This is a genomic window from Aquimarina sp. AD10, assembly GCF_003443715.1.
GTDB lineage: Bacteria > Bacteroidota > Bacteroidia > Flavobacteriales > Flavobacteriaceae > Aquimarina > Aquimarina aggregata.
In genome coordinates, this window is the sequence record NZ_CP031965.1 from 4843030 (window position 1) to 4958372 (window position 115343).

General features: G+C 32.9%; 98 protein-coding genes and 2 tRNA genes (2 of these 100 only partly in view). 52 read left to right on the top strand and 48 right to left on the bottom strand.

Annotated elements, in window-relative coordinates; all coding sequences use genetic code 11:
* Together D1816_RS20050 and glpK are read left to right on the top strand one after the other, a co-directional pair.
* Positions 1 to 764: the 3' portion of a GyrI-like domain-containing protein gene (locus D1816_RS20050; RefSeq protein WP_118505224.1), read on the top strand. Its footprint begins 142 nt before the window's first position; only the last 764 of its 906 coding nucleotides appear in the window; the start codon falls outside the window, past its left edge; its stop codon occupies positions 762 to 764.
* 186 nt (positions 765 to 950) lie between these two features.
* Positions 951 to 4130 carry a glycerol kinase GlpK gene (glpK, locus tag D1816_RS20055; RefSeq protein WP_118505227.1) on the top strand — a complete coding sequence of 1060 codons (3180 nt, stop codon included), beginning with the start codon at positions 951 to 953 and terminating at the stop codon, positions 4128 to 4130.
* A gap of 18 nt (positions 4131 to 4148) precedes the next feature.
* On the opposite strand, the gene D1816_RS20060 is transcribed toward glpK, so the two are convergent.
* From D1816_RS20060 to D1816_RS20070, 3 genes are all read right to left on the bottom strand, one after another.
* A complete protein-coding gene (locus D1816_RS20060) occupies positions 4149 to 5039 on the bottom strand; it encodes a phosphatase PAP2 family protein (RefSeq protein WP_066308473.1) in 891 nt (296 codons plus the stop codon).
* A gap of 195 nt (positions 5040 to 5234) precedes the next feature.
* The gene (locus tag D1816_RS20065; RefSeq protein ID WP_118505229.1) at positions 5235 to 5816 is read right to left on the bottom strand and encodes a hypothetical protein; all 582 of its coding nucleotides are present in this window, start codon (positions 5814 to 5816) and stop codon (positions 5235 to 5237) included.
* Positions 5817 to 6259: 443 nt separating this feature from the next.
* Complete coding sequence (locus tag D1816_RS20070) at positions 6260 to 6844, bottom strand: hypothetical protein (RefSeq protein WP_118505232.1); 585 nt, start codon at positions 6842 to 6844, stop codon at positions 6260 to 6262.
* Between the two features lie 205 nt (positions 6845 to 7049).
* On the opposite strand from D1816_RS20070, the gene D1816_RS20075 reads away from it, so the two are divergent.
* Positions 7050 to 8762: a helix-turn-helix domain-containing protein gene (locus tag D1816_RS20075; RefSeq protein ID WP_118505234.1), complete on the top strand. Its 1713-nt coding sequence runs from the start codon at positions 7050 to 7052 to the stop codon at positions 8760 to 8762.
* 131 nt (positions 8763 to 8893) lie between these two features.
* The gene (locus D1816_RS25850; protein WP_158597751.1) at positions 8894 to 9070 is read left to right on the top strand and encodes a hypothetical protein; all 177 of its coding nucleotides are present in this window, start codon (positions 8894 to 8896) and stop codon (positions 9068 to 9070) included.
* Positions 9071 to 9353: 283 nt separating this feature from the next.
* On the opposite strand, the gene D1816_RS20080 is transcribed toward D1816_RS25850, so the two are convergent.
* Positions 9354 to 10154 carry an MOSC domain-containing protein gene (locus D1816_RS20080; RefSeq protein ID WP_118505237.1) on the bottom strand — a complete coding sequence of 267 codons (801 nt, stop codon included), beginning with the start codon at positions 10152 to 10154 and terminating at the stop codon, positions 9354 to 9356.
* 3 nt (positions 10155 to 10157) lie between these two features.
* On the bottom strand, positions 10158 to 11438 hold the full coding sequence (locus D1816_RS20085) for an acetyl-CoA C-acetyltransferase (protein ID WP_118505239.1): 1281 nt from the start codon (positions 11436 to 11438) through the stop codon (positions 10158 to 10160).
* A 277-nt stretch (positions 11439 to 11715) separates the two neighbouring features.
* On the opposite strand from D1816_RS20085, the gene D1816_RS20090 reads away from it, so the two are divergent.
* The 8 genes from D1816_RS20090 (at position 11716) to D1816_RS20125 (ending at position 21771) form a co-directional block, all read left to right on the top strand.
* Complete coding sequence (locus D1816_RS20090; protein ID WP_118505241.1) at positions 11716 to 12255, top strand: carboxymuconolactone decarboxylase family protein; 540 nt, start codon at positions 11716 to 11718, stop codon at positions 12253 to 12255.
* A gap of 57 nt (positions 12256 to 12312) precedes the next feature.
* The gene (locus D1816_RS20095; RefSeq protein ID WP_066308448.1) at positions 12313 to 12732 is read left to right on the top strand and encodes a nuclear transport factor 2 family protein; all 420 of its coding nucleotides are present in this window, start codon (positions 12313 to 12315) and stop codon (positions 12730 to 12732) included.
* Positions 12733 to 12741: 9 nt separating this feature from the next.
* Positions 12742 to 13623, top strand: a complete 882-nt coding sequence (locus D1816_RS20100) for an AraC family transcriptional regulator (RefSeq protein WP_118505243.1) — start codon at positions 12742 to 12744, stop codon at positions 13621 to 13623.
* 164 nt (positions 13624 to 13787) lie between these two features.
* Positions 13788 to 16574 (top strand): response regulator, encoded by a 2787-nt coding sequence (locus tag D1816_RS20105; protein WP_118505245.1) that lies wholly within the window; start codon positions 13788 to 13790, stop codon positions 16572 to 16574.
* A gap of 226 nt (positions 16575 to 16800) precedes the next feature.
* On the top strand, positions 16801 to 17961 hold the full coding sequence (locus D1816_RS20110) for a hypothetical protein (RefSeq protein ID WP_118505247.1): 1161 nt from the start codon (positions 16801 to 16803) through the stop codon (positions 17959 to 17961).
* 55 nt (positions 17962 to 18016) lie between these two features.
* Positions 18017 to 18454 (top strand): hypothetical protein, encoded by a 438-nt coding sequence (locus D1816_RS20115; protein WP_120702429.1) that lies wholly within the window; start codon positions 18017 to 18019, stop codon positions 18452 to 18454.
* 44 nt (positions 18455 to 18498) lie between these two features.
* The gene (locus D1816_RS20120) at positions 18499 to 19038 is read left to right on the top strand and encodes an outer membrane beta-barrel protein (RefSeq protein WP_118505251.1); all 540 of its coding nucleotides are present in this window, start codon (positions 18499 to 18501) and stop codon (positions 19036 to 19038) included.
* Between the two features lie 186 nt (positions 19039 to 19224).
* Positions 19225 to 21771, top strand: a complete 2547-nt coding sequence (locus D1816_RS20125) for a glycoside hydrolase family 2 TIM barrel-domain containing protein (protein ID WP_118506299.1) — start codon at positions 19225 to 19227, stop codon at positions 21769 to 21771.
* A gap of 168 nt (positions 21772 to 21939) precedes the next feature.
* Here the strand turns inward: D1816_RS20125 and D1816_RS20130 are convergent, their stop codons facing one another.
* Positions 21940 to 22818, bottom strand: a complete 879-nt coding sequence (locus D1816_RS20130; RefSeq protein WP_118505254.1) for a haloalkane dehalogenase — start codon at positions 22816 to 22818, stop codon at positions 21940 to 21942.
* 182 nt (positions 22819 to 23000) lie between these two features.
* Here D1816_RS20130 and D1816_RS20135 point away from each other — a divergent pair, with 182 nt between their 5' ends.
* Positions 23001 to 23903 carry a LysR family transcriptional regulator gene (locus tag D1816_RS20135; RefSeq protein ID WP_066308440.1) on the top strand — a complete coding sequence of 301 codons (903 nt, stop codon included), beginning with the start codon at positions 23001 to 23003 and terminating at the stop codon, positions 23901 to 23903.
* A gap of 42 nt (positions 23904 to 23945) precedes the next feature.
* On the opposite strand, the gene D1816_RS20140 is transcribed toward D1816_RS20135, so the two are convergent.
* From D1816_RS20140 to D1816_RS20200, 13 genes are all read right to left on the bottom strand, one after another.
* Positions 23946 to 25505, bottom strand: a complete 1560-nt coding sequence (locus D1816_RS20140) for an alpha-L-fucosidase (RefSeq protein ID WP_118506300.1) — start codon at positions 25503 to 25505, stop codon at positions 23946 to 23948.
* 274 nt (positions 25506 to 25779) lie between these two features.
* Positions 25780 to 26598: a class I SAM-dependent methyltransferase gene (locus tag D1816_RS20145; RefSeq protein ID WP_118505256.1), complete on the bottom strand. Its 819-nt coding sequence runs from the start codon at positions 26596 to 26598 to the stop codon at positions 25780 to 25782.
* A 31-nt stretch (positions 26599 to 26629) separates the two neighbouring features.
* A complete protein-coding gene (locus D1816_RS20150; RefSeq protein ID WP_118505258.1) occupies positions 26630 to 27172 on the bottom strand; it encodes an NAD(P)H-dependent oxidoreductase in 543 nt (180 codons plus the stop codon).
* A gap of 19 nt (positions 27173 to 27191) precedes the next feature.
* The gene (locus tag D1816_RS20155; protein ID WP_118505260.1) at positions 27192 to 28148 is read right to left on the bottom strand and encodes a septum formation inhibitor Maf; all 957 of its coding nucleotides are present in this window, start codon (positions 28146 to 28148) and stop codon (positions 27192 to 27194) included.
* 1 nt (position 28149) lies between these two features.
* A complete protein-coding gene (locus D1816_RS20160) occupies positions 28150 to 28536 on the bottom strand; it encodes a hypothetical protein (RefSeq protein ID WP_118505262.1) in 387 nt (128 codons plus the stop codon).
* Between the two features lie 4 nt (positions 28537 to 28540).
* Positions 28541 to 28978 carry a YHS domain-containing (seleno)protein gene (locus D1816_RS20165; RefSeq protein ID WP_118505264.1) on the bottom strand — a complete coding sequence of 146 codons (438 nt, stop codon included), beginning with the start codon at positions 28976 to 28978 and terminating at the stop codon, positions 28541 to 28543.
* A gap of 71 nt (positions 28979 to 29049) precedes the next feature.
* Complete coding sequence (locus D1816_RS20170; protein ID WP_118505266.1) at positions 29050 to 29499, bottom strand: YHS domain-containing (seleno)protein; 450 nt, start codon at positions 29497 to 29499, stop codon at positions 29050 to 29052.
* A gap of 125 nt (positions 29500 to 29624) precedes the next feature.
* Positions 29625 to 30317, bottom strand: coding sequence for an SDR family oxidoreductase (locus D1816_RS20175; protein ID WP_118505268.1), 693 nt, complete (start codon positions 30315 to 30317; stop codon positions 29625 to 29627).
* Positions 30301 to 31287 (bottom strand): YpdA family putative bacillithiol disulfide reductase, encoded by a 987-nt coding sequence (locus tag D1816_RS20180; RefSeq protein ID WP_118505271.1) that lies wholly within the window; start codon positions 31285 to 31287, stop codon positions 30301 to 30303. The genes D1816_RS20175 and D1816_RS20180 overlap by 17 nt, the downstream gene beginning before the upstream one ends.
* Before the next feature lie 82 nt (positions 31288 to 31369).
* Positions 31370 to 32167 carry an AraC family transcriptional regulator gene (locus D1816_RS20185; RefSeq protein ID WP_066308412.1) on the bottom strand — a complete coding sequence of 266 codons (798 nt, stop codon included), beginning with the start codon at positions 32165 to 32167 and terminating at the stop codon, positions 31370 to 31372.
* Positions 32168 to 32439: 272 nt separating this feature from the next.
* Positions 32440 to 35940: a T9SS type A sorting domain-containing protein gene (locus tag D1816_RS20190; protein WP_118505273.1), complete on the bottom strand. Its 3501-nt coding sequence runs from the start codon at positions 35938 to 35940 to the stop codon at positions 32440 to 32442.
* Between the two features lie 20 nt (positions 35941 to 35960).
* Positions 35961 to 36263, bottom strand: coding sequence for a hypothetical protein (locus D1816_RS20195; RefSeq protein ID WP_118505275.1), 303 nt, complete (start codon positions 36261 to 36263; stop codon positions 35961 to 35963).
* A 253-nt stretch (positions 36264 to 36516) separates the two neighbouring features.
* A complete protein-coding gene (locus tag D1816_RS20200; RefSeq protein ID WP_118505277.1) occupies positions 36517 to 36957 on the bottom strand; it encodes a hypothetical protein in 441 nt (146 codons plus the stop codon).
* Positions 36958 to 37300: 343 nt separating this feature from the next.
* On the opposite strand from D1816_RS20200, the gene D1816_RS20205 reads away from it, so the two are divergent.
* Positions 37301 to 39022 carry a tetratricopeptide repeat protein gene (locus D1816_RS20205; RefSeq protein WP_066308404.1) on the top strand — a complete coding sequence of 574 codons (1722 nt, stop codon included), beginning with the start codon at positions 37301 to 37303 and terminating at the stop codon, positions 39020 to 39022.
* 70 nt (positions 39023 to 39092) lie between these two features.
* Here D1816_RS20205 and D1816_RS20210 read toward each other — a convergent pair whose 3' ends face one another.
* Genes D1816_RS20210 through D1816_RS20220 form a run of 3 tightly spaced genes read right to left on the bottom strand, consistent with a single transcriptional unit; the run spans position 39093 to position 40852 of the window.
* Positions 39093 to 39512 carry a nuclear transport factor 2 family protein gene (locus D1816_RS20210; RefSeq protein ID WP_118505279.1) on the bottom strand — a complete coding sequence of 140 codons (420 nt, stop codon included), beginning with the start codon at positions 39510 to 39512 and terminating at the stop codon, positions 39093 to 39095.
* A 9-nt stretch (positions 39513 to 39521) separates the two neighbouring features.
* Positions 39522 to 40394, bottom strand: coding sequence for a sulfurtransferase (locus D1816_RS20215; protein WP_118505281.1), 873 nt, complete (start codon positions 40392 to 40394; stop codon positions 39522 to 39524).
* A gap of 41 nt (positions 40395 to 40435) precedes the next feature.
* Positions 40436 to 40852, bottom strand: a complete 417-nt coding sequence (locus tag D1816_RS20220) for a RidA family protein (RefSeq protein WP_066308391.1) — start codon at positions 40850 to 40852, stop codon at positions 40436 to 40438.
* Positions 40853 to 41089: 237 nt separating this feature from the next.
* On the opposite strand from D1816_RS20220, the gene D1816_RS20225 reads away from it, so the two are divergent.
* The 6 genes from D1816_RS20225 to D1816_RS20250 all read left to right on the top strand — a co-directional run bounded on the left by D1816_RS20225 (position 41090) and on the right by D1816_RS20250 (position 46311).
* Positions 41090 to 41644, top strand: coding sequence for a Crp/Fnr family transcriptional regulator (locus D1816_RS20225; RefSeq protein WP_118505283.1), 555 nt, complete (start codon positions 41090 to 41092; stop codon positions 41642 to 41644).
* 79 nt (positions 41645 to 41723) lie between these two features.
* Positions 41724 to 42485 carry an SDR family oxidoreductase gene (locus D1816_RS20230; RefSeq protein WP_118505285.1) on the top strand — a complete coding sequence of 254 codons (762 nt, stop codon included), beginning with the start codon at positions 41724 to 41726 and terminating at the stop codon, positions 42483 to 42485.
* A gap of 9 nt (positions 42486 to 42494) precedes the next feature.
* The gene (locus D1816_RS20235) at positions 42495 to 43718 is read left to right on the top strand and encodes an acyl-CoA dehydrogenase family protein (RefSeq protein WP_118505287.1); all 1224 of its coding nucleotides are present in this window, start codon (positions 42495 to 42497) and stop codon (positions 43716 to 43718) included.
* Positions 43718 to 44785, top strand: coding sequence for a phosphotransferase family protein (locus D1816_RS20240; protein WP_118505289.1), 1068 nt, complete (start codon positions 43718 to 43720; stop codon positions 44783 to 44785). The genes D1816_RS20235 and D1816_RS20240 overlap by 1 nt, the downstream gene beginning before the upstream one ends.
* Before the next feature lie 9 nt (positions 44786 to 44794).
* Positions 44795 to 45478: a histidine phosphatase family protein gene (locus tag D1816_RS20245; RefSeq protein WP_118505291.1), complete on the top strand. Its 684-nt coding sequence runs from the start codon at positions 44795 to 44797 to the stop codon at positions 45476 to 45478.
* 5 nt (positions 45479 to 45483) lie between these two features.
* The gene (locus D1816_RS20250) at positions 45484 to 46311 is read left to right on the top strand and encodes an SDR family oxidoreductase (protein WP_118505293.1); all 828 of its coding nucleotides are present in this window, start codon (positions 45484 to 45486) and stop codon (positions 46309 to 46311) included.
* Positions 46312 to 46510: 199 nt separating this feature from the next.
* Here D1816_RS20250 and D1816_RS20255 read toward each other — a convergent pair whose 3' ends face one another.
* The 6 genes from D1816_RS20255 to D1816_RS20280 form a co-directional block, all read right to left on the bottom strand.
* Positions 46511 to 46972, bottom strand: a complete 462-nt coding sequence (locus D1816_RS20255; RefSeq protein ID WP_118506301.1) for a YHS domain-containing (seleno)protein — start codon at positions 46970 to 46972, stop codon at positions 46511 to 46513.
* Between the two features lie 21 nt (positions 46973 to 46993).
* Positions 46994 to 47383: a nuclear transport factor 2 family protein gene (locus D1816_RS20260; RefSeq protein WP_118505295.1), complete on the bottom strand. Its 390-nt coding sequence runs from the start codon at positions 47381 to 47383 to the stop codon at positions 46994 to 46996.
* 46 nt (positions 47384 to 47429) lie between these two features.
* Positions 47430 to 47831 (bottom strand): nuclear transport factor 2 family protein, encoded by a 402-nt coding sequence (locus D1816_RS20265; RefSeq protein WP_118505297.1) that lies wholly within the window; start codon positions 47829 to 47831, stop codon positions 47430 to 47432.
* A gap of 363 nt (positions 47832 to 48194) precedes the next feature.
* On the bottom strand, positions 48195 to 49058 hold the full coding sequence (locus D1816_RS20270) for an AraC family transcriptional regulator (protein WP_233565274.1): 864 nt from the start codon (positions 49056 to 49058) through the stop codon (positions 48195 to 48197).
* Positions 49059 to 49133: 75 nt separating this feature from the next.
* Positions 49134 to 49886 carry an SDR family oxidoreductase gene (locus tag D1816_RS20275; protein ID WP_118505299.1) on the bottom strand — a complete coding sequence of 251 codons (753 nt, stop codon included), beginning with the start codon at positions 49884 to 49886 and terminating at the stop codon, positions 49134 to 49136.
* Positions 49887 to 50295: 409 nt separating this feature from the next.
* Positions 50296 to 50368: transfer RNA gene (locus D1816_RS20280), tRNA-Phe, on the bottom strand.
* 98 nt (positions 50369 to 50466) lie between these two features.
* Between D1816_RS20280 and D1816_RS20285 the strand changes: the two genes are divergently transcribed.
* The 7 genes from D1816_RS20285 (at position 50467) to D1816_RS20315 (ending at position 58261) form a co-directional block, all read left to right on the top strand.
* Positions 50467 to 51198, top strand: a complete 732-nt coding sequence (locus D1816_RS20285; protein ID WP_118505301.1) for a type III pantothenate kinase — start codon at positions 50467 to 50469, stop codon at positions 51196 to 51198.
* Positions 51195 to 52439: a hypothetical protein gene (locus tag D1816_RS20290; RefSeq protein WP_066308348.1), complete on the top strand. Its 1245-nt coding sequence runs from the start codon at positions 51195 to 51197 to the stop codon at positions 52437 to 52439. The genes D1816_RS20285 and D1816_RS20290 overlap by 4 nt, the downstream gene beginning before the upstream one ends.
* 15 nt (positions 52440 to 52454) lie before the next feature.
* Positions 52455 to 53825 carry a M48 family metallopeptidase gene (locus D1816_RS20295; RefSeq protein WP_118505303.1) on the top strand — a complete coding sequence of 457 codons (1371 nt, stop codon included), beginning with the start codon at positions 52455 to 52457 and terminating at the stop codon, positions 53823 to 53825.
* 56 nt (positions 53826 to 53881) lie between these two features.
* On the top strand, positions 53882 to 54382 hold the full coding sequence (gene lptC, locus D1816_RS20300; protein ID WP_232517319.1) for an LPS export ABC transporter periplasmic protein LptC: 501 nt from the start codon (positions 53882 to 53884) through the stop codon (positions 54380 to 54382).
* A 96-nt stretch (positions 54383 to 54478) separates the two neighbouring features.
* Positions 54479 to 54670 carry a hypothetical protein gene (locus tag D1816_RS20305; RefSeq protein ID WP_066308339.1) on the top strand — a complete coding sequence of 64 codons (192 nt, stop codon included), beginning with the start codon at positions 54479 to 54481 and terminating at the stop codon, positions 54668 to 54670.
* Between the two features lie 3 nt (positions 54671 to 54673).
* Positions 54674 to 55963 (top strand): hemolysin family protein, encoded by a 1290-nt coding sequence (locus tag D1816_RS20310; protein ID WP_118505305.1) that lies wholly within the window; start codon positions 54674 to 54676, stop codon positions 55961 to 55963.
* A 177-nt stretch (positions 55964 to 56140) separates the two neighbouring features.
* The gene (locus D1816_RS20315) at positions 56141 to 58261 is read left to right on the top strand and encodes a peptidylprolyl isomerase (RefSeq protein ID WP_118505307.1); all 2121 of its coding nucleotides are present in this window, start codon (positions 56141 to 56143) and stop codon (positions 58259 to 58261) included.
* Positions 58262 to 58350: 89 nt separating this feature from the next.
* Here D1816_RS20315 and galE read toward each other — a convergent pair whose 3' ends face one another.
* From galE to D1816_RS20360, 9 genes are all read right to left on the bottom strand, one after another.
* Positions 58351 to 59367: a UDP-glucose 4-epimerase GalE gene (gene galE / locus D1816_RS20320; protein WP_066308331.1), complete on the bottom strand. Its 1017-nt coding sequence runs from the start codon at positions 59365 to 59367 to the stop codon at positions 58351 to 58353.
* 35 nt (positions 59368 to 59402) lie between these two features.
* The gene (locus tag D1816_RS20325; RefSeq protein ID WP_066308330.1) at positions 59403 to 60188 is read right to left on the bottom strand and encodes an HAD-IIA family hydrolase; all 786 of its coding nucleotides are present in this window, start codon (positions 60186 to 60188) and stop codon (positions 59403 to 59405) included.
* A gap of 83 nt (positions 60189 to 60271) precedes the next feature.
* On the bottom strand, positions 60272 to 61918 hold the full coding sequence (locus D1816_RS20330; protein ID WP_118505309.1) for a solute:sodium symporter family transporter: 1647 nt from the start codon (positions 61916 to 61918) through the stop codon (positions 60272 to 60274).
* 132 nt (positions 61919 to 62050) lie between these two features.
* Positions 62051 to 63811, bottom strand: coding sequence for a glycoside hydrolase family 36 protein (locus D1816_RS20335; RefSeq protein ID WP_066308325.1), 1761 nt, complete (start codon positions 63809 to 63811; stop codon positions 62051 to 62053).
* Positions 63812 to 63877: 66 nt separating this feature from the next.
* Positions 63878 to 67225: a VCBS repeat-containing protein gene (locus D1816_RS20340; RefSeq protein WP_118505311.1), complete on the bottom strand. Its 3348-nt coding sequence runs from the start codon at positions 67223 to 67225 to the stop codon at positions 63878 to 63880.
* A gap of 97 nt (positions 67226 to 67322) precedes the next feature.
* Complete coding sequence (locus D1816_RS20345; RefSeq protein ID WP_066308319.1) at positions 67323 to 68921, bottom strand: RagB/SusD family nutrient uptake outer membrane protein; 1599 nt, start codon at positions 68919 to 68921, stop codon at positions 67323 to 67325.
* Between the two features lie 38 nt (positions 68922 to 68959).
* Entirely contained in the window at positions 68960 to 72025 is a 3066-nt protein-coding gene (locus D1816_RS20350; RefSeq protein ID WP_118505313.1) for a TonB-dependent receptor, read from the bottom strand.
* Between the two features lie 346 nt (positions 72026 to 72371).
* On the bottom strand, positions 72372 to 73388 hold the full coding sequence (locus D1816_RS20355; RefSeq protein WP_118505315.1) for a GntR family transcriptional regulator: 1017 nt from the start codon (positions 73386 to 73388) through the stop codon (positions 72372 to 72374).
* A gap of 35 nt (positions 73389 to 73423) precedes the next feature.
* On the bottom strand, positions 73424 to 74071 hold the full coding sequence (locus D1816_RS20360) for an NUDIX domain-containing protein (protein ID WP_233565271.1): 648 nt from the start codon (positions 74069 to 74071) through the stop codon (positions 73424 to 73426).
* A gap of 198 nt (positions 74072 to 74269) precedes the next feature.
* On the opposite strand from D1816_RS20360, the gene galK reads away from it, so the two are divergent.
* Both galK and D1816_RS20370 read left to right on the top strand, forming a co-directional pair.
* On the top strand, positions 74270 to 75442 hold the full coding sequence (gene galK / locus D1816_RS20365) for a galactokinase (protein ID WP_233565270.1): 1173 nt from the start codon (positions 74270 to 74272) through the stop codon (positions 75440 to 75442).
* A 4-nt stretch (positions 75443 to 75446) separates the two neighbouring features.
* Positions 75447 to 76487 carry a UDP-glucose--hexose-1-phosphate uridylyltransferase gene (locus D1816_RS20370; protein WP_118505317.1) on the top strand — a complete coding sequence of 347 codons (1041 nt, stop codon included), beginning with the start codon at positions 75447 to 75449 and terminating at the stop codon, positions 76485 to 76487.
* Positions 76488 to 76498: 11 nt separating this feature from the next.
* Here D1816_RS20370 and D1816_RS20375 read toward each other — a convergent pair whose 3' ends face one another.
* A complete protein-coding gene (locus D1816_RS20375; protein ID WP_066308548.1) occupies positions 76499 to 76954 on the bottom strand; it encodes a GAF domain-containing protein in 456 nt (151 codons plus the stop codon).
* A gap of 203 nt (positions 76955 to 77157) precedes the next feature.
* Here D1816_RS20375 and D1816_RS20380 point away from each other — a divergent pair, with 203 nt between their 5' ends.
* A complete protein-coding gene (locus D1816_RS20380) occupies positions 77158 to 77691 on the top strand; it encodes a DUF3347 domain-containing protein (RefSeq protein WP_118505319.1) in 534 nt (177 codons plus the stop codon).
* Positions 77692 to 77856: 165 nt separating this feature from the next.
* The gene (locus tag D1816_RS20385; protein ID WP_233565269.1) at positions 77857 to 78615 is read left to right on the top strand and encodes a M15 family metallopeptidase; all 759 of its coding nucleotides are present in this window, start codon (positions 77857 to 77859) and stop codon (positions 78613 to 78615) included.
* A gap of 136 nt (positions 78616 to 78751) precedes the next feature.
* Here the strand turns inward: D1816_RS20385 and aceB are convergent, their stop codons facing one another.
* A complete protein-coding gene (gene aceB / locus D1816_RS20390) occupies positions 78752 to 80350 on the bottom strand; it encodes a malate synthase A (RefSeq protein ID WP_118505321.1) in 1599 nt (532 codons plus the stop codon).
* Between the two features lie 126 nt (positions 80351 to 80476).
* Here aceB and D1816_RS20395 point away from each other — a divergent pair, with 126 nt between their 5' ends.
* A complete protein-coding gene (locus D1816_RS20395) occupies positions 80477 to 81952 on the top strand; it encodes a helix-turn-helix domain-containing protein (protein WP_118506305.1) in 1476 nt (491 codons plus the stop codon).
* 403 nt (positions 81953 to 82355) lie between these two features.
* On the opposite strand, the gene groL is transcribed toward D1816_RS20395, so the two are convergent.
* The 7 genes from groL to miaB all read right to left on the bottom strand — a co-directional run bounded on the left by groL (position 82356) and on the right by miaB (position 89135).
* A complete protein-coding gene (gene groL, locus D1816_RS20400) occupies positions 82356 to 83996 on the bottom strand; it encodes a chaperonin GroEL (RefSeq protein ID WP_066308298.1) in 1641 nt (546 codons plus the stop codon).
* A 103-nt stretch (positions 83997 to 84099) separates the two neighbouring features.
* The gene (gene groES / locus D1816_RS20405; protein ID WP_066308295.1) at positions 84100 to 84375 is read right to left on the bottom strand and encodes a co-chaperone GroES; all 276 of its coding nucleotides are present in this window, start codon (positions 84373 to 84375) and stop codon (positions 84100 to 84102) included.
* A gap of 150 nt (positions 84376 to 84525) precedes the next feature.
* The gene (gene secG, locus D1816_RS20410) at positions 84526 to 84861 is read right to left on the bottom strand and encodes a preprotein translocase subunit SecG (protein ID WP_066308293.1); all 336 of its coding nucleotides are present in this window, start codon (positions 84859 to 84861) and stop codon (positions 84526 to 84528) included.
* Between the two features lie 9 nt (positions 84862 to 84870).
* Complete coding sequence (locus tag D1816_RS20415; protein ID WP_118505324.1) at positions 84871 to 85800, bottom strand: hypothetical protein; 930 nt, start codon at positions 85798 to 85800, stop codon at positions 84871 to 84873.
* 40 nt (positions 85801 to 85840) lie between these two features.
* Complete coding sequence (locus D1816_RS20420; protein ID WP_066308288.1) at positions 85841 to 86347, bottom strand: LptE family protein; 507 nt, start codon at positions 86345 to 86347, stop codon at positions 85841 to 85843.
* A gap of 44 nt (positions 86348 to 86391) precedes the next feature.
* Complete coding sequence (locus D1816_RS20425) at positions 86392 to 87648, bottom strand: sigma-54-dependent Fis family transcriptional regulator (RefSeq protein ID WP_066308284.1); 1257 nt, start codon at positions 87646 to 87648, stop codon at positions 86392 to 86394.
* Positions 87649 to 87689: 41 nt separating this feature from the next.
* The gene (gene miaB / locus D1816_RS20430) at positions 87690 to 89135 is read right to left on the bottom strand and encodes a tRNA (N6-isopentenyl adenosine(37)-C2)-methylthiotransferase MiaB (RefSeq protein WP_118505326.1); all 1446 of its coding nucleotides are present in this window, start codon (positions 89133 to 89135) and stop codon (positions 87690 to 87692) included.
* A gap of 129 nt (positions 89136 to 89264) precedes the next feature.
* Here miaB and D1816_RS20435 point away from each other — a divergent pair, with 129 nt between their 5' ends.
* The 8 genes from D1816_RS20435 (at position 89265) to D1816_RS20470 (ending at position 99634) form a co-directional block, all read left to right on the top strand.
* Positions 89265 to 90044 carry a hypothetical protein gene (locus D1816_RS20435; protein ID WP_066308278.1) on the top strand — a complete coding sequence of 260 codons (780 nt, stop codon included), beginning with the start codon at positions 89265 to 89267 and terminating at the stop codon, positions 90042 to 90044.
* Positions 90045 to 90151: 107 nt separating this feature from the next.
* Positions 90152 to 92659, top strand: coding sequence for a type I DNA topoisomerase (topA, locus tag D1816_RS20440; RefSeq protein ID WP_066308275.1), 2508 nt, complete (start codon positions 90152 to 90154; stop codon positions 92657 to 92659).
* Between the two features lie 3 nt (positions 92660 to 92662).
* The gene (locus tag D1816_RS20445) at positions 92663 to 93826 is read left to right on the top strand and encodes a formimidoylglutamase (protein WP_118505328.1); all 1164 of its coding nucleotides are present in this window, start codon (positions 92663 to 92665) and stop codon (positions 93824 to 93826) included.
* Positions 93827 to 93937: 111 nt separating this feature from the next.
* The gene (gene gldK / locus D1816_RS20450) at positions 93938 to 95311 is read left to right on the top strand and encodes a gliding motility lipoprotein GldK (RefSeq protein WP_066308270.1); all 1374 of its coding nucleotides are present in this window, start codon (positions 93938 to 93940) and stop codon (positions 95309 to 95311) included.
* A 78-nt stretch (positions 95312 to 95389) separates the two neighbouring features.
* Entirely contained in the window at positions 95390 to 96016 is a 627-nt protein-coding gene (gene gldL, locus D1816_RS20455; RefSeq protein ID WP_066308267.1) for a gliding motility protein GldL, read from the top strand.
* Between the two features lie 50 nt (positions 96017 to 96066).
* Positions 96067 to 97614, top strand: coding sequence for a gliding motility protein GldM (gene gldM / locus D1816_RS20460; RefSeq protein WP_066308264.1), 1548 nt, complete (start codon positions 96067 to 96069; stop codon positions 97612 to 97614).
* A 19-nt stretch (positions 97615 to 97633) separates the two neighbouring features.
* Positions 97634 to 98524, top strand: a complete 891-nt coding sequence (gene gldN / locus D1816_RS20465) for a gliding motility protein GldN (RefSeq protein WP_066308261.1) — start codon at positions 97634 to 97636, stop codon at positions 98522 to 98524.
* 69 nt (positions 98525 to 98593) lie between these two features.
* Complete coding sequence (locus tag D1816_RS20470) at positions 98594 to 99634, top strand: FAD-binding oxidoreductase (RefSeq protein ID WP_118505330.1); 1041 nt, start codon at positions 98594 to 98596, stop codon at positions 99632 to 99634.
* Between the two features lie 31 nt (positions 99635 to 99665).
* Here the strand turns inward: D1816_RS20470 and D1816_RS20475 are convergent, their stop codons facing one another.
* Positions 99666 to 100052: a DUF983 domain-containing protein gene (locus tag D1816_RS20475; RefSeq protein ID WP_066308253.1), complete on the bottom strand. Its 387-nt coding sequence runs from the start codon at positions 100050 to 100052 to the stop codon at positions 99666 to 99668.
* 58 nt (positions 100053 to 100110) lie between these two features.
* On the opposite strand from D1816_RS20475, the gene abc-f reads away from it, so the two are divergent.
* Entirely contained in the window at positions 100111 to 102033 is a 1923-nt protein-coding gene (gene abc-f, locus D1816_RS20480; RefSeq protein WP_066308540.1) for a ribosomal protection-like ABC-F family protein, read from the top strand.
* A 222-nt stretch (positions 102034 to 102255) separates the two neighbouring features.
* Entirely contained in the window at positions 102256 to 102711 is a 456-nt protein-coding gene (locus D1816_RS20485) for a MarR family winged helix-turn-helix transcriptional regulator (protein WP_066308250.1), read from the top strand.
* A gap of 140 nt (positions 102712 to 102851) precedes the next feature.
* On the opposite strand, the gene D1816_RS25855 is transcribed toward D1816_RS20485, so the two are convergent.
* Entirely contained in the window at positions 102852 to 103007 is a 156-nt protein-coding gene (locus tag D1816_RS25855; RefSeq protein ID WP_157765994.1) for a hypothetical protein, read from the bottom strand.
* A 499-nt stretch (positions 103008 to 103506) separates the two neighbouring features.
* On the opposite strand from D1816_RS25855, the gene D1816_RS20490 reads away from it, so the two are divergent.
* The 10 genes from D1816_RS20490 to D1816_RS20535 all read left to right on the top strand — a co-directional run.
* Positions 103507 to 104673 (top strand): efflux RND transporter periplasmic adaptor subunit, encoded by a 1167-nt coding sequence (locus D1816_RS20490; RefSeq protein ID WP_066308248.1) that lies wholly within the window; start codon positions 103507 to 103509, stop codon positions 104671 to 104673.
* Between the two features lie 3 nt (positions 104674 to 104676).
* Entirely contained in the window at positions 104677 to 107904 is a 3228-nt protein-coding gene (locus D1816_RS20495) for an efflux RND transporter permease subunit (RefSeq protein WP_118505332.1), read from the top strand.
* Positions 107888 to 109249, top strand: a complete 1362-nt coding sequence (locus D1816_RS20500) for a TolC family protein (RefSeq protein WP_118505334.1) — start codon at positions 107888 to 107890, stop codon at positions 109247 to 109249. The genes D1816_RS20495 and D1816_RS20500 overlap by 17 nt, the downstream gene beginning before the upstream one ends.
* A 71-nt stretch (positions 109250 to 109320) precedes the next feature.
* Positions 109321 to 109503: a CPXCG motif-containing cysteine-rich protein gene (locus D1816_RS20505; RefSeq protein WP_082832265.1), complete on the top strand. Its 183-nt coding sequence runs from the start codon at positions 109321 to 109323 to the stop codon at positions 109501 to 109503.
* A 168-nt stretch (positions 109504 to 109671) separates the two neighbouring features.
* A tRNA-Met gene (locus tag D1816_RS20510) sits at positions 109672 to 109744 on the top strand.
* Positions 109745 to 110340: 596 nt separating this feature from the next.
* A complete protein-coding gene (locus D1816_RS20515; RefSeq protein WP_118505336.1) occupies positions 110341 to 110631 on the top strand; it encodes a hypothetical protein in 291 nt (96 codons plus the stop codon).
* Between the two features lie 78 nt (positions 110632 to 110709).
* A complete protein-coding gene (locus D1816_RS20520; RefSeq protein WP_118505338.1) occupies positions 110710 to 112203 on the top strand; it encodes a hypothetical protein in 1494 nt (497 codons plus the stop codon).
* A gap of 113 nt (positions 112204 to 112316) precedes the next feature.
* Entirely contained in the window at positions 112317 to 112673 is a 357-nt protein-coding gene (locus D1816_RS20525; protein ID WP_118505340.1) for a hypothetical protein, read from the top strand.
* A 115-nt stretch (positions 112674 to 112788) separates the two neighbouring features.
* Positions 112789 to 114147, top strand: coding sequence for a glycoside hydrolase family 25 protein (locus D1816_RS20530; protein WP_118505342.1), 1359 nt, complete (start codon positions 112789 to 112791; stop codon positions 114145 to 114147).
* 403 nt (positions 114148 to 114550) lie between these two features.
* A protein-coding gene (locus D1816_RS20535; RefSeq protein ID WP_118505344.1) for a hypothetical protein crosses the window boundary here: on the top strand, positions 114551 to 115343 show its 5' portion. 713 nt of this gene lie beyond the right edge of the window; only the first 793 of its 1506 coding nucleotides appear in the window; it begins with the start codon at positions 114551 to 114553; its stop codon lies beyond the right edge, outside the window.

The window sequence follows — 115343 nt, forward strand, 5'->3', positions numbered from 1 at the left end:
AATTATGGGGTAAGAATGAAAAAAAAGAAAATGTAACATTACGAGAAGCAATCGAATTTAACCACGTTAACCAAGAAATTAATAAGCAAAACGAGAGCTTTATTTTAGATTGGAATTTTAAGAAAGTAAATGATACCATCACTAAAGTGGTAGTTGGTGTAATTTCAAAAGAACATAGCATTAATAATCGGTTAAAGGTAATTACTGGATCTTCAACATTAATGAATGGGGTTAGGGATGAGATGATTCAATTTCGAAAGATTTTTCTCGATTTTTCAAAAAAATATAAAGTTGAGATTAATGGAGAAGAGGAAATTCCGGGAATGGAATATGTATATATTCAAATGAAATCAAAACGATCAGATAAGGCGCAAGTTATGATCAATAATAATGATTTTCTTTACCCAAAAATAATCGAAAATAACTTAAAAAGAGGAGGATATCCATTAGTTAAAGTAAATAAATGGGATGATAAAAGTGATCGTATTACGTTTGAATTTGGATTTCCGATACTACATCAAGATACGATACCAGAGTTGAATGGTCTAAAGTATAAACATACTTCTTCTCAAAAAGTTTTAAAAGCAACATATTACGGTAACTATAGAAATAGTGATCAGGCATGGTTTAAACTCTTAGAATATGCCAAAAATCATAATATAAAAGTTGAACGATCTCCACTAGAGATTTTTTATAACAATCCAATGCAAGGAGGTAATGAACTTGATTGGAAAACAGAAATATTCTTGCCAATTAAAGATTGAAAGGTTTAAATATCAATGTTTTATTGAATTTTTCATAAAAGTAGCATAGAATAGCATATAAAATATAGTTTTTAATTGGAGATTACTATAATACTTCTGATATTTGTAAGACTTCAGTCTTTGTTATAAAGAATTTATTTAAAATTCAATTTCAAAATTGATCTGGAATCACAAATACTCAAAAATATGGCTAAAAAGTATATCATAGCATTCGATCAAGGTACAACCAGCACCAGAGCAATCATTTTCAATAATTTAGGGGAAATTTGTGGAATAGCTCAAAAAGAGCTTACACAACATTATCCTAAATCGGGATGGGTTGAACATGATCCGCTTGAGATTTTAGCACATCAACAACAAGTTTTTAGTGAAGTACTTGAAAAATCAGATATATCAATAGAGGAAATAGCAAGTATTGGAATAACAAATCAACGAGAAACTACTGTGGTATGGGATAAAAACACAGGAGAACCAATTTATAATGCCATAGTTTGGTTAGATAAAAGAACTACAAAAATTTGTGAAAGCCTCAAATCTCAAGGATTAAATGATTATGTGTCTGAAAATACAGGATTAGTCATTGATTCCTATTTTTCAGGAACTAAACTAAAATGGATACTGGATAATGTAGAAGGAGCGAGAGAAAAAGCAATTAATGGAGATTTGTTATTTGGCACTATTGATACTTGGCTGATTTGGAAATTCACAAACGGTACTAAACACGTTACAGATCACTCCAATGCTTCCAGAACAATGCTCTATAATATTATCAACCTAGAATGGGATGATAAGTTACTAGCTGCAATGAATATTCCTACCTCTATGTTACCAACAGTACAATATTCTTCTTCTGATTTTGGAGCTATCCATTACAAAGGTTATGATATTCCTATTTATGGTGTTGCAGGAGATCAACAGGCATCATTATTTGGTCAAGGAGGATACAAGTCCGGAATAGCTAAGAACACATATGGCACCGGATGTTTTATGTTACTTAATACAGGAAAAAAACCGTATAATTCTAAAAATGGATTATTAACAACCTTGTGTTGTAGTTTGCCAGAAGATAACATTAAGTATGCTTTAGAAGGAAGTATTTTTGTAGGTGGAGCCTCTATACAGTGGCTTAGAGATAAACTTCAGGTTATAGAGAATAGCTCAGAGACAGAAGATATATGTAATACGACTACTACAGCAGATGATTTATATGTTGTACCCGCTTTTGCAGGTTTAGGTGCTCCACATTGGGATATGGAGGCAAAAGGAGCTATTTACGGACTAACATTAGATTCTGGTAAAAATGAAATTATAAAGGCCACAGTAGAAGCTTTAGCATATCAAACACGAGATGTTCTTGAGGCTATGGTTGAAGATAGTGGTAAACAAATGAAAGAGCTTAAAGTAGACGGAGGAGCTTCTGCTAATAATTATTTAATGCAATTTCAGTCTGATATTCTTAATGTGGCGGTTGATCGCCCCAAAATGTTAGAGGTGACTGCTCTGGGTGCAGCATTTTTAGCAGGTATTAAAGCAGGTATATGGACCAAAAAAGATATTACAAAAATTAGGGCTGTAGATACTGTTTTTGTTCCTAAAATTAAAGAGTATGAACGAAGTAGAAAGTATATAGGCTGGCAACAAGCAGTTGCACGTACAAAAACTGCAAATAAAAATATGCTTGCAGTAAAAGAAGAAGGACCTATTCGTTTTTCGGTTCTGGATCGCCAAATGCAGCTGCGCAAGACTAAAAATGAAAAATATGACCTTGTTATTATAGGAGGAGGAGTAACGGGGGCAGGTATTGCTTTAGATGCAGCTTCTCGAGGGTTGAAAGTATGTTTGGTAGAAAAAAATGACTTTGCTTCAGGAACAAGTAATAAATCTACAAAGCTAATTCATGGTGGATTGCGGTATTTGAAACAAATGGAGATTGGCTTGGTAAAAGAATCGGGTAGTGAACGGGCTGCAGTACATAAACTAGCACCTCATCTTGTAGTACCAGAGAAAATGCTATTGCCTCTTGTTGAAGGAGGAACGTATGGAAAGTTTATGGCTTCTGTAGGGTTAAAAGTCTATGATTTTTTAGCGAATGTAGAAGGAGATGATAAACGTAAGATGCTTACTGCCGATGAAACGCTGGAAAAAGAACCCTTGCTTAGCGCAGAAGGCCTTACAGGAGGCGGATATTATGCAGAATATAGAACAGATGATGCTAGACTTACGGTAGAATTATTAAAAAAAGCTGCTTCCTTTGGTGCAAATAGTATCAACTATTGTGAAATGATAGCTTTTAATTATGATGAGAAAGGAAAAATTAAGAGTTTACAATGTATAGATCATAATAGTAAGAAAAGTTTTGTAATTAAATCAAGAAATTATGTTTCGGCAGCAGGTCCATGGGTAGATCTTTTAAGAGAAAAAGATCATTCTATGAATAATAAATACCTACACCTGACTAAAGGTGTACATTTGGTTTTTTCAAGAGAACGTTTTCCGCTTACACAATCTATTTATTTTGATGTTCCCGACGGTAGAATGATTTTTGCAATTCCTAGAGGTCGAGCAACATATGTGGGTACAACAGATACTAATTATAATGCTAATCTTAATCGAGTCGTGGCGACAGAAGAAGATGCAACATACCTTTTAAAAGCAGTTAATCATATGTTCCCTAGTTTAAATCTTACTCAAGACGATATAGAGTCTAATTGGGCTGGACTTAGGCCTTTAATTCATGAAGAAGGGAAAGATCCATCAGAGCTTTCTAGAAAAGATGAGATTTTTGTGTCAGAAACAGGGCTGATTTCAATTGCTGGAGGTAAACTAACAGGATACAGAAAAATGGCGCAACGTGTCATTGACACAGTTCTTAAAACCATGAGTAGTAAAAAGAGAGAAGCTTTCTCTAAATCTTCTACCCATCAAATTCAACTCACAAGTCATCCACTTAAGAATCTTAGCGAAGTAGACACATATATGAACGAAGTTACACAACGCCTTAAAGCGTTAAATATCCAAGATTCGGATTATGGATGGTATTTGGTTTCGACATATGGGAAACAAACAGATATTATTCTAGATAAGGTAAATTATTTCTTAAATGAATCTGTTGAAGATAGACTCATAAGAGCAGAAGTTTGGTATAGTGTACATCATGAAATGGCGAATGGATTAGCCGATTTCTTTGTGAGAAGAACTGGTAGACTTTATTTTGATATCAATAGTGTGCATGATTATAGATCTATAGTTGAGGAAGATCTTGTAAAATACCTTAACTGGGACGAAATACGCCTTAAAGCAGAAAATAAATATCTGGATTTATTATTGCAAGATGCCGCTACGTATTACGAAAAAGAGTTCTCTTAGGTGCACAAATAGTGATGTTTAAAATCTACCGACTAGGCCAACTCTACCGGCACCAAGTCGTAGATTCCATCTAATTTTATGTTTCTTATCACCAGAAACATAGCGCTCGTCTTTCTTTAAGTAGTTGTCTATACTATCAACGACAACAATGCTTATTGCAACACCTAATACAACATCTGTTAACCAATGTGCTTCTTCCCATAAACGAGATACTGGAGAAAGTAATCCAACGGCATAGAGTCCTCCTTTAATGTAGGGGCTTTTAAACTGTTTGGATAAAGCATAGGCTGTAGTAAACGAAAGAATTGCATGTCCAGAAGGAAAAGAGTGGTACCCTGCTTCACTAGACCAAAAACGAAAACTTACATTACCTTCTCCTTCAAGAGGGCGTGCTCGACCCACTATGGTTTTACTTGCTGTCTGCAGTAGGCCTCCTGCTGTGGCAGAAGCTATTAAAAGTACTCCTGTTTTTCTAATTTTTTCATTTTTTGTGATTAACCCAAGAGCATAAACACTAGTAGTTAATCCATAATTAACTAAGGGTTTTCCAAATCGAAAGGCTACTTCCTTTACACCACTTGGTATTTCATCTCCTTGTTCTGTAAAATATTCATTTGCAGGTTCATCTGCGGCTAATAAAATACCTGTACCTGCTAGTATACCTCCAAAGGTGAACCAATCTTTACTTTTCCAGGTTAGCGGTCTTAAATATGTGTTTTTTACACCTCCAAATGCCGATGCTCCATCATACTTGATCATTTGCCACCTGGTCATTTTGGTTTTTTTAGTATTGGTGGTATCTGTTGTATTTATATTAGATTCTTGAAGAACAGCGCTATTTTGAGCATATGTAAAAGAAGTTATAAATAACAATAGTAGGCTCGTAATTAGGGGTTTAATGCTTGTCATAGATAAAATTTGGTAAACAAAAATAATAACTTATTCATAATAAACACTATATCTATATAAGTTATCACAAAAAGTCCGAATCTTAAGGTTCGGACTTTTAATTTAATGAGTTCTAAAATAATCAATTCATTATTATTTCTCCAGATAGTCTAAATTGATTGTCTTAAAAAAATTGTCTAACCTAATTTTTAGCATTTAATATACCCAACCAGTGACTCCTTCATATCTGTATCCGGCATTAATTCCTTCAGCATAATTTTTGGTGTATATATGATCAGAATTTGCAACACCATAAAAACGGTGTAATTTTTTTCTGCCATTACCTGGTTTTTTATGTATCAATACATAGTTTCTACCACTTACATCTCTCCAGCCTTTTCCTTTTAAATCAAGAAATTCACCAACTCCGGATCCTATTACAAAATCTTTACGTTGGGGATGTAGCATAAAAAACAATACATTAAATTCATTGCTGTTAACGCTGTTTACATTTGTAGTAACAGGAGTCGAAAAAGAAATGCCTTCGCTGCTACCGATCCCGATACCATTTCCACTTCTGGTTTTATAAGTATGCATAGTTTGAGATCCGCCACTATAGTATCGATAGACATTTTCTCGCCTTAAACTTGATTTTCCAGTTGTTTCATTAGAATTTAGATCAGCATCTTTAACTATTTGCTCTGCTGGTATTGTACTTTCTTCTACTTCACATGATATAAATACTATACTTATTAAAAATGAAGTAAAAATCGAGAATAAAAATTTGTTGGTTTTCATTGTTTTAGAGTTTTAAGAGTTATTGAATAAATTTATCTGGAGTGTATTTTATTAATGATTTCTCACGTATTGTTGGGTATCATGTTTTACTATTGTTTTGTGTTAGTTAGTTTTTAGTATTTGATTTATAGGAGTTTACTCTTATGAATATAGTGGATTTATATAGAAACACATAAATAATGATTCCTCATATTGTTTAAAATGATGAATAAATAAAGGGTGTGATTATTTACCTATTAATGGGTAATAGGTCTTGTTGAAAAAGAGATATAAAAATAGTAGATTGTTTAAAAGCTATATGAGATCAGGCTTTCAAAAAACAAAACCCAAATTATACAATTTGGGTTTTGATATGAACATTCTTGACATATTAATTAATTATCTATTCCCCAGTAAATTAATTTAATAATGTAAAGATTGTTCTTCTGATTATTATTTGATTCTTAAAAGACCCAGCCAACGGTTCCTTCATATTTTAAACCTGCATTAACTCCTTCGGTGTAATTTTTAGTAAACAAGTGATCAGAGTTTTTGGTATCATAAAAACGATAGAGTTTTTTTGCTCCATTCCCTGATCCTTTTTGTATCAAAATATATTTGTAGGTTACATTTTTCCAACCTTGACGACGTAAATTCCAGAATTCAGATGAACTTGTTGTTAATATAAAGTCTTTTTGTTGGGGGTGTAAAAGAAACCATAAGAAGTTGTATTTGTTTCGATCTACTCCAGATGAAGACGCTGAGGTGGGAATTGTAAATGCAATTCCTTCTCTACGCCCAATAGCAGATCCTGTTCCACTTTGCGTTCTGTATGTATGTAAAGAAGAACTCCCGCCTTGATAATATCTATAGACTTTTTCATTTGTAAATCCACCAGCTTTACCAGTTATTTTTGTATCTGGAGTGATTTCAGTTTGATTACTGTTTTGATCTGGATTAACCTCTTGTTCATCTTTTTCACAAGAAGTAAAAGAAAATGTGATAGTGAATAGTAATATTGCAAATGATGAAAGAAAAGTATTTTTCATAAGATTAAGAAATAAAGATTTGTGAACTGATTTGTTTGAAACCTCAAAGCTAGTTTCAATAGACGGTAAACTACAAGTTGATATTCCTGATATTTATAAATCAGGACTTTAAATTTATAAATGTCAAGTAGTATTAGGATTCTAAAATCCCTATTTTTACAGTCTTTGTCAGAAATATGATGATCTCTATTCTAATGGTATTGGTATGAATAAAAGATATTTACTTTTAAGTAGTTTATTAATGTTATTTGTTTTTTTAGAACAAATAAACGGGCAATCCAAAGCCAGCAATGCAACACAAGAAGTTTCAAATTTTGATAGATTAAGAGCAAAAATATCAACACTACCTGATAGTGTGAAAATACAAACATTGTTAGTTTCGTTAAACGATGCTAAATCACAGGCTGATACTCTAGCCATGGCAGACGCGTATTATTTTTTGTCAAGGGTAACGGGAGAAAATCAGACGTTATATAAAAATAGTTTTGTGTATGCAGATAGTTTGATTGTTTTAACAGAAGGGAAAGGGTATTTTAGATATCCAGCAAGGGGCTATTTGAGTAAAGGAATAACTGAATATGAGCAAGGGAATCATAAAGAAGCTTTAAGTCTTTATCTAATTGCTTCGGAATCAGCAAAGAAAAATGGAAATGAGCTTTTGTATAGAACCTTAAAGTTTAATATTGGTTTATTAAAAAACACAGCGGGTGAACGAGAAGAAGCGCAGGTTATTTTTGTGGACTACTTAAAATTCCTGGATGAAAACCCTAAACACAAAAATGTTATAACATATAACAGAGTCCTTTTTGCAGTAGCGGATTCTTATATCCATAGCGAACATTTGGAGAAAGCTAGTTTTTATATTGATAAAGGCATTATAGAAACATTGAAAGTAAAAGATACAACTACGTATTCTTATCTGGTTGTAACTTCTGGAGTACATCAATATTTGTCAAAAAAGTATGTTAACGCCATCGATAGTCTAAAGAAAGGGAAAGCGTTAATTAAAAAATTTGATGAAGTAGAAACACGAGTAGCTACTTGTGATTATTATATAGCTCGTTCTTATGATGCACTTGGAGAAACTGAAACCGGTATTGAATATTTTAAAAATGTAGATAGGATTCTTAGAAAGACAGAACATGTCATTCCTGAATTAGCCGATACTTACGATTATTTAATTAAGCATTCTAAATCAAAACAGGATGTAAAACAACAAATAGAGTATATTAATACGTTATTAAGGTTGGATAGTATACGATATGCGGATCAACTATATTTAACAAAAAATATTAATGAAAAATATGATACTGTTGAGCTTATAGCAGAAAAAGAAAAACTAATAGGTCAACTACAAGAAGAAACTTTTTTAAAAAGAGATACAATACTATTATTAATTATAGTTCTTATCATTGTTTTTGGTGTTGCGATATATGGCTTTAGAAGAAGTTACTTAAATAAAAAACGGTTTGAAAAATTACTTACAGCACAAAAAAATAGAGAATCTGCGGAAACAAAACCAACTATCATTACTGAACTTCCAAAAAAGGAAGAATTAGATATTCCTAAAGATGTTATAGCAACCGTATTAAAAAAGCTTCAGAGTTTTGAGCAGTCCGATAAGTTTTCGAAGAAACATTATACCTTAAATTCATTAGCTAAAGAATTACAGACCAATAGTGCTTACTTATCTAAAATAATCAACGTCCATAAGAATGTGAATTTTGCAAATTACCTCAATAATTTAAGAGTTGATTATGCCGTTGCACAGTTAACAGAAAATAAATCTTTACGATCCTATACTATAAAGGCTATAGCTGAAGAAGTGGGGTTTAAAAATGCACAATCATTTTCTTCCGCTTTCTATAAAAAAACAGGAATTTACCCTTCTTACTTTATAAAAAAAATAAGTAACTGATAGATAATGATTTATGACTGGATAGACACTTAAAATACCACCCAAAATTAATCAATTTTAGGTGATACTTCCTGTTAAAGATGGTTAAAACGTGTACTTTGTTGTTTTTAAAATTAAAACTTCACTTTCACATGAAAAAGAATAGCAAGAAAAAAACACTAAGTTTAGAGAAGATCAAAATAGCAAAATTAGAGAATATGAAAGCCGTAGAAGGAGGAGGTATGAGTATTCCGGTTCCTTCGTATCACATTATTTGTGAACATCTTACTGATTCTACTATAACAAAGTCTGTTGATGGGGTTATCTAGTAAAGATAGTAAAGAGCTACTCTAATAATTAAAACATTAATAGAACAATAGAGAAAATTATCCATGAACTAGCGTTATTTGTCCATTTCATTTACGAGGATTCAAAAGTATCTTTGTTTCAATAATGATGATTACAAAACGATGGTTCTAAAAAATAGATATTAGAACTATAATCATCAATATAATCTTAGAAAAGTATCGGTAACAAAGGCTTTGTAAGATTGTTTTAATTGGGGTTTGGTTACATGATTGCCAAACCTCAATTAAAAAAATACAAACTTTGTTATTGCAATCGTACAGGTTCGATAATTTCTATTTCATCACCGACCGTAATTATTTTTCCTTTTTCTGATTCGGGCACAAATGTATTTACGGTTAAATGATACAAACTTCCATAATTTGACAGTAAACTATCTGTTGGTAGGCTTTTAGACCTACTTTCTAGCATCGTTTTTACAAAGGTTTTATCTGTTTCTCCTGTAAAGGGATCTCGAGGAGGAACATTACAACGTGCTCGAGGACTTACACCAATCATCTCAACATTGCCTACCAGAAAACGAAAACCGATACCTTGTTCACCAAATAGTTTTTCTTCCCAATAAGGATCTACACCTCCGATCTCAATATTGGCCCGAAAACGTAATCGCAAATCTTCTAGTGTATGATCACTAAAATCTTGATGTAAAGATTGTAAAGATGCTTCACTAACAATAGTGATACTACTCGCCTTAGGAATATCCATAAGTTCACCCTTTGTACGATGATATAAGGTGAGTTTCATATCAAAAAAATCTTCTAAATACTTTTCTAACGCTTTATTATTTTCTCTTAACTCAAAATCATTTATTTCTCCCCCATCTCTATGAGATAAGAAAATACGTTGATTAGGTAAGTCGTAAGTTGCTTTTAATTGATTAACACGTCCGGTTCGTTTAGCGTTTACATAGCGTCGGTCATCTGCAACCATAGCAAATTCTCTATCATAACGAAGTGAGTGAATGCCTATTTCTGCTTTATTAACTTCTATGGGGTCTAATGATTTTACAGGATAGACACGAATTTTTGAGATATAAGGTTTTTTCATTTTTTAGCCTTCGACAATAGCTGCTGTTCCCATTCCGCCTGCTGTACAGACAGAAACAAGACAACGACCACCTCCATTTTCTTTTATAATTTTTGCAGCATTGGCTAGTACTCGGGTTCCTGTTGCAGAAAAAGGATGTCCCATGGCAGTACTGCCGCCTTTTGTATTTATTTTAGTACGATCTATAGCACCCAAAGCTTTATCTCTATTAAGAACATTACGCGCAAAATCATCACTTTCCCATGCTTTTAAAGTTGCTAACACTTGTCCAGAAAAGGCTTCATGTATTTCATAAAAATCAAAGTCTTGTAATGTGAGATTATTACGTTTTAATAGGTTAGAGACCGCTACTGTTGGGGCAAGTAATAAATCTTCTCCATTTACATAATCAAACGCCGCATTTTGAATATCTATCAAATTTGCTTCAATTTCTAAATTATGTTCTTTTGCATATTCTTCAGAGGTAAGAAGAATTGTAGAAGCTCCATCGGTAAAAGCAGAGCTATTTCCTGCAGTTAGCGTACCAGAATCTGATTTGTCAAATGCCGGTTTTAGAGTGCTTAGTTTTTCAATAGAGGTATTGCCTCTAATAATACTATCCTTTTTGATCCCGTTAAATTCATAAACTAAATCGTCATAAAAGCCATCTTCATAAGCTTTTTGAGCTTTATGATGACTCAGGTAAGCAAGTTCATCTTGCTCAATTCTATTAATACCCCATTTTTTTACAGTTAATTCTGTATGATCACCCATACTCATTTTGGTGCGAGGTTCGTATACACTTGGATACAGCAATTTAAAAAAGTCGAACCATTTTGTTTTAAAAATTTGTTGTAATCGCTTTCCAGTTGTTTTTGCATTTCGAATATCCATAAGGTCCCACGCCAAGGATTGACGAATAGTCAATGGAGTGTCACTATTGGTATCACTTCCTCCTGCAATTCCGATATCAATCTGCCCTGTTGCAATTTTCATGGCAATAGTATTCGCTGCGTCAAGACTTGTACCGCATGCCCTACTTATAAAATGAACTGGAGAATGAGGGTCTAATCCGCTACTAAGGACATTTTCTCTTGCCCAATTCCACTCTGTTGAATAATGAATCAAAGTTCCTAAAGCAATTTCGTCAATTTTTTTTCCTTCAAGATTATACTTTTTAACGAGAGCCTTTAGAGCACCGGTCATTAAACTATTGTTCGAAACACGAGTGTAGTGGGTAAAAGATTTTGTAAAAGGAATCCTAGCTCCACCAATAATAGCAACTTTACGATTAAGATTATTCATACTTAGATTTTCAAATTAGTTTTTACCTATTGACAACATTTTCAGTTCATATGATTTGTCCTGATATTATATGAGATACTTACATTTCAACGTAGTACAAATTTGAGATTCATTTTCAAGAATCTCCTTGGAGAATGTACGCTATTAAATGGACTTTTTTCCCTAATATAAAGTTAAGGACAGTTTTTGGGGAAAATTATCCATCAACTTGCGATGATTGTCCATTTTACGAATATTAATATGATAGTATACTTGTATAGTTTTTAAAGAGAATTATATGACCAAGACATTCAATATCCCTAAGAAAGAAGAGGTTGGGCCGGTTAACCAAGCTATTTTTGAAGTTTTTGAAGAAACGTTAGGGTTTGTTCCAAATCTACATGCAGTTTTGGCGCACTCAGAGAATGGTTTGTTTAGGTTTTTAACGTATCAAAATTCTGAAACGTCGTTAAATGGAAAGGAAAGAGAAGCTATAAATCTAGTAGTAAGCCAGTTTAATGATTCTATCTATTGTTTAAGTAGTCATATGGTTTTGGGAAAAATTAAAGGATTTACTGAAGAAGAAATTGTTGATATCCGTAAAGGAAGAAGTGGTGATATTAAAATAAATACATTAGTAGAATTAACTATAGAAATACTAAAAAATAAAGGGAACGTACATGAAAGCAAGACCAAGGCGTTCTTTAAACAAGGATACACCAAAGAGAATCTTATTGATTTAATGCTGCAAATAAGTGAGAAAGTTGTTTTGAACTACTTGCATAATTTTACTAAAGTTGCTGTGGACTACCCTTTGGCTCCTACTTTAGAGGAATAAAATGAATACATGTTAGTATTAAAACTTTATATTTAATAATCGAATTAATAAATAGAGATGAGTAAAGAACAAAAACTACCATTGCCTCCTTTTACCAAGGAAACTGCCAAACAAAAAGTACAATTAGCAGAAGATGCTTGGAATAGTAAAGACCCAGAAAAAGTCTCTAAAGCATATACTGTTGATAGTGAATGGCGGAATCGCGTAGATTTTATAAACGGAAGAGAAGAAATTGTTGCTTTTCTAACTGAAAAGTGGGAAAAAGAAAAAAACTATCAACTTAAAAAAGAACTTTGGGGGTATACAGAAAATAGAATCGCAGTTAGGTTCGAATATGAATATCAAAATAAAGAGGGTAACTGGTTCAGAGCATATGGCAATGAAAACTGGGAGTTTGATGAAAATGGACTCATGAAGAAAAGATTTGCTAGTATTAACGACTTATCGATACGTGATAATGAAAGAAAATTTAAATAACAATGGGTGATGTTTAAAGAAAATGTTTTTACATTAATTAATCAACAAAACGGAAATTTAGCTTTTAAACTTTTCTATTTTCAGGATAATAGTCATTTTGATCATATTCAAAGACTAAATTATTTTTCATTAATATGGATTCAAAAAGGAACAGGGAAAGTAAAAGTTGATTTTTCTGAATATGATTTTGTCGAAAATGATTTATTAGCGTTTGCACCCTATCAACCGTTTATGTTAAGTCATGCTGAAGAGGTTAAGGGAGTCGTCTTGAATTTTCATCCTGATTTTTTCTGTATTCATAAACATCATAAAGAGGTTTCTTGTAATGGAGTTTTGTTTAATACAGTTTACAGCTCTCCGATTGTGGCAATAGATAGTGTTTCTGCTACTACTTTAGAAATGGTTGTAAGCCAATTAAAAACCGAATTACATAATCCGGATTTGGCACAATATGAACTATTAATATCTTATTTAAAAATATTTTTGATTACAACTTCTAGACTCAAAAGTCAGCAAATACCAGAATTTAAGGAAGAACAATCTGATAGTCAAAATCCATTTATTTTACAAAATTTAAAAGACAATATAGAAGCTCATTTTAAATCGAAACATTCTGCAAGTGATTATGCTGATTTATTAAATATCTCTCCTAAATCTTTGGCAAAAATCACTAAGAAATACTTTAATAAAACATTAACTGATCTAATCTCTGAGAGAATAATTATTGAGGCAAAAAGAGAATTGTATTTAACGAGTAAAACAGTTAAAGAAATAGCTTATGAATTAGGATATCAAGATGAGCATTATTTTAGTAGATTTTTTAAAAACAACACAGATGTATCTCCGCAACTATATAGAGATACTGTTGGATTTGCTCATGCAGAGGAATAATTGGGATAGATAAAGAATAAGAGGTTTTTTTAAGAAGAACTTTTTTATATGTTTAGGTATGAGCTAGAAATGGTATATTGAGCGATCGAATTGTTAAAACGAATTATATTAGATATTATCTTTTATAAGTATTGACAACGCGAAATTCGCAAAATAGACCGTTGATGAAAATTAGAAAAAACAATCATATTCTTCGATGGTATAGATGCTTTTGTATTGTTTTTTCAATATTTTTTTTTGATTCGATTCAAGGGCAAAGTATATCTAGATTAGATTCTATAAACAAACCTTATAGAATTGATGCCTACTATTATTCAGGTAAAACCCTTATTAATACCAAAAATTTTTCTGAAAAAAGAGTAAAAGAATTTACTTTAAAAACAATAAAAAATCCAAAATCTGGGATTCCCTATTGGAGTACTTTTAATATACAAGTACAAAAAAATCTTAGTATCAATTATATAACGTTTTATTTTCCGACGGTCGATAAAATGATGATTTATGTTCCAATGATCAATGGTACGTATCAAGAATTCAGTATAGGTTTGTCTAATCCTAGAAAAGAAGTTTTAAATTTAGAGGAAACCTCATCATTATTTATTAGCACAGAGAACATAGATTTTAATGCTCCATTTTATTGTTCTTCTACACTTATTTCAATATTGGCTTTAAACGGATTCAAAGAACAAGCATACGTTATTGGACATAGAGATAAAACACTCGAAGTACATCCAGATTACAGACATCAGATTTTAGAGAAAGCATATAAGAACTCCTGGTATATGATTATGTTAGGTATGATTTTTATTTCTTTTGTTTTTGTAGTAGTACATTATGTTTTTCATAGAAAAATATACTTTATTCCATATAGTTGTTATTTGTTCTTTTTGATTAGTAATTATATGATTCGAACCCCTTATATCTATAATATTTATGCTAGTGTACACTATAATCTTTACCTCTACCTAAACTTAAATGTCCAGATCTTATCTTCATTAAGTTATATGTATTTTCTGAAGTATTTTGTTGATATGAAGAAGAATTATCCTCGATTATATCCTCTTTATAACAAGGTTATACTTTGTTCTGTAATTGCGGCATTTTTGTATAATATTATGATATCAATTGACCCATATCATCCTGTAATGGGTAAGTTCTTTCGTTATGTTGTGAGCGTTATCTCTGGTGTGAATTTTGTTATTATTTTCTATATGTTCTTTAAAAGAAAACTAACACATACTGCTATTGTATTTGTAGGAAGTATATTATTGCTTTTGGGGTATGTATATGCAATTGGAGTATCAAATACCTTTATAATGTTACCGTTAATCGTAATCGAGACTGTACTTTTTATGGGGGTTGTTTCATACTTAGATTTTAAAAATTTTAAAAAAGCTCTCGAAAGTGATAAACTTAGAGAGATAAATGAACTTAAAAGCAATATTTCTCATGAGTTAAGGACACCACTTACTCTTATTAAGATTCCCATTGATGAAAGGTTAGAAAATCAGAAGATTTCAAAAACAGACCGAAAAGATTTTGAGATGATTCAACGCAATAGTAATAGATTGTTAAGTTTGATAGATCAACTTCTGGAAGTATCAAGATCAGAATCCGTACATCGAGATTTACAAATCGAGCGAGGAAATGCCTTAGGACTTATTAAAGGGTTAACAGAATCGTTTGCTTATCATGCAGACCAGAAACAAATAAGCTATTCTATTCATATCAAGAAAGCAAAATATGTTTGGTTTGATCATGATATTTTGGGTAAGATAGCTGCAAATTTATTGTCAAATGCAATTAAATATACACCTCAAAATGGTTCTATAATATGCGAAGCGAAGATACAAGATGATATACTTTATCTATCTGTTAAAAATACAGGAGAAGAAATCTCGATAGAACAAATAAACAAGATATTTCAACGGTACTACCAGATTGATGCCAACAAGCCTGGCTTGGGAATCGGATTAGCATATGTTAAAGAATTGTTGGATATACACAAAGGTAGAATAACTGTAGAAAGTGAAGAAGATGACTGGACAAGTTTTAATGTTAGCCTTTCAGTGGGCAAAGAAAGTTTTGTAGAGTCTAAGTCTAGGGATCAAAGAAATTCTAAAAATAAGGCATTACATTTAAACTATGAATATGATGATTTATTAGAAAAAGAAAAACATCATGATCATTTAGGTACGAAACCAATTTTATTAATTGTAGAGGATAATAACGATATAAGAGTTGTACTTGTTGATATTTTTAGAAGTAACTACAACATTAAAATTGCTAGAAATGGTCAAGAGGGAATAGACTTAGCTATACAATATATACCAGATCTTATTATCTCTGATGTAATGATGCCCATAAAGGATGGTATTGAGCTTACTTTCGAATTAAAGAATGATGTGCGTACAAGTCATATTCCGATCATTTTACTAACTGCTAAAGCTGGTGAAGAACATGAACTAACCGGTATTGAGACTGGAGCAGATGATTATATTATTAAACCTTTTAATACCAAAGTATTATTGAGTAAGGTTAATAATAGTATTAAACACACTCAAAAATTAAGAAGAAACTATGCAGAACAATCTGATGTTATTCCTAAAAAGACTCATAATGAGGTGGATAAAAAATTCTGGCAACGCGTGGATGTGATATTACAGAAAAGATTAAAGGATCATGCGTTTAGTATTGAAGAGTTTAGCGTTGAAATAGGAATGAGTCGTAATCATTTGTATAGAAAATTAATGGCGCTAACGGGTTTGTCTCCCTCAAAATTCATTGCCTCAAAACGATTAAAAGAAGCTGCAAAATTACTTAAGCAGCCGGGTTTAAATATTTCTGAAATCGCCTATGAAGTTGGTTTTAATAATGTGTCTTACTTCACTAAATCTTTTAAAGAAATGTATGATTATACACCTTCTGAATATGCCAAAAAACATAGTTAGAGCACATTTTTTGTTTTTCCTTCAGTTTATTTTATTATAGTACTACTTCCAAAACTCCTTGTTTCAAAGGAATGTTACATAAATGTTAGCCTTTGTTACATTGTTGATAATCATAAGGACAGATTTAAATTAAGTTTGATTCATAAATCATTAGTTATTTATTCTTTAAATACCATCCTTTTCAATAACTCTTGATTTTTCACAAACCTCTTAAATAATAGAACTTATGAAAACTAAAAGTTTAAGAATTTTTAAAATTGCATATAGATTAGTCCTTATAACTACTCTATTTCTATTTTACAATTGTAGTCAAGAAGATGATGAACTAGTACCAGAAGATCTTATTACAGAAGAAATAACTACTAATGATCTTGATATTAGTTCAAAGAGTATTCCTCGCAAGGGAAAAGCATGGACTTTGTATGATCCCCGGAATAGTATTTATTCAAGTCTTTATCAATATCACCCAGAAGGCTCCGCTATTCGGATCACTAGAATTAGTAGAGGCTATTATGCGATAACATACCCTGGATTAAAATATCTAGATAATGGAGTACATCACGTAGTAGGTTATAAAGGCAATCATACAGTACAATTAAGTCATTGGAGAAGTAATGGTAATGATCTTATAGCCTACGTATTATGTTATACACCTTCTGGTATGGCTGTAGATGGCGGTTTTATAGCGTTTGTATATAATAGGTTAGATAGTAACATTGCTAATGCAGCATATTTAGAAACTATAGGTCATTTTGGAACCACCATTGATACACGACGTAGCTATAATTCTAAAGGAAGAATAAATACTATTACTAGGTTAGCTCAAGGAGTATACCTAGTCAAGTTTCCGGGAATTATAAGGGTAGGACGTAAAACAGGACATATACAAGTTACGGCCAAAGGTAATATTCATTATGGATCAAGACGTTTTCAGATTAATTGGATCAATCAAGGTTCATTAGGAACTGATTTGATTCTTAGAGCGTATGATGCTACTGGAATTCTTAGAAATACGGATTTTACAATAAGTATAATGGATAAACATATGTTATACGAATTTAATAAAGCTGCATATGTGAATTTTAGAGAAAACAATAGTCAATCTACTAATAATCAATCTAACTTTCCAACTCAAGAGCATATTACAGTTGTAAATTCTACCTCTAGATCTTTTGATGTACAGATACCTAGTAATGGGCAAAGTGCGCCTATCATTCCTATTGCATTAGCATCTTCTTTTGGAAATGATGGTTCGTATGTTTCTATAGAAAATGTAAGAACATACCCCCGTGGAGCCACAGTAAATGTTAAATGCTATAACCCAGATGGAAGCCTAAAGACAACAAAGCCAAAGTTTAATGTACTGTATTATTCAGAAATAAGGTAGGACTATCAAATGCATAGAGTTTTAAAATAAGTTTAAAAATTAGATTATAGAAATTATGAAAAACGTAATAATGTCAATAGCATTCTTATGCACACTTTTATTAGTTTCATGTGATAACGATGATGATAATCAACAGAATCAAGACCCAATACTTGGAAAATGGATGCTTGTGGGAGCAACATTTAACGGTGTAGACGATATCGTGAATGATTGTAGAGCGAGAACTTCTATAGAATTTTTCACAAACAATACTTTTGTTTCTATACAATATGAACTGGATGTAACAGAAACAGAATGTATCATAGAAGAAGAAGTGAATGCAACTTGGCAAAACACCGGAAACGGAACATACGCCAATACCACAAATGATTCACCTGTTCCCATTATGGTAAGCTTTAGTAATGATAACAATACGCTTACTATAACAGGAGAAAGCGTAGTAGGAGGAATGCCTATAATTGGTACTTTAACATATAATAAAGTTATGAACTAGGCCTTGTTAGTTATCGCTATAGTGTAAAACAAAACATAGATCATATGAAAACTATTAAAATAAATATGTTATTTCTTCTAATGGGCTTAAGCTGTATTACTGCGCAAACTAAAGGAACTAGTCAAGTAAGTGTTGGATGTGGTTATGCATCATATGATGCAAATGTGCAAAGTTTCGATTTTGATAATAATGATGACGATGATGAGAATAATGCAGGAGCCATTAATGTAGGCTATAAGTATGCAGTTTCTGACCGATGGATGCTTGGTGGAATTATTGTTTATGAAAAAATTACTAATGACATTAATCTACAGGGGGAAACTGTAAGAGGAACAGCCACCGTTACTACAGTTGGTGCGGAGTTTGACTATAGATACATTTCAACACAGTATTTTCAAATGTATTCTGGGTTTGGGGTAGGATATACTTTTGGAAATGAGAAGCCAACAGAGGATAATATTAATCATTTTAACTGTCAATTAACTGGTGCAGGAATTAGAGTAGGTAGTACTCTTGCGGGTTTTGCAGAATTAGGTTTTGGTTATAAAGGTGTTATTAATTTTGGAATATCCTTACGATTTTAAATTATAAAACTAATCTGTATAAATGAAAGACTAATGTAAATTAATAGTATTAACTACGAATAGATAAAATGTTATAACATTTTATCTATTCGTTGTATATGAAAAGATAGGATCATTATAGTTTTGTCGAATAAAAACATCTTTAAAAGAAAGATGTTGACATTAATAAACTTACCTATTAGTATAATGAAATCGACATCCTTTTTTTGCAGTATCGCGATTAGTGTTTTTCTTTTGGCATGTACATCAGATCAATCCAAAACTTCTAGAATTACTGAAGACTTTAATTTTAATTGGCAATTTCATTATGGAGATACTAAGAAAGAACAAATTAGAAGTTTATCTAATGAAAATTGGGAAAATGTAAGATTACCTCATGATTGGAGTATAGCACAAGAGTTTACACAAGAAAAAACAGCAGGAGCAACAGGATTTTTACCTGGTGGGATAGGTTGGTATCGTAAAAAGTTCAACATGCCTGTTACTAGTGCAAATAAGCTTACATGGATCCAATTTGATGGAGTATATTCAAACTCAGAAGTATGGATTAATGGTCATTACCTGGGTAAACATCCTTATGGATATACACCGTTTGCTTACGAACTCACAAAATATTTAAGATACGATCAACCTAATCTTATTTCTGTTAAAGTAGATCGTTCTGCTTATATTGATTGCCGATGGTATCCAGGCTCTGGGATTTATAGAAACGTAAAACTTGTGACCAAAAGCAAAACACACATTCCGCAATGGGGTGTATTTGTAAGTACCCCAAAAGTTACTAAAGAAAAGGCAGTAGTAGCGATTAATTCAACAATAACAAATCAAACTTCAGAAACACAAAGAATTGTTATTAAATCTACAGTTTATCACGATGGTATTAAAATCAAGAATGTTCAAGACACTATTAAAATAGAACCTAATTCATCAAGAGATAAAATACAAGAAACAAATATTGAAACTCCTTACTTATGGGATATCGAAAACCCAAATATGTATCAACTTGTTTCAGAAATTATGATTGATAATATTGTAGTGGATAGTTTTGAAACTCCTTTTGGAATTCGATCTTTTTCTTTTGATAAGGATAAAGGTTTTTTCTTAAATGGGAAACAAACATTAATCAAAGGAGTTTGTATACATCACGACGGAGGACTTGTAGGAAGTGCTGTACCTAGAGGAGTTTGGAAGCGTAGATTGCAAAATTTAAAAGAAGCTGGTTGTAATGCTATTCGTACAGCTCATAATCCACCATCAGCAGAATTTTTGGATTTGTGTGATCAAATGGGATTTTTGGTTCAGGATGAGGCTTTTGATGAATGGGATAACCCTAAGGACAAAAGCCATAATTATAATCAGATAGAGGCTAGTCCCCTAACAACAGGATATACAGAGCATTTTAGCAAATGGTCTTCTCAAGATATTAAAAGTATGGTATTAAGAGATAGAAATCACCCTTCTGTTATTATGTGGGGTATTGGTAATGAAATTGAATGGACTTATCCCAGATACGGAGAAGCAACAGGATACTGGGGTAAGAATAAAGTTGGTGATGTTAATTACTATTGGGATGAACCACCATTATCTATTGATCAAGTAAAAGATAATTTTAATAAAGGAAAAAAAGGAAAACATATTCTGGCAACTACAGCAAAAAGACTTTCAAAATCTGTTAAAGCAATAGATACTACTCGTCCTATTACTGCTAACCTTACAATACCAACAGTAAGTAATTTTTCTGGTTATGCCGATGCGCTAGATATTGTAGGACTAAGCTATCGCCAATCCGTGTATGACTATGTACATCGCAATTATCCTGAAAAAGTATTTTTAGGAACAGAAAACTGGGCAAAATATCATGAATGGAAACACGTACTGGATAAGGAGTATATTGCTGGAATATTTTTATGGACCGGTATTGATTATATGGGTGAGTCTAGAGATTGGCCTATCAGAGGTTCTAATAGTGGTTTGTTGGATTTTGCAGGGTTTAAAAAACCAGCCTTTCATATGTTTAAATCATTATGGTCTGATGATCCTCATATATTTATCACAACACAGTTAGTAGATAAATCACCTTATGTTTGGCAAGAATCTAAGAAAACATTAATCGAAAAAACTCCAAACTGGGCAGCTAGACAAAAGTGGGGATGGCATGACGTTAATGAGCATTGGAATTACAAAAAAGGAGAAGATATTGTGGTCGAAGTGTATACAAATCAGCCAGAAGTAACCTTATTTTTAAATGATACGTCTTTAGGAACTAAAAAACTAAAAGATCAAAATGATCATATTTTAAAATGGCTAGTTCCGTATCATCAAGGAAAATTAACAGCAAAGTCTAAAGTGACTAAAATAGAAAGCTCTATTACCACGGCTCAAGAATTAGCACGGGTTGCTATAAAGGTAGATAAAGAGAACTTAAAGGCAAATGGTTATGATGTAGCTCATATCCAAATCCAATTAGAAGACAAAAATGGAAATCCTATCCAAAATAACGATAAAGAAGTGGTATTTCATATCGATGGGGATGCTAAACTTTTAGGTATTGATAATGGAGGAAGAGAAGTTTTAGAAAAACACCAAAGCAATCGTGTAAAGACTTCAAAAGGAAAAGCGTTGTTAATTATTCAATCTAATTTAAATGAAGCTATGATTAATATCAAAGCAACTTGCGATACAATTGATAGTAAAGTTTTACAGGTACAAATTCAAGATCTTCAAAAAGAATAATAGTAATATCGTTTTTTGTACTAAACATTACTTCTAATTTTAAAGAGAAAAGTTTACTAAGTTGATTAAAAATACGGCCCTTAAGTTAGAATAGAGTTTACATAATTCATATTCTAAATTAAGAGCTGTATAGGTTGGGCTTATAAGGTGTTAGATTAGTCTTTAAGACTAATCTAATTCAGTAATCCACTCTTTTAATGTCGATCCAATTAATTCTGGATTGTCTTCTTGAATAAAATGAACTCCTTTTCCGATATTCACTGCTTTTAGTTTAGGGATATTGTTAAGTATCCAGTCTCGTACAGATTTTGGCATAAAAGCTCCAGGTTCCGCATAAAAGAACAACTTCGGTATTTTAGAGTTTTGTAAAGCTTCTCTATAGTTTTTTACAATCGAAGCGGTTAATTCAGGTTTTCCGTGTAAAGGTACTTGAGAAACAAATTTCCAGATGGGTTTTCTGCTTTCTATGGTTTGAAAAGGAGCTTTATAAGCATCCAGTTCTTCTTGAGTTAAATCTCTTGAAACCCATGTTGGTAGAACATTATTTAAGAATATATTGTCCTCTGCAATCATTTTATACCCTTCGGGACCACGAAGTTTATTGAAAAAATCAATATTTTCTTTTGGAAAAAATGTACCAATATCCTGAATAATACCTTCCATAAAAACAATAGCTTTTATGTTGTCTTTATGATTTGCAAAATAATGAAACCCTAGTCCAGAACCCCAATCATGCAATACCAAAATAATGTTTTTAAGCTTCATTTGCTCAATTAGATTCTCTATATAGGCATACTGCTCCATAAAAGTATAATCAATGGCAGGCTTGTCTGATTTTCCCATTCCGATTAAATCGGGAACAATAACGTGATGTCCTATCTCTTGAACATATGGGGTAATATTTCTCCATAAAAAACTGTTTGATGGATTTCCATGTAAAAAAAGGATTGGATTTCCTTTTTCTTCTTTTCCATATTCAAGCACATGCATTTTACTACCATATACTTCATAGTAATTTGAATTTAATTCTTGGTTTTTCTGAGTCATAGTTTAAACTTTAGTGGTTATTGAAAAAAGTATAGATGATAGTGTAGTAGTTTCATTTTTTTTTGAAAACAGAAGAACTTGTTTCATATTTCCTAATCAACATTTCTAAAATTCAAAAATAAATCAATTGTGTTTATAAGAAAAATGAATTAATTTTATAGTATTAATAAAATTTATGAATAATGAATGTTTCTTTGCGGAATTTGAAATTGGTTAATGTTATTGTAAAAGAAGGATCTGTAACAAAAGCAGCCGATAAATTATTTCTTTCTCAACCTGCATTAAGTCATCAATTAAAAAAACTAGAAGAAGAACTCGGACTCAAAGTATTTAATAGATTGAATAAAAAATTAATACTCACAGAAGTAGGTCAAGTCCTTTTTGCGAATTCAGAAAAAATGCTAGCATCGATGAATCAACTTAATTCAGAATTGGATGCCATTAAAATGGGAAAGAAAAAAAATATTAGATTAACTACCGAGTGCTATACATGTTATCATTGGTTACCAAATGTTGTTCGTGAATTTAGACAAGAACATCCAAAGATTAACGTTAAAATTGATATAGAGGCTACAAAAGAGCCTTTAGAATATTTAATAGAAGGTAAAATTGATTTGGCTATTGTAAGCACTAAATCTAGTCATCCATCAATTCATTTTGAACCTTTGGTAACAGATGAAATGGTTGTGATTTTATCTAAAGACAATGAACTAAGTACGCAAAAAACAATCAACTTAACTGATTTGATCAATCAAGATTTAATTTTATATGATATTCCTGAAGAAAAAAACTATGTGCTTACAAGTATCCTACATAATAATGTTGGATTTGTACGCACTATTCAAAAAGCACAATTAACCGAGGCAATTATCGAACTGGTTAGTGCAAATTTGGGGATCTCGGTTATGGCAAAATGGTCCGTTGTTCCTTTTTTAAATCATAAAAATCTAGAAATAATTCCTTTTGATTTAAATGTAGGAAAAAGAGACTGGTACATCGCTAGTTTAAACAAAATTTCTAATATTGAGAATTCATTTGTTGATGCGGTAAAAAAGCACTTTAATGAATCGCTTCTTAAAGTGTGATAATAGGTGATTTAGAAATCCGTCAGTTATAAAATTATATATTTAGTCTTTATGGGCATCAACAGTACCCCCAATATTATTTTCGGTATATCCTTCAAGAGTTATTTTAAATGAATGTGCATACGATGTAGGAAATGATTTTGGCTTTTTAATTAGTAAACCTTGCTCATTTCTTTCCCATTTTATTTCTTCTGTACTTCCTAGTAGTTGGATTTTTTCAATTTTAGAGTTTAGCAATCCAATTTGTGTAGTAAGGGATTTAATTAAAATATCGCTCTCAGGAGTGTCTAATACTATTGCAAAAATCTCTTTATCAGATCTTTTTGTAAATCTAATATCTGTACTTGTATAAGAGATTTTTATTTTTTCAACTTTGTGCCCCCCTTCAGAAAGACGAGTTGGGCCTTCTCCAAAGATTGTCCAAGGACGTGTTTTATAAATAGCCTCACCATTTATTTCGAGCCAAGCACCCATATCTTTTAATAAATCGCTCATTTTTTCGGGTATAGAACCATCAGGGTTTGGAGGTACATTTAAGAGCATCACACCATTTTTTGAGACGATATCAACTAAAATATCTATAAGTTCATTTGGAGTTTTAAACTTTGCGTTTGGACGATAAAACCATTGTCCTGGAGAAGTATCGGTTAGCCAAGTTGCTTTTTTAGGTTGATTAGGACGCCCTCGTTCATAATCTTTAATAGCATTTTCTTCTGTAAAAGTACTTTCTTTATAACATACCGCAACTTCTTTATTCCATTCTAATCCTTTATTGTAGTAATATGCTAAAAATTTAAGTCTGGATTCTTCAGTCATATTTTCGAGCCACCAATCAAACCAAATTAGATCAGGTTGGTATACATCAATAAATTCTTTCAATTTAGCCCACCATTCTTTGTAAAAACGATCCGAAGGAATATCTGAATCTAATTCATGTGGATCTGTATAGAGGTCATAATCTTCAGATTTTATTCCACCGTAAGCATGGGCTGGAGCAAAATATTTCCATGTAAAAGCATGATGAAAAGACCCCATAAACTTCATCCCTTTAGCTTCAATTTCTTTTTTAAGATTGGCAGAAGGATCAATTCCTCCATAATTCATAGAATTCCATCGAGTGGCTTTGCTATCCCACATTGCAAAATTATCATGATGCATCGCCACTGGACCGGCAAATTTTGCTCCGGAAAGTGCAAATACATCAGCCCATTTTTTAGCATCAAAAGCGGTAGGTTTAAATTGTTCAATAATATGCTTATAACCATACTTTTTTGGATCACCATACTTTTTCTTGTGATGTATATAATTTGATGTAGGTTTTGTTTTTTCTCCTTTAGTAAGTTTACCATTCTGATACATCAACATACCATGCCATCCTCCGTAATATTGATTAGGATCTGCTCCAACAAATGCCGAAGATACAGGACCCCAATGAGCATATATTCCAAATTTAGCATCTTGAAACCAATTAGGAGTTGCCGTAACGGTATTTACTGATTCCCAACTTTCTTGATATTTTTTTGTTTCCTGAGAATGCACATATCCCATTGTGCTAATTATCACTAAAAAGAAAAAGAGAACTCGTATGTGATTAGTTTTCATAATTTGCATGTTTTCAATTTTTAATCCGAAAAACTTGATTAAAGATTAGTCAAACTATAATCACTAGAGGTTTTATTTTTATGATGATTGTAACACAAAAAAGCTAGGATTTAGTCTTGATTCTTACACTTTTCGAAGAATATAAATGTAAAAAATAAAGACAAGTACACTTAAAGTTTTATTACCATAAATGGTCAAAAAACTAGATAATATGATCAAACTAATTATGTTAAATAATATAATAGTTTAGATGTTCGGTCACTTTTGTAAAGGGTTATTTTTGAGTTTTTAAGATATATGCGGCCATTTCACCAAAATTATTCTTATCGAATCGATTTAATTTTTTCGTAAAGATTTCTTTAAATTTTTCTTGTTTTTCTAGAGGTAACGCTTTTAACTTAGGTCCGATAGGAGTTCCGTATACAAATGCAAGAGCTTGATTCACTCCTTCAGGTAGGTGAAGATTCATGGATTGTTTTTCAATTTTGATGGTGTTAAAGCCAGCTTTTGTAAAAACTGTTTTTAACTCGTCTTTTTGCATATAATCAAAAGGTATGCGCATTAATTGAGATAATTCTTTTTCTTCTATTTCCTCTAATGTTTCGCAGAGCGTTCCAAAGATTTCACATTCAGAAACAGGAAGCCAAGTAGAGATAACTAATTCTCCTCCTTTATTTAGTATTCTATATATTTCTCTGGCGGCTTTGTGCTTATCAGGAAAAAATTGAAACCCTTGTTGGCATATTACAGTGTCTAGAGTATTGTCTTCAATTGGGATTTTTTCTGCGGATGCATGAATGAATTCGATTACATCTTCACAGCCTAACTCTTCAAACTTCTTTTTATTAATGGCAAGCATTTCTTCATTTAGATCTAAAGCAAATACTTTTCCTTTACAAGTGACATGATTTAAAAGTTGTTTTGTAACAGCTCCTGTACCGCAAGCTAGATCTAAAACATATTTACCAGACCAAGGTTTGTTTTCTGTAATAAGTCTTGTGGTCCAAGGTTCAAAAAGTAAAGGAACTAAAACTTGGTCATAGGCTGTCGCTATTGAATTGTTTGCAAAATCAAATTTTATATCATTACTCATTATCTGTCTTTATTAGTTAGTTGTTTTAGATTTATGACACTAAAGTTAGTAAACGATTAGCATGTTCCTTTGCTTTATTTCTCACCTGTATTTGATCTTCTTCTTTCCAAGCAATCATTGAATGTGAGTACACAGGGGCTATATAGTTCATAAGACATAATTTTGCCGTTTGTTTAATGGGATACAAAAATTCTTCCATCGTATACTTATTCGCTCCATCACTTTTATACGCTTCGAGTGGTGTTCCGGTAGTAGTGCTGACAATAAAACTTTTTCCTTTTAACTTGTTTCCTCCTTCTCCATATGCAAAACCATATGTTAATACTATATCTATCCATTGTTTTAAAATTGGCGGTACACTATACCAGTAGAACGGAAACTGAAAAATAATGTGGTCAGCCTTTACCAGTGCATCTTGTTCTTTTTTTATGTCAATATTAAAGTTAGGATACAGCTCGGATAAATTGTGCACATCATAATTTTTTATGTTATCTATTAAAGAATCAACTATTATTTTGTTAGCTGTAGAATTTTTATAATTGGGATGTGCTATGATAATAAGTGTATTTTTCATGTTGTTTGGTTTAAGTGTTTTATAATTCGAGCTTCTTTCTCCAGTGTTTGTCCTTATTGTGATTTTGATTCCAATAATCGGTTTTAATAGTTTTTAAGAGTTCGGCTTTAGAGGTTAGTAGTTTTTTTTCATCTCCATAACCACTATAGTGGGTGTCTTCCCATCCTAAAATAGCATAAGGAAATATTGAAGTGTAGTGTATCGTAAGTTCACGTTCTAATTCAGGATAGTTCATGGTGTAATGGGAGGTGCCTTTATCATCGTTTTGTAGGGTGATGATTGCTTTGTATGCTTTTGGTTCTCGATTTCTTAATCGTAAGAACGACATTGACGGTATTATGTCATGCTTGCCAATAGGAAGTAATTCTGGATTCAAACGCATCAATGTCCATAAATCATCTTCTAATATTGTTTTTTTAATCACTTTATTTTTAAAAGTAAATCCTTCATAATATGAACTAAAATCAAATATAAAATCAGTTTCGTTTTTCATTTCAAGGTGAGTCATACCACACCATTCTTGTAATGAAGAAGTAATTTTTAGCGAAGTGTTTTCTTTTTCTAAAGGAAAAAATGTACTAGTCATCATCGAATACGGATAAATACCAGTATTAAATTTTAGTGTTTTGTTGAGTTTTAGAACAGATACATTATTGGGATTATTGTGATCAGCTTTTGTATTTGCTTTTTTAGAAAATGGCTCTGTTACGTATACCAAAACTGCTGTGCCTTGGTGTGTTTCACCGTATCTGGCTTGAGTTAATTTATAACTCGAAAGTTCTGCTTTTCCGTCAAACCAAAACTCTTTTGTTTTTTCAGAAACGGTTCTTTGCCCTTCAAAAATAAGGTTAGAGATACTAGTATTCAAGGGGAATTTTTCATCTTTTTTGGATTTAGTAAAAGATGAGATTATAATAGTTAAGATTAGTATTCCGGACAGAGAAAATAGTGATATATAAATGTTGCTTTTTTTCATGTTATTTAATTTTTCCTTTGAAAGTATACTGTATTGGATCTTGTCCTTCTTTAGTCCATAGGTATTTTCCGGAGATTTGATTTTTGTTCTTTTCGCCTGTCCATACCATTTTCCCATGTTCTTTGCTAATCATTGTGCAGGAAAACTCTTGAAGTCCTTTTTTATTAATTGTGGTAGTGTATTTAGCTTTTTTAAATCCATACTGTACACAAATAGAGCCTTCAACTTCGTTATTTGTGAATACTAAATCTTCAGAATTATCTAGTTTGTCACCTATATAATTATCAATTCTAAATGTTTTTCCCGCATAGGGATTGTCTTTGCTTTGAGCATTACTATTAAATGTGATTATTATAATGCTAAAGGCTAAAAAAATGTATTGTTTCATTGTATTATTTTTTAGTTTCTTTTTCTTCCATTTTCAACCATTCAATTTCAGCTTTCCTTTTTAGATTTTCTTGATCGGCTATCCAATTATCTATTTGATCAGGACAGAATAGGTAGAGTTCACCATTATCGATTAAAAAGTCTTCTGGATCAATGTTGTATTTGCCATCATAAATTGCAATTCCGATGGCACAGAAACCACCATATTTTGGTAAGTACTTTTTTGGGTTTTTCTTAAAAAGGGCCTTATTTTCAATGCTACTAAAATGATAGAATACGTCTCTTATTTTTACACTTAATCTATTCGTACCTTCTATTGCTTGACCTTTATGATAGGCGACTACATCATAGCCTTCTATAGCCACTTTTTTAATATTAATCGATTGGGCTTGCAGGTTATATAAAATCAAGAAAACCGCTATTATAAATGCGCAAACTTTCATAAGCTAGTTTTTTAAATTTTAAAGCCATCGTTATAGGTTAAAACACTACGATGGCTTTATTAGAAATTGGATTAACTGTTTTTAAGTGTCTTCCAGTTATCATTTGCTTTTTTGATCAGAGCTTTTTCATCTTTTACCCAAGGATCTTTACCATTAAAATTGGCACCTTTATATGGTCCGTTATAAAAAAGATAAAGTTTACCTTCTGTTATCTTAAAAGTTTCAGGATCAACTGGAAACTTGGCGTTTGATGTGGCTACTGCTGTGGCACAAAAACCGCCACACTCTGGCATGTATTTGGTTGGGTTTTCTTTGAATAGTTTTTGATTTTCTACACTGCTAAAATAGTAGTGTATCCCGTCGACTTCTACAGATAATTTATCAGAACCTTGAATGGCTTGGTTTTTTGTAAAATATCCTACAAGATCATATCCTTCTAGGGCTACAGATTTTGTATTAATACTTTGAGCAAAGCTCGTAGTTGATATTAGCACGGTTAGTGCAAGAATTAAATTTCTCATAATTTTTAAATTTTAATTGTATTAACTTCTTTTTAATTGTGTTTTGATTACAAAACAAAGGTATATTGATAAGAGAGGGTACGAAATGGATAAAAAGGAACTTGACTTGTATTATTTTCCTTTAATTATTGTTTTGAGATATGAAATGGTCTAATCTCTAAATTTACTGGATGAAACGTAGCCGAAGACTGTAAACAATATAAAATACTATCTGCAACATCTGTTGGATTCATCATTGTATTGCTGGCTGTGAAACCATCAAAATCATCGAAGAAATTAGTACTTATAGATCCAGGAAGAATACAGGTCACTTTTATACCGTGGGGACGTAATTCTTTGTATAAAGATTCGGACATTCCTTTTACGGCAAATTTTGTCCCGTTGTAGACCGACATGTTCTCTATACCTACTATTCCTGCAATAGAAGAAATGTTAATAATATGACCTTGTTGCGACTTTTTCATAAAAGGGATGGCACACTTGGTGAGATAGAAAACCCCAAAGACATTAGTTTCAAACATTTGTCTCATTAATTGAGAATCTGTTTCTTCGAGTTTATGATAATCCCCAAAACCAGCATTATTAATAATGATATCAATGGTGTTGTGTTTTTTAATAACGTTGTTAAAAGTTTCTGTAACGGCACTTTCGTTTCCAATATCTAAACAATATCCTTCAAAATTAGGATGATCTATTGGAGTTTTATTTCGACTAAAACCTACTACAAATGTACCTTTGGCCAATAATTGTTCAACAACAATTAGTCCTAGTCCTTTACTAGACCCTGTTACTATAGCCACTTTATTTTTTAGTTTCATATTTTTTTATGTGATTGATGATTTTACTTCCGTGATCTCTTGAGTTTTCTATGAACCATTGGCGAGTATTCATACCGCCTATAACAACTCCCGCTAGATAAACATTTGGGTTAGTGGTTTCCATGGTAGTTTTATTGTATTTTGGGTATCCCGTAGTAGAATCTATTTCTATTCCTAGTTTTTCTGATAAATTGAAATTAGGTCTATATCCGGTCATGGCATACACAAAGTCATTTTCAAGTTTTATGGTTTGATTTCTTGATTTAAATATGATATGGCGATCAGATATTGCTGTAACATCGGATTCATAGTATATATTAATGTTGTTTTCTGCAATTCTGGCCTCTATATCTGGTTTGATCCAATATTTTACATTTGGACTAATTTCTTTTCCTCTTACCAAAAGAGTTGTTTCAGCACCTTTTCTATATGCCTCTAATGCTACATCAATTGCAGAGTTTGAGGCCCCAACAACAGCAACTTTTTGTTTAAATAGATGGTGTGCTGATGTAAAGTAATGATTTACTTTTTTAAGTTTTTCGCCAGGAATATCCAGTAGAACAGGAGAGTCATAAAACCCAGTTGCATTTATGATAAAGTCGCAAGTATATGCTTCTTTGGATGTAGCAATTTTAAATGGTGTTTTATTAGATAAATTAGATGTTCTTTTAACAGACTCGAATGTTTCGTAAAGGCCAATATTTAATTTATAATGTTGGGCAACACGTCTATAATATTCTAAACCTTCTTGTTTTGTAGGGCGTACAGAAAGTGATGTAAAAGGGAGGTTTCCTATTTCTAATTTTTCAGAACTAGAAAAAAATGTCATATCTGTAGGGAAATTGTGGATAGAATTAACAAGAGTTCCTTTGTCAATAATTTTATATGAAATACCAGCATTTTGAGCTTCGATTCCGCAACTTAAACCAATAGGTCCCGCACCAATAATAAGTATGCTATAATGAGTCATTTGTAATCTTTTATACAAACGTACTCGGCTTTAAGATTTTACTGGTAGGACAAATATCCCCTTGTATGGTGTTTTTGGGTCTTTACAGCAATTCTGCGTATTCTTTTGGGCTATGCGAAGTCTCTTTTCTGAAAAATCTACTAAAATATGCAGGATCTTCGAAGCCTAATTTGAAACCAATTTCCTTAATAGAAAGCTCTTTTGTATAAAGTTCTCTTTTTGCTTCAACGATTAGCTTTTCTTTGATTAACTCACTAACTGTTCTTCCTAACTCTTTTTTGACAGCTTTGTTTAGCCCTTTTGGCGAAATATTTAGTTCATCAGCATAAAATTGCACATTATGCTGACGTTCATATTCTTGATCTAAAAGATTTTGAAACCCTGTTACAACAGGGGATAGAATAGATAAATTAACTTCTCCAAACTGTTTCAGTTTAATTTTGGAAGAGGATAGTAACAAGGTTTTTAATTGTGAAATAATGATTTCCTCTTGAAAATCATTGGCCTCTTCTAGTTCATTATTCATAGCTGTGATGAGATAGTCTACTTTTCTTGATTCAGAAGCTTGTAAAGGAATATACGGAGGTTTGGTAGTGTTAAAAATTACAGCATCACAGAAGGTCTCACTTCTGTTTAATTTAATACAAAAAAAGTCATTAGAAAAGCACACAGCTTTTCCACTTAATTCACTCGATTTTTTTTCAATACTTAATAACTGATTTTCAGAGATGAAAATTAATGCGGGCCCCAAAATATTATATGTTGAAAAATCAATTTTAATAGTAGCATCGCCAGCGCTAATAAATATCATTCTAAATATTTTATCTCTTGAATCTATATAATTGATGTCGGTTTCTATTCTAAAGTGATCACTTTTCATATGGGGGGTAATTATAATATCTGCTAAATTTCAATTAAGATGCTGCTAACTTAATTTTAGTATATAAAGATATATTGAATGACCGATATTGTGATACTCATTTAAGTTTTTTTTAATAAAAGCCTAAAGCAAAATAATAGTAAAGCAAAAACCCTGTAATTAAATTACAAGGTTTTTTTATTAAAATTTTAGTCAATATAGCCACTGGTATCCTTTCTGATGTTACTATTTAGCAAAACAATCAGTATTAAAATTTGTATCGCCTAGAAACGTTATCTACGAACCATTTTAGTAGTAGTTTTTATAGTATTTCCAGTAATACTAACGATATAAATGCCTCGAGCAAAACCTGAAGTTTCTATAGAATAACTGGTTTCTTTTTTGTCAAAATTCTTTCTGAAAATCTCATTACCTGTTAGATCCATGATTTTGACTAAAATATCTTCATCGAGTTTTCTACTAAATTGAATATTAAATATCTCGTCTGTTGGATTAGGAGAAATTACAACATTGGTTTGTAAATCTCTATTTTTAGATTTGATAGCGTTGATATCATCTACTTCTCCAAATAAAGAGAATAATAATTGTGAACTTTGATTTTCAATTGGATATTCTGCGGTAGGAAGCAACACATCCAAATTTTCAAATGGTTCCCAAGTTTTTTTAAACAACGATCCTTCTAGACTTCTATAGTGTGGATTTGGCTTATTAGCAATTACAGATTCATTTATATTATCAAACTCTGGACCACCAAAAGTCCTAATTTGTTGTGCCCAAACAATATTATTTGCGGCATATATTTCTTCTAATCTTGTAAAAGATATCCAATATTTACCTTCAGTAAGTTCGACTTTATTGGGTAATACAAGATCGAATTCTCCTATTTGTGATGGTGAACCTAGATCGCCTAGGATACTTAATGAAACGTCTAACAATGGGTTTTTTCTTAGTTTGTTGACCATATTGGCAATTTGCTTTCCTGGTTTTCCATTTTCATCTTGATAAATTCTTATTCTTGCCGTATTTCCACCTGGTGGAAATATATCACTTGTAAAAGGATCTGCTCCTGCTAATATTTTCATTCTTTCAATAGTCCATTTTTTACCACTTGGGACCTTTATCTGGTCTGCTAATTCGACTGATGAAGGAGGGTTTCCAAAAATATCCGTTTCTGATACTTCAGAAGAAGGGAATTGAACTCTATATGGAAGTTTATTTTCGTCAAACCTATTAAGAAAAGGTTTCTGAACTACCTGTACCTTAAATTCTGTTGCTAATCGTTCTATACCTGATGTTGCCGTTAACCTGATTGTTGCTTTTCCTTCTTTGTCCACATTTGGAACATCTCTGTTGGTTCCAAAGAAGAAGATTTCTAATTGATTATTAAAAAACTCATATCCGATAAAACTTCGATCTTTGTCAGAACTTTCTACAATAATATCTATAGTGCTATTACTATCAAACTGATCTCTAAAAACATCGTTAACATCTACGGTCATAAATTGTGGGGTTTCTTCTATTGAGAGTATAATGTCATCAGGTTTTTTATTAACAACCAATGTTTTTTCTCCTCTCGGAGGTGTAACATTGAATTTTTTACTGAAAACTCCGTTTCCATGAACAGCTAATGCTGCAAATCCATCTTTACGCGTTCGTACTTGCATTACTACACCGTCACCTATTTGGTTGTTCTCTAGTTGCCAGACGATATTTTCGTTCAGAATTTTCTTGGTGTAGTAAAGTCCTGAACTAGTACCAGCTAATATCCCATCTTTATTACCTAAAAAAGAAGTCCATCTTACCGAAGGTCCATTACCAGTACCGTCTTTATTTTCTTCTAAATTACCACTAATGTTTATCCAAGTTTCACCAGCATTTTCTGATAAAAATATACTAGGAATATTATAATTAGAGAAAGTAACCAATACGCGATCAGAATTATTAGGATCTACTTGTATACTGCTTATAAAACCTCTTTCCGGTAAACCTTTACCGGTAAATATGTCAACTGGTTTACTAGAAGGAAGGTTTGCAAAATCTAATCTAAAGATCTGACCTTGTCCTGTACCATAATATACTTTGTTAGCTTCAGGGAAAGTAGAGATGTCTAGTGCTGTAATAGTATTAAGTTCTCTTCCGCTATTAGGGTCAAGAATAGATTCTACTTTTGTAGTTTCTGACCAATTTACATCTGTAGGTGCAGTGAGGTCGTCAATAGTCGCCACAGAAGGGATTTCATCAAGATTACTGTTTCTAAGTAATGTTGTTTCTGCAGGAAGATACATTTCATTATCATTATTAGGATTTAATACAAAAGGAGTGATAAAAGCAAAAGATCTATTACCTGCAGGACGTACCCAAGATAATGATATTGTATTTCCATTTGCATCATTATTAAGACGAAACACATTGCCTCTTTGCGATGAAACATAACGAGTAAGACCGTTATCGGCAAAAGCGTTATAACTACCATCACCACCAAATTCTTCTTCCCAAAAAGCAGTTGTATTTTTTTGATCTGTAAACCAGGTGCCATTGTCTTGAAAACCTGCTAATAAATCTTCATTTTCAGCATTGGGATCAAAAGAAACTGCATAAGGTTGGGTGGTAACATATCCATTGTTTAAAGAAATCCAATCTACAGGCATTTCGAAAGAGCTACTTGTGGTAATATCTTCTGTCATAAAAACCCCACCATCATTTGCGTTTAATACTTTATTGGGGTTTGAAGGAAAAAATACTAACGCATGCATATCTGGGTGTTGATCAGGATATAATGATACATCGTTTCTTGGGGAGTATCCCCCGATCCAATTGTTAGGAGTATCATCTATTTTAGTTCTAAAGCCATCCGTTGTTCTAAATAGATTAGTACCCCCAATAATAATAAACTCTGGATTTGTTGGATGTACTGCTATCACCATGTTATATGCTCCTTGTGTCACAAGCCCTCCTATTAATCCTGATCTTACAGGAAGTTGTTCACTAAGATCAATAAAAGTTTGATCGATCGCATTATATTTAAACAACCGGTTGCGACTTGCAAAAGTACTATATACGTATACCTCGTTTTCGTTTGACGGATTTATAGCGAATATTGTTCTGTCTACTCTATTAAGATCAGTGATGTTATCAGATATTCGAGTCCAATTCGTACCTTCATCAGAGGTATAGACTCCTCCAACGACCGTATTAAAATCTCTATCTGCTACAGAGGCATATAATTTTCCTTGCTTTGTCACTGCAATCTCTGTTCTTTTGTCTATACCTCCTGTTAAAACTTCTTGAAAACTATTTCCATCATCTTGTGATCGATGTATACCATTAAAAGTAGCTACATATAAATCTCCATTAGTTGGGTTGATGACCATGCTATTTACAATATCAAAAGGAGAAGCTGTTAGAACAGTATTATCTACTGTTGATGGTAATAACTCCCAGGTACGTCCACTATCTTGAGATTTATAGATGCCTACCCCAGTATAAAGTGTTACTGCATTAAAGTTTGCAGAATTTCCTAAACGTTCTCCTCCGCCATAATACCAAATATGTTGATGCCCTGGTCTAGGATCTTGAACAATGGCAGTAATACTGGGATTTTGAAATTTTCTAGTTACTTTGTTCCAATTTTGGCCCCCATCTTCAGAACGCCATAATCCACCAGATACTCCACCGGCAAGTATAACATTCTCATTAGACATATCAATAGCTAATGCTCTTGTACGTCCTCCAACATTAAATGGTCCTCTGTTGATCCAGTTAGTGTTAGACATTTTTGAAATTGTAGATGATTTTAACGATTTTTTATTTTGAATAAATGACTCCTCTTTTTTTCTATACCCTCTGGGATTTGTCTTGTCATGGGGTCACATGTTCGATCTAACTCATAAAAAAATCTATCAGAAGCTTTGTCTCTTATTTGAGAGGGTTTAACAATTGTATTGCTTTGCTGATTTTGCTTGATTTTAATTTTTGAAGTTTTATATAATTGATGTCCTTTTGGGATGTTGGTTTTGCTTGATTTAACTTGACCATATATAACTGGTTGAATTAGAAAGCATATAAATAATAACCCTAATATGTGATTTCTTTTCATGGTAAATTTATTTACTCATTGTCTACTTTATTAATTTAATATGTATGAAAGGACAGGTAGTTTAATAGCAATTCTATAAAGAAAATAAATAATGGATTGTTGCTGTTTTAGGATACTCAACATACTCAACATACTCAACCTGTCGATCCTTCATTAACTGGCAAAACTTTTAAGTTTTTGTTTTAAATTCAACTTTAAGAAATTCGGATAATATGGTATCATCCGAATTTCTATTTTTAAAAGCTTTATGGACTTATCCTTTAAAGTCAATAGTTACGCATTCGTTTATTGTTTGACAATCTGTTGAAGTGGCACTATAACAAACTTCAACTGGTCCTGCTTGTGAAACGTGATCATTCACTCTAACAAATCGAGGTCTTCTAGGATTAACCACTGAGCCATTTATTTCCCACTCTACTTGAGTGTCTGCACCGAACTGATTTGGAAATTCATTTACTCCAACAAAATGCCCGATACGAACAGTAGCTTCTATTAATCCATCAAAACTACAGTCTGAGACACTATCGCCAGGATCACCTTCTTCTGCTGCCTGTTTTGGTAAACGATTTTCGAATTCGACAACTTCATTCTCAACAGATAATTGATCTTGATTAGAAGATTCTTCTTTGTCACAAGACATCATTGAGATAGCTACTACAAAGGCAAAAAGAGCATTAATTTTTAAGGTTTTCATAAAAAAAGATTAAGGATTAAAAAATTTGTGTTTCATGAGTTAAATCCAATTCACTAGTACATGGATATTAACCCAACTATTGTTACAACAACTGTATGTTTTTTTTACATTTCGAAATGCCATAAATTGTTATTGCAAAATTAAATTGTTACACTACTTAATTAACAAAAAACAGGTCATCAAAAGGTCATCATGTACTGGTATCATTTGGTTAGCATTAATCTAATTTTTCAATTTCCGATAAAAAAAATCTCTAAAATTTTCTTTTGTCATCGACTAAAGAGTAGGGTAGTTGGAGGAATAAGCGTTGTATAGATAACCAACACACAAAAAATTAAAACCAATGCGTTTATTACTTTTTTTAGGCTTTCATCTTTTTTGTTTTGTCTCTTTAGCTCAAGTAGAAACAGACACATTACAACTCAGTAAACAAATTGATAGTTTGATGCAATTAGATAGAAGTAATTATAGTTCTAGAGATTATCACTTGTATCAAAATGTATTAAAAAAGTCAAGAAAACTAAAGTATCATAAAGGTATTTTAAGGTCTCATTTAGAAACCATCCAATATTATACTACTCACCCTAATATTGACAGCCTGTTTTATCACAGTAGGAAATTTGAAAAACACCAAAAAAAATATCCTAGTAAAGACCTACAATTAGAATATTTACGCGCTATGGGATATATTTTGTTATATGACTTTGCTCTTCCTGAATATGCACTGCCATATCATATAGATGCCCTAAGAATATATGATGAGAATGATGTGAAAACTAAATTTAGATTAAATCGAGGAATTGCAGATTGTTATTTTTATAAAGGACAGTATCAATTGGCTATTAACCAAATTCAGAAAATCATAAAAGACACTATTCATGTAGACGTAAGGTCGAAAAATGTTATGAAGGTTTCACTTGCTGTTGCTTATCAATTTTTAAAAAAGCCTAAGCAAAGCCGAATAGTATTAGAAGAGGTTATTAAGGAATCTGCACAAAATCAAGATAGCCTTCATTATGCGTATGCAAAGGTATTTCAAGCACATAATTTCTATTATGAAAAGGAGTATCAAAAATCTATAGATTCATTAATGGCTAATTTTAATTTATTAAAAAAGTATTTACCTCGAGGAGTAGTAAATCATTATGAATTTTTAGCGCTTTCATATAAAGAATTAGGACAGTTTAAAAATGCCGTAAGCGCAATGCGAAAAACAATTAAAAAATCACCAGCAAATGAGCGACCTAAATTATATGATCATCTTTCCAGTTATTATATAAAATTGGGCAAAAAAGATTCTGCTTTGTATTATAATACTCAAAAAAGTCACATTGTTGATAGTATAAGAGATCTGGAGAAAAAAATCTATACCGAATTTTATGAAACTAAATTAGACCTTATTAAAACCGCTGAAGAAAATGAAAAGATAAAGCTAAAGCAGGTTATTTTGGCTAAGGCAAATAATAGGCAAAAACAATACATTATAAGCTTATTTCTTGGTATTGCTTGTTTACTAATTGGGATTATTGCTTTTATTCATTATCATAAAAACAATCAATCTCAAAAAGAGATTGTAAGTTTAAAAAAGAACGAAAAGAAAATTTTACAACATCATATTAAATTGAGAGAAGATGAACTTTCGGCTACACTTATCGGAATTACAAACAAAATGCAAGGATTAAAGGAAATTAGAGATCAGTTTAGCACGGTTATTAACGAAGGTACTGCTGAAGATTTGAAGAAATCATTAAAAACATTTGATAGGTTTTTAAAGAATAATACCTCTAATATTAATTTAACAGAGCGGATAGAATCTCAATATCCGGGTTTAGTAATAGAGCTTAAAGAACTTTATCCTGAGCTTTCTAAAACCAATATAAGACATTGTTTGTTAGTAAAATTAGGGCTATCTATAAAAGAATCTGCCGATTTGTTAAATGTTAATGCCAATACAGTTAAAACGGCACGCTATAGAGCTAAAATTAAATTAGGATTATCTGAAGACATATCATTAAAAGATTTTTTAGGAGAACTGCATAACACCTCTTTTATAAAAGCTAGTTAGAATATGAAATTCCATTAGAATAAACTTATGGAACTTCATATTTATTATTGTGCTTTAGAAGTCATAAAAATTAGTTCTCTTTTTCTCTTTTAGAAAATATTTTACTTACGATCTTCCATTCACCTTCTATTTTTAAAAGACTCATATAATCTATATACGTAAATGTTGGATACTCTAGTTCTAGCCTCGCACTTGCAGCATTGCCAGAAATACTAATATCATGTATTCTGTTGGTTCTATCGATTACAGTACCCTTAATCATTTTTTCTTCAAAGAACTCTAATGCGTTCACTTCGGTATATTGATCACCTATAAACTTCATGGTTGCAGTATTATGAAATGCTTTTTTCAAGGTGGTAAAGTCATTGTTTTTGCCACCTTCCATATAGTTGGTTAATGTGTTTTCGACTAACTCTCGATCAGATATTTGTGCAAAAGTAGCTGTAGTGGATGTCATAAATATTATAAATAGAATTAATGTGTTTTTCATTTTTAAACCTCAAAAGGATTGTACTACAGGTCTTTCAGGGTCCTGTTTCCATACAGAGAAAGATCCGTCAAACAGACTTGCTTGAATACCTAAGTTTGCTAATGCTATCATTACAACTGTTCCAGAATATCCAGCACCACAAGAAGAAATAATATTGCTAGTACGCCAATTGGGTATAGTTTCATCAAATAATTTGATAATTGCTTCCTTTTCTAGAAAAAGTCCTGTGTTTTTGTCTAAAAGCGAGTTATATGCAGCACTAATTGCTCCAGGAATATGTCCGGTTCTTGGGTCTTCTGGTTTTCCGTTGTATCCGGCAATACCACGACCGTCTAAAACACAGGCACTATCTTTTTTAATCAAAAAATCAGGAAGCGATACTCGCAAATGTTCTTGACATATAGGCTCAAAAGTACCTGCTAATGTTTTATCAAATTCTTGAGAAATAGGTAAACCTTCTAATTGCCAATATTTATAACCGCCATTAAGAACACGAACATTTTTAAAACCCCAATATCGCATAGCCCACCAGATTCTACCAGCAAACATATGATGATAGTCATCATAGAGTATTACCGTGTCTTCTTTGTTAATACCTAGAGTCTTAAAAGATTGTTTTGCTGCTTCATATGTTGATACCTGAGCTAAATTAGGCGCAATATCTTGCTCTATAAATTCTTTCCGCCAATCAAGAAAGGTTGCAGTCGGGATGTGCCCCCATAAGTAATCGTTATATAACGATCTAGGATCTGTACCCCAGGTACCTCGCACATCAAAAATTTTGATATGGGATTGCCCTAAAATAGCATTAAGTTCTTTTGCTGTTATAAGAGGCGCTACGTTTATAGCGCCTCTTGTGATATTTAATTTTTCTTTTTTCATAGTACTTATATCTTTATCAATAACAGAAATAATGGCTATTATTATGGAATGTAGACCTCCACTTCTATTTCTATCATAAGTTCTGGCATTGCCAGTTCTTTTACTCCTAACCAAGTTGATTTTGGATAACGGTTTTCGGTATATAACGATTTTCGATATTCTAAATTTTCCATAAATAAAGTCATGTTTGTAGTATAGATGTTTTCTACAATAATATCGTCAAAAGTACACCCATAATGTATTAACATTTTCTCAATATCTGCATAACAATTTTTCATTTGTTGTGCATAATCACCAATAGCAGTTGGTTTTCCTTCTTCGTCCATACTAACAGCCCCCGAAGCTTTAATGAGGTTACCGATTTTTACCGCAAATGAATATCCAAAACCATTTTCAGTTTCGGATGCTCTACGCTGGTAATATTCTGGTTGTAATATGGTAGCTTTTTCTTGTGCCATGTGTTTATATATTTTTAGATTTTTTAAATGTACGTGTCCTAGAAAATTAGGAGATTCAAAAGTATATTGATTATAGGTTTTAGAAAATGGACAAAAGGGTACTCGTCTGGTACAATTAGGAATTTGTAGAAAACATCTTGTGACTTATTGATATAGGTTACTAAAAACATGAAATAATAAAGACATTTTGGATAGTAGAAAAGGTTAACTTTGTGATATCAGGTGATCAAAAGAAATATGATAAAGATTGACAAAAGTCTAATAAACAACGAGGTACTTCATGCATTATCGATAAAATCTAAAAAAGTTACTTTTCAGCGTAATGAAATAGTAGTAGAAGCAGGTAAAACATGCAATTATATCTTCTTTGTACGAAAAGGATTATTACGTAGTTTTTATTATGATCGAAAGGGAAAAGATGTCACAAATTGGTTCGCAAGTGAAGAAATGATTATAACTGCTGCACAAAGTTTTTTTAAACGTGAGCCTAGTTTTTTAGGAATTGAAGCTATCGAAGATACTGTTGTGAGAGCAATTTCTTATGAGCAATTAGAAGAAATGTTTCAAGAATACCATAGTTTAGAGCGGTTTGGGAGGTTAATAATGACCGAAATTATGATGGCGGTTGGTAAAAAAGCTATTTACTTACAGGTTAAAAGTGCAGAAGAAAGATATCATGAATTAATAAAAACGTATCCAGATATTTTTTACCGTGCAAAGCTTGGTCATATCGCAGGTTACCTAGGGATCACACAACAAAGTCTTAGTAGGATAAGAGCTAATACTACATAATATTGTCTGTTTTTTAACATAGGTGAAATGTTAAAACATATTTTCTCTCTAATTTTGAGATCATTAGAGTTGAATAACAATGACAAGAAAAAACATATTAATTACCGGTGCAAGTTCTGGATTAGGCAAAGGAATGGCTATAGAATTTGCAAAACAAGGATGCAATTTAGCTTTATGTGCGAGAAGAGTTGAAAAACTTGAATTGCTTAAAAAAGAATTACAAGAACTGAATCCTAACATTCATGTTTTCTTGAGAGCTTTAGACGTTACCAAGCAAGAAGATGTATTTAAAGTTTTTAAGGCCTTTGAAGTAGATTTTAAAAACAGTAGAGAAACCTTAGATCGTGTTATCATTAATGCCGGTATGGGTAAAGGAGCTTCTCTTGGTAAGGGATATGCGAAACAAAATATGCAAACGGCAATGACTAATTTTTGTGGTGCCATTAGCCAGATGGAAGCTGCAATGGAGATCTTTCGAGAGCAAAATCATGGGCATCTTGTACTGATCTCTTCGATGTCTGCATTTAGAGGATACCCAAGAGCAATGACTGTTTATGCGGCTACCAAGGCGGGTATAAAAAGTTTAGCCGAAGGATTAAGAGTTGATGTGCTTCATAAACCTATCAAGGTGTCGACTATATTTCCAGGATATATAGAGTCTGAAATGACAGACTCAGTAGGGAAACCTCCTCCTTTTATGATTTCACTTGACAAAGGATCAAAGCTTTTGGTTAAATCAATAAACAAAGAAAAAGCAAAGACTTTTGTTCCCTATTGGCCATGGTATTTTATTAAACTTATTATGCCTTTTATGCCTTTAAAAATGTTACGAAAATTTTAATTATCAATTATGGATTTTAACTTATCCGCTAAGTCGAAAGAATATACAGAACGTTTAAAAACGTTTATGAAAAAGCATGTATTCCCTTTTGAAAAAGAATTAATACTATATAACAAAAAGAATAATGCAGATGGTGACTGGACCCAATGGACAGAGCATCCAAAGTTGAGTGAACTAAAAACATTGGCTAAAGAAGAAGGTCTATGGAATTTGTTTTTGCCGGACAATAAAATTGGGCAAGGATTAAGTGTTTTAGAGTATGCTCCATTAGCAGAAGAAATGGGACGTGTGTATAACGCAGCAGAAATCTTTAATTGTAATGCGCCAGATACCGGAAATATGGAGGTGCTGTACCATTTTGGAAGTGAAGAGCAAAAAAGTAAGTGGTTACAACCTATGCTTAGTGGTGAAATAAAATCTGTTTTCTGTATGACAGAGCCAGAAGTAGCTTCCTCTGATGCAACAAATATTCAAACTTCTATTGAAGAAGATGGAGATGAAATAGTAATAAACGGAAAAAAATGGTGGTCAACAGGATTGGGACACCCAGATGCTAAGTTGGCTATAGTTTTGGGTAAAACCGATAAGTTTGAGGAGAAACACAAACAGCACAGTATGGTTTTGGTGCCGTTAGATACTCCAGGAGTAGAAATTATACGTATGCAAAATACTTTTGGTGCGTATGATCCACCTGCTGGTCATGGAGAAATACATTTTAAAGAAGTACGTGTTTCTAAGAAAAATCTAATTATGGGATTTGGAGCTGGTTTTGCTATCGCTCAAGGAAGACTAGGGCCGGGTAGAATTCATCATTCTATGCGCTGTATCGGAGCAGCAGAAAGGGCATTAGAATTGGCAATTATTAGAAGTGGAACTAGACATGCTTTCGGAAAACCTTTAGCAAAGCTAGGAGGAAATTCAGAACGATTTGCCAAAGCTCGTATAGCCATAGATCAAGCTAGACTACTTACGCATTATGCCGCTTGGAAAATAGATCATGAAGGAGTAAAAAATAGTATGACCGAAATTTCTGCAATCAAAGTAGTAGCACCAAATGTATTACAAGAAGTAACAGATATGGCTATGCAAATTCATGGTGGTGCAGGATTATCAGATGATTTTCCGTTAAGTAGTTTTTTTGCACAAGCAAGAGCCTTACGATTAGCAGATGGACCAGATGAAGTGCACATGCGTATGATTTCCAGACTTGAATTTAAAAAATATCTTACATAATGTCTAAGGTTAAAGATTTAGAGAAAGAACAACGTTCAGGAGAAGAACTTGATTTACAGAAACTGCTCCCATGGATGAAAAAATATGTTCCAACCATTAATGATCAACCCACTGTTACACAGTTTTCGGGTGGTGCATCTAATTGGACATATCGATTGAAATTTGAACAAGATGATATTATCTTAAGAAGAGCGCCATTAGGTAAAAAAGCCGCAGGAGCCCATGATATGCCTAGAGAATTTCACCTTCAAAAGAAACTCAAACCACATTATCAATATGTGCCCGAAATGCTTGCCGTTTGCGAAGATGAATCTGTTTTAGGGTCTACTTTCTATCTTATGGAACGCTTAGAAGGTATTATTCTTAGAAAAAACTTACCAAAGGAAGTTAATTGGGATGAAGCTACTGTTCAAAAAATTTGCTATTCTTTTTGGGATAAAATGATTGAACTGCATCAAGTTGATTATAAAAAAGAAGGCTTAGAGGATCTAGGAAAGGGAGAAGGGTACATCGAGCGACAAATTTTAGGGTGGAATAAACGGTATGCTAATGCTAAGACCTGGAATGTTCCTTCTGGGAAAAAGGTGATGAAATGGCTAGAAGAAAATATGCCTAAGGAAGAAAAACTTTGTGTGATTCACAACGATTTTCGATTAGACAATGTTGTCTTAGACCCTTCTGATCCATCAAATGTTTTAGGAGTATTAGATTGGGAATTAGCTGCTATAGGGGATCCGTTGATGGATTTAGGAAACAGCTTGGCATATTGGATAGAGGATAATGATACATCTTTTGCAAAATCAATGAGAAGACAACCTAGTAATATTCCTGGAATGCTTACCAGAGAAGAGATCATAACCTACTATTGTCAAAAAACAGGGCGAGAAGTAGATGATTTTCGTTTTTACAGAGTATACGGTTTATTTAGACTTGCGGGAATAGTTCAGCAAATTTATTATCGCTACTCAAAAGGGTATACCAAAAATAAAGCCTTTAAGAACTTTTGGATCGCATCTTGGTACTTAATAAAAACATGCGAGAATGTTATTAAGCAAAAAAATGTATAGCAATTTAATATGTCTGTAATTTATCTAATACGACACGGCCAGGCAAGTTTCTTAAAACGGGATTATGACCAACTTTCAGAAATAGGTGTCAAACAATCGATCATTCTGGGAGAAGTTTTAAAACAAAGAAAAAATGTTCCGGCTTATGTCTTAGGGGGTAGTATGAAACGCCATCATGAAACTGCATTGCATGCTACAGAAGCAGTTGATCTTGATATAAAGTATACAGAAGATGGTCGTTGGAATGAATATGATCATATGGAGTTAATCACAAAACATCAACCAGATTTTGAAAACTTTGATGAATTAGCTCGCTATATTAAGAATCAAACTCATCCTACAAGAACGCTTCAACAATTATTAAACAACTCAATCAAAGATTGGATGAACGATAGGCATGATTATATCTTGAAATGGTCTGATTTTAAAGAACGTGTATGGTCTAGCGTAAATGAATTAGCAACACGTTTAGAAAAAGAAGAAACAGCTTGGGTGTTTACTTCTGGGGGTCCTATAGCTGTTGTTATGTTAGAACTTTTAGGATTAAGAGATCAACAATTTATGGGGCTTCAAGGAAAAATAGTAAATACAGGTATTACGAAGATATTGGTTGGTAAAAGTGGACTCTCATTAAGTACTTATAATGAGTATAGTCATTTAGAATTTGAATCAAGTTTAATTACTTATCGTTAAAAAAAATGAAATTAGAAAAACTAAATACATCCTACCCTAATAAGAGTGCTTTTATAACAGGCGCCGGTGGCGGACTTGGTTTAGCATATGCCAAACTACTAGCAAAAAACGGATGGACACTTCATCTTTCTGATATTAATAGAGAAACCTTAGAACAATCAAGTCGGTCATTAGAAAATGCAGCTACTGTTCATTTGTATACCCTAAATGTTAGTGATAACAACGAGTACAGTAATGTATTTAACAAAGTACAAGAACACTCTACAAAAGTTGATCTATTGATAAATAATGCCGGTATAGGTGATGGAGCCTTGTTTGAAAATTATGAATTAGAAAACTGGGAAAGAATGATTCGTATCAATCTATTGGGGACGTTTTATGGATGTCATCATTTTGTACCAATGATGCAAAAACAACAAAATGGTTTAATTATTAATATAGGAAGTGCAGCTGGTTTTCTTAATGGTCCAGGAATGTCGGCATATAATGTTTCAAAAGCTGGAGTGTATTCGCTTTCTGAAACACTTTATCATGAGTTAAAGTCAAGTAACATTCATGTAAGTGTTGTAACACCAACGTTTTTCAAAAGTAATGTAATGCAAAGTGCAAAAGGATCACAGGATTTTAAAGCCTTTGCAGAAAAACAAATGAAATACTCTAAAACAAATGCAGATGAACTTGCTGAGGTTTCACTGCATGAGGCTTCAAAAGGAAAATTTCAAATCATACACCCTTATGACGCAAAGCGAAATCATTTTTTTAAAAAATGGTTTCCAAAGCTAGTAGAGAAACAATTTGAGAAAATGATGGCAAAGTTAACTCGATCTTTGTAGTTTTTTATATCCCGATAGGTAACTTATCTGCTGAAATGTGTCAACCTGGTTCATCTTGAGTGTTTTAGGTTGTAAAAACGCGAGCATTATTTGCACTAAAGACGTAATATGGGGTAAAGTAATCAATCTCTTTTTGTTATAACTACTATAAAAAGGACGTCTACAAATGATTGCAGTACGCCCTTTTTGGTTTTGTTGTTTACTTCTTTTTAACACTTGGCCATTTTTTGTGGGCTGCAATCTTTAATGTGGTTGTATCAACATTCCAGAGTTGCATCGCATTGAAATCACCTCCTTCAGACGGGCCATTGTAAAACAGATATAATTTACCATCAACGATATCAAATGTTTCCGGATTAATTGGGAATTTAGTGTCTTTAGCACCGACTCCCCAAGCACAGTGCCCTCCAAATTGTGGCAGATATTTTTCTGGGTCACTCTTGAAGGTATCTCGATTTTCTGTAGTTGAAAACTGATAAGTAGCATTATTGTATTTTTCAGTAATCTTTGTGCTACCTTGTATTGCCGTATTTGAAAAATAGGCTACAACATCATAACCTCCAATAGCTAAGCCATTATCATCAACAGGTTGAATTTGTGCATTAATGTTTAATGCTATACAACCTAGTGTAAGGACTAGTAAAAACTTTATATTTTTCATATTATTATTTTTAATTAACATTTAATTGCGAGAGTGTGAATCAAAGGTTTTTCCACTAACTTTCCACTCTCCATCTTTTTTATATAAGACAAGAAAATCTGTGAAACGGAATCCGAGCCAATTAATTGATTCTATTTTGGCTGCTGCTGCGGGCCCAGAAATATCAATCCAGGCAATATGATTTTGAACGTCTTTAGATTCTCCAAGAGAGTCCATAACCTCACCAAACTTATCGGCATCAAGATTCATAAATTGTCCATCCATTGATCCTACAATGTGTGTATGATCATAAAATACTGAACGAATTAACTTTCCATTTCCAGTACGAGCACTATCAATATAGGGTTGAAGCGCCTTGGCTACAGCCTTGTATTCATTAAATTCCTGAGTTTCGTTTTGTGTAATTTCCATTTTTTATATTTTTTAATGATTAAACTTTCACTTGACTATTTAGCTATTAATTGCGTGAATGTGAATCGTAGACTTTTGCGCTAATTTTCCATTCACCATCTTTTTTATACATAGCAAAGAAGTCTGTAAAACGGAATCCAACCCAATTGGTAATTTCAAGTTTAACGGCCGCAGCAGGACCTGAGATGTCAATCCACGCTATATGATATTGCATATTATTTGCGGCTCCAAAGGAATCCATTCCTTTACCAAAATCTTCTTTATTTACATTCATAAACCCTCCATCCATAGATCCTACGACATGTGCATGATCATAAAATGCAGTAATCATCAATTGACCATTTCCTGCTCGTCCTCCTTCGAAATACGGTTGGAGAGCATTAACTATTTCCTGGTATTCATTAAATTTTTGAATTTCTTCTTTTGTGTTCATTTCTTTTGTATCCATTTTTATTTTTTTTTTAGTTGCTTATTAGAACAGAAATCATAGTGCAACTATGGTTAACTATGATATCATATATTTTTATATTAGAACGTTCGTATATTAGTATTTAAAAAAAATACTTCATAACCGTATCTACCATTAATTCTTTGAAAACTTCATAAAGTTTAATAGCTCGTAAAGCTATTGCATTCATAAGTACATCTTGTCTGTTCTTCAGAAAGAGCAAAGATTTTTATCCGAATTAAGTCTTTTTTATAAAACTGTTTCTCATTCATTTGTTAAAACTAGAGCCGTTGTGAATTAATTTATCATCTTCCTCTTTATGATGACATAAAAAATAGTTCTTAATAGTTTTTCCAGAGAATATTAATCATTTTTAAACTGAGACGGTGTAACTCCCGTATGTTTTTTAAACAATCGAGCAAAATATGTAGGGTATTCAAACCCTAAATTATAACCGATTTCTGAAATACTCCTGTTACTTGATAATAACTGTTTTTTTGCTTCAGCTATAATTTTACTATGTATAATTTCTGTGGCTGTTTTTCCTAAATTATGTTTAATTAAATCACCAAAATAGTTAGTTGAAAGATTTAATTTATCCGCAAAATAATTTACAGATGGTAATTGTTGTGGATTACCTGCATAATAGCTGTTTAATTGTTTTTTAAACTCGACTACTATCTTATTATACAATGGTTCTCGTGTATCAAATTGTCTTTTATAACATTTGCTGATATATGTGCATATCAAATTGCAATAAGCCATAATCAAATCCAATGCATAATTGTCTTTTCTGTACTCGGTTAGAACTTGCTTATAGAGTGTCTCTATTTGTGATTGTTCATCTTCTGACAAGAAAAGTGCCTCATTAATTTCGTACTGAAAAAAACTAAAATCTATATTATGTTCTTGTAACAAAATTGGGGATATCAAAATATGGTATCCTTTCCAAGGTTTTTTTACTTCCCATTTATGTGTTTGATCAGGTTTTATAAAATAACAAAAACCTGATTTGGTATCAAATTCAGTATTTCCATACCATTCTAAGTCGGTCATACCTCGTTTAAAAGCAATCATATAAAAATCAGATTTCAATCCTTTACAAGAGAGACGAAGCTCAGGGAAATCATCATAATGAACAACATCAATGAGTTCCTTTTTTGGTGAGCCATAACCAATAAATTGGTTGTATTCTTTTATAGTATTGAAATATTGCATAGTATCCATAAATGAGGCTGTAGTTATAACTAAGGAAATTTACGATTCTTTACTAGTTTATAAAATTATAAGTTTATAATGACATTAAAAATCCTGAACTGTAGGTCTAAGTACAATCTCATTTATATCCACATCGGCAGGTTGTTCAATAGCAAACGCAATCGCTCTTGCAACAGAATTTGAAGAGATTGCTTGCTGGTAAAATTCTTGAACTATTTCGACACTTTCTTTATGTGAGCTTCCGCTCTTTAATTCTGAATCAACGGCACCTGGCTCAATCGTTGTTGTTCTTATATTACCACCTAATTCATGGCGTAGACCTTCAGAAATAGCGCTAACCGCATATTTTGTGCCACTATATACGGTACCACCTGGACTAAATACCTTTATTCCTGCAACAGAAGATAAATTAATAAAATGCCCTGACTCTTGTTTTTGAAAAATAGGTAAAGCTGCAGCAATACCGTATAAAACACCTTTTATATTAATATCAATCATTCTATCCCATTCATCAACTTTTACTTCAGTTAAAGGTGCAATGGACATTAATCCTGCATTATTGATAATAACATCCATTTTTCCAAACTCGTTTAGCGCTTTTTCTACAAGAGCTTGCACCTCATTTTTGTTTGTAACATCAGTTTTTAGATAAATAGCTTTTCCTAAACCTTTAGTGTTGATATCCTTTGTGATACTTTGTAAGCGTTCTTCACGACGTGCACCTAAAACCACATTTGCACCTTTTGAAGCCAAATGACGTGCTGTAGTTTCTCCTAATCCACTACTAGCTCCTGTAATGACTACTGTCTTTCCAGATATGTTATTTGTTAGATCCATATTTTGTTTAATTTAAAATTTATAGGGCAAAGATATATTGGAAGTTGTGTACGATACTGATACAAAAAAAGGGAAAGATGAAACAAATCACTGATTGATATAGATTTGTTCTGTTTTATGAACTTTTTTTATTCTATAAACTATGTTTTGAAGGTTTTAGAGTTTTAAAAAAAACTTGATAAGTTAGAAGAAAGATTTGTTTTTGAGGAAGTAGCAAAGGCTTAAGATGATAAATTTAAAACTAGCATAAGACGAGAAAACAACGATATGGAGGAAGAATACTAAAAATTACATTTAATTTATCCCAACAAAAAGATTAGTGTGGTTTTAATGTAATAAACAGATTGGTCAAGTTTTGTGAGACAAAAAAAAGGGTAAAGCTGAATTTTTCAACTTTACCCTTATAAGGTGGTGCCTCCAGGAATCGAACCAGGGACACAAGGATTTTCAGTCCTTTGCTCTACCAACTGAGCTAAGGCACCTTGCTGTAAGCGGATGCAAATATAGAACCCTTTTTTTAATACTCAAAAGAAAATTTTAAAAAAATCGTTTTGTATTTTTACAACTTATAAAAATAGATATGAATCTTATCATAGATGTAGGTAACACATTTACCAAAATAGGAGTGTTTGATACATCAGAAATTATTTATAAAGAGATAGTTAAGCTAGAAGGGCTTATTGAGCAAATTGAAAAAATAAAAAAAGATTACCCTTTACTAAAAAATGCAATTATTTCATCAGTTTCTGATTTACCTAAGAGCTCAATTACTCATATTAAAGCTCTTTTTAACACAATAGTGTTAAATCATATGGTTGAAATGCCTTTTACAAATTTGTATAAAACTCCAAAAACATTAGGGATTGATCGGTTGGCATTGGTTGCCGGGGCAGTGGATCAATTTCCAAAAAAAAATGTTTTAGTTATCGATGCAGGAACATGTATCACCTATGATTTTAAAAATATTAACGAAGAATATTTAGGAGGAGCCATAGCTCCAGGAATCCGATTACGGTATAGTAGCCTGAATAACTTTACTGCGAAATTGCCATTATTAACATTAAAAGATCCAGAAAATACAATAGGAAATAGTACAGAAGAAGCCATTCATTCTGGAGTTATAAACGGGATTTTACACGAAATTAATGGAGTAATTGAAGAATATTGCAACATTTATTCTGATTTAACAGTTATTTTAACCGGAGGAGATGCACATTTTTTGTCTAAAAGATTAAAAAATGGCATATTTGCCACTTCCAATTTTTTGTTGGAGGGTTTAAACTACATTTTAGTTTTTAATAATAGTAGATGATAAAGAAGATTTTAGTAGTCATGTTAATGGTTGTAACCTTAACATCTTATGCGCAGGAAGGTACTTCATCACCATATTCTTTTTATGGAATAGGAATCCAGAAGTTTAAAGGAACGGTTGAGAATAGATCTATGGGGGGGTTGAGCGTTTTTACAGATAGTATTCATGCGAACCTTCAAAACCCAGCATCTTTTGGAGAACTTAAGTTAACAACTTATGCCCTTGGTACATCATATAGTAATTTTAAAATAAGTAATAGTACAGAATCATCATCTGGAGATAATGCTTCGTTAGATTATTTGGCGATAGGTATTCCTGCAGGAAAATTTGGTTTTGGTTTTGGGGTTATCCCTTTAACATCTGTTGGATTTCAGCTTAATTCTGTAGAAAGTGATAATTCAGAGCAACGCTTTACTGGAACAGGAGGGCTGAACAAAGTGTTTGTGGCTGCGGGATTCAAAGTTAACAAGAATCTAAGTGTTGGTATGGATTTTAATTATAACTTTGGAAATATTGAGAATAAGGCAATATTAACGCGACCGACTGTACAGTTTGATACTAGAGAAATTACGAATTCGGATCTATCCGCATTTAGTGTCTCTTTAGGAGTGGTTTATAAAAGAATGATAACTGATAAGTTAGAGTTGTTTGCATCTGTTGTTTCTACACCGTCTTATAATCTTACTGCTGATAGTACTAGAGAGTTATCTTCAGTATTAGTAACCACGGATGGACGAGAAACAGTGATAGATAGACAAGAAACAGATTTAGGTAATAATGATATAGATATCCCTGCCGAGTTTAAATTTGGTAGTGGTATAGGTGAGAAAAGAAAATGGTTTGTTGGAGCCGAATACACGTATTTAGATGTAGGTGATTATTCTAATGCGGTGTTTATTCAGGATAATGTAGCATATGAGAATGCCGCTAAATTTAGAGTTGGAGGTTTTTACATCCCTAAATATAACTCGCTAACAAGTTACTTTAAAAGAGTAGTTTATAGAGCAGGTATTCGATATGAAGAAACGGGATTAAATATCAATAACACTTCGATTGATGAGTTTGGCATATCTTTTGGAGTAGGGTTACCTGTAGGACGATTATTCTCTAATGCCAATATAGGCATAGAGTATGGTCAGAGAGGGACAACTGATTTAGGATTAGTAAAAGAAGACTTTTTTAATATATCTATAGGTTTGTCACTAAATGACAAATGGTTTAGAAGAATAAAATTTAATTAACACAATTTTACAGCTATGAATACCAAGTTTTTATTTACAATAGCAGCAGGATTAGCTTTAAGTACTAGTAGTATTAGTGCTCAAGCTACAGACTGTGCAACCACGGCTTCAATTGCCTATGAGCATGCTAAAGTGAAAAATTATCAAGCGGCTGAAGAGCCTCTTTGGAAAGTAAGAAAAGAATGCCCAACGTATAGCCTTGCTACATATCAATTTGGAGAGAAATTATTAAAGGACAAACTGAAAAAAGCAGCAGCGGCTGATAAAAAAACCATAGCTAATGAGCTTATAACATTACTTAAAGAACGTTTTCAATATTTTCCTTCAAAAACGAAGATAGGGAACATGCATGGTACTATTGGTCAAATAATGTTTGATAATAAAATAGGTACAATAGATACGCAATATGCAGAGTTGCATAAAGCTTGGACAGAAGATAAAGATAATGTGAGTAATCCTAAAAATGTATATACTTATTTTTATTTGCTAGTTGAGTTACATGAAAAAGGTAAAAGAGAGCTTCAAGATGTTTTTGATCTTTATGATGGCGTGATTGAAAAAATTGAAGACGAAGAAAGTAAAAAAGCAAAAATTATTGCCGAATTAACAGAAAAAGAAGAATCTGGTACTGCTTTAAGCTCTAAAGAAAAGAAAAAACTAAGCAGATCAGGAAAAATTCTATCGAATTATAGTAAGGTAAAAGCTGGAGTAAACCAAAAACTTGGTGAACTTGCAGATTGTAAAAACTTAATACCTTTATATACAGGTCAGTTTGAAGCTAAAAAGACCGATATAAACTGGTTAAAAGGAGCAGCAAGTAGAATGTCCTCAAAAGAGTGTACAGATGATCCTTTGTTCTTTAAACTTGTAGAAGCTTTACATAAAGCAGATCCTTCTGCTAAGACAGCTTATTACTTAGGGATTTTAGCTTTAAAAGACAAGAAGACTTCTGTTGGATTAAAGTATTTTAATCAATCTGCAGAGTTAGAAACTAAGAGCAGTGATAAAGCTAAAGTGTATTTTAGAATCGCTGAAGTTTTGAAAAAGCAAGGAAGCAAAGGAAAAGCTAGAGGATATTACAGAAAAGCTTTAAAATATAGACCTTCTATGGGTACTGCATATCTTAGAATAGCGTCAATGATCGCAAGTAGTGCTAATAACTGCGGTACAGATGTTTTTAGTAAAAGAGCAGTATATTGGTTGGCAGAAAATTATGCAAGAAGAGCAGGTAAGGTTGATCCTAGTTTAAAATCAACAGCAAGTAAGACTGCTGCAAACTATAAAGCTAAGGCTCCATCAAAAACGGATATCTTTAATAACCCTGGTGTTAGTTCTGTATCTATCGGATGTTGGATTGGAGAAATAGTAAGAGTTCCTAAGCTATAATGCAAAACAAAAAATATCATATATTATTCAACATTGTCATAGCTTTTGCTGTGACAATGTTTTTTTCATGCAATTCAAATACTCGCAGTAGCTCAAGATATCTAATGTCTGAAGAAGCTCCAATTGCCGAAGGATTTGATTTAAACCTTAAGTATACCGATTCCGGAAGATTAACGGCAATATTAAAGGCGCCTAGAGTGTTTGATTTTACGAATAAATCTTTTGGGTATTATGAATTTCCAGAAGGGATCATTTTGGATATCATAGATAAAGAAGGAAAAGTTAGTGTGATTACTTCAGATTATGCAATTTCATATCAACAAACAGGTTTGATAGATATGAGAGGAAATGTTGATATTCAAACTGCAGATAGTACACATTTGCAGGCAAAACAACTCTATTGGGATAAAAGCATAAACTGGGTTTTTACAGATCAACCGTATAAAAGCTACCTTTCAGACGGTAATATTAACGAAGCCGATGGTTTTGATGCTAATCAGGATTTTACTATATTGAATTCAAGAATTAACGATGGTGTAATTCTTATAGAAGATTAATTCTCCTAATCTACTGTATGAGAATATGTATTCTTGTTGTAGCTTAGCACCAAATTTAATTTTTTACATATCACCTAAAAATATAACAATAAGAACATGAAAGTATTTAAGTTCTTCGAATATGCTTATCTGGCAATAATGTGTTTCTTTTTATATCAAGCATATGCAGATTGGGGATCAGGAGAAGGTAGAAGTTATATGTATATCGTTTTTGCATGTATAGCGGTTTTTATGTTTTTCTTTAAAAGGAATTTTAGGAAGAAGTTTGATGCCAATAACAAAGACTGATTCATGGAATTCCAAATCATTGTTGTTGTACTTTCACTTATCCTTTCGGCTTTCTTTTCGGGTATGGAAATAGCCTATGTTTCCTCTAATAAAATTCATATTGAAATTGAAAAAAAACAAGGAGGATTTATTTCGAATATTCTTACTCGATTAACGAAAAAGCCTTCAAAGTTTATTGCTACAATGTTAGTGGGTAATAATATAGCTTTGGTTGTGTATGGTATTTATATGGGGGATATATTGATTGATGTATTCGAATCGTATTTGCCGTCAGAATTTTGGATGTTTGATTATGCTGTTACAGAGCTTAGGTTATTGACTCATACAATAATTAGTACAGGGATCATTTTAATTACGGCAGAGTTTCTGCCCAAAGTTTTTTTTCAAATCTATTCAAATACATTACTTAAGGCGTTTTCATTTCCGTCATATGTCTTTTACTTGATATTTTCTCCTATTTCTTGGTTTGTCATTCGAGTATCAGATTTTGTGTTGAAAAAATTTTTTAAAACCGATGGCGATGAGGTACAACTGGCATTTAGTAAAACAGAATTAGGAGACTATATAAGTGAGCAGATGGAAACTGTAGAAGAACATGACGAAGTGGATAGTGAAATACAGATTTTTCAAAATGCCTTAGATTTTTCAGATGTAAAATCTAGAGAAGTCATGATTCCTCGTACAGAAATAGTGGCTGTCGAAAAATCTCAATCTATAGAAGAAGTAAGTAAACTTTTTATAGATACAGGGTTGTCAAAAATATTGGTTTTCAATGGCACTATAGACGATATAATTGGTTATGTGCATTCATTTGAATTGTTTAAAAAACCTAAATCTTTACGTTCTATTTTAATGCCAGTAGTCTTTGTTCCAGAAACGATGTTTGTTAAAGATGTTCTTAATCTTTTGACCAAGAAACATAAAAGTATGGCTGTGGTTATTGATGAGTATGGTGGCACCAGTGGTATTATTACCGTTGAAGATATTGTTGAAGAACTTTTTGGAGAAATTGAAGATGAACATGATTCAATAGAATTAATTGAAGAGCAGTTATCAGAAAAAAAATATCGCTTTTCAGCAAGAATAGAAGTAGATCATATTAATGAAACCTACAAATTAAATTTACCTGAAGGTGAAAATTATGAGACTCTTGGGGGAATGATTGTAAATCATACAGAAGAAATCCCAGAACAGGACGATATTGTGGTTATAGATAATTTTAAGATTAAAATTAAAGAAACTTCAAACACTAAAATTGAAATCATTGAACTTGAAATATTGTCTATTGATTAATCTTTTAAAAGATAAAAACAATTCTCGACAATAGGTTTACTGTCTTATAGATGTGTTAAAACCGTATTTGTTTTTGGTTAAAAAAACAAACCTTTATTTCTTTAATCTTTAATTGGTATTATTACAATAAAATGGTATTTTCGCCCACTATATTTCAATGAATTATTATAAAATACCATGGCAGTTTTAAATAAAATCAGACAACGCTCCATTTTTCTAATTGTAATCATAGCCCTAGCACTTTTTTCTTTTGTACTAGCAGACTTGATTCGTAATGGAGGTGCAATTTCTCAAAAAGCAGAGAATACAATCGCTACAATAAATGGAGAGGATATTGATAGAACAGAATTTGCGAAAAAAGTAGAAGCAGCTTCTAGAAATTTTGGAGGAAACGGATCTAGTATTCAAGCTGTAAATTATGTTTGGAATCAAGAAGTACGTCAAGTTGTTTTTCAAGAACAGTTTGAAGAGTTAGGGATTAAAGTTGGTGAAGATCAGGTTAATCAATTGTTAGAAGAATCACTTGCGAATAACCCAACATTTCAAAATGAAGCAGGTGTTTTTGATAAAGCTAAAATGCAAGAATATGTGGCAAATGTGAAAGCTACTTCGCCTCAAGCATATCAGCAGTGGTTAGATTATGAAACTTCTATAAGTAAAGGTGCTGTAGAAGAGACATATTTAAATATGATTAAAGCAGGAGTTGGTTCTACTTTAAAAGAAGGAGAGCTAGCGTATAAGATGGAAAATGACAATGTGGATATAAAATTTGTTCAATTACCATTTTCAAGTATTCAGGATTCAGAAGTTACTGTTTCTGATGCTGAAATCAAATCTTATATAGATGCACATGCATCACAATATAAGGCAGAAGCTTCAAGAAATATTAGTTATGTTTTGTTTAAAGAAGTTGCAAGTGCAGAAGATGAAAGTGAGATTATGACCAAAGTAGCTGCTTTATTAGATGATAAAGTACAATTTTCTGAAGCTACAAAAACAAACGATACCGTACTAGGTTTTAAAAATGTTGAAAATGCAGAACAATTTATTAATCAATATTCTGCTATTAAATTTGATGGTCGTTTTAAATTTAAAAAAGATTTACCTACTTCTGTAGCAGATACAATTTATAACCTACCTATTGGTGGAGTGTATGGACCTTATAAAGATGGGGAGTATGTTAAGTTATCTAAAGTAATTGCTCAGAAGCAGATACCAGATTCTGTTAAGGCAAGTCATATTTTAGTGTCTTGGGAAGGACTTCGTACAGCTGGGGATACAAAACGTACTAAAGAAGAAGCAAAAACATTAGCCGATAGTATTGCTAATGTAATAAAAAGCAATAAAGATAAATTTTCAGAACTTGCAGTGGCATTTTCTTCTGATAGTTCAAACAAAGATAAAGGAGGAGATTTAGGATATTTCGTTCCTGGAGCAATGGTTCCTGCTTTTAATGATTATTGCTTTGATAATGAAGTTGGAGATCAAGGAATTGTTGAAACACAATTTGGATATCATGTTATACGTATAGAGGATCAAAAGAATGAGCAAAAAGCTATTCAGGTTGCTACTGTAGCTCAGAAAATAGAACCTAGCGAAAAAACAATCAATACTATTTTTACAGAAACAACTAAATTCCAAATTGCTGCTAGAGATAAAGATTTTGCTGAAGTTTCTAAAGAAAATGGATTAGCAGTAAGACCAGTAAATAAAATTAAGGAATTAGATGAAAATATACCTGGTGTAGGAAGTCAAAGATCTGTAGTACAGTGGGCGTTTAAAGAAGAGGTTAAAGTAGGTGAGATAAAGCGTTTTGATGTGCCAGAAGGATATATTGTTGCTCAATTAACAGGGAAATCTGAAAAAGGTAATATGAGTGTTGAAGAAGGTAGTGCAGTGGTTAAACCGATATTGATTAAAGAAAAGAAAGTAGAAATGCTTAAAAATAAAATTTCTGGATCAACTATTGAAAATATTGCTAGTAGTGCTAGTCAAACTGTGAAAACAGCTTCAGCATTAAACATGAAAACACCTACAATTAGTGGTGCAGGAACAGAGCCAAAAGTAGTTGGTACTGCTTTTGCTTTAGAAATAGGAGCTGTTTCTGGTCCTATAGTAGGTAATAATGGAGTATATGTTATCGAGGTAACGAAAAGTACACCTGCTAGTGGTTTAGATACATATATGAGTTATGCAGTACAAGCAACAAAGGCGCAATCAGGTTTAGTTAATTCTAAGGTATTTGAAGCACTTAAAGAAGCTGCAGAGATCGAAGATAAAAGAGCTAAATTCTACTAGTTAATAAAACTAAATAAAGGATAAAAAAAATCCGGAAGAAATTTTCTTCCGGATTTTTTTGTTTTGAATATTGTGTAAATAGCTGTTCGTTAGCTTCTAACTTTCTGCTCCCATTTCCATGCAGAACTAAGCGAATCATCTAGATTACTTTCTGCTTTCCAACCTAGTTCTTCATTAGCCTTAGTAGTGTCAGCATATGCTGCTGTTATATCACCTTCTCTTCTAGCAACAATTTTATAGTTAAGTTTTTGTTTGGAAACTTTTTCAAAAGACTGGATAACTTCTAAGACGGTACTTCCTGTACCTGTACCTACATTAAAAACTTCGTAATTAGAATTGTTTTTATCTTCTAAAAGTCGTTGTAAGGCAATGACATGAGCTTTGGCAAGATCTACAACGTGGATGTAATCTCTAATACACGTTCCATCTTGTGTTGGATAATCATCTCCAAAAACAGAAAGTTGCTCTCGAAGCCCAATTGCAGTTTGAGTTATGTATGGAATAAGGTTTTGAGGAACTCCTATAGGTAATTCTCCTATTGCCGCTGTAGGATGAGCACCGGTTGGATTAAAATAACGAAGTGCTATTGCTTTAAGATTGGTATTTACTTTACAGGTGTCTCGAATAATTTCCTCTCCGATTTGTTTGGTATTCCCATAAGGAGATTCAGCTGCTTTTACAGGTGCATTTTCAGTAATAGGTAATTCATCTGCCTGCCCATATACAGTGCATGAAGAACTAAAGATAAAATTAGAAGAAGCTTTGATGCTTAGTTCTTGTAGTATATATACTAGTGTTGCAAGATTGTTTTCGTAGTATAACAATGGGTTTTCTACACTTTCACCAACAGCTTTTGACGCAGCAAAATGGATTACACCTTGCACATCATCATGACGCTTAAAAAAATCTTGAACCTTGCTTTTTTCTCTTAGATCAAACTGCTCAAAAATTGGTTCTTTTCCTGTAATCGAAGTAATTCCCTTAAGTACTTCTGGAGATGAGTTAGAACAGTTATCAATTATTACAACTTCGAACCCCTTGTTTTGTAATTCTACAACGGTATGAGATCCAATGAACCCTAACCCGCCTGTGACTAATACTTTCATCTATTATAATTTTTGTTTTATGAGCACTATGTTTTCTAATCAGTAAATTTTTTTATGACTGCATCTAGGTCTATTTCATCAAGTGATTCTATAATCATATCCGGAGTAAAAGCATAATTTGCAAGATCTTTCTTTTTGGAAACTCCTGACAATGTTAATATCGTGTTGTACCCCATTTGTATCGAACCAAGAATATCAGTATCCATAGTATCGCCAATAACGATAGTTTCTGCTGTAGTTAAGCCTAATTTTTTTCTAGCTGCACGCATCATAACCGGGCTAGGTTTGCCAACACTAAATGCTTTTTTTCCTGTGGCCTCTTCTATCATTGATACGATTGATTTAATCCCTAAATTGGACCAACCTTTTTTCTTTGGTGAAGGATCTAAATTAGTTGCGATAAGTTTGGCACCTGATAAAATCATGTCTACAGCGTTATTCGCCATCTCTAGAGTGAAATTTCTACCTTCGCCTACAACTACATAATCAGGATCTGAGGTTACTAAAGAATATCCGTTTTCATGTAAACTTGTTATCAAACCTCCTTCGCCTAAAATATAAGCAGTGCCGTTTGGTTTCATAAAACTTAAAAACCATGCTGTAGCCATGGCACTAGTATACACGTTGTCTTCTTTTATTGAAATCCCCATACCTAGTAACTTATTTACAGCGTCGATTGGTGATCGTTGGCTATTGTTAGTCATAAATAAAAAGGGGATCTCTCTGTCTTGAAGTGTTTTTATAAAAACATCTGCTCCTTTAATTAGTTCGTTTCCGTTATAAATGACACCATCCATGTCAATTAAAAAGCCTTTCCTCATTCTTCTTTTTTGTGGTTATAAATGACTTATGTTGTAAAAACAAAGTTATGGATTCACCACATAACAGAAAAGCTAATAGTGTATTAAAAAATTAAGTATGTACTTATAACCAGAACTGTAATTGCAGCCCCCGCTATAAATGCATACTTCCATGGGGTAACGTCTACATCATCTGTTATTTTTTGTACATAATCAGAATCTCTAGGATACAATTTCCCGATAATAAGCATAATACTAATGTTTAAGACAAATAAAATGGCCATTACATGAAGAAAATGAGGATATGCTTCTGCTTCTATAAGGCTTAGAGCATTTTCATCTGTAATACCTGAAGTTGTAGCTTTTTCTAAGGCATTGGCAACTAATATTGGTTTAATTGCAAATTGACTAATTAAATATAGCACAGAACCTGAAATCACTCCAATTTTTGCCGCAATTGGAGGAACGCGTTTGGTGAAAAAACCTATGACAATAACTGTTAAAATAGGAATGCTGTAGAATCCATTAAATTCTTGAATTCTTGCAAATAATCCATTGGGAGCGTCAAGTATAAAAGGAGCGAGTACCATACCAAATATACCAACAATTACTCCAAAAATTTTACCAGATTTAACAGCTTCCTGCTCATTGGCACTTTTCTTAAAATATTGTTTATAAAGATCAAAGCCAAAAAGCGTAGCACTACTGTTTAAGACACTATTAAAAGAGCTTAAAACGGCTCCAAAAAGCACAGCAGCAAAAAAACCAACAAAAGCAGGGGGTAGTACTTTACGAACAAGTGATGGGTACGCCTCATCGGGGTTTGCTAAATTTCCATCAAACAAATGCCAAGCAATTATACCGGGAAGAACAACTATAACGGGTATTAAAAACTTAATTAATGCTGCTAATATCATCCCTTTTTGACCTTCTTTTAAGCTTTTTGCTCCAAAAACACGTTGTAGAATAGCTTGGTTGGTACCCCAATAGAACATTTGTACAAGCATCATTCCTGTAAAAATTGTACCAAAGGGTATTGATGCGGTTGGACCTCCTTGTACTTTAAATTTGTCTGGATTATGCTCCCATAGTGTGTTAACTCCATCGATCATAGAACCATCTCCCACCATAATAAGTCCAAAAACTGGAATTAATAATCCACCAGTCAATAAACCAACAGCATTAACGAGATCGGATACTGCTACGGCTTTTAGACCACCAAAAATGGCATATACCATACCTATAAGTCCTATAACCCATACGCACATCCATATAGCTGCTCGTTGCGAAATCCCTAGCATTCCAGGAATATCAAACATAGTACTAAATGCCAAAGAACCAGAATATAATACAGATGGTAATAATACTAAAGCATAGCCACTTAAAAATAATGCTGTAAGTATTGCTTTGGTCTGATGATCAAATCGTTTTTCTACATATTCGGGAATTGTAGTAATCCCACCTTTCATATAGCTGGGTAATAACCATATAGCGGTTATGATCATTGCAATAGCGGCTAGAGTTTCCCATGCCATTACCAGGATACCTTCAGAAAAAGCCTGCCCGTTAAGCCCTACGATTTGCTCTGCTGATAAGTTTGTCAATAATAATGATCCTGCAATTGTTATTGCCCCTAAGCTTCTTCCGCCTAGATAATAACCATCAGCCGATTTCTCGTCTGTACCTCTAGTTTTCCACCAAGCGTATATCGCCACGGCTAACGTAAATGCAATAAATGAAATGATTCCCATGAATAATGTTGTATTTAATAAAAGTTAAACTAAAATAGAGGTTTCGATATGATGTTTAGTATAGGCGTTTATATATAATTGGTATTATTTATATAGACTTTTATGAAATACTAATATAAAGCATTTCTGTGTTTATATGTTTTTTTCTAACTTAATTAGACCACAAGGAGGGACTTTTATTTGTACTACTCCTATAAGAATCATTACTTTGCAATCATTAATTTTTTTGCCAGTACAATCATATACAGAACAATTATAGGCTCCATGATTGTCGGTGCTGCTTAAAACTACTTTTTCGGTATTTTGCCCATTTATGATATCTATCCGATTTGTTTTCTCCTTAAAGTCAATGATATAATTATCATAAACTCCAATAATAGTTAGTTTTTCAGAACCTGCTTTTAAAATAGGGTAATTTGCTAATGGTTTTTGAGGTTCAAAATCGCCATTTAATAATATTTCTACATTTTCCCTCCAATACTGGGTGTAGAACTTTATCATAGCTAGTTCTTCATCTGAAGCTTCTTGTAGTAGAATAGAAAGTTGAGGCACTCCAAATAAAGTATTTACTAGTTGAAGGGCTTTAATTTCGAGTGGTTCGTTATGATGATAAGTGAACATATCACTGTGTACTGCAGTTCGACCAGATAGCATTTTGAGGTCTGCAATTCGTACACGATTCATAACAGAATCACCCGGACAGTCAAATGCTCTAAACATATTGCCGTATTTACGCATAGCAGGTCCTGTATACTTTTGTCTAAATTCGATCACTACCTCTGGGTTAATAGCATGCAATTCGGCCATTACATCAGTCATTAAACGATCTACAGCTAGATTTACAGAAGAAAAATCTCGTCCGTTTTCTTTGGTTAAAGTCGTACTAGGGTATACTTTAAACTCATCAATAAAATCAAGTTTAAATCCATCAATATTCCAATCTTTTAGTGCATTGGTGTACAATTGTATTAAATGCGCTCGAACTTCTGGATATCTGGGGTCAAATACAGGTGCCCATCGATGTTCTTCGGTAAGAAATTTACCTTGGAATTTTTGATATGCTTTAGAGTGTTTTCCGCAAAATGGAACTGAATACCACAACGCAAGTTTCATCCCTGTTTTATGAACAGATGCTACAAATTCTTGCATTTTAGGGATTCTTTCTGGTTGCCAATCTCCGGTAAAATCATACCCTCTATTTTCATCTTTGGTTTGCCAACCATCATCTAAAATGATTAATTCGTACCCTAGTTTTGAAGCAATTTCACATTCTTTAATAAGTTCATCGGTGTCTAATTTTTGATGAAACTGATACCATGTAGAATACACGGGTACTTTTGCTAAATCTGGAGTTTTAATAGGTTTAAGATGTTCAATATTACCCCACCAAGCACCAACATTATTTAGAGATTTAGAAAAATGCTGATCTTCCTCATCAACACGCAATTGTATTTGATATTCTCTTATATCATGGTGTCTTTCTTTAAATAAAGTAATATGACAATACATATAATTGTCCTCTTCTCTATATAACGCATTTAGTTCAGTTGTATTAATGGGATCAGAACAAGCAAACGTATGAATATTGTTGTCATCGTGTCCAAAAAGAGAAATTATAGGAGAGTCTACAGAAATTCTGGATTCCATATGATCTAATTCCCAGTCATCCATTATTCTTTTTGAAAAATCCGTAGTTGGTTTCCAAACTCCTTTTACATTAATTGCAGGTATTTTCCATTTTAGAGTGATAGGGTGTGGTGTGAAATTGGAGTCTGCATAACAGGTAATTGTATATATTGAAACCCCGTTGCTTTCATAGTTTGTGGTTATGGCTACATTGAACGCTTCAGTTTTTCCTATTACCTCAATATTGTGAGTAATTACATCCTTCATTTAGCATAGTTTTATTTCATTGACTTAGTGAGTCGAATTCACTGATGTCAATATTATTCTTTATGGTTAATTTTTTAAAGTGTACATTGAGTTTTTAAATACTCTAATACTATCATTGTTTTGTGTGGCAATTACTAGTTGTTCGCCATTCTTATTTTTGGAGGTTATGATATGATTTGATTGCTTTGGAACTAAAAAACCACTCTCTGAATTTTTAAGAGGAATAAATCCATTTTTAGATCCCTTTAAGTAAATTCCAGTCATGGCATCATGTCTTCCGTAGTTTGCTTCTGCCGAATAATTGTTTCCTACGATCAATACGTCTTTAAAGCCATCGTTGTTAAAATCTTCGACTAAAAAATCATTAATAGGTGATAATTGACATACATCGGGTAAATTATGCACTACAAAAGTGTTGTTTCCAATGTTTTCTGCATAAATGGATTCAAAAATAGTAGCATTCAAGGTTTGTTTTTCTAGATCTGTTACATTTAATAGTTCTGTAAAAGAAACCTTTGCAAATTCACTGTAAGTGCCATATTTCTTTTTCAGAATTACCAGTTGTTTCATAATATCATCTCTGGTATGAATAGGTTTTAAAGCAATACCAGTATCAGTTTTAAAATACTGAGCCATTATTGGATCGATACTACCATTATTATCAAAATCTTCGGCATATACATATACGGGTTTGTTGAAAACAGGTTTGATAAAACCATTAACTCCTTGGTTTCCGGCGATGATATCCTGATCTCCATCATTATCAAAATCAGCACTAGTAATAGTGTTCCACCATCCAGACATTTTAATGGCCTTTCCTTCGGTGTCTTGCCATTTTATTTTTATTTCTTTTGCTTGTTCGTTTTGGACGTTATATATAGTAATAGGCATCCATTGCCCCGCTACAATAAGTTCTTTTGAGCTAGTGTTATTAATGTTTTCCCAGATAGCATCAGTGACAATCCCTTTATGAGTAAAAGATATCTTATTATTAATAGATAACTTGCCATTAGTATTTGTTAAGATATAACTAGGGGTGTTAAGTGGATATTTACCAGGGGATACACCACCTCCTATAAATATATCTAAGTCTCCATCTTGATCGATATCGTTTGGTGTAATACAGGAAGTGTTAGTGGTGACATTTTCTAGTGCTGTTTTTGAAAGTGTATATTTTCCTGAGCCATCATTTAAGTAGATACGATCTTGTAATAAATCTATATTCGTTGCTGCATCTGTTCCACCACTGCCGATATATAAATCATGATCTCCATCATTATCTATATCTATAAAAAGAGTAGCAGTATCTTCATATTTAGATTCTAGTTCTTGGGTAAGAATATATGTTCCTTTATTATTCTCTTTAAAAAATTGACCAGTTTTATTCTTGCTTCCACCTATAAAAATTTCATCACCAGGAATGTTATTGATGTTGGCAGCAACAATACATGGGCCGTTCGAATTAAATTGATGGGGTAATAAGGATTGATATAAATAATCATTTAGAGGGTTTTCTTGATGTTTAAATGCTATACGATTATGTTCTCTAGTAAATAGTCTTTTTACTTCAGGAATTCTATTTTGTAAAGCAAGATTTGTTGGTTTTACAGTAATGACTTGATTACTTAAAACGTCTTTGACCACTGTTACATTTCCAGTAGGCCAAATCACTTGTAAAGAATCAATTTTGTTTGTGTTAACACCAAAATGAAGTACAGGTTCTACAGAAGAAAGGTATCCTCGTACTACAGATTGATAGCGAACTTGTTTTTGTCCATTCTCCCATAGTGTTACTTTGGCTCCAATTGCTTTTTTGTTCTGAAGAGTACCTTCTAGCTTAATCCTTAAGTATTTTTTTTCTTTTTCAGTGCTGTGATTTTCTAAAAGAAAAGCGGGGCTATTAATATTATTTGTTATTAAGTCTAGATCTCCATCCACATCTAAATCTGCATAAACAGCTCCGTTAGAAAAGGAGTTTTTATCCTTTATCCAATCAGAAGAAACATCATCAAACGCCATTGTGCCACTGTTTTGGTACATAACATTAGGAAGATGTATGCCGGGTAATTCGTCCACAAATTTTTTAAGTTTTTCTTTTCTGGCTTGTGGAGTTCCAAAGGTGTTATTTTGACCAGAGTAATTGATAAAATCTAAATCGGTTATATCTTTTACATATCCATTGGTAATATAAATATCTTTTTTGCCATCATTATCAAAATCAGCAATTAGCGGAGTCCAACTCCAATCTGTACTTGCTACACCAGATGCATATCCTATTTCTGATGTGGGTATTATCTTATTATTCGAAATACCGTTGTGTAGTTGAAGCGTATTGTGAATATATTGCGGAGTATAGCCGTTGCGTTGTGAAAGTAAATATTTGTCATAATTATTTAAACCAAGCATCTTTTTTTGTCTCTCGTAATCTTTTGGAAGCATATCTACAACCATAATGTCTGGAAGAGCGTCATTATCAATATCACTTACATCCACACCCATGGCATTATATGTTTGTTTAGATACGATTTGGTTATTCATTTCTTCAAAACCAAGATGTATGCCATCGCTATTTTTTCCTTTGTTTATGTAGATTAGATCATTAGTTATAAAATCATTACTTACATAAATATCGGGTAGGTTATCATTATTTAAATCATTTATTGCAATTCCTAAGCCGAACCCTTTATGTGTAATTCCTAAGCTATCTGATACATTAATGAATTGTGGTCTTTTAGTTTTTTTATGTATTCGATTTTCCATCAAATAATCCCCTAAGTGTTCAGGGAAATATTTTTTGGGTAGTGGAATATTTCTGTCTCTTTTTGTGTTTCCGTTATGAACTATGTATGCATCTAAATCGCCATCTTGATCATAATCAAAGAATACAGTTTGTTGGCTATAATTACCATCGTCTAAACCATAAATAGAAGCTTGTTCTGTAAAAGTTGGGATACCGTAGGAATTAAGGCCGTTATTTATAAATAATAGATTGTTGCAGTCGTTTTGGCAATCCGCACCGCCTACATTTAGATAAATGTCATCAAAGCCATCTGTATTAATGTCAATAATACTAACACCTGTGATCCAGGTATTTGTTGTGAAATTAGAGATTTCAGAAATATCTTTAAATTTCATATCACCAAGATTTAGGTATAGTTTACTAGAGACTTGGTTTCCAGTAAAAACGATATCAGGTAGCTCATCATTATTAAAATCACCAATTCCAACGCCTCCTCCGTTATAGCAATATTGAAAATCAATTACATTGATCTTATCATTTTCTGTAATTGTGTTTTCAAAGTGTATGTTTGAAGTATTTTGGGGGACATAGGTAAATAAGTATTGCTTCTTTTGTACGTTTTTACAACTTAGGAGTACAATGATAAATATGATATGATAAAAGAGTCTTTTCAAGAAGAAATAATAAGTTAGGTGGCTTTTTAATACCGGGCGAATCGATAAAGATTGGCCCGGTAACTAAAAACAAATACAATTATAATCAAACAATATTTTAGTAACCTGGGTTAGGTCTTAGGTTAGGATTAGCTTGTAATTCTGGTACAGGAATCCATATAAGTTCATCTTGTCCTACTGTAAAAACAGCGGTTGGACCAGCTAATGATTTTGGATGACGTCCTGCAGCAATAGTAGAACCAGCACCTAGTACATCTTCTGCGATCCCCCAGCGTACTAAGTCAAAAAATCGATGTCCTTCTCCTGTTAGTTCCATGATACGCTCATCTATAATGGCTTGCTCTACTGCGGCTTTATCTAATGTTAATGCCAGCGGGGCAATGCCAGATCGTTCCCTTACTTGATTAATAAATGGAATCGCCTCGGCAGTTGCCATATTTTCATTAAGGGCTTCGGCAAGCATTAATAATACATCGGCATACCTAATGATTCTCCAGTTATTTCCTATGGTTTGTCCTAAAACAGGTATTTCTGCACGCATACCTTGCTCAAAACCAGCATATTTTTTGGTAAATAAGGCAGGAACGCCTACGTTACCCATTGGATCGGTTATGGTGTTAGCAACTGCGATATCTGCAGCAAAATCTTCTGTAAAAGGTACTCCTCCGTATCCAGTGGCTCCTGGGTAATCAAACGCTATAGTTGCATTTCGTCTTACAGTATCACCATTATCTTCAAATACTTGTAAAATATGAGGATTTATAAAATGCCCATTATCAGGACTCAATTCTGGTGGAGAATAATCAATTAAATAATGACCTTGCGTTCCTGTTCCAGGAATATCTGTTCCCCAAATAAAATTATCTTGCCCTAAATACTGAAGTTCAAAAACAGATTCTTCATTATTTTCATTTTCTTCAGTAAAATTCTGTTCATATCTACTCGCAGGTAGTAAAGCATAACTAAAATCTGTTGTTACGGCTCTTAAGTCAGCTACGGCGTTAGGGTAATCTTTCATGTATAGATGTGTTTTTCCGCGTAGTGCAAGTGCTGAACCTGCAGTAGGTCTTCCTTTTTCTGCATCAGGCCATGAATTAGGTAATCTATTAAAAGCTTCGGTAAGATCATTAACGATAGCTTCGTTTATAGCGGCCTGATTAGAAGGCTGGGGGAAGAAATCTTCTCTGGTTTTAGGTACTTTCATCACTAATGGTACATTTCCCCATAGATTAGCAAGATACCAATTCGCAAATGCTCTCATGAAATAGGCTTGCCCTAAAATTTCATTTCTATCTGTCTCGCTAGGAACATTGGTTTCGTTGATTTTTTCAATAATGGTATTCGCCCTAAATATGGTTTGATATAATTGAGGAAACATGTCCGACGACCATCTCGCAATACCCGGTTGACCTTCTAGAGTCGACATTGTTGTGTTTTGCTGAAAAGGAACAATATTAAAGGCATCAGAACGAAGTAGCGCTCCTGTGTGTATTACTCTTCCCCAAAAAAGTACTGCTGTTATGGGGTGGTACATTCCGTTTACGGCCAACCTAAAATCTGCATTGTTTTGAAAAAATTCAGGTTCTGCTACAGTATTTGGGTTCGAAAGGTCTAATTTATCTTCATTACAACCATTTACAACCAGCAGGAGACCTGTTAGTATTAAAATGGTGAAAAATTTATTTTTTGATTTCATAACTATATAGCTTAATTATTTTTTTATACATCTGTGTATCAAAAGGAAAATTGAAGTCCCATGATAAATGTTCTAGGTCTTGGTTGCGCTCTAACGTCTAAACCTCTACCCAAAATTGGGTTTGTTACATCTCTAAAGCCAAAGAAACCTGTATCAGCATCTGCTTGTGCCCCTGAAGTAGAACCTACTTCTGGATCGTATCCTGAATATCCTGTAATCACAAATACATTTTGCATATTGAAGAAAACTCTTCCGCTTTTAACCCATTCTGAGCCGATTACATCTGTTAAATCATACCCGATTTCTAAAGTTTTTAATCTGAAAAAAGAGCCGTCTTCTACAAAAAAGTCAGAAGGTAATTGGTTACCTGCGGGATCTAAGTTAGATACTCTTGGTATGTTGGTATCTGTGTTTGTGGGAGTAAATGCATCCCGTACTAACCCAAATTTATTGTCATCAGCAAAGAATACTCCAAAAAATTTGGTAACATTATAAATCTCACTTCCTTGAACTCCGTTAAAAAATAAACCAAAATCAAATTTTTTGTAATTACCAGTAAAGTTAATACCATAAGTAAAATCTGGAGTAGGATCACCAAGATTAGTTCTATCACTTTCGTCAATTCTACCATCCCCATTAGTGTCTACCCTTCTAAAATCACCAGGTTGAAGTAATGCTCTTCTGTCTGGGTCATTGGCTAAAAACGGATCATTGTCTATTTCGGCTTGGCTATTATAAATTCCGTCAGTTTCAAATCCAAAGAAAAAACCTAAAGGTTGCCCTTCTTCGTATCGATTTACTCTTGTTTGTTCTTCATTAATGATCGGCCCAAGAATCGGGTTTGGAGCTTCGGTTAATTCGTTAGTAATAGCTGCTATATTTAGACCGATATCAAATGTAAAATCACTACCGGTATCATGTTTATAACTCGCTTCTAGTTCGAATCCTTTATTGTTAATCGCAGCCGCATTTTGGATAACAGGAGCTCCTGACCCTGTAGTAGACGGTATGTCTACAGCTAGTAATACGTCTTCATTGTTTCTGCTAAAATAATCTAAACTTAACTTTATAGAATTATTAAACATGGTTAGATCGGCACCTATGTTTGTTGTTGCCGAGGTTTCAAAACTTATACTTTCATCTACCAAAGAAGTGATAGAGAAACCTTGGGCAGGATTATTAGCAAAAGCAACATTAGAAGTTGGGTTTAAGACAGATTGGTATACATAATCTCCTATGTTTTGTGATCCTAGTTCTCCATAACCACCTCTTAGTTTTAAGGTGTTTATAAATCCATCTTCTGGCCAAAAATCTTCTTCACTAACCACCCATCCTAAAGAAAAAGAAGGAAATACTCCGGTATTAAGATCATCATCTGAGGAAAATCTAGAAGTTGCATCTCTTCTTACGATACCAGTAAATAAATATCGATCTTTAAGTTTATAGTTTACCCTTGCATAATAAGAAAATAAACGTGATAAGAATTTACCTCCACCAGTGTTTTCTACCTGATCTGTAAAATTACCTATGTTTCTAATGTTATTACTTGGTAGTCCTTGAGCATAAACAGCAAGAGAATTGAAATCTACCTCCTGACGTGCTCCACCTAATAAAACATCAACTGAGTGATCACCAAATACTTTTTTATAATTAAGATTTGGCTCAACATTGGTTGATAAAATCTCTGCTCTCACTTCAGTAAGATCATTTGCTTCGTTTAAATTATTGGTAGCATCTGTGTTACTTTGAAAGAAAGTTGGTAGAAATGTATTACGATAGATGTTTTTATAATCTACACCAAAGTTTACTTTAGCGGTTAAACCATCAATAATTTCATAGGCAATATTAATATTACCCAATAAGTTACGTTCTGTATTTTCGTCATCTAATAGATTGGCAAGTGCAAATTTATTTGTACCACCTACACCATAAATATCGCCATCTACTGCTTCAAAACCTCCTTCGTTATTTGGATTAAATGCGTTAAGTATAGGTAATGTTGGACCTTGGTTACCAAAAGATTGGTTTCTGGTAAAGGTGTTTTCGGCAAATGCAAAAGATTCTTGAATTTTAAACTTTCCTATTTGAAATTGACTGTTTAGACGAGCATTTATTCTCTGGAAATCTTCACTAATCAACAAACCTTCTTCATTATAATAATTAGCAGAAAAGTAATACGAAGAATCGTCATTACCCGCAGAAATATTAAACCCATAATCTTGTATGGCTCCAGAATTAATAGTTAAATCTTGAAAATCGGTATTTATTCCTGGATCTACTATGTTTCCAGCTAGTCCGTCATTTACTCTTCTTTGATTTAGAAATTGAATGTATTCTGATCCGTTTAATAAATCTAATTCCTTAGCTTGGGTATTTATCCCGCCTCTAATATCAACATTAACTGTAGGAGACGAATTTTTTTTACCTCTATTTGTTGTAATTATAATTACTCCATTTGCAGCTCTTGTACCATAAATAGCAGCAGAGGTAGCATCTTTTAATACTTGTAAATCGATAATGTCTTTAGGGTTTAAGAAGACAATATCATCTACTACTGTGCCATCAACTACGTATAACGGAAAAGAATTTGTTAAAGAGCTAACCCCTCTTACAAAAACATTTGTTGCACTACCAGGAGCTCCACCTGCACTTTCAACTTGCACACCAGCTAATTTACCTTGCAGAGCGGCGGTTGGGTTTGCTACCACTACTTGAGCGATATCTTTTGATTTTATCTGCGAAATTGCCCCAGTGACTTCTCGTTTTGACTGCGTACCATAACCTACAACTATAATTTCGTCTAAGGCCGCTGCATCTTCTTCTAATGTAACATCGATTATTGTCTGTCCCGCAACAGGAACTTCTTTGGTTATAAACCCAATATAACTAAAGACTAGAACAGCATCATTGTTCACATCTGATAATGTGTAGTTACCATCAAAATCTGTGGTTGTTCCATTTTGGGTCCCTTTTATTACAATGTTTACCCCAGGTAAAGGGCCTTGTGATTCAGTTACTGTACCAGTTACTGTTTGCTGTGAATAAACAGTAGTGATGAGCCCGAATAAAAACATTATAAAACCAGTGAATGTTTTTTGATCCATACGATTTGTGTTTGTTGATAAAAATTTAACTTCTTTAAGTATTTAGAAAGTGTATAAGTGTACTAGTATAATTCATGCTATGATACACTATGCTACTGTGCAAATATAGAATAATATTTTAGAAAAAATTAATTTTTATTTTACAAAATAAAGAATATCATATCTATTATGTTAAAATATTATGATTTTTTAACATCTGTTTTTTTAGGAATAGTAAGAAAATACTTTCTCTAGGAAAATTGAGTTATTGATTAACTGGTATTGATTTTCGGTGAAATGGCTGTAAACCCCTTTCTTTTTGATTTTTAAGGGTTTATGCCTTTGATTGATTGTGTAAGCAAAAAAACTATAAAGAATTTCTTTGACGTAGATAGGTTGGTGTAATTTCTTGAATTAAATTACGTTCCTTGACAAAAGTTGCAGCTTTTTTTGCCATAATTTCAAAATCAGTCGAAATTGTTGTAATTCCTCCAAAAGCAATTTCTTTAATAATATTATCATTATAAGTAATAATACCAATATCAGTACCCATTCGGTACTCTGATTTTCGAGCATCTTTTAGTACTTTCCAAAGGTGGTTATCACCAATTGAGAAATATGCGGTCTTCTTTTTTAGTGTATTTGATTCATAATTTTCTACCACAGATCCATTTATATTATAGTCTTTTATAAATCTATTAAAAGCAGATAGGATTTGAGGTGGGTAATCTGATTTTTCTTTGAAGAAAAGTACAAAGCGATCATATTTTTTGATTCTTGGTGTTAGTTCAACTAACTTTTGATATGTGATATCTTCAAACTCTTGACTGATATATGAGTAATCTTTTGGCATTTTTAAATAGCGATCAATTAATAACAATCGATCAGCAGGTATTTTTTTCAAAAGAGGAGTTATTTCAGGAGCTTGTATAGGGGCAATTACATACATTCCATATTTACGCGAAATATTATCCATTATAGTTTTAAAAAGGGTAAGATTGGTGTGATGAAAGAATATATCGATATGATATTTTTTTCCTAACTCTTTTCTGAATGTGTTGTAAAAATCTTCCTGAAAGCTATGGTAGGCGAATAGTATTAAGGCAACTTTTAGTGTGACGTTCGTTTCTTCACTTATAATATAATATCCTTTTAGGTTTTTAGATTCTACCAGTCCTCGTTCTTTTAACTCGGTATATGCTTTTACAAATGTTTTTCGAGCATATCCAACTTCTGTTACCATTTGGTTGATAGATGGTAATTTGTCGCCAACTTTGAGAACTCCAGCATCTATAGCATCAATGATTCCTAATACGATTTGTTCATGCTTAGATATGGTGTGAATGTCCTGTAGGTTGTATATCTTTTCTAAAAGCGATTGCATTTTATTGTTTTTTTTATCAAAAATTTAGGTGGATATTATATTTCAAAATCAAATCCTGATTTTTGTAATTTTTTGTATTTGGTATGGTCAAATTTATAAAGGAAAGCACCTTTTTTAGAACCTGTTCGATCTTTTTCTTCTAATTTTATGATAATATCGAATGAAAGAATTTTTTTTCTAAAATTTCGAGGATCTAATTTCCTTCTATAAATCGCTTCATAAAGTTTTTGTAATTTGGGTAAAGTAAATTTCTTTGGTAATAGTTCAAACCCTATTGGTTTATATCGGGCAATCTGTTCGATACGTTTAAGAGCATCAATAGTCATCTCATTATGATCCAGTATTAATTCGGGAACGTTATCTATTTCATACCATTTAGCACCCTTTTCTTCTACTAACTTGTTAATAGTGTCATTCACATAAATTAGTGCGTATTGGGCAACAGAAATACAACGATATCCAGGATCTCTATCAACAGAACTATATGTTTTTAGCTCTTTCATGTAAACGTTTTCTAGGCCAGTAAATTCTTTTAGAATTCGTATAGAAGCATCCGAAACACTTTCACCAATTTTTACAAAACTACCAATTAATGACAATGAGCCTATGAAAGGATCTATTTTTCTATTAAAAACTAGTAACTTTAATTTCTCATTATCAAAACCGAAAATTATACAATCCACGGCAACGTAAAATTTATCTTTATTACTATATAAGTCCATTGTGTGGTAAGTGTGTTTTCATGTATTTATTGGTTTTAATGACAAAATAAGGAAAAATATAGTTCTAATATAATAAACGTATTTTTTACATTTATTATATTTGTCTTTTTTTATAGAAAAAAACAGTGTAATTTCATTTTTGATGTTAAGAAATTTAAAATGGTAAAAGATAAATCTATTGAGGAAATGAGTGGAGAACATAAATCGTTTGTTTCAAATTTTAAGGAAGAGTTAAAAGTAGTGTCTCCAGGGCGAATTAATTTCATAGGGGAACATACAGATTATAATAATGGCTTTGTGTTGCCTACGGCCATAGATAAAAAAATTGTATTTTCTTTTGAAGCTAATGGTTCAGAATCTCAATGTAATGTATATAGCGTTTCGTATGATAAACATTTAGTTTTTGATTTAGAGAATATATCTCCTAGTACTGTAGAATGGGAGAATTATATCCTAGGCGTAATAAATGAATTACTTCAGATTACAAATGGGGTAAAAGGTTTTAACTGCATTGTAAAAAGTGAATTGCCCATTGGCGCGGGAGTAAGCTCTTCTGCTGCCTTAGAATGTGGTTTAGCTTTTGGGCTTAATGAGCTTTTTAATCTTGATTTACCAAAAATTGCTCTGGTAGAACTGTCACAAAGAGCTGAGCATACTTACGTTGGTACAAAATGTGGGATTATGGATCAATTTGCTTCGGTAATGAGTGAAGATCAAAAGGTTATTCTCTTAGATTGTAAAAATCAAGAACATCGATTGATAGATGCTAATTTTGAACCGTATAAAATTTTATTATTGAATACAAATGTGTCACACAATCTGGCTTCTAGTGAGTACAATACACGTCGAGAAGAATGTGAAGAAGTAATTTCTGTAATCGCCAAAGAAAATGAACATGTAAAATCCTTAAGAGATGTTACAAAGAGTTTATTAGATGAGTATAAAGATAAGTTGTCTTCTAAACTTTATGGAAGAGCATTGTATGTTATACAAGAGAATGATAGAGTTCTTCGGGCTTCAGAATGTTTAGAAAAAGGTGATTTAGAAATGTTTGGAAATCTCATGTATAAGTCACATAGAGGACTTCAGCATGAGTATGAAGTAAGTTGTAAAGAATTGGATTTTTTAGTTGATTTTTCAGAAGGCAATGACCAAATCATTGGATCTAGAATGATGGGTGGTGGTTTTGGTGGTTGTACGATCAATTTAATTCACAAAGACCACATAGATGCATATTTACCTGTTGTCAAAAAAGCATATAAAGAGCAATTTAATATTGATTTAACTTCGTTTATCACAGTTCCAAGTCAAGGAACATCAATACAAAAATAAAATAATGCAAGATTTTAATGATAATCCTCATAAGAGATATAATATATTAACTGGAGAGTGGGTATTAGTATCACCCCACAGAACAAAAAGACCTTGGCAGGGAAAGAATGAAGAACCTGCAAAATTTTCTCAAGAATCTTATGATTCAGAATGTTACTTGTGCCCTACTAATACCAGAGCCAACGGAGAAGTAAATCCCGATTATAAGAAACCATATTCTTTTACCAACGATTTTGCGGCTTTACTAAAAGAAGTGCCAGAAGTAGATTTTACAGATGGTTTGTTAAAAGCCAAATCCGAGAGTGGTATTTGTAAAGTAATTTGTTTTTCTCCTAATCACGCACTTACGCTGCCTGTAATGAAGGTAGAAGAAATTACTGATGTTGTGCAATTGTGGCAGAAAGAGTTTCTTTTGTTAGGAGAATTAGAAGGTATAAATTATGTGCAAATCTTTGAAAATAAAGGAGCAGTAATGGGATGTAGTAATCCGCATCCGCATGGACAAATTTGGGCACAAAGATCTATTCCGGGTGAAATTTCGAAGAAAACAGAAAGACAAAAAGAGTTTTGGCAAACTCATAAAAAATCTCTTCTAGGAGCTTATTTAGATCAAGAATTGGCAATGAAGGAGAGAATTCTTATCGAAAATGATGATTTTGTTGCACTTGTACCATATTGGGCAGTTTGGCCTTATGAAACAATGATTATACCTCGTAGAAAGGTTAAGGATATAAGTGAATTAACAACAACAGAGGCGTATAATTTTGCAGAAATCATTAAAAAATTAACCACTAAGTACGATAATGTTTTTAAGACTTCATTTCCTTATTCTGCTGGGATTCATCAAGCTCCTACCGATGGTGGTTCATATGAAGAATGGCATATGCACATGTCTTTCTACCCACCATTATTAAGATCTTCAACAGTAAAGAAATTTATGGTGGGGTATGAAATGTTTGCAGATCCTCAAAGGGATATCACAGCAGAACAAGCAGCACAAAAGATTAGATCTCAAAGTGATGAGCATTATACTACTGTATTGTAATAGTTTTAATGTTAAAGTATTTTAGAGACTTCTTGATTTACAAACTCTAGAAAGCGTTCATCCTCTTTTTTAAATGGATCAATAGTGTCAGAATCAATATCGATCTGCCCTATGTTTTCGCCATTTTTAAATAATGGAACAACGATTTCAGATTTTACGTTAATGCTGCAGGCAATATAGTTGTCTTGTGCCTTTACATCAGGGACAACAAAGTTTTCGTTTGAAACAGCTACCTGACCACAAATTCCTTTGCCAAAAGGAATGATTACATGATCTGTTTCTAATCCAGCATAGGTGCGTAATTTTAATTCGTCTTTGTCTCCATTCTTAAAATAAAAACCTACCCAGTCATAGTGGTCAACGTTATCTTTTAAGAAATGACATATTTGATTTAGTCTTTCGGTTATTGATACATCTTCATTGGTAAGTATGCCCGTTACATCGGGTTTTAAATCTTCTAATTGCATTCCCTCAATTTTTCCGGCAAAAATATTTAAAATATTTAAAATCAAGGATTGTTTTTTATGATATTCTTTTGTTAAAAAATCCTAGTAAAAACCTAAAATAAGTTTAGCTCGTATGTATTTATGAAGTAAATTTACACATTTTTAAATACTAGGTTAAATAAAATATCTGAGATATAATACATAATATCAAAAGTTTAGAGCTTATGAGTAAATTGTTTAAAGTGTTGTCTTTTGTGATTGTAATATTATTTTTGTCCTGTAATAAGGATAAAAAAGAACCTGTTGTGGTAAACGGTAAAGTGGACCTTAATGCAACAGTTTCGAAGTCAAAAGTAGATTTCTCTGATATGAAAGTTCAAGAAATCTATGATTTATATCTAGTTATGAAGGGGGCTTTGGTGAATTCTGATAGTAAGCAGGTGCAATTAGAATCAAAAAAACTACAAAATATTCTGGATGATTCGAAAGAGAATAAACAATTAAAAGCGACTGCAAAACTTATTTCTCTTACAAAGGATATTAAGAAACAAAGAGATTTTTTTGTGACCATTTCATCAGAGGTTGAACTTAGAATTAGTAAAACAAAGATAAATTCAGGAGAGGTGTATAAACAATATTGTCCGATGGCTTTTGATGGAGCAGGAGGGTATTGGTTATCTGATTCTGAAGAGATACGAAATCCATATTTTGGAAAATCAATGCTTGTTTGTGGAGATGTAAAAAACACGTTTAAATAAATGGGTTGTAGAGTGTTATTATCAAGTAAAGTATATTTGTTTGGTAATTAATAAGAAATATTGATTATATTTAAAAGTACCAAGTCTGCTATTGTCAATTTTTTGAGGGAGAAATTGTGTTAAATGACTTGATATTGTTGTAATTGGGATAAAACAATAACGTTTATGGTAATTAGAAAACTAATGGCATTAATTTTCTTAATGATTTTAGTGTCGTGTACTACTACCGAGGTAGCTCCGGAAAGTCAAACAATGGCTCTTCTGGAGAAAGCTAAAGCACTGCGGTTGAGAGGAGAAAAAGTAGAACAGAGTTTGTATAGAAAAAAAGACTCTATAGAAGGTCTATCTGCGGGAGAAAGTGTTAGACGTGTGCAAGAGCGAAGTAACTTTGTGAATATTGCGAAAATATCTGATGACTTTGTATTTGATATGAAATACGCTACTAGGGATAATTTTCTTAAAAAGCAGGTGTATGATTGTGCTAAATGTTTGGTAAGAGATGAGGTGGCTAAGGCATTGATCGCAGCAAATAACGACTTACAAAAACAAGGGTATAGGATTAAGTTTTTTGATTGCTACCGACCACACAGTGTGCAGAAAAAAATGTGGAAAATATTTCCTAATCCGGGATATGTAGCAAACCCTAAAGGTGGCTCTATTCATAATAAAGGAGCAGCTGTGGATATTACTTTGGTTAGATCTGGTGGTGGAGCGATAGATATGGGTACAAAGTTTGATCATTTTGGAAAAAAAGCACATCATGCATATACCAAACTTTCTAAAGAAGTTCTTGCTAATCGTAAATTATTAAGAACTACTATGGAAAAACACGGTTTCAAAACAATAAAAACTGAATGGTGGCACTATAATTTTAAAAGCAATCAAGGCTATAAAATCTCGGATTTTAGATGGGATTGCGATTAAAAATACGATTAACAAAAATCGACACCTACATATAGCAGGTGCCGTTTTGAGCACAATTGTAAAATCGGAAAAAATTAGAATTGTTCAATTTCCATACTACCCTCCATAGTATTAGTAGATGATTTGTGTGATATTTTTATAAATATTGATATGTTTTAGTAGTTAAAAACTCTTCAAATTCATCAGAGGTAACTAGTTTATAAAATGTTTGTATTGCATTTTGATAATTCTCTGTTTCATATAATGTGTCTCCTACTTGTGTTTGAATAACTTTTAATTCATCTTCAAAAAAGATGTGAAATAGCGTGTTGTTAAATGTTCTTCCGTCTTCTAAGGATACTTCGTTTTTTAGCCATTGCCATAATTGTGTTCTGCTAATTTCTGCAGTGGCAGCATCTTCCATTAAGTTGTATAGGGCAACAGCACCGTTTCCGCTAAGCCAATTGGCAATATAATGGATTCCTACATTAATATTTTCTTGAATTCCTCTTTCTGTAATTGTGCCTTTAGGGATTTCCAGAAGATCATCTTCTTTGATTACAACATCATTACGCTTAACATGTATTTGATTAGATGTTGGCATGTGTTTGTCAAAAACCTGCATTGCTAATTTTACAAGCCCAGGATGTGCGACCCACGTACCATCGTGTCCGTTTTTTACCTCACGTTCTTTGTCAGCTAGAACTTTAGCAAAAGCTGCAGTATTCTTTTCTTCATTATTTTTAATTGGGATTTGAGCAGCCATTCCGCCAATAGCCAGGATATTTCTTTTATGGCATCTTTGTATAACTAATTTACTATAAGCGTCCATGAAAGGGCTGGTCATTGTTACTTGTGCTCGATCGGGAACTACAAAACCTTTATGATTTCTTAATTTTTTAATATAACTAAAGATGTAATCCCATCTTCCGCAGTTTAACCCAACGATATGATCTTTTAGAGCATAGATAATCTCATCTAATTGAAAACTAGCAGTAATGGTTTCAACAAGAACGGTCACTTTTACACTACCAGACTCTATGCCAAGATATTCTTCTGAAAAATCAATGACATCGTTCCACCAGATGGCTTCTGTAAAATGTTCTAGTTTAGGTAAGTAATAATATGCACCAGTACCATTTTCTTTTAATTGTTCGTTATTGTGAAATAGATAAAGTGCAAAATCAAATAAAGAGGCGCTTGTTTCTTGTTGTTTGATTAAAAGATGTTTTTCATTAAGGTGTAAACCTCTTGGGCGTACGATTAATGTTGCGGTTTTCTCTTTTAACTGATAGGTTTTGTCTCTTTTTGGATTGTAAAAGGAAATAGTTTTGTTGACGGCATCCTTAAGGTTTCTTTGTCCTTGAAGGCAGTTTTCCCAAAGCGGGGCATTACTATCTTCAAAATCGGCCATAAACGTTTTGGCTCCTGAATTTAAAGCATTAATGACCATCTTTCGGTCTACAGGACCTGTTATTTCGACTCTACGATCTTGTAGGTCTTCTGGAATTGGAGCAGCACACCATTCGCTATTGCGAATTTCTTTTGTGTTCTCCGGAAAAGATGGATACGTACCTAAATCAAACAACTGTTGTTGACACTCACGGTTTTTTAATAGCGTTAATCGTCTCTCATTAAAACGATCTTGTAAGGCTTCTAAAAAGGTCAGTGCACCATCAGTTAAGATTTCAGGATGGTAGTTTTTAACTTCTTTCGAGAAGCTAATTTTCTGACTAAGGTTTGTCTGTATTTCCATAACTATATCGTTTGAGTGAACAATATTAAAAAAAAGTTTTTAATAAAACAAGCGAACGTTCGCTAAAAGTGAATTTTTTCTTTTTTCCAGAATTACGCGAAAAGTGTTATTTTTGATATTATGGCAATAGCAGAAGAATATATTAGATTGATTTTTGGTCTGAAAATCAAGCAGATACGAACCGAAAAGGATTTATCCCTATTTGGCTTATCAAAGTTGTGTGGCTTATCAAAGTCGTACTTAAATGAAATTGAAAAGGGAAAAAAATACCCAAAAACAGATAAAATTATCAAACTTGCTGAGACACTAGATGTTCCATATGATAGTTTGGTTTCACTTAAATTGGATAAAAACTTAGCACCGATAGGTGAAATTTTGCAATCAGGAATATTAGATGAGATTCCCTTAGAGTTATTCGGGATACAACAAAGTGATCTTATTGATATAATAGCAAATGCTCCTTCTAAGGTGAATGCATTTATTAGTACGGTTATTGAGATTGCTCAGCACTACAATATGAGTAGAGAGGGCTTTTATTTGGCTTCTCTGCGCTCTTATCAAGAGGCTCATAATAACTTTTTTAAGGACTTTGAGGATAAGGCAATAAAATTTGCCAATTCGTATCAACTAAATCTTGATGGAAAAATAACTTCTGTTGAATTAGAGGAAATTTTAAAAGAAGAGTATGGGTATACCATTAATAATGAAGGTATCCCTGAAGAAGATGAATTAGATAATTTACGATCTGTATTTGTGCCTTCTACTAAAACACTTTTATTGTCTAATAGAGTAGATGAAGCTCAAAAGACGTTTATTTATGCCAAAGAATTGGGATATCAGTATTTAGAAATTAAAGAGAGGCCATATACGTTTTCATGGATACGCTATGATAATTTTGAAGAGGTGTTGCATAATTTCTATGCCTCGTACTTTGCAGGAGCACTCATTATTCCTAGAAATCATCTTAAGAAACATCTTAAGGAGCTTTTTGTGTTAAATAAATTTTCAGAGAAAGCACTTCATAAGGTTATGAAATTATATAATGCTTCTCCTGAATCTTTTTATCAACGACTTACGAATATTCTTCCTAAAGATTTCGGAATGCAAAATGTATTCTTTCTTAGGTTTACGCATAAGTTAGGTGTAGAAAAGTTTAATTTAGTTAAAGAACTGCATATTACACATCAACAGCAACCTCATGCAAATGAAGTAAATGAGCATTATTGTAGACGTTGGATGGCTATTAAGACATTACAAAGGACTGCTAATAATGATTTAGAATATGCTTTTGATATTCAGATTTCTGATTATACAGATACTGATCAACAATACTTGGTGTTTACATCGGCAACAAAAGATCCTTTTAGAAAAGATTATTATAGAAGTATTGGGATAGGGTTTTTAATTTCATCTGCATTAGAGAAAAAAATAGGTTTTGTAAAAGACGCTAAAATACCAAAAGAACAGGTGGGTGTTACTTGTGAGTCATGTTCTATAATGGATTGTGAAGTAAGAGTAGCACCGCCAAAACGATTGTTGGCCAAGAAAAAACATAAGAAAACTGCCGCTTTAGTTCAGGAAATTGTAAAGAAGTATTCGTAAAAGTAGTTTTAAAAAAGAAACATTGTGTATGTAATGTTTTTTACATCACATACACAATACTTTACTATTATACGCTCGTGTGGCAAAGGCACGATCCAGGCGATGTTTCATGGCTGCCACAATTGCAACCTGATCCACCATTAACTTGGCGTTGCGCTTTTTTTTTAATTATTTTCACACCCTCTAAATTTAAAATACTTTTCTTCATAAGTTCTAAGATATTAAAGATTATTTGTTTTAAAGTTAGTGTAGAGGTTGACTGGTATGCAAGAAAAGATTCTTGGGATTTATAAATTTCAACCATAAAGTCATAACAAAATAAAACCCATCTTGAAGTTACCAAGATGGGTTTTTATTGTTATTTGTAAATAAGGATTAAAACCTTATTTCGATTCATTGCTGATTACATCATGCCAGGCATTCCTCCGCCCATTGGTGGCATACCACCTCCTGCAGCAGGAGCTTCTTCTTTGATGTCTGTTAATGAACATTCTGTTGTAAGGATCATTCCTGATACAGATGCTGCATTTTCTAAAGCAATACGTGTTACTTTTTTAGGATCAATAATCCCTGCTTTAAGCATGTCAACATATGCTTCTGATTTAGCGTCATAACCAAAATCAGCTTTTCCTTCAAGTACTTTGGCAATAACTACAGAACCTTCTCCACCTGCGTTTTCAACTATAGTTCTTAATGGAGCTTCAATTGCACGGTTTACAATTTGTACACCTGTTGCTTCGTCTGCATTTTCAGTTTTCACGTCACCTAGTACAGATTTAGCTCTTACTAAAGCAACACCACCACCGGCAACAATTCCTTCTTCTACTGCGGCACGAGTAGCGTGTAATGCATCATCTACGCGATCTTTCTTTTCTTTCATTTCTACTTCAGAAGCAGCACCTACATATAGCACGGCTACACCTCCTGCTAATTTAGCAAGACGCTCTTGTAGTTTTTCTTTGTCGTAATCAGAAGTAGTAGTTTCTATTTGAGCTTTGATCTGATTTACTCTGTTTTTGATTAAATCTTCTGCACCAGAACCGTTTACTACAGTAGTATTATCTTTGTCAATAGCTACTTTTTCTGCAGTACCTAAGTGCTCAATAGTAGTGTTTTCTAATGTAAACCCACGCTCTTCAGAAATAACTGTACCTCCAGTTAGAATAGCGATATCTTCTAACATAGCTTTACGTCTGTCGCCAAAACCAGGAGCTTTAACAGCGGCTATTTTTAATGCGCCACGTAGTTTGTTAACTACAAGTGTAGCTAATGCTTCTCCGTCTACATCTTCTGCAATAATCAAAAGAGGTTTCCCAGTTTGAGCAACAGGCTCAAGCACTGGTAACAAATCTTTCATAGCAGAAATTTTCTTATCATACAATAAGATGTATGGAGTCTCAAGATCAGCAGTCATTTTTTCGCTATTTGTAACGAAATAAGGTGAAAGGTATCCTCTGTCAAATTGCATACCTTCTACGATGTCTACAGTAGTATCAGTACCTTTTGCTTCTTCGACAGTGATTACACCTTCTTTACCTACTTTGCCAAAAGCTTGAGCGATAAGGTCACCGATAGTTTCATCATTATTAGCCGAAATAGCAGCTACTTGTTTAATTTTATCTGAAGAATCACCAACTTCTTTAGTTTGTTTTGCAAGATCAGCAGTAATAGCTTCTACAGCTTTGTCAATCCCACGTTTAAGATCCATTGGGTTGGCACCAGCTGCTACGTTTTTAAGTCCTTCTTTTACAATTGCTTGGGCCAATACGGTTGCAGTAGTCGTACCATCACCAGCAAGGTCATTGGTTTTTGAAGCTACTTCTTTTACCATTTGAGCTCCCATGTTTTCAAGAGCATCTTCAAGCTCAACTTCTTTTGCTACAGAAACTCCATCTTTAGTTACAGTAGGAGCGCCAAAAGATTTACTGATAATTACATTACGTCCTTTTGGTCCTAGAGTTACTTTTACTGCATTGGCTAATGCATCCACACCACGTTTTATACCGTCACGTGCTTCTATGTCAAATTTTATATCTTTTGCCATAATTTATTTTTTTAAACTTTAAAAAATTAAATTCCAAAACTTGATTTCTTGAGTTGTCGAAGAAAAAAGATGGAATTTGTAATTTGATTTTTGTGATTACCGATTAAACTATTGCAAGAATATCGTCCTCGCGCATGATTAAATAGTCTTTTCCATCTAATTTTAATTCTGTACCAGAATATTTACCATAAAGAACAGTATCACCAACCTGAACGGTCATTTCGTGGTCTTTTTTACCAGCACCTACAGCTGCTACTTTACCTTTTTGTTGTTTTTCCTGAGCAGAATCAGGAATGAATAATCCAGAAGCCGTTTGTGTTTCAGCAGGAAGTGGTTCTACAACCACACGATCTGAAAGAGGTTTAATATTTACTCCCATTGTGACTAGTTTATTTTTTAAATTTTAAATGAAATGTTTGAAGCGTTTATTTCAGAAATTATGCCAGTAACAGTATACTGACAAATTGAAATAAAAAAATGTCGACTGTATGACAAGTCGACATTTATATTGTTGTTTTTTTGAAAAATACTATTCGTTACTGTCATCATCCGCAGCAGGAGCATCCGGAGTAACAGGAGTTTCTATTTGAACATTGTCAGTATTTACCTTTGATTCTTGGATACTATTTCCACCCATCAAATCTATATTAGATAATAAGATAAGCACTAGTAAAAGTGTGGCTAAAGTCCAGGTACTTTTATCTAAAAAGTCTGTTGTTTTTTTAACACCTCCTAGTTGTTGTGTTCCTCCTCCTCCAAAAGAAGAAGATAAACCTCCACCTTTAGGGTTCTGTACCATGATTACTACTATTAGTAGAAAAGATACGATAACGATTAATATTAAAAAGATTGAAAACGTTGTCATTATATATTGTTATTTATTTTCTTGTAATTTTTTTATTGCGCGAATTTGGTCTGCAAAGAAACCACTTTTTTCGGGATTTTTCAAAATTAATATATTATAAGCTTGAATTGCTTTTTTGTAATTTTTTTGAGCAAGATAAACCCTAGCTAAAGTTTCGGTCATTAATTCATCTGTAGGAACGACGTTTTGCTTAGCTAAATTGCGTGTAGGTGCATTTTTTATTGCAGGTTTGATCTTAGGGTTGCTAGCAATAAACTCATCGATTAAATCAAATTTATCTTTTTGATCTAACAGTTTCTTGTCTTCTTTTTTTTCTGTTTCAGAATTTTTAGGTTCAGGGTCTATAGGATTTAAAGAGCTTAACTTTAGCCATTCGGCAAAAGAATGTGTCTCTTTTTTATCAAAATCAAGAGGTTTGTTTATCTCTAATATTTGCTCGGTGGTTTTGTTTTCTTGTTTGCTCTTTTTTTCTTCATTTGCTTCTGATGCTATTTCTTCTGTTTTAGAAATTTGGTTTAAAAGACTTTCTTCATTTCTGGCAGCAAATAAAGCTGGGTCTAAAACATCTTCAGCTTCTTTTATTTTCATTCTAACGGCATCATCCATAGCCATTCTTTGTAATACCTTGACTTCTGTTGGATCTACAACATCTATGTCTGATTTGGTTTTCTTTGGGGTAGCATTTTGATCGTTATTTTTTTTGAAAAGATCAGAGGTTATAAAGTCAAATAGAACTGTTCTGTCTATTGTATATGCTGCTGTAGTCTTTAGTTCTTGATTGTATCTAAAACTTTCGTTGTCTTTTAATGTTTTTAGTAATAGCGGTTTTATAGATTGAAAATAGGGGAACTCACGAGAGATTTTTTCAAGAGAATAAGCCTGTTCTTTGCTAAGTTGAGCAGGGTTTTTTAATAAATATGTGAGTTCTTTAGTGTTCAAACTATATTGATTTATTTGTTTTTTGTGTGCTTCATCGTATTTACCATCTGGCTAACGTGGCATTAAAAATGTCTTGAGTGATACGTTCAAAAATAACTTGTAGCGCCTCATCTCGTATTGCATTTTCAGATGCAGCAGCAGGGTAATCAAAGAAAAACGAAAAACGTTGTTCTAAATCTTGTTTAGAATCTTTGGCGTCATAAAATCGCATATTTACTGCTATTGTTAATCGGTTTTGAGCGGCAGTAATTTGAGAGGTTGCTGTATTAGGAGAAACATAATCTTGCACTATTTCTCCTTCGTAAATAATGTCTCCACTAGAAGTAACAAGATCAAGATTGGTTTGATTAAGGATTAAATCTTGTAATTGATTAGTGAATGTTTGATCTGCTCCCGGAAAAATTCTTGGAGATTGATTTTGAAAGAAATTCACCTGAAAAGTTTTGGTTTCAGGACCTATTGAAATCCCACTAAAGGAATATGCACCACATCCTTGAAGTAGTATTAATCCAACTATTGCTACTATGGTGTATTTTATTTTTTTCATTAAATTACTGGTGCTTTTGTGTGACATATTTAATTTATAGTTTATTATAAATCATATTGCTTGATTTTTCTATACAAGGTGCGTTCGCTTATACCTAGCTCTTCGGCAGCGGCTTTGCGTTTTCCTCTATGTCTATCTAATGATTTTTTAATTAACTCTAGTTCTTTGTCATGAAGCGATAAGGTTTCTTCTTCTTGAATTTCTTCTGCAAAATGATACTTATCTTCTTCGGTTTCTTGAATAGTTGGAGGTGGTATTTGTAGTACTTCTGCTGTAGGGGCAGTCGTATCTTCAAATCTAATATCTTGTTCCTCTTCTCTATATATTTTTTGTATCAAGCTCTCATTATCTTTTTGTACTTGTTGATTATTGCCGCTTTCCATTAACTCCATTGTTAATTTTTTGAGATCATTAAGATCGCTTTTCATATCAAAAAGAACTTTGTACAATATTTCTCTTTCGTTACTAAAGTCACTCTCTTTTTTATCAGAAGAAATTACTGCTGGTAAATTGCTACCTATGTTTGGTAGATAACTACGTAGCGTGATGGCTGAAATTAATCTGTTTTGTTCAAGGACTGATATTTGTTCTGCGATGTTGCGTAATTGTCTGATATTACCACTCCAATGATACTTCTCTAGTAATCCAACAGCATCATCTGCTAAGCGAATGGTAGGCATTTTGTATTTGGTTGCAAAATCAGAGGCAAATTTCCTAAATAATAAATGAATGTCTTCTTTTCGATCTCTAAGAGGCGGTAGTAAAATTTCAACAGTACTAAGACGGTAGTATAAATCTTCTCTAAATTTCTCTTTTTTTATAGCTTCGAACATGTTTACATTTGTTGCAGCTACAATTCGAACATCTGTTTTTTGAACTTTTGAAGATCCGACTTTTATAAATTCGCCATTTTCCAGAACCCTTAATAAACGCACTTGAGTGGTTAGTGGAAGTTCTCCTACTTCATCTAAAAATATGGTTCCCCCATCGGCAACTTCAAAATAACCATTTCGTGTTTGTGTTGCTCCTGTAAAAGCTCCTTTTTCATGTCCAAAAAGCTCACTATCTATGGTTCCTTCGGGTATAGCACCACAGTTTACCGCTATGTATTTTCCGTGCTTACGATGAGATAGAGAGTGTATAATTTTTGGAATACTTTCTTTACCGACACCACTTTCTCCAGTAACTAAAACTGAAATATCTGTAGGAGCTACCTGGATGGCTTTTTCTACCGCACGATTTAGTTTAGGGTCATTTCCTATGATCCCAAATCGTTGTTTTATGGCTTGAATTGATTCCATCTTATGTTTTTTATTCGATTTCTTTTAGTCTTAAGTAAGGTTTAATTATTTTGAGATATACCTACTGCTTCACCTAATAAAGTTGCACTAGTACAATCATCTATTCGTACCATTACAAAATCACCAATTTTGTGTTCTCCTTTTGGGAAAATGGCTACAATGTTTGTAGTTGTTCTTCCGCTCCAATGTTGATCAGATTTTTTGGATTCTTTCTCAATTAAAACTTCATAAGTTTTTCCGATATAGCTTTCATGTCTATAAGCACAATGCTTTCTCTGTACTGCAATAACCTCTGCCAGTCTTCGTTTTTTTACATCTTCAGGGACATCATCTTCTAATTTGCGTTCTGCCAAAGTACCAGGTCTTTCTGAATAGGCGTACATATATCCATGTTCATATTTAACATGTTCTAGTAATGATAATGTATCCTGATGGTCTTCTTCTGTTTCTGTTGGAAAACCAATAATCATATCTTGAGTTATAGCACAATCAGGGATTATTTTTTTGATGTTATAGATTAATTTAATGTACTCCTCTCGAGTATGTAAACGATTCATCTCTTTTAAAATACGATCACTACCGCTTTGTATCGGAAGATGAATGTGTTTACAAATATTTTTGTGTTTTGCCATTACCTCTATAACGTCTAGGGTCATGTCCTGTGGATTAGACGTCGAAAAACGAATCCTGAGTTTTGGATGACGTTGTGCAGTCATATCTAGTAGCTTTGCAAAATCTACAGCAGTTGCTTTTTGAAAATCAGAAGCTTTTACAAAATCTTTCTTTAGTCCTCCACCATACCATAAATAGCTATCAACATTTTGTCCAAGTAAAGTGATTTCTTTAAAATTTTGAGCTACTAGTTCGTCGATTTCTTTTAAAATGCTTTGTGGTTCTCTACTACGCTCTCTTCCTCTGGTAAAAGGTACAACACAGAATGTGCACATGTTGTCACACCCTCTAGTAATGGATACAAAGGCAGATACACCGTTACTTTGTAAACGAACAGGAGCGATGTCTCCATAAGTTTCTTCTTTAGAAAGAACTACATTTACGGCATTACGACCTGCGTCAACTTCTTCAATTAAATTAGGTAGGTCTTTATATGCATCTGGACCAACAACCAGATCAACTATTTTTTCTTCTTCTAGAAACTTGCTTTTTAAACGTTCAGCCATGCATCCTAGTACGCCGACTTTCATCTTTGGATTTGTTCTTTTAACAGCATTGTACTTCTCTAACCGTTTTCGAACGGTTAGTTCTGCTTTCTCACGAATAGAGCACGTGTTTACTAGCACCAAATCCGCATCTTCTAGGTTTTGAGTAGTGTTGAATCCTTCTTTGGCTAAAATTGAAGCAACAATTTCGCTATCACTAAAATTCATTTGGCAACCATAGCTTTCGATAAAAAGCTTTCGTTGATTTTCCTTTTTTTGTTCAAGGTCAAGTGATTGTCCTTGTATGCTTTCGTCAATGATCTTCTCCATAAAAATAATTCCTTATCAATTAAGGTCAAATAGTGTGCAAAGATAATTTTTAATACGATTTATGACAAAGTGTCATGGGTTTTTTTGAAAAAAATATACATTTGTGTTCTAACTAAAAAATCATTAGCAATGGAGCATCCTATTTTTAATAAAATTGAAAACTCTAAAAAACCAGATTTTGGAGAGGTACTATCTAAAAGTTTTGAATTGTACAAAAAAACTTTTTCTATGGGAGTAACACATAGTTTGATCAGTCTGGTAATAATGATACCTTTTTTATTGATTGTATATGTTCCTGTTTTACCTGGTTATATAGAAATGATTCAAAATGCAGGAGACCCGTATTATCAACCATCATTTTTTGAAGATATTTCACCTGTAATGATTGTGATTTGGGTTTTAGTCATATTTATAATGTCTTTTCTGCTCCAGGTTTTAAACTTTTCTGTTTATGGGCATTTTTTAAAAGCGTTAAAAAAAATAGATTTAAATACGAATGATGATATAGGAGGGTACTTTACAATTGCAAAACAACATTTCGGAAAAATTATACTAATTTCTCTAGCGACTATGGGAATAGCATTGTTAGCTACCTTGGCATGTTACTTTCCAATATTTTATGTGATGGTACCGTTTCAGTTAGTTATCCCTATTTTTATTTTTAATCAAGAGATGAGTGTTGGAGATATTATTAAGGCAGCTTTTAAATTGGGAAATAAATATTGGCTTGTTCTTTTTGGGTTGATATTTATTTCGGGAATGTTGTCGGCACTTGGGGTTATAGCATGTTATGTTGGAATTATTTTCACAATGTTTTTCTCTTATGTTGTATCATATTATGTGTATAAAGATACAGTTGGTTTTGAACATGGTGAGCCTGAGGGGGAACAGACGTTATTTGTAAAATAAAAATTAAAGAACCTGCTGATCGGCAGGTTTTTTTTAAACTAATTTTTTGATAATGAATCTTGATATCAAAAAATTGATATACTTTTGTGGTCAGAAATTAAAGGACTATGGCTAAGAATTTAGTGATTGTAGAGTCACCAGCTAAGGCTAAAACAATAGAGAAATTTCTTGGAAAAGAGTTTAAGGTAGCGTCCAGTTTTGGGCATATTGCAGACTTACCTTCTAAGGAGTTGGGTGTTGATGTTGATGGAGGTTTTAAACCTAAGTATATTGTCTCAAAAGACAAAAAAGAAGTAGTAAAAAAACTAAAAGATCTTTCTAAGAAAGCCGAGATGGTATGGCTAGCTAGTGATGAGGATCGAGAGGGAGAGGCCATTGCATGGCATTTGGCAGAAACCCTTAAGCTAGATGAAAAGAGAACAAGAAGAATTGTTTTTCACGAGATAACCAAAAAAGCAATACTAAAGGCTATTGAAAACCCAAGATCGATAGATTATAATTTGGTTAATGCGCAACAGGCTAGACGTGTTTTAGATAGACTAGTAGGGTATGAGTTGTCTCCCGTGTTATGGCGTAAAGTAAAAGGAGGATTGTCTGCAGGAAGAGTGCAGTCTGTTTCTGTACGTTTAATTGTTGAGAGAGAACGTGATATTTTAAATTTTAAACCAGAAGGTTCTTATAGAATCGATGCAGAATTTTCTAATGAAGCTGGTAAGTCTTTTAAAGCAAAATTGCCTAAGAATTTCAAGACTAAAGAAGAGGCTAAATCTTTTTTAGATAAAAATATAGGGGCTTCTTTTAACGTAGCAGATCTTACTACTAAGCCTGCAAAAAAATCACCTGCACCACCTTTTACAACATCAACATTGCAGCAGGAAGCTTCAAGAAAATTATACTTTTCAGTAAGTAAGACCATGACTATGGCTCAACGATTGTATGAGGCAGGTTTGATTACATATATGAGAACTGATAGTGTTAATCTTTCTGATGAAGCTCAAAAAGGAGCAAAAGCAGAGATAGATTCTGCTTATGGAAATGAATATAGTAATCCAAGACAATATAAAGGTAAGTCTAAGGGGGCGCAAGAAGCTCACGAAGCAATAAGACCAACCGATTTTTCTAGGCATAGTGTTCAGGTGGATTATGATCAACAACGACTGTATGAGTTGATTTGGAAAAGAGCAATTGCTTCGCAAATGAGTGATGCTAAGCTTGAGAGAACAAATGTAAGAATAGCATCAAATAATCATACTGAGCAATTTACTGCAAATGGAGAAGTGATCAAATTTGAAGGATTTCTAAAGGTGTATTTAGAAGGTAATGATGATGAGGATGAAGAACAACAAGGTATTCTTCCGGCAATGAAAGTTCAAGAAGTTCTTTATAATAAATATATTTCGGCTACAGAGCGATTTACTCGTCCTCCAAGTAGATATACAGAAGCAGCACTGGTTAAAAAATTAGAGGAGCTTGGTATAGGAAGACCATCTACGTATGCACCAACGATTTCTACCATCCAGAATAGAAATTATGTAGAAAAAGGAGCTAAAGAAGGTGAGCAAAGAGATTATATTCAAATGGTACTCTCTGGAGATGCAGTGAACGAAAAAAACCTATCAGAAAAAGTAGGTAGCGATAAAGGTAAACTTATTCCGACTGATGTTGGGATGGTGGTTAATGATTTTCTTGTAAATCACTTTGCTGGTATTTTGGATTATAATTTTACAGCAAAAGTAGAACAGGATTTTGATGGTATAGCAGATGGTCAGGAAGACTGGACAAATGTCATGAAAGAATTTTATGACGAGTTTCATCCGCGAGTAGAAGATGTTGCGCAAAATGCAGAACGAGAAGTAGGAGAGCGTATTTTAGGAGAAGACCCTGCGTCAGGCAAACCGGTAAGTGTACGTTTAGGTAAATTTGGTCCTATGGTACAGATAGGTACGGCAGAAGATGAAGATAAACCAAAATTTGCAAGCTTGCCACCAGGTCTTACATTAGGAGGTATTACATTTGAAGAGGCGATGGATTTGTTTCAGTTGCCCAAAGAATTAGGTGAGTATAAAGGAGAAACTATAGTTGTGAATAATGGTCGTTTTGGTCCTTATGTTAAATTCGGAGCAAAGTTTGTTTCTCTTGACAAAGGAGAAGATCCACTAAATACTTCATTGGATAGAGCTATTGAATTGATCGATGCTAAAGAAAAAGCTGATGCTCCTATATATACGTATGAAGATCTTCCGGTTCAAAAAGGAACAGGTAGGTTTGGTCCTTTTATCAAATGGAATAATATGTTTATTAATGTAAACAAGAAGTATGATTTTGATAACCTTTCAGATAACGATATAATTACTTTAATTGAAGATAAGAAACAAAAAGAAATTGATAAAGTTATTCATAACTGGGAAGAAGAAGGTATTCGTGTAGAAAAAGCAAGATGGGGTAGAAGTAATGTTATAAAGGGTAAAACAAAAATAGAATTACCTAAAACAGTTGACGCTACAAAATTAACACTTGAAGAAGTAAAGGGTATTATCGAGAAAAATGCTCCTAAGAAAAAAACAACTAAAAAGAAAACTACTGCTAAAAAGAAAACCACTACCAAAAAGAAATAATAAATGTCTTTCGAATTTCTTGCCCCAGTAAGTGATTTAGTAGCAGCGCATACTAAATTGCTTTCAGATCAAACATTAGGGAAACAAATTAAAATTCATACAACTTCAGATGGAGTTCCTGATTTAGATAAAGTTGATATTGCTATTCTTGGTGTGCAAGAAAATAGGAATGATATTAACTTTTTAGGTGAGCAATTAAATTTTGATGCTATCCGTAAATCGTTGTATGAACTTTTTCCTGGAAATTGGAATACCAGTATGGTTGATCTGGGAGATGTTATTTCGGGGAATCAGGTTAGTGATACCTATTATTTGGTTCAAGATGTGTTGTCTACATTATTGCAGAAAAATATTATACCTATTATTATAGGGGGGAGTCAAGATTTGGTTTACGCCCAGTACAGATCTTTCGATATTTTAGAAAGAATGGTGAATTTAGCAAATGTAGATAGTAGATTCGATCTAGGGAACTCTGCAGAGGATATAACGAATACTTCTTTTGTGGGGAAGATTATTGTTGAACAACCATATAATTTATTTAATTATAGTAATATAGGATATCAAACTTATTTTAATGCACAAGAAGAAATTGATCTTATAGAAAAACTATATTTTGATTCTTATCGTTTAGGTGAAGTTATTGCAGATGTAACCGTTGTAGAACCTATCATGCGAGATGCAGATATTGTTTCTATAGATTTAGGAGTGATGAATGCAAATAGTTTGAATGGTATAACGACATCACCTAACGGATTTGATGGTAGAGAGATATGTGCGATCTCTAGATATGCCGGGATTAGTGATAAAGTGAAGAGTTTTGGGATTTATGAATTTAAAAATTTCAAAAATGAAGAAACTGCTGCAGTGCTCATTTCCCAAATCATCTGGTATTTTATTGAAGGGGTTAATTATCGTTCTAATGAATTGGATATCAAAAATCTAAAAAACACACTACATTACAATGTGCCAATAGATGATGAGATTTTGTCTTTTTATAAGAGCCCAAAAACAGGAAGATGGTGGATAGAAATACCTTTTATTTCATCTGGCAATAATAAATTGAAAAGACATACGTTATTACCTTGCACGTACAACGATTATGAGCGAGCTTGTAATCAAGAAATACCTGAAAGATGGTATAAGGCAAAACGAAAAAATGAAGTTTAACATTATTATTAGGTAGATTTAAGGTTTTTTTTAGAAAAAAATTGTTTTTCTGAAAATAAATAAATAGGTTTACGTCCTTAAATCTAAGAAGATCTTAACCTAAAACACGTTATGAAGAAATTTGTATCACTCTTTGCTATTTTAGCAATGCTCTACAGTTGTGGTGGCGGAAGTCGAGGAGAACTGACCGGAGCACAAGGAAAAAAATGGCACCCGCAGAAACCATATGGAATGGCGCTCATCCCCGGAGGATCGTTCATTATGGGTAAATCTGACGATGATAAAGCCGCATTAGCAAACGCCCCTACGAAAATGGTTACTGTACGTTCTTTTTATATGGACGAGACAGAAATCACTAATAGTGAGTATCGACAGTTTGTTAATTGGGTTCGAGATTCAACAATCCGAGTACGATTAGCGATAATGGCTGATGAATTAGGAAAAACTCCCGGTGACGATGGTATCGGAGAGTTTGCTTTTCTTGATGCAGATACCGAAAACATGACCGTATACGAAAAGTATATGTATGACAATTATAGTGGTACAGGAGAAACTGGTTATGAAGGTAGAAGACTTAATAAGGATATTGATATCGAGTGGGATATTGATGATTATCCAGATGAGTTTTATGCTGAAGTTATGGATACGATGTATATTCCATTAGAAGAATCTTATAATGGAAGACGTACATTAGATGTAAGTAAGTTCGAATTTAGGTTTACTTGGATGGATATTCAAGCTGCAGCACGTGCAAGAAAAGGTGGAAGAAAAGATTTTATTAAAGAAGAAGTAATACCAGTTTATCCAGATACAACTGTTTGGATTAAGGATTTTAGTTATTCTTATAACGAACCTATGCATAATGACTATTTCTGGCATAGTGCATATGATGATTATCCAGTAGTAGGAGTTTCTTGGGAACAAGCTAAAGCTTTCTGCCGATGGAGAACTATCGAGAAAAATACATTTCAAAGAAAAAGAAATAAAGAGTTTGTAAACTATTTTAGATTACCAACAGAAGCAGAATGGGAGTATGCAGCTAGAGGTGGTTTAGAATCAGCGACATACCCATGGGGAGGACCTTATGCCTTAAATGACAGAGGGTGTTTCTTAGCAAACTTTAAACCTCTTCGAGGAAACTACGCAGCAGATAATTTCTTATATACTGTAGAAGCCAAAACATTTGAAGCCAATGATTATAACTTATATAATATGGCAGGTAATGTTTCTGAGTGGGTACAGTCGTCTTATGACCCTTCAGCATATGAATACGTTTCATCTATGAACCCTAACGTTAATGATGATGAAAACAAGCGTAAAGTTGTGCGAGGTGGATCATGGAAAGATGTTGCTTATTTCCTACAGGTAAGTACCAGAGATTATGAATATGCGGATTCTGCAAGAAGTTATATTGGATTCAGAACAGTACAAGATTACATGGGTACTGATGTAACTGGAGAAGATAATACTCAGAATCAAAAGTAAGTCCCAAAATTTTCTATCAACTACTTAATTACTAACCTTTTTTAACAATTAGATTAAAAAAAACAAAACAAATTTATTATGGCAAATTCAAAAGCAAGTAAAAAATTAATGAATATGGTATACGGTCTGGGAGCGGCCGTTGTAATATTAGGTGCACTTTTTAAAATTATGCACTGGCCTTTTGGTAACGAAATGCTTATCATTGGTCTTGTTACAGAAGCACTTGTATTTACTGTTTCGGCATTCGAATCAGTTGATGATGAATTAGATTGGTCTTTAGTATACCCAGAATTAGCTGGAGGATCAAAAAGAGATAAAAAAGAAAAAGAGACTCCAGAAGGATTATTATCTAAAAAATTAGATGAAATGCTAAAAGAGGCTAGAGTTGACTCTAATCTTATTGGTAGTCTTGGTGATAGTATCCGTAATTTTGAAGGAGCTGCAAAAGGTATTAAGCCAACTGCAGATTCTATCGCTGGACAACAAAAATATAGTGAAGAAATGGCAAAAGCTGCTGCTTCAATGGAATCATTAAATGGTTTGTACAGAGTACAGTTAGATGCTGCTTCAAAACAAGCTGAAGCAAACGCACAAACTGCAGAGTTTGCTAGTCAATTGCAAGAACAGATGAAAAGTCTATCTGGTAACCTTGCTTCTCTTAATGGAGTATATGGTGGTATGTTAACTGCAATGAACAGAAGTTAACATTTTTGAATAAAATATTTTTATAATAACTACCAAAATCTAAGAAGAATATGGCAGGAGGAAAATTATCCCCAAGGCAGAAGATGATTAACCTGATGTACTTGGTTTTCATCGCGATGATGGCATTAAATATGTCAAAAGAAGTATTATCAGCATTCGGTTTGATGAACGAAAGACTTACTGAGTCTAATACGTTAGCAACACAACGTAATACTGCGTTTATGACTGGTCTTGCAGACAAAGTAACTGAACAGGCTGAAAAATATGGGCCATTAAAGGCTAAAGCAGATGAAATCAGCAAGTTCTCAAATGAATTTAATGATTACGTAGAGCAGTTAAAAAAGGAAATTCAAGAAACGGCAGATGATCCAACGGATTATGAAACAATGGATAAGCCTGATGCACTTGATAGTAAATTTTTTGAAGGTGGTAAGTTAACTGCCTCAGCTAAAGATTTCGTAAGTAAAATCGATGCATATAGAACTGGAGTTGCTTCTACTATAAGAACAGTAAAAGAAGTAGATGAATCTGTTGCAAATGATGTTGAAAAAACGTTTTCAACTGAAGAAGTTAGAAATAGAGATAATAGACCAGTAGAATGGTTAAAGTATAATTTTGAAGGATTTCCATTAGTTGCTTCTATTACAAAGCTTACTCAGATGCAAGCTGATGTTAAAACTACAGAGAGTAAAGTTCTTTCTGCATTATTAGCAGGTCAACAAGCTTCTGAACTTTCGTTTAGTAATTATGAGGCAATTGTTGTAGCTGATAAAACTGCTTTCTTTAGTGGAGAGAAGTTTAAAGGAAGAATCGTTCTTGGACGTTTTGATGCTACTTTGAAACCAACCAAAGTAATGGTTAATGGAAAAGAGCAAACAGAAGTTCAGAACGGGCAAATTATGTTAGATTTCCCAGCAGGTAATGTTGGAGAAAGAGATGTGGCAGGTGAGCTTGAATTTAAAGAAGGAGATTCTATAGTTAAGATTCCTATTAAGAGTTCGTATACTGTAATACCAAGACCAAATTCTGCAGTGATTTCAGCAGATAAAATGAATGTGGTATATAGAGGTGTAAATAACCCTATGACTATTTCTATTCCTGGTGTACCTAATGTAAATGCTAATGCACCTGGTTTAAGAAAAACTGGTGGTGCTGGTAAATATATGATGAATGTTACTACTGTTAAAGCACGTGAAGTAAGTATCAAAGTAAGTGGTAAACTTGCAAACGGTACAAGTGTGAGTGATAGTAAGAAGTTTAGAATTAAAGATATTCCTAGACCTGTGGGAACTGTAAGAGGTGAAGACGGTTCTGTAAAAATGGCAAGAAATGCATTACAAATTTCTTCTATCGGAGCAATTTTACCTGATTTTGAATTTGATATCAAAATTAAAGTTACTGGATTTAAGTTTAAGGTAGAAGGACAGCCTACAGCTAGTGTACGTGGTGGAAGATTAGATGCTAAAGCAAAATCAGCATTACGTAAAGCTAAAAGAGGATCTGCAGTGCAAATCTTTGATATAAAAGCACAGTTATCTAACAATGCAAGTTATAAACTGAAGAAAATATCTCCAGTTATTGTTGAGTTAACAAATTAAAAAAACAAACTAATTAGTTATGAATTTGAGAAATTTTGTATTAACCGTCTTAGGTGTATTTGTTTCCCTTATTTCATATGGTCAAACAAACGTTTTAAACGCGGATACGCCAGATGATATAGGAAAGAAAACGGCTGAACAGATTTTAAATGATAATGATCATCCTTTAGAATATGGTTACGTTGATAAGCGTGATGTATTATGGGCAAAAACTACTTGGGAGACTATTGATCTTGATGAACGTATTAATTTCCCATTGTATTACCCTATAGATACTTTTAATATTGGTGTTAACCGTAGATCATTATACGACGTTTTAATATCCAATATCAGAAGCGGAAAAATCAAAAATATTTATTCAGATTCATATTTTACCGAAACTCGTACATTCGATGATCTTAAAAGTACAATGTCTAAAATTGATACTACCGATTTAGGATATGAGCAGTACAATGCAGGTGAGACCGTAGATCCTCAGTATATTAATCAGAGAGATTTAAATTCGGCTGATATTGCAGAATATAGAATTAGAGGGTATTGGTATTTTGATAAAAGACAAGGAGAGTTAAGATACAGAATGCTTGGTTTAGCACCAGTTGCTCCTGATGTTAACTTTATCGATGATGATGAGCCGGATTTAGTAGAATTGTTCTGGGTTTGGTATCCAGATGCTAGAGAAATCTTACATAACACATCGGCTTTTAACAGAAGAAATACATCAATGCCTTTTACTTTGGATCATATTCTTAATGCAAGACGATTTAACTCTGTAATTTATAAAGAGGATAATGAACAGGGGGATAGGTCGATAGATGATTATATCGTTGACAATGCCTTGATGCAGCTTTTAGAGAGTGAAAGAATTAAAGAGAGTATTCGAAATTTCGAAATGGATATGTGGAGTTACTAAATTCCTTCTTATCTAAAATATAGATAAAACGCCTAACATAATAGTTAGGCGTTTTGTTATTTTTGAAGTATGTTAGATTATATAATTGTTGGGTTTGGTTTATCAGGATTGGCTTTTGTAGAGCAATTAGAAAAAAATAATAAGTCATATGTTGTTTTTGAGGATAGTTCTCAAAAATCTTCTCGTGTGGCTGGTGGATTATATAATCCTGTTATTTTAAAAAGATTTACTCCTGCATGGCAAGCAATCGAGCAAGTTGAAACAGCTGGAGCATTTTATAAAAATATTGAGAAAAAACTTAACCAACCGCTGGTTTTTGAGCTTCCTATATTACGAAGATTTAATTCTGTAGAAGAACAAAATGTTTGGTTTGAGGCTTGTGACAAACCTATTTTAGACCGATTTCTTTCAGCAGAATTGTACGAAAACACAAATAACGCGTTGGATATTCCTTACCAGTACGGAAAAGTAAAGCATACAGGAAGAATAGCAATTAAAAAACTATTGGAATCATACTTAGGTGCGATTGATCAAAAGAAAAGTTTGTTTAAAGAATCTTTTGATTATGCCGCCTTAAGTATTACTCCGGATTATGTTGAATATAAAGGAGTAAAAGCAAGGCATGTGATATTTACAGAAGGGTTTGGAGTGCAAAAAAACCCATTTTTTAAAGATTTACCAATAGTAGGCAATAAAGGAGAGTATATAATTATCGAGTCTAAGGCTTTAAAAGTTACAGAAGCTATCAAATCTTCGGTTTTTATAATTCCTTTAGGAAATGACATCTATAAAGTTGGAGCGACCTATAATAACCACGACAAATCTGTTGAAGTAACAGAAAGGGCTAAAGAAGAATTAATAGAAAAATTGGAACGCTTTTTAAAAGTACCATATCAAATTATAGATCAAGTTGCCGGAATACGACCAACAGTTAAAGATAGAAAGCCAATACTCGGGACACATCCTAAATTTGCAAATTTACATATCCTAAATGGCATGGGAAGCAGAGGGATTTTAATTGCTCCTTCGATGGCGCAAAATCTATTCGCATACATAGAAAAAGATGTTCCCTTAAATAAAGAGATAGATGTAAAACGCTTTATGGCGTAATTAAAAAGCTTTAGATATGGGTTTAACTAGGTTAAGAGACCGCTTTTTCTTTATTATAATGCATAAAGAAATTAATCCAGATATTTCGCGACAATCTTAAAATAACAGGCAAAAAAACAATCATTGTAATTGCAATAATAAAGAAGGTAACTACTAAGTTAAGCTTAAATAATAGAAAACTAATTACAAAGGCAGCAACTGCAAAAGCAATGCCAACAGGATAACTAACATACATAGCCCCGTAGAAAAAAGAGGGCTCTATTTTATACTTTGTATTGCAATGACTACATCGGTCTTGCATCTTTAGGGTGTGGCTAAGTTTATAGGGATTTGATTCTGTATACATGCTTTCATTTTGGCAAACAGGGCAGTTACCAGTAAAAATACTATAAATTTTAGTGCCTTTTAAGAAGTTCATAAGTGGCTTTTTTGGTAGCACAAAATTAATCATCTTTGCACAAAATATTCAAAAGCTGATGTTAAACATACACAACTTATCAATTTCATTTGGAGGAGAGTATCTTTTTGAGGAAATAAGCTTTATGCTAAGTGCAGGAGATCGCGTAGGACTAGTAGGTAAAAATGGAGCAGGTAAATCTACAATGCTTAAAATCTTATCTAAAGAGCAAGAACCGGATTCTGGTCAAATTGCTATGGATAAAGAAGTAAAAATTGGATTTCTAAAGCAAGATATTGATTTTATAGAAGGTCGTACCGTATTAGAAGAAGCGTATGAAGCTTTTATTGAAATTAAGAAGATTGAACGAGAGATAGATGCTATAAATGCACAACTCGCCGAACGCACGGATTATGAGAGCGAAGGATACAATCAACTCATTACGGATTTAAGTGATCATACGCATCACTATGAGATTTTAGGTGGATATAATTATCAAGGTGAAACCGAAAGAGTCTTACAAGGTTTAGGGTTTATGCGAGAAGATTTTAATCGTCTTACCGATACCTTTTCAGGTGGGTGGAGAATGCGTATCGAATTGGCAAAACTCTTATTACAAAATAATGATATACTTCTTCTTGATGAGCCAACAAACCACCTAGATATAGAATCTATTATTTGGTTAGAGAGTTTCTTGAAAAACTATACGGGAGTTGTTGTTATCGTTTCGCATGATAAAATGTTTTTGGATAATGTGACTAATAGAACAATCGAAATCTCTTTAGGTCGTATTTATGATTACAATAAACCATATTCTAAATACTTAGTGTTACGTAAGGAGATTAGAGAGCAACAATTAGCAACACAAAAAAATCAATCAAAACAGATTGAGCAAACCGAAAAATTAATAGAAAAATTTAGAGCAAAAGCATCTAAAGCTTCTATGGCACAATCATTAATCAAAAAGTTAGATAAGATTGACAGAATTGAAGTTGATGAGGATGATAATGCTGTTATGAATATTAGTTTTCCTGTTAGTATACAGCCTGGCAAAGTTGTCATTGAAGCAGAGAGTGTTGGTAAGAGTTATGGTGAGAAAGAAATCCTGAGTGATATTGATTTATTAGTAGAGCGAGGGTCAAAAATAGCATTTGTTGGGCAAAATGGTCAGGGAAAATCTACTTTGGCAAAAATCATAATCAATGAAATATCCTATGATGGTGATTTTAAATTAGGACATAATGTACAAATAGGATATTTTGCTCAAAACCAATCCGAATATCTTGATGGCGAGCTAACAGTCCATGATACTATGATACATGCAGCCAATGAAAAAACAAGAAGCAAAGTTCGTGATATGTTGGGGGCATTTTTGTTTAGAGGAGATGAAGTGGATAAGAAAGTAAAAGTTTTATCTGGAGGAGAGCGAAACAGATTGGCATTATGTAAAATGTTATTAGAACCGTTTAATGTACTAGTGATGGATGAGCCTACCAATCACTTAGATATAAAGTCTAAAAATGTATTAAAAGAAGCATTAAAGAATTTTGAAGGTACGTTGATCTTGGTTTCACACGATAGGGATTTTTTGCAGGGACTTAGTAACACTGTTTATGAGTTTAAGAATAAAAAGATTAAAGAGTATTTAGGAGATATTAATTTTTACCTCGAAGAACGAAGAGTTAATGATTTAAGAGAGATCGAGAAAAAAGATAAGCAGACCAAATCTGTTTCTACTTCAAAAGAAACAGCTAAACAATCTTATGAAGATCAAAAAAAGATAAAATCACTCAATAATAGACTAAGTAATACAGAATCCAAAATCAATAAATTAGAAAAGCAAATCAAAGAAATTGACGTAGAATTGGCGGTAAATTATGATGAAACTATTGCAAAACCGAATTTTTTTGATAGTTATCAGGCTAAAAAAGATGAGTTAGAAGTTTTAATGGAACAATGGGAGGAAATACAAGAAGAAATTGATTCATTAATAAATGTATAAAATACAAATGTTTTTTTAAAGATTTAATCAAAAAAACACTTCTAAATTATGATATTTTTACCGAAAGCATTTTATTTTAAACATTTGATAAATAAGAGTTTGTTAGCTAAAGGTTAAGTGAAAAAATAGGATATACTTTTGTGACATTTTTAGCGTTAGTTGCAGGTACAACTAAATTTTTATAGATATTTTTGTATCTGGAAAAATTAAACAATAGTATTTATGAGTAATACAAAAGTCATTGATTTAAATACCCATGCCTTATCTTGGGTTGGTAAGATTCACTATGATTTTGGGTTTTTGGTTCAAAAAGCATTTCAAGAAAACGGATTAGATTTATCTAAAGAACAATGGAGCGTTCTTAAGCGCCTACGTGTAAATGATGGACAACCTCAAAACGATCTTGCTTTTATAACTCATAGAGATAAAACTTCTATGACTAGGTTAGTGAATACTATGGAAAGTAAAAACCTAGTAGTTAGAAAAAGTGATGAGAACGATAGAAGGGTAAATCGTATTTTTCTTACTGATTATGGTAAAGAAGTCATTGAAAAAGTAAGGCCAATCATGTTTGATCTTATCCCTGCAGTTCAAGAAAGTCTTACAGAAGAAGAAATAGAAACCTTAATTGCTACACTCAAAAAAGTGAAAGCTAAAATTGCTGACATAGCTGAGTAAGCTAGACTTAAAAATATAAGGATATCTATTGAAAGTGTCTTTTGTTTTTAAAATTAGATATAACTTGAATTTTTTCGATAGTTCAAGTGATCGTACAAAATCATTCAAAAAAAGGCTGCTTTCTAGCAGCCTTATGAGATTTATTCGTCATTACACGAAGGCCTCTGAGATGGTGCTTGCCCACAATGACGACAATAAGATATTGCGGTGTTTCTTCCTCCTTTGATTTGCATACTTTCTAACTTAGAAATGGTTTTTTTGTCAAAAAGTAAACCTGATAATTTCTTTTTTTTCATGATCTAAAATTTAAAAAATAATAATTTCCTTGAACATTTAATGACACCCAAGGTTTGTGTCATTTGTAGAATAAACACATACTTTTTGTCAAGCGTGTATTTATTTATGTTGTTGCAAGGTAAAATGTTACCGATTTTTCGGTACTTTCTTCATATTGATTACAAAACTTTAGGAAAACCTGTGTTGCTCCACATCAAAAAACTAATGTATTAAAAGATACTTTTTGGGTGTCGAATGTTTATGATAGTGTCTTAACCCAAAAAAAATAGAAAGCCTAATTGTAATCTTAAAAAAAGTTAAAAATAAGATAGTAGAAATAACAGAATAAGTACGTGTAATACGTGTATTAAAGACAAAAAAAAGCATCTATGAGAACAGATACTTTTTGTGTTAAAATTGACTATTTTAACTTTTATGAGTTTTTTAACGGCATTACAGTAATAGGGTTGATAGTTTTGTGCGGTATTTCATACGATACTTTGAATACAAATACAAGCTATGAGAAATATTATACTTTCTATCCTTGGGGTAGTGATTATTATTGGAGCCCTTTTTGGAGCCAAAAAAATAGTAGATAGTAAAAAAAGGCCCAAACCAAGATCTTCTAAAGTAGTTAAAACAGTCTTTGTGGATACTGTTCAGAATACAACAATTCCAATTCAAATCGCTGCAAATGGTAATCTTACTGCCAAACGTAGATTAGAGTTATATGCTGAAGTGCAAGGTGTTTTTAAAGGAGGAGCTAAGCTTTTTAAAACAGGGCAGAAATATCAAAAAGGACAATCATTAATCAGGATTGATGCTTCAGAATATTATGCTACCGTACAATCTGCCAAAAGTAATTTGTACAATCAAGTTACTGCGATAATGCCGGATTTAAGATTAGATTATCCAGAAATTTATCAAAAATGGCAAGCTTATTTAGGAAGTTTTGATATGGATAAAGCAACTCCTCAACTACCAGAGACAACTTCAGAAAAAGAGAAATATTTTATAACAGGCCGCAACATTTATACATCATACTATAATGTAAAAAACCTAGAACAGCGCTTATCAAAATATTCGATTAGGGCTCCGTTTAGTGGTGTGCTTACCGAATCTTTAGTTACAGAAGGTACGTTGATAAGGCAAGGACAAAAATTAGGAGAGTATATCGACACTAGTGTATATGAAATGCAAGTAGCTATAGGAAAAGAATATGCTGATCTTTTGCGAATAGGTAAATCGGTAGCTCTTTCAAATTTAAATAAAACCAAGAGCTTTAAAGGAACAGTGACTAGGATTAATGGGAGCATCGATCAAGCCACTCAAACAATTACCGCTTTTATAGAGATCAAAGACCCTTTGCTTAAAGAAGGAATGTATCTTGAAGCATACTTAGATGCTAAAAAAGAAGAAAATGCGATACAAATTGATAGAAGTTTGTTACAAGAAGGAGATAAGATTTTTATAGTAAGAGATAGTATTTTGGATGTTATTAATGTAAATCCTGTTTATTTTTCAGATAAAAAAGTAGTGCTTAAAGGAGTCTCAGATGGTGATGTTATTGTTAATAAACCAGTCCCAGGAGCTTATGCAGGTATGTTGGTGAAAATATACCAAAAGAAAAACTCTTCAGAATCGAGAGCTTCAAACGCTAATGCAAGCAGAAATATAAAACAATAACTCATGCGTAAGATTATTGCTTATTTTATCAAATACCATGTTGCGGTAAATGTTGTCGTGATTGCATTTTTTGCTTTTGGTATTGCGGGAGCCCTCTCGTTAAAATCTTCATTTTTTCCTTTAAGTGACTCTAAAAATATAGCGGTTACGATTACTTATCCAGGAGCGTCACCACAAGAAGTAGAAGAAGGGATAGTACTTAAAATTGAAGATAATTTAAAAGGATTAGATGGGGTAGATCGAGTAACATCTACCTCTAGAGAAAATAGTGGAACCATTAACGTTGAAATCGAAAAGGGAAAAGATATTGATTTTATGTTGTTAGAAGTAAAGAATGCTGTAGATCGTGTTCCTTCTTTTCCAACAGGTATGGAGCCCTTGGTGGTTGCAAAGCAAGAAGCAATACGACCAACGATCAATTTTGCGGTAAGTGGTAATGAGATACCCCTTTCAACATTAAAACAGATCGCCAGACAAATAGAGAATGACCTTAGAGGAATCGATGGTATTTCTCAGATTAATATTTCAGGCTATCCAGCAGAAGAAATTGAAATAGCAGTAGATGAAAATAGTTTACTTGCTTATAACCTTAGTTTTAATCAAGTTGCACAGGCTGTAAGCCAAGCAAATATTCTTACCACCGGAGGAACGATAAAAACAGAAGCAGAGGAGTATCTGATACGTGCAAATAATCGTTCTTATTATGGTAGTGAATTATCAAATCTTATTGTAAGAACCGATCTCTCTGGGCGTACAATACGATTAAAAGATGTTGCAACACTGCGAGATCGCTTTTCTGAAACCCCTAATGCGACATATTTTAATGGGGATCTTGCAGTAGATGTACAGATAACAAGTACAAATACCGAAGACTTGATTTCTTCAGCCGAGAAAGTAAAATTATATATAGAAGATTTTAATCAAAAATATAATAATGTGCAGCTCAATGTAATTAGTGATCGATCAATTACATTGGTACAAAGAACAGCATTGCTAACAGAAAATGCGATTATAGGAATGCTTCTAGTGCTTATCTTTTTATCTCTTTTTTTAAATACGAGATTGGCATTTTGGGTGGCATTTGGGCTACCAGTGGCGTTTATGGGGATGTTTATTTTTGCAGGACAGTTTGATGTAACGATCAATGTGCTTTCTTTATTTGGGATGATCATCGTTATCGGGATATTAGTAGACGACGGGATTGTTATTGCCGAAAATATATATCAGCATTATGAACGAGGTAAAAACCCTGTACAGGCAGCAATTGATGGTACTATGGAAGTGATTCCTCCTATTATTTCTGCAATTATAACAACAATCTTAGCATTTAGCATTTTTCTGTTTTTAGACGGCCGAATAGGGGAGTTTTTTGGAGAAGTATCCGTAATTGTAATTCTAACCTTAACCGTCTCGCTGGTTGAAGCACTTATTATTCTTCCTGCTCATTTGGCACATTCAAAAGCACTTAAAAAGCAAAGTAAAGAGCCTAAAAGTGGTATGGGAGCTATTTTTGCAAAGCTTCGCTATATTAATACATTTGGGGATCATATTATGAAATGGTTACGCGATAACTTATATAGTCCGTTACTACGTTTTACCCTGCAGAACAAATTTTTTACATTTTCTGTATTTGTTGTTTTCCTTGTTTTAGCGATAGGAAGCATAGGTGGTGGGATCGTGCGTACCTCAATTTTCCCTCAGGTAGCAAGTGATCAAGTAAGGATCACTCTGAATATGCCAAATGGTACAAATGAAAAAACAACAGATAGTATTATTTCTTTAATAGAAGTAAGAGCGGTAGAAGTTAACAAAGAGCTGACCGAAAAATATTTGAAAGATCCTATTTATGAAGGCAAAGAGCTATTTAAAAATATAATTAGTAATAGAGGTCCTGGATCTTCTTCAGCAGCATTGGCTATTAATTTATTACCAGGAGAAGAACGACCAGATGCTGTATCATCATCGATGGTTACTAATCTGATTAGACAAAAGATGGGAGAGGTTGCCGGAGTAGAAAGCTTGGTGTATGGTAGTGGTGGTAATTTTGGAGGAAGACCAGTTTCGGTTTCTCTTTTAGGTAATAATATTGCCGAGCTCAAAGCAGCCAAAAAAGAACTGAAAGAAACCTTAGTTGCAAATGCTTTATTAAAAGATGTTACTGATAATGATCCAGCAGGGATCAAGGAAATCAAATTAGAGTTAAAAGAAAATGCATACTTACTAGGCTTAAACTTAAATGATGTGATGCGCCAAGTAAGGGCAGGTTTTTTTGGAGTACAGGCACAACGATTTCAACGAGGTCAGGATGAGATACGGGTTTGGGTACGATACGATCGTGAGAATCGATCTTCTATTTCTGATTTAGAAGATATGAGAATTAGTACGCTCACAGGAGAAAAAATACCGCTTACCGAAATTGCCAATTATAGTATCGAACGTGGAGATGTAGCGGTTAATCATTTGGATGGGCGACGAGAAATACAAATTTCTGCAGATATTAAAAACCCTGAGACAACAAGTTCTACAGATATATTAACCGAAATTAGAACGGTTACTATGCCAGAGATTTTATCTAAATATCCAACAGTAACTCCCTCTTATGAAGGTCAAAACCGAGAAGCTGGTAAATTTTTAGGATCACTAGGTCCTGTTGGACTTACTGTTTTAGCCTTGATCTATATTACAATCGCTTTTACCTTTAGAAGTTATAGTCAACCATTGTTACTATTGTTGTTAATTCCGTTAAGTTTACCTGCTGTAGCGTTAGGACATTGGGCTCATGGTTTTTCGATCAATTTACTATCATTGTTAGGGATTATTGCACTTATAGGTATTATGGTAAATGATGGATTGGTATTGATAGGTAAATTTAATAGCAATTTGCGTGAAGGACTTACTTTTGATCAGGCAATTTATGAGGCAGGAAGATCTCGTTTTAGAGCTATATTTCTGACTTCATTAACAACGATAGCAGGATTAGCACCACTTATTTTTGAAGAAAGCAGGCAGGCAAAATTCTTAATACCAATGGCTATTTCTATAGCCTATGGGATAGGTTTTGCGACCGTGCTTACCTTATTAGTACTGCCATTATTTTTATCTTTTAATAACAATATAAAAGTAGGAACTAAGTGGTTGATTACGGGTAATAAAATTACAAAAGAAGAAGTAGAAAGAGCGATTATAGAACAAAAAGAGGAACACGAAGAACATCATGAATTGCAAGCATAATATTTATAGCATAAGACTAGTTTTCCTACTGTTTTTAGTTTCCGTAAGTTTAACGGCCCAACAACTAACAAAAGAAGAAGCTATTCGATTAACATTAGAGAATAATTTCGGAATTCTTATTGCAACGAATACTATTGAGGTTGCTAAAAACAACAAAGGAGTGCTTAACTCCGGATATCTGCCATCATTGGTAGCCAGTGGGGGTGCTAATTATCAATCCGCTTCTAGCAATACCTCTTTTCAAGGAGCGATTAATCCTAATACAGGACAGCCCAGAGAAGATATAGAAATAAATGATGCCGAAACACAACGGTATAACGCGGGACTAGATCTTAATTATACACTTTTTGATGGGTTAGGACGATACTACAATTATAAAAGATTAAAAGAACAATATAATCTTAGCGAGTTACAAGCTAGAGAAACAATAGAAAACACAATGCTTCAATTGTTTTCTGTATATTATGAGGTTGCTAGATTATCAGAAAACGAAGAAATTCTCAAAGAAACATTGCAAATTTCTAGAGAACGCGTTACGAGATCAGGTTATCAATTTGAATATGGTCAAAATACCAAGTTAAATGTGCTTAATGCTCAAGTAGATGTGGCTAATGATAGCATTAATTTGCTAAACACGCGTCAACAATTAGTAAATACTAAAAGAGATCTTAATGTCATTTTGGATAATGATTTAGAAAAAGGATTCGAGGTAGATACTATCGTAAAATTCATTCCTAAAATAACACTAGACGAGTATTTAGAACAATCTTCAGAAAATAATGTAACATTATTACAAAATCAAAGCTCGCTTAAGATTAGTGACTATGATATAAAAGTAAGTAAATCCGGATATTTGCCTACAATTGGATTGTCGGGATCTTATGGGTGGAACGAAAATAGAAATCCACCTTCGGCCTTTTTTCCGGGTAATGTTGGAGATACCTATACTTTAGCAGCTGGAGTGAATCTTACGTGGAATCTTTTTGATGGGGGAGGTACTATAACGCGAGTAAAAAATGCTAAAATAGCACTAGATAATCAAGAAATCCTAAAAAGACAGGTAGTTAAAGAAGTAGAAAGGGATATAGCTAATGCCTTAGGAAATTATAAAAACCGTTTAAACGTATATAAGATTCAACAACAAAATGTAGTTACCAATCAAAATAATTTTGAACGCTCCCAAGAGCGCTTTAAATTAGGGCAGATTACTTCTATAGAGTTTAGACAGGCACAGATTAATTTGATTTTGGCTAGAACAAATAAAAATGCAGCAAAGTACGACGCAAAAATAGCAGAACTACAACTATTGCAATTAACAGGTCAATTATTAAATATAGCGTTTTAGTTCTCTTTTTGTGTTTCGAATGTCATATTAATCTTGTCTTCGTGTTTTTACAAACTAATAAATAATAGATAATGTTCGAACATTTTTTTCAATGTCCATATTGTTGGGAGGAGATTTCGATGCTTTTGGATCCATCTGTTGGGTATCAAGCGTATGTCGAAGATTGTGAGGTTTGTTGCAACCCTATAGAGCTACATCCCAGGTTTGAGGATCAAGAATTAATATCTTTTGAATCAATTAGCATAGAACAGTAAAATTAAATATCTTATTTTTAAGGTGTTGCAATATTTTTACTTTTTTTATTCAAAATAGCCTTGTTAAGTTCAAAAAGGGTTGTATATTTGCCGTCCGTAAGGAATGATACATAGCTTGTCGGAATTATGACCCGAAGTTTTAAAGACAAGTAAGTTATGATCATATATCGCGGGATAGAGCAGTAGGCAGCTCGTCGGGCTCATAACCCGAAGGTCACAGGTTCGAGTCCTGTTCCCGCTACTTTTTAAAGCTAAAACATTAATAATTAATGTTTTAGCTTTTTTGTTTATTTCGATTTTTTCTGAAAAAACCTTTATAAATAGTGAACCTTCGTGTGATTTTCCCGAAGGTTTCGAATACATTATTTTAGACAATAATCAGGTTAACTTTTTTATTATAAGTGATTTAGGATGCTTTTAAATACAAGCGTGTTTTTTGAAGTACCTAAACGAAGTACCTGTTTTTGTAGTTTTTATATCTGAGAACTGAAAAATGGATCAAGCTCGTTTGTACAGAAGTAGCTGTATTGAATATATCTCTTGTGCTAAACTGTATGCTTTTTATAAATATGGATCCGTACTCGAAAAGTATTTGGAGTTAGGGTATTAGAAATGTTTTTGTACTAGTAGGTAATACATTAGGTTATACTCAAATATAAAAATGGTTCGTTAGTCACCTAGATTTGCTCGTTTATCTACTTATCAATCCATTACTTTCTCTTTTTTTACATCTTTGAATTGTAATCAAATCTAATAAACGATCATTTTTAAAATCTGATTGTAGGCGGAATCTGAAAAGCCAAATATTGAAAAGAGTAGGAAAAAAATCTAAAAATTATGAGTAATTATCTAGTTGATCATGCAATCTATTCATGGAACATTACTGGTACAGAAAAATGTCTTTATAAAGATGTAAAGGAAGTTGTTCAAAAGATGCTTATGGAAAATGGTGGTGTTATAAATGTTAATAATACTGCTTTAGGTGGAGACCCTTGTCCAAATACTCCTAAATCATTTGCTGCAATTATAGGGATAGCAAATAGTGAAGGAATAACCAGAAAAATATGCACCTCAGTAGAAGGTGTAAATATTGATGTTAATATTTCTGGAGAGATTATAATATCTTAAAAATGACACTGCTTTATATGTTAAATACAATTTATAAAACATATAAAGCAGTAATTCTAATTTTAAATTTTAAACGTTATGCCATCTACAATTCCTTACGATCCTTCGTTAATATTAGGAAATATAGTTCCTATGGAAAAACTGCAAAATGCAGTTCAAATTTCTAAACTTCAAGCTCCTGCTGATGCAGCAGAAGATAATTTAAACTCTTTGATTACTTTAAAAAGGAGTATGGATATGACTATTCAAGAGATGATTAATATGGGGGTGGATACTTCGGACCTCATTAAAGAATCTCAACAAATAAATAGTCAGGTTCAACAAGCTGCTGTTGCTTACGGTAAAGCTAAAATTGCCGCTCAAAAAGCTATTCAACCTTTAAAAAGTAAAGTGAATACTGTAAATGAATCTATTGAGAGTCCAATAGATTATAATAAAAGTAAGATTAAACAAATGGCTATATCGGCTGATTCTTTAAATATGAATTGTCAATATTTTTCATTTGACCAAAACTCTCAAAGCTCTCAAAGTCATGCCTCAACAGTTGCTTCTTACGTAAGTGAATCCTTAAGCATATTTGGTGAGGGTTCATCCTCTAAAGCAAGTGCTAGTGCCCAACAACAAATGAATAGTCAACATTCACGCCATAGTATTGCAGGAACCTTAGTTGTTGCAATAACCTGTACACATAAAAACGCTCAAGTTTTTGCTCCTTATATTCTAGATGTTGATAAAGCTGTAAGATCTTGGAATGCTATGTTTCCAGACGATATGATAAAGACAAACAGTCCAGAAAATATTGCAAAGATCGAAGCAAATTTAGATACTAAGAAAGATAAATCTTTTAATATACTATCTGGGGCTACCTATGGGTCTTCTTTTGTTGGTATGGTACACGTTTTAAATACTACAGTTAGTCAGTCTAGCCAAAGTATGGAATCTGTAGCATCGTCTCTGCAAGAAACATTTGAAATAGGAGGTTGGTTTGCGTCTGGAACAGGTGGGTTTGGTGTGAGTGATTCGTTTTCTAATAGTGCGAAAAACTTATTAAGTACTCAAAATGTAACATCACATTGTTCCCTTATCACTATGGGTATTATTCCGTCTATTAAATCCAATCAGGTGAGTATGGCTGTTAATAGTTTTAGTGATTTTAGTCCAGACAAGGCTATGGATCAGTTAGCAACACTTCAAGGAGCTACTGCTAGCGAAAACAATACTATAGGAGAAGCCGCTACTGCTGCACGTACAGGGCAGCAAATGATTAGTCTGAAAAATGCAACAATCAAAGGAACATTGAGCGGAGTCTCAAAGATTGATGATGCACAAAATCAAATTATTGATACCAACTCCATGATGACCGCACTAGAAGATTATGTAAATAAATGCGTTGAAGGCGGTGAAAACCTGGGAGTACCAATTAATTATTACTTAAAGCCAATAACACAAGCAGAAATTGCTCGTGCATGGATGGCTAAATACTACCCAAATAAATTTAATAAAGCTGGCAGCGCTGACGATAGCGGTTCTGGAAGTTCTGATGGAAGTAGCTCTGACGGTGGAGACTCTTAAACTTAAGTTGTAACATAACAAAGAGGAGTGGCAATTTAAAGCTACTCCTTAAATAAAGGCGGTATCCGAAAAGCCAAATCATAAATAGAGTAGGAAAATAAACTTTAATACAAATGTCATTTTCTAAATTAACAAAAGTAAAAAAACCTATTCTTTATGTGTCAGATCCTCATTGTGATGAACAACAGGTAAATGAATTAGTGAAAAACATTCGAAAAGAGTTTGGACAAAAAAAGATGATTTATATTTTGTCAGGAACCCATGGCACAGAATCAGGGGGGTTGGTCGCTGATAAGGGATTTTTTTATGAAGATAAGTCTCTTGAATCGCAAACATTTAAAAGTGTTAATGTAAATGAAAACACTCCTAAAAATACTTGGAAAAATTATTTTGACAAGACTAATTCTGTTTTAGTTTTAGCATGGTGTTATAGTGATAGGTGGAATGGTCTAACAACATATTTTCAATAAATACAGAACTAATATAAAAGAATGAGAACTTGACTTTTGCATAATAGTTCTCATTATATTTTCACCAAACCTCCATAAACGCATATGATTTCGTCTCATAAATATTAAACAAACGATGGAAAACATCTTAACACAACATCACGATATTATTCGGAAAATTTCAAAACAAAAAGGAAGTTTTGAGATCCAGACTATCTTAGAAGAAACTTTCTTTACTAGGAATAAGAACTGTGCTTTAGTAGTGCAAAATATAAATCGTTATGCTGTGCTTTTTTGCGAAGACACAATTTTTAACGAAGTAGGGAAGCACAATAAATTTATAAGTAGTTTTTGGAAATTAATTGCTTTAATTAGGTATTTAAAGGATCACCAATATATATATTCTTTAGGAGGTACATTAACCGATAGTAAATTGTATGCGATTCATCCTGATTTTCATTTTCCTAAAATACAAGGCGATAGAATAATTCTTAATGATAAAGGATGGTACTCGATGCATCCAGATGCTATATTTGATAAAAATGGTGTTTTGGTTTATAAAGGCACTATATATAGAGATAGCTATTATGAAGCAGCATTGCATAATCTTACAGGAGTCTATATTGTTTCTGAAAAGTTTAAAGAATTATTAATTGCAAAAAATGAAGTTGATAAAGAAGTTTTCTTAAAAAAACCAACTAATAGAGCAATTAATTTTATTACCTGGTTACATTTTTTATTCACTATCTTAATATTAGTTTTCCATTTTTTCTTGAGTTTAAAATTTCATACTCATATTGAAAATAATAATAAGTATACTTCATCGATTTTAGGAGCTACAAAAAGAATTGCGGTAAGCAATGAAATAAATACTACCCAAGAAACACACTTTGGAGTTGATATATCGCACTATCAAGGAAATTTATTAAAAGAAGGTCTACCAGATACAATTTCTTTTGTTATCTGTAAAGCGACTGAAGGAGTAGATTATATCGATCCAGATTTCAAAAACAATTGGGAATACTTAAAAAAAAGAAATATCGTACGTGGAGCATATCATTTCTATAAATTAAAGGATACTCCAATAAAACAAGCAAACCATTTTGCAAATACAGTTGGAGTTATAGATACACATGATATAACACCAATAGTAGATATCGAAACTTTAAGCCTTCAAAAGGAAGAACCTATTGATGAGAATTCATTAAATAGAAATTTATTATTGTTTTTACGTCATATAGAAGAAAAATTTAATCGAATTCCAATGATTTATACTAGCCATTATTTTGCCAATACACATCTTAAAGATACCACTTTATCTAAATATCCCTTATGGATAGCTGATTATACAAAATCAGGGTATCCCAAGGTTCCAGATATATGGAAAAATAAAGGTTTTAAGATATGGCAACGTAGTGACTCGTATAGTTCTGAATCAACCACAATTGATTTAGATATCTTTTACGGAGATATTGAAGAATTAGTCGATCAATAATTTAAAGCAATTCTTTACTATTAAAGAAAGAAATCAAAGCCTATCTGAAAATTTAAATACAAAAACATACGGAGATATTTCTGATAATGAAGCAAAAGTAATTTTTATACAAACAGGAAATATAGTCTTTAGTGATATTTAAAACTTGTAAGTCAGTTCCAAATCATTTAATCTTTTTAAGCCAATTAGTTTAACTAAAGGTGTAGTTGCGATTTATTTGATACAAATATTTAAAATATTGATATTCAAAATATATAGTTTCGATGTGGCCCAACTTTTTCACCGTAGTAGACAGAAGCAATTACGCCCCAATTGAACAGAAATGAAGAATTATAAGTAACCACGGTATAATTTTCAAAAATTTCAAAATGTGGTTATATAAAATTAATTAAAACCTATACAAATGTCAAACCACAGAACTTCAACAGTACAAAAAGTAGTTACGGGTCAAGTGCAACAAATTACACAACAAATCGCAGAAAAATATCCAATCATAGGTAACCCCCTTCCAACTAATGTTGTAGGAGGTGAAAAACCAGTTGTTATCACTGAAATTCCCCCAGAAGGATACTGTATTAATCAACCAGGTGAATATGTTTTGGGCAACAATATCAATTGGTCACCTCCCAATCAATCACTAATAGTTGGTGAAGTATGGCCTGTTGCTATCGTAATTCAATGCGATAATGTTCATTTAGATTTTCAAGGATATGATTTAGTAGCAGCGAGTAAAGGGACACATAATTCTATTGGTATCGTTGTATACAACGCAGAAAAATATTGTAACAACGTAACCATTCAAAAAGGTACCATCAAAAATATGGGAATTAATGGTTTACTGGCTATTAACACTTTTAATTTGTCGATATCCAATATAACAATAGAAGGGTTAACCTATCCGAATTATGATTTTTTCCCAAGCGCAATTTCACTTATTGAAGCTCAGCAATTTACCTTAAATAATTGTAGAGTGGAAAATGTTACAACAACCGCTATATTAACTGGAGGTTTTATGATAATTAATTCAAACATAGGAACTGTTAGCGATTGTCTAGTAAATAATTTTACAAATAAAGATGGAGTAGCTTGCGGTTTTCCATATTTTGACTGTTCAGGAATTAATACTGATAATTGTATGGTTATGAATTTAACTACTTTTTATGAAGGTAATCCGCTTTCAACAATTGGTCATACCT

What these genes read in the sequence shown, in the direction of transcription:
- D1816_RS20500 (WP_118505334.1), top strand. Translation starts at nt 107,888, where the DNA reads ATGAATTGCAAGCATAATATTTATAGCATAAGACTAGTTTTCCTACTG.
- D1816_RS20485 (WP_066308250.1), top strand. Translation starts at nt 102,256, where the DNA reads ATGAGTAATACAAAAGTCATTGATTTAAATACCCATGCCTTATCTTGG.
- topA (WP_066308275.1), top strand. Translation starts at nt 90,152, where the DNA reads ATGGCTAAGAATTTAGTGATTGTAGAGTCACCAGCTAAGGCTAAAACA.
- D1816_RS20250 (WP_118505293.1), top strand. Translation starts at nt 45,484, where the DNA reads ATGAAATTAGAAAAACTAAATACATCCTACCCTAATAAGAGTGCTTTT.
- D1816_RS20330 (WP_118505309.1), bottom strand. Translation starts at nt 61,918, where the DNA reads ATGGGAATCATTTCATTTATTGCATTTACGTTAGCCGTGGCGATATAC.
- glpK (WP_118505227.1), top strand. Translation starts at nt 951, where the DNA reads ATGGCTAAAAAGTATATCATAGCATTCGATCAAGGTACAACCAGCACC.
- D1816_RS20130 (WP_118505254.1), bottom strand. Translation starts at nt 22,818, where the DNA reads ATGACTCAGAAAAACCAAGAATTAAATTCAAATTACTATGAAGTATAT.
- gldL (WP_066308267.1), top strand. Translation starts at nt 95,390, where the DNA reads ATGGCAAATTCAAAAGCAAGTAAAAAATTAATGAATATGGTATACGGT.
- D1816_RS20310 (WP_118505305.1), top strand. Translation starts at nt 54,674, where the DNA reads ATGGAATTCCAAATCATTGTTGTTGTACTTTCACTTATCCTTTCGGCT.
- groL (WP_066308298.1), bottom strand. Translation starts at nt 83,996, where the DNA reads ATGGCAAAAGATATAAAATTTGACATAGAAGCACGTGACGGTATAAAA.
- D1816_RS20375 (WP_066308548.1), bottom strand. Translation starts at nt 76,954, where the DNA reads ATGCAATTAGAAGATTTAAAACCCGATGTAACGGGCATACTTACCAAT.
- gldK (WP_066308270.1), top strand. Translation starts at nt 93,938, where the DNA reads ATGAAGAAATTTGTATCACTCTTTGCTATTTTAGCAATGCTCTACAGT.
- D1816_RS20420 (WP_066308288.1), bottom strand. Translation starts at nt 86,347, where the DNA reads ATGAAAAAAATAAAATACACCATAGTAGCAATAGTTGGATTAATACTA.
- D1816_RS20205 (WP_066308404.1), top strand. Translation starts at nt 37,301, where the DNA reads ATGCGTTTATTACTTTTTTTAGGCTTTCATCTTTTTTGTTTTGTCTCT.
- D1816_RS20245 (WP_118505291.1), top strand. Translation starts at nt 44,795, where the DNA reads ATGTCTGTAATTTATCTAATACGACACGGCCAGGCAAGTTTCTTAAAA.
- D1816_RS20225 (WP_118505283.1), top strand. Translation starts at nt 41,090, where the DNA reads ATGATAAAGATTGACAAAAGTCTAATAAACAACGAGGTACTTCATGCA.
- D1816_RS20345 (WP_066308319.1), bottom strand. Translation starts at nt 68,921, where the DNA reads ATGAAATCAAAAAATAAATTTTTCACCATTTTAATACTAACAGGTCTC.
- abc-f (WP_066308540.1), top strand. Translation starts at nt 100,111, where the DNA reads ATGTTAAACATACACAACTTATCAATTTCATTTGGAGGAGAGTATCTT.
- D1816_RS20470 (WP_118505330.1), top strand. Translation starts at nt 98,594, where the DNA reads ATGTTAGATTATATAATTGTTGGGTTTGGTTTATCAGGATTGGCTTTT.
- D1816_RS20235 (WP_118505287.1), top strand. Translation starts at nt 42,495, where the DNA reads ATGGATTTTAACTTATCCGCTAAGTCGAAAGAATATACAGAACGTTTA.
- D1816_RS20070 (WP_118505232.1), bottom strand. Translation starts at nt 6,844, where the DNA reads ATGAAAAATACTTTTCTTTCATCATTTGCAATATTACTATTCACTATC.
- D1816_RS25855 (WP_157765994.1), bottom strand. Translation starts at nt 103,007, where the DNA reads ATGAAAAAAAAGAAATTATCAGGTTTACTTTTTGACAAAAAAACCATT.
- D1816_RS20135 (WP_066308440.1), top strand. Translation starts at nt 23,001, where the DNA reads ATGAATGTTTCTTTGCGGAATTTGAAATTGGTTAATGTTATTGTAAAA.
- D1816_RS20180 (WP_118505271.1), bottom strand. Translation starts at nt 31,287, where the DNA reads ATGACTCATTATAGCATACTTATTATTGGTGCGGGACCTATTGGTTTA.
- D1816_RS20335 (WP_066308325.1), bottom strand. Translation starts at nt 63,811, where the DNA reads ATGAAGGATGTAATTACTCACAATATTGAGGTAATAGGAAAAACTGAA.
- D1816_RS20240 (WP_118505289.1), top strand. Translation starts at nt 43,718, where the DNA reads ATGTCTAAGGTTAAAGATTTAGAGAAAGAACAACGTTCAGGAGAAGAA.
- D1816_RS20525 (WP_118505340.1), top strand. Translation starts at nt 112,317, where the DNA reads ATGTCATTTTCTAAATTAACAAAAGTAAAAAAACCTATTCTTTATGTG.
- groES (WP_066308295.1), bottom strand. Translation starts at nt 84,375, where the DNA reads ATGGGAGTAAATATTAAACCTCTTTCAGATCGTGTGGTTGTAGAACCA.
- D1816_RS20490 (WP_066308248.1), top strand. Translation starts at nt 103,507, where the DNA reads ATGAGAAATATTATACTTTCTATCCTTGGGGTAGTGATTATTATTGGA.
- D1816_RS20295 (WP_118505303.1), top strand. Translation starts at nt 52,455, where the DNA reads ATGAATACCAAGTTTTTATTTACAATAGCAGCAGGATTAGCTTTAAGT.
- D1816_RS20475 (WP_066308253.1), bottom strand. Translation starts at nt 100,052, where the DNA reads ATGAACTTCTTAAAAGGCACTAAAATTTATAGTATTTTTACTGGTAAC.
- D1816_RS20065 (WP_118505229.1), bottom strand. Translation starts at nt 5,816, where the DNA reads ATGAAAACCAACAAATTTTTATTCTCGATTTTTACTTCATTTTTAATA.
- D1816_RS20435 (WP_066308278.1), top strand. Translation starts at nt 89,265, where the DNA reads ATGGAGCATCCTATTTTTAATAAAATTGAAAACTCTAAAAAACCAGAT.
- D1816_RS20220 (WP_066308391.1), bottom strand. Translation starts at nt 40,852, where the DNA reads ATGGCACAAGAAAAAGCTACCATATTACAACCAGAATATTACCAGCGT.
- D1816_RS20190 (WP_118505273.1), bottom strand. Translation starts at nt 35,940, where the DNA reads ATGTCTAACACTAACTGGATCAACAGAGGACCATTTAATGTTGGAGGA.
- D1816_RS20515 (WP_118505336.1), top strand. Translation starts at nt 110,341, where the DNA reads ATGAGTAATTATCTAGTTGATCATGCAATCTATTCATGGAACATTACT.
- D1816_RS20230 (WP_118505285.1), top strand. Translation starts at nt 41,724, where the DNA reads ATGACAAGAAAAAACATATTAATTACCGGTGCAAGTTCTGGATTAGGC.
- D1816_RS20080 (WP_118505237.1), bottom strand. Translation starts at nt 10,154, where the DNA reads ATGAAAAAACCTTATATCTCAAAAATTCGTGTCTATCCTGTAAAATCA.
- D1816_RS20160 (WP_118505262.1), bottom strand. Translation starts at nt 28,536, where the DNA reads ATGAAACAATACATTTTTTTAGCCTTTAGCATTATAATAATCACATTT.
- D1816_RS20170 (WP_118505266.1), bottom strand. Translation starts at nt 29,499, where the DNA reads ATGAGAAATTTAATTCTTGCACTAACCGTGCTAATATCAACTACGAGC.
- D1816_RS20120 (WP_118505251.1), top strand. Translation starts at nt 18,499, where the DNA reads ATGAAAACTATTAAAATAAATATGTTATTTCTTCTAATGGGCTTAAGC.
- D1816_RS20495 (WP_118505332.1), top strand. Translation starts at nt 104,677, where the DNA reads ATGCGTAAGATTATTGCTTATTTTATCAAATACCATGTTGCGGTAAAT.
- D1816_RS20115 (WP_120702429.1), top strand. Translation starts at nt 18,017, where the DNA reads ATGAAAAACGTAATAATGTCAATAGCATTCTTATGCACACTTTTATTA.
- D1816_RS20175 (WP_118505268.1), bottom strand. Translation starts at nt 30,317, where the DNA reads ATGAAACTAAAAAATAAAGTGGCTATAGTAACAGGGTCTAGTAAAGGA.
- D1816_RS20445 (WP_118505328.1), top strand. Translation starts at nt 92,663, where the DNA reads ATGTCTTTCGAATTTCTTGCCCCAGTAAGTGATTTAGTAGCAGCGCAT.
- miaB (WP_118505326.1), bottom strand. Translation starts at nt 89,135, where the DNA reads ATGGAGAAGATCATTGACGAAAGCATACAAGGACAATCACTTGACCTT.
- D1816_RS20165 (WP_118505264.1), bottom strand. Translation starts at nt 28,978, where the DNA reads ATGAAAGTTTGCGCATTTATAATAGCGGTTTTCTTGATTTTATATAAC.
- D1816_RS20315 (WP_118505307.1), top strand. Translation starts at nt 56,141, where the DNA reads ATGGCAGTTTTAAATAAAATCAGACAACGCTCCATTTTTCTAATTGTA.
- lptC (WP_232517319.1), top strand. Translation starts at nt 53,882, where the DNA reads ATGTTTTTTTCATGCAATTCAAATACTCGCAGTAGCTCAAGATATCTA.
- D1816_RS20210 (WP_118505279.1), bottom strand. Translation starts at nt 39,512, where the DNA reads ATGAAAAACACATTAATTCTATTTATAATATTTATGACATCCACTACA.
- D1816_RS20125 (WP_118506299.1), top strand. Translation starts at nt 19,225, where the DNA reads ATGAAATCGACATCCTTTTTTTGCAGTATCGCGATTAGTGTTTTTCTT.
- D1816_RS20355 (WP_118505315.1), bottom strand. Translation starts at nt 73,388, where the DNA reads ATGCAATCGCTTTTAGAAAAGATATACAACCTACAGGACATTCACACC.
- D1816_RS20145 (WP_118505256.1), bottom strand. Translation starts at nt 26,598, where the DNA reads ATGAGTAATGATATAAAATTTGATTTTGCAAACAATTCAATAGCGACA.
- D1816_RS20285 (WP_118505301.1), top strand. Translation starts at nt 50,467, where the DNA reads ATGAATCTTATCATAGATGTAGGTAACACATTTACCAAAATAGGAGTG.
- D1816_RS20425 (WP_066308284.1), bottom strand. Translation starts at nt 87,648, where the DNA reads ATGGAATCAATTCAAGCCATAAAACAACGATTTGGGATCATAGGAAAT.
- D1816_RS20155 (WP_118505260.1), bottom strand. Translation starts at nt 28,148, where the DNA reads ATGAAAAAAAGCAACATTTATATATCACTATTTTCTCTGTCCGGAATA.
- aceB (WP_118505321.1), bottom strand. Translation starts at nt 80,350, where the DNA reads ATGGAAATACAGACAAACCTTAGTCAGAAAATTAGCTTCTCGAAAGAA.
- D1816_RS20085 (WP_118505239.1), bottom strand. Translation starts at nt 11,438, where the DNA reads ATGAATAATCTTAATCGTAAAGTTGCTATTATTGGTGGAGCTAGGATT.
- D1816_RS20350 (WP_118505313.1), bottom strand. Translation starts at nt 72,025, where the DNA reads ATGGATCAAAAAACATTCACTGGTTTTATAATGTTTTTATTCGGGCTC.
- D1816_RS20530 (WP_118505342.1), top strand. Translation starts at nt 112,789, where the DNA reads ATGGAAAACATCTTAACACAACATCACGATATTATTCGGAAAATTTCA.
- D1816_RS20200 (WP_118505277.1), bottom strand. Translation starts at nt 36,957, where the DNA reads ATGAAAACCTTAAAAATTAATGCTCTTTTTGCCTTTGTAGTAGCTATC.
- D1816_RS20275 (WP_118505299.1), bottom strand. Translation starts at nt 49,886, where the DNA reads ATGGATCTAACAAATAACATATCTGGAAAGACAGTAGTCATTACAGGA.
- D1816_RS20260 (WP_118505295.1), bottom strand. Translation starts at nt 47,383, where the DNA reads ATGGAAATTACACAAAACGAAACTCAGGAATTTAATGAATACAAGGCT.
- D1816_RS20385 (WP_233565269.1), top strand. Translation starts at nt 77,857, where the DNA reads ATGGTAATTAGAAAACTAATGGCATTAATTTTCTTAATGATTTTAGTG.
- D1816_RS20060 (WP_066308473.1), bottom strand. Translation starts at nt 5,039, where the DNA reads ATGACAAGCATTAAACCCCTAATTACGAGCCTACTATTGTTATTTATA.
- D1816_RS20380 (WP_118505319.1), top strand. Translation starts at nt 77,158, where the DNA reads ATGAGTAAATTGTTTAAAGTGTTGTCTTTTGTGATTGTAATATTATTT.
- D1816_RS20255 (WP_118506301.1), bottom strand. Translation starts at nt 46,972, where the DNA reads ATGAAAAATATAAAGTTTTTACTAGTCCTTACACTAGGTTGTATAGCA.
- D1816_RS20095 (WP_066308448.1), top strand. Translation starts at nt 12,313, where the DNA reads ATGAGTAAAGAACAAAAACTACCATTGCCTCCTTTTACCAAGGAAACT.
- D1816_RS20270 (WP_233565274.1), bottom strand. Translation starts at nt 49,058, where the DNA reads ATGGATACTATGCAATATTTCAATACTATAAAAGAATACAACCAATTT.
- D1816_RS20325 (WP_066308330.1), bottom strand. Translation starts at nt 60,188, where the DNA reads ATGAGGAAAGGCTTTTTAATTGACATGGATGGTGTCATTTATAACGGA.
- D1816_RS20265 (WP_118505297.1), bottom strand. Translation starts at nt 47,831, where the DNA reads ATGGATACAAAAGAAATGAACACAAAAGAAGAAATTCAAAAATTTAAT.
- D1816_RS20090 (WP_118505241.1), top strand. Translation starts at nt 11,716, where the DNA reads ATGACCAAGACATTCAATATCCCTAAGAAAGAAGAGGTTGGGCCGGTT.
- D1816_RS25850 (WP_158597751.1), top strand. Translation starts at nt 8,894, where the DNA reads ATGAAAAAGAATAGCAAGAAAAAAACACTAAGTTTAGAGAAGATCAAA.
- D1816_RS20100 (WP_118505243.1), top strand. Translation starts at nt 12,742, where the DNA reads ATGTTTAAAGAAAATGTTTTTACATTAATTAATCAACAAAACGGAAAT.
- D1816_RS20215 (WP_118505281.1), bottom strand. Translation starts at nt 40,394, where the DNA reads ATGAAAAAAGAAAAATTAAATATCACAAGAGGCGCTATAAACGTAGCG.
- D1816_RS20150 (WP_118505258.1), bottom strand. Translation starts at nt 27,172, where the DNA reads ATGAAAAATACACTTATTATCATAGCACATCCCAATTATAAAAATTCT.
- D1816_RS20110 (WP_118505247.1), top strand. Translation starts at nt 16,801, where the DNA reads ATGAAAACTAAAAGTTTAAGAATTTTTAAAATTGCATATAGATTAGTC.
- gldM (WP_066308264.1), top strand. Translation starts at nt 96,067, where the DNA reads ATGGCAGGAGGAAAATTATCCCCAAGGCAGAAGATGATTAACCTGATG.
- D1816_RS20105 (WP_118505245.1), top strand. Translation starts at nt 13,788, where the DNA reads ATGAAAATTAGAAAAAACAATCATATTCTTCGATGGTATAGATGCTTT.
- galE (WP_066308331.1), bottom strand. Translation starts at nt 59,367, where the DNA reads ATGAAAGTATTAGTCACAGGCGGGTTAGGGTTCATTGGATCTCATACC.
- D1816_RS20195 (WP_118505275.1), bottom strand. Translation starts at nt 36,263, where the DNA reads ATGAAAAGAAATCACATATTAGGGTTATTATTTATATGCTTTCTAATT.
- D1816_RS20290 (WP_066308348.1), top strand. Translation starts at nt 51,195, where the DNA reads ATGATAAAGAAGATTTTAGTAGTCATGTTAATGGTTGTAACCTTAACA.
- D1816_RS20075 (WP_118505234.1), top strand. Translation starts at nt 7,050, where the DNA reads ATGAATAAAAGATATTTACTTTTAAGTAGTTTATTAATGTTATTTGTT.
- D1816_RS20520 (WP_118505338.1), top strand. Translation starts at nt 110,710, where the DNA reads ATGCCATCTACAATTCCTTACGATCCTTCGTTAATATTAGGAAATATA.
- secG (WP_066308293.1), bottom strand. Translation starts at nt 84,861, where the DNA reads ATGACAACGTTTTCAATCTTTTTAATATTAATCGTTATCGTATCTTTT.
- D1816_RS20305 (WP_066308339.1), top strand. Translation starts at nt 54,479, where the DNA reads ATGAAAGTATTTAAGTTCTTCGAATATGCTTATCTGGCAATAATGTGT.
- D1816_RS20185 (WP_066308412.1), bottom strand. Translation starts at nt 32,167, where the DNA reads ATGAAAAGTGATCACTTTAGAATAGAAACCGACATCAATTATATAGAT.
- galK (WP_233565270.1), top strand. Translation starts at nt 74,270, where the DNA reads ATGGTAAAAGATAAATCTATTGAGGAAATGAGTGGAGAACATAAATCG.
- D1816_RS20505 (WP_082832265.1), top strand. Translation starts at nt 109,321, where the DNA reads ATGTTCGAACATTTTTTTCAATGTCCATATTGTTGGGAGGAGATTTCG.
- gldN (WP_066308261.1), top strand. Translation starts at nt 97,634, where the DNA reads ATGAATTTGAGAAATTTTGTATTAACCGTCTTAGGTGTATTTGTTTCC.
- D1816_RS20140 (WP_118506300.1), bottom strand. Translation starts at nt 25,505, where the DNA reads ATGAAAACTAATCACATACGAGTTCTCTTTTTCTTTTTAGTGATAATT.
- D1816_RS20370 (WP_118505317.1), top strand. Translation starts at nt 75,447, where the DNA reads ATGCAAGATTTTAATGATAATCCTCATAAGAGATATAATATATTAACT.